Annotated in this window: 34 protein-coding genes (1 of these 34 cut by a window edge); 13 read left to right on the top strand and 21 right to left on the bottom strand. The window is 75.7% G+C overall.

The window, feature by feature from the left end; all coding sequences use genetic code 11:
• From ACFVXH_RS23510 to ACFVXH_RS23455, 12 genes are all read right to left on the bottom strand, one after another.
• A protein-coding gene (locus ACFVXH_RS23510) for a hypothetical protein (RefSeq protein ID WP_387826876.1) crosses the window boundary here: on the bottom strand, positions 1-58 show its 5' portion. Its footprint begins 482 nt before the window's first position; only the first 58 of its 540 coding nucleotides appear in the window; the start codon lies at positions 56-58; the stop codon falls past the left edge of the window.
• A gap of 446 nt (positions 59-504) precedes the next feature.
• A complete protein-coding gene (locus ACFVXH_RS23505) occupies positions 505-2,400 on the bottom strand; it encodes a hypothetical protein (RefSeq protein ID WP_387826873.1) in 1,896 nt (631 codons plus the stop codon).
• Positions 2,397-4,469 carry a hypothetical protein gene (locus tag ACFVXH_RS23500; protein WP_387826871.1) on the bottom strand — a complete coding sequence of 691 codons (2,073 nt, stop codon included), beginning with the start codon at positions 4,467-4,469 and terminating at the stop codon, positions 2,397-2,399. Before ACFVXH_RS23500 ends, ACFVXH_RS23505 begins: the two co-directional genes overlap by 4 nt.
• The gene (locus ACFVXH_RS23495; protein ID WP_387826868.1) at positions 4,466-7,024 is read right to left on the bottom strand and encodes a hypothetical protein; all 2,559 of its coding nucleotides are present in this window, start codon (positions 7,022-7,024) and stop codon (positions 4,466-4,468) included. Before ACFVXH_RS23495 ends, ACFVXH_RS23500 begins: the two co-directional genes overlap by 4 nt.
• Entirely contained in the window at positions 7,021-10,581 is a 3,561-nt protein-coding gene (locus ACFVXH_RS23490; RefSeq protein ID WP_387826865.1) for a tubulin-like doman-containing protein, read from the bottom strand. The genes ACFVXH_RS23495 and ACFVXH_RS23490 overlap by 4 nt, the downstream gene beginning before the upstream one ends.
• A 97-nt stretch (positions 10,582-10,678) precedes the next feature.
• Positions 10,679-13,048: a choice-of-anchor X domain-containing protein gene (locus tag ACFVXH_RS23485; RefSeq protein WP_387826862.1), complete on the bottom strand. Its 2,370-nt coding sequence runs from the start codon at positions 13,046-13,048 to the stop codon at positions 10,679-10,681.
• Between the two features lie 115 nt (positions 13,049-13,163).
• Complete coding sequence (locus ACFVXH_RS23480) at positions 13,164-13,721, bottom strand: Pycsar system effector family protein (RefSeq protein WP_387826859.1); 558 nt, start codon at positions 13,719-13,721, stop codon at positions 13,164-13,166.
• A gap of 6 nt (positions 13,722-13,727) precedes the next feature.
• Positions 13,728-14,975 carry a hypothetical protein gene (locus tag ACFVXH_RS23475; RefSeq protein WP_074004768.1) on the bottom strand — a complete coding sequence of 416 codons (1,248 nt, stop codon included), beginning with the start codon at positions 14,973-14,975 and terminating at the stop codon, positions 13,728-13,730.
• Positions 14,972-17,650, bottom strand: coding sequence for a hypothetical protein (locus ACFVXH_RS23470; protein ID WP_387826856.1), 2,679 nt, complete (start codon positions 17,648-17,650; stop codon positions 14,972-14,974). Before ACFVXH_RS23470 ends, ACFVXH_RS23475 begins: the two co-directional genes overlap by 4 nt.
• A complete protein-coding gene (locus ACFVXH_RS23465; RefSeq protein WP_387826853.1) occupies positions 17,643-18,494 on the bottom strand; it encodes a hypothetical protein in 852 nt (283 codons plus the stop codon). Before ACFVXH_RS23465 ends, ACFVXH_RS23470 begins: the two co-directional genes overlap by 8 nt.
• Before the next feature lie 91 nt (positions 18,495-18,585).
• On the bottom strand, positions 18,586-19,323 hold the full coding sequence (locus tag ACFVXH_RS23460; RefSeq protein ID WP_117490432.1) for a Crp/Fnr family transcriptional regulator: 738 nt from the start codon (positions 19,321-19,323) through the stop codon (positions 18,586-18,588).
• Between the two features lie 251 nt (positions 19,324-19,574).
• The gene (locus ACFVXH_RS23455) at positions 19,575-20,333 is read right to left on the bottom strand and encodes a thioesterase II family protein (RefSeq protein WP_387826850.1); all 759 of its coding nucleotides are present in this window, start codon (positions 20,331-20,333) and stop codon (positions 19,575-19,577) included.
• A 286-nt stretch (positions 20,334-20,619) separates the two neighbouring features.
• On the opposite strand from ACFVXH_RS23455, the gene ACFVXH_RS23450 reads away from it, so the two are divergent.
• From ACFVXH_RS23450 to ACFVXH_RS23405, 10 genes are all read left to right on the top strand, one after another.
• Positions 20,620-37,602, top strand: a complete 16,983-nt coding sequence (locus tag ACFVXH_RS23450) for an SDR family NAD(P)-dependent oxidoreductase (protein ID WP_387826847.1) — start codon at positions 20,620-20,622, stop codon at positions 37,600-37,602.
• Between the two features lie 86 nt (positions 37,603-37,688).
• On the top strand, positions 37,689-47,159 hold the full coding sequence (locus tag ACFVXH_RS23445) for a type I polyketide synthase (protein WP_387826844.1): 9,471 nt from the start codon (positions 37,689-37,691) through the stop codon (positions 47,157-47,159).
• 29 nt (positions 47,160-47,188) lie between these two features.
• Positions 47,189-58,711, top strand: coding sequence for an SDR family NAD(P)-dependent oxidoreductase (locus ACFVXH_RS23440; RefSeq protein WP_387826841.1), 11,523 nt, complete (start codon positions 47,189-47,191; stop codon positions 58,709-58,711).
• Between the two features lie 142 nt (positions 58,712-58,853).
• Positions 58,854-64,247 carry a type I polyketide synthase gene (locus ACFVXH_RS23435; RefSeq protein ID WP_387826838.1) on the top strand — a complete coding sequence of 1,798 codons (5,394 nt, stop codon included), beginning with the start codon at positions 58,854-58,856 and terminating at the stop codon, positions 64,245-64,247.
• Between the two features lie 13 nt (positions 64,248-64,260).
• Positions 64,261-69,555 (top strand): SDR family NAD(P)-dependent oxidoreductase, encoded by a 5,295-nt coding sequence (locus ACFVXH_RS23430; protein WP_387826835.1) that lies wholly within the window; start codon positions 64,261-64,263, stop codon positions 69,553-69,555.
• 46 nt (positions 69,556-69,601) lie between these two features.
• Positions 69,602-70,807: an NAD(P)/FAD-dependent oxidoreductase gene (locus ACFVXH_RS23425; protein ID WP_049652989.1), complete on the top strand. Its 1,206-nt coding sequence runs from the start codon at positions 69,602-69,604 to the stop codon at positions 70,805-70,807.
• A 50-nt stretch (positions 70,808-70,857) separates the two neighbouring features.
• Positions 70,858-71,853 carry a quinone oxidoreductase family protein gene (locus tag ACFVXH_RS23420; protein ID WP_380778495.1) on the top strand — a complete coding sequence of 332 codons (996 nt, stop codon included), beginning with the start codon at positions 70,858-70,860 and terminating at the stop codon, positions 71,851-71,853.
• 93 nt (positions 71,854-71,946) lie between these two features.
• The gene (locus ACFVXH_RS23415) at positions 71,947-73,452 is read left to right on the top strand and encodes a class I SAM-dependent methyltransferase (RefSeq protein WP_380778497.1); all 1,506 of its coding nucleotides are present in this window, start codon (positions 71,947-71,949) and stop codon (positions 73,450-73,452) included.
• A 19-nt stretch (positions 73,453-73,471) separates the two neighbouring features.
• Positions 73,472-74,128 (top strand): CatB-related O-acetyltransferase, encoded by a 657-nt coding sequence (locus ACFVXH_RS23410; RefSeq protein ID WP_074004757.1) that lies wholly within the window; start codon positions 73,472-73,474, stop codon positions 74,126-74,128.
• A 79-nt stretch (positions 74,129-74,207) separates the two neighbouring features.
• Positions 74,208-75,167 (top strand): zinc-binding alcohol dehydrogenase family protein, encoded by a 960-nt coding sequence (locus ACFVXH_RS23405; RefSeq protein WP_117490417.1) that lies wholly within the window; start codon positions 74,208-74,210, stop codon positions 75,165-75,167.
• Positions 75,168-75,254: 87 nt separating this feature from the next.
• Here ACFVXH_RS23405 and dpgD read toward each other — a convergent pair whose 3' ends face one another.
• The 8 genes from dpgD to ACFVXH_RS23365 all read right to left on the bottom strand — a co-directional run bounded on the left by dpgD (position 75,255) and on the right by ACFVXH_RS23365 (position 87,366).
• A complete protein-coding gene (gene dpgD / locus ACFVXH_RS23400) occupies positions 75,255-76,055 on the bottom strand; it encodes an enoyl-CoA-hydratase DpgD (protein WP_049652977.1) in 801 nt (266 codons plus the stop codon).
• The gene (locus tag ACFVXH_RS23395; protein WP_049652975.1) at positions 76,055-77,494 is read right to left on the bottom strand and encodes a benzaldehyde dehydrogenase; all 1,440 of its coding nucleotides are present in this window, start codon (positions 77,492-77,494) and stop codon (positions 76,055-76,057) included. The genes dpgD and ACFVXH_RS23395 overlap by 1 nt, the downstream gene beginning before the upstream one ends.
• A 77-nt stretch (positions 77,495-77,571) precedes the next feature.
• Complete coding sequence (locus ACFVXH_RS23390) at positions 77,572-79,236, bottom strand: thiamine pyrophosphate-binding protein (protein ID WP_387826828.1); 1,665 nt, start codon at positions 79,234-79,236, stop codon at positions 77,572-77,574.
• The gene (gene dpgC / locus ACFVXH_RS23385) at positions 79,236-80,456 is read right to left on the bottom strand and encodes a (3,5-dihydroxyphenyl)acetyl-CoA 1,2-dioxygenase DpgC (RefSeq protein ID WP_387826825.1); all 1,221 of its coding nucleotides are present in this window, start codon (positions 80,454-80,456) and stop codon (positions 79,236-79,238) included. The genes ACFVXH_RS23390 and dpgC overlap by 1 nt, the downstream gene beginning before the upstream one ends.
• Positions 80,457-80,541: 85 nt before the next feature.
• A complete protein-coding gene (gene dpgB / locus ACFVXH_RS23380; RefSeq protein WP_049658312.1) occupies positions 80,542-81,252 on the bottom strand; it encodes an enoyl-CoA-hydratase DpgB in 711 nt (236 codons plus the stop codon).
• A gap of 47 nt (positions 81,253-81,299) precedes the next feature.
• The gene (gene dpgA, locus ACFVXH_RS23375; RefSeq protein WP_380739811.1) at positions 81,300-82,430 is read right to left on the bottom strand and encodes a 3,5-dihydroxyphenylacetyl-CoA synthase DpgA; all 1,131 of its coding nucleotides are present in this window, start codon (positions 82,428-82,430) and stop codon (positions 81,300-81,302) included.
• A 184-nt stretch (positions 82,431-82,614) separates the two neighbouring features.
• Complete coding sequence (locus ACFVXH_RS23370) at positions 82,615-85,362, bottom strand: AAA family ATPase (RefSeq protein ID WP_387826821.1); 2,748 nt, start codon at positions 85,360-85,362, stop codon at positions 82,615-82,617.
• Between the two features lie 183 nt (positions 85,363-85,545).
• Positions 85,546-87,366 carry a 2-isopropylmalate synthase gene (locus ACFVXH_RS23365; protein WP_387826818.1) on the bottom strand — a complete coding sequence of 607 codons (1,821 nt, stop codon included), beginning with the start codon at positions 87,364-87,366 and terminating at the stop codon, positions 85,546-85,548.
• A gap of 502 nt (positions 87,367-87,868) precedes the next feature.
• Here ACFVXH_RS23365 and ACFVXH_RS23360 point away from each other — a divergent pair.
• Both ACFVXH_RS23360 and ACFVXH_RS23355 read left to right on the top strand, forming a co-directional pair.
• Positions 87,869-88,963 (top strand): sensor histidine kinase, encoded by a 1,095-nt coding sequence (locus ACFVXH_RS23360; protein WP_158077755.1) that lies wholly within the window; start codon positions 87,869-87,871, stop codon positions 88,961-88,963.
• Entirely contained in the window at positions 88,935-89,636 is a 702-nt protein-coding gene (locus ACFVXH_RS23355) for a response regulator transcription factor (RefSeq protein WP_049659142.1), read from the top strand. The genes ACFVXH_RS23360 and ACFVXH_RS23355 overlap by 29 nt, the downstream gene beginning before the upstream one ends.
• Before the next feature lie 535 nt (positions 89,637-90,171).
• Here the strand turns inward: ACFVXH_RS23355 and ACFVXH_RS23350 are convergent.
• Positions 90,172-115,077, bottom strand: a complete 24,906-nt coding sequence (locus ACFVXH_RS23350) for an EndoU domain-containing protein (RefSeq protein WP_387826814.1) — start codon at positions 115,075-115,077, stop codon at positions 90,172-90,174.
• A 73-nt stretch (positions 115,078-115,150) separates the two neighbouring features.
• On the opposite strand from ACFVXH_RS23350, the gene ACFVXH_RS23345 reads away from it, so the two are divergent.
• Positions 115,151-115,343, top strand: a 193-nt coding sequence (locus tag ACFVXH_RS23345) for a hypothetical protein (RefSeq protein ID WP_387826811.1), incomplete at its 3' end; no start/stop codon positions are given.

The following is a 115,343-nucleotide window of genomic DNA, read 5'->3' as shown; positions in this document are numbered from 1 at the left end:
GACCCCGGCCGCCATCCGCACCGACCGGAGTCGGAGCGGTGCGCAGGCGCTCCCCCATGCTGAACTCCCCCTTCAGAACACGCCGACCCAAGTCCCCATCGCGCCGGTACGACACCACCCGCGGAATCACCGGCAAATTGATTGCTTCATTCGCGGAACCCGGCAGCGGGATTCAGAGCCCAATCCTTCCGCCCCTATCCCCGCCCACCCCTCCGCGGCCGACCGGTGTTCAACTGCGACGCGACATCAGTTGAACACCCGACTGGCCCCCGCTGTCCAAACACCCCCCCGGGGTTCGATCAATATCGAAGCTTTCCGTTGATCATAGGCGCGGCTGTCACGGAAACGCAACACTTTCCTGACCCACCAGTTCACGCCATTCCCTGCACTCACATCCATCACAAGAGTCACGCAAGTCACAGAAGTAACAGAAGCGGAATCCGACATGTCGGATTCCGCTTCGTGGCAGACCCGGCCACCCGGTGCCGGCGGGCGGCCGGCGCGTCAGCTCCGGACGATCCAGATCGTGCCGATGGCCACGAGCGCGGCCAGCAGGAAGAAGAGGACGATGGCGATCAGGTCCCTGTCGTCGCCCTGGTCGGGCTTTCCGGGGTGCCGCCGGCCGCGCGCGGGGAGGAGCGGTGGGCCCGCCGGTGCCGGGGCCGGCGGGGGTTGCGGTGGGGGCGGGTCCTCCGGTCGGGTCGGCACCGGGAGGGCCGGGGCCTCGGCCGGTCCTTCCACGGCCGCCTCCTCCGGCGGGGCCGGCCGGGGCGGCGGGCTCGGCGGGGGCGGGGCCGGAGGCGTGTGCGCCCGCACCGGCGCGACCGGTGGGAGTCCGTGGAGCAGCCGCTGCCAGAGCACGGGCGGCAGGTCGGGCGGGAGGCCCTCCGGGGACGGCCCGCCCGGCGGGGGCACCAGGCCGCGGAGCAGTTCGGTCTCCAGGGCGGAGCTGGAGACGAGGAGTCCCGTGAGCCAGCGGTCGAGCGCCGCGGCGTGGCGCTCCTCCCGGACGTACGGCGAGACGGCCCAGGCGAACACCCAGACGGAGCGCCGGGAGAGTTCGCCGTCGTCGGCGCGGGAGCCACCGCCCTGGTCGGGCCCCTCGCGGAAGAGGTAAAGCCGCTGGCGCAGGACCTCCGTGCAGAGTGCGGCCGCCGCCTCGGCGTTCCGGTGCCCCCGGCCCCGGTGCAGGTGACAGAGCAGCTCGGTGGTCGCCCGGTAGGAGAGGTCCTCCTCCCGGAGCAGCAGGAGTGCCTCACGGCCGGTCAACCGGCGGATCCAGCCGTCCAGTTCCTCGGCTTCGGCCGGGTCGGGGCGGGGGTTGCGCAGGACCGCGTGCAACCGTTCGGACGCGGGCGAAGGGGCGGGTGGCTCAGGTGCGGACGGTGCGGACGGTGCGGCGGACGGCGGCCGGGGCTCCGTGTACACCGACCCCCCGTCGTCCCCCGGCCCCTCGCCGGGATCGCGGGACTCCGGGCGGCGGTTCGTGTCGAGGACGCGCGCGAGCCTCCGCAGCCGCTCCTCCGCCGGCAGGCTAGCACCGTCCCGCAGTCCGTCCTTCAGTTCCGGCAGGCCGGCGCCGCCGGGCCCGCGCTCGACCGCGGCCAGGCAGCGGCCGACCAGGCGGGCCGCGAGCTCGTGCGCGCGGTCGTCCTCGGGCCGCCTCGGGTCGACGCGGTAGCGCGCCCGCTGCCGACCACCGTCGGTCGACCAGTCGGAGACCCAGGTGGCCAGCAGATCGTGGCGATCCGTCATGTCGTGGGTGGCGAAGGTCCAGGGGCGGCCCAGCCACAGCCCGAAGATCTGGAGAAGGCCCGCGACGACCACGCCGGACCGGTTCTGCTCCGGCCACCCCGGCAGGGCGTCACTGCGCAGCGAGAGGCGGCACTGCGGGTGGCGCAGCAGGGCGGCGGTGGCGGCGGTGAGCGTGTCACGGACGTCCGGCAGGAGGGCCAGGGTGTCGGCCCAGGCCGGCACCACGGTCGCCTCCAGGTCCGCCATCGCGAGCCGGGGCTGCCCACCGTGGGCCTGTTCGGCGAACTCCTGCCCGCTCCACGTCCAGTCGCGCAGGGCCAGGCAGGTGCGGGGGCCGAGCAGGCCGGTCGGCCCGACCAGGACGTGGGCGGCCGTGTTGGGCCGCCCGCCCGGGTCGGCCGTGGGCCAGCGCTGGACGAGGGCGGCGCGATCGTCCCGCAGCCGGGTGCGGACCACGCTGGGGCACGGCGCGCCGTCGACCCGCAGGAACGGGGCGAGCTCCTGGCCGAGCTCCTCGGCGTCCTCCTCGGGGCAGGACCAGGCGGCGGCGGTCAGGCCGGCGCTGCGCCGGCCCTGGTTGCCCTGCCAGCGGAAGACGATCTGGTCGACGGCGTCCCGGTCGGAGCCGGGGCCCTGAGCACTCATCGGTCCACCTCGTCGACGGGTCGGCCCTCGGGGAGTTCGACGATGCCGTGCATCGCGAACAGCGAGAGCAGGGGTTCCAGGACCCGCTGGGCACGGACGCCGCGCGGGTAGCGGCTGTCCTCCTGCCGGCCTCCGGTCGCCGAGGCCACGTGCAGGGTGCAGTGCAGAGCGGTGTCGAAGGGGCGCAGCCAGGCCTTTCCGGCATCGCGGTCGAGCAGTGCGTACACGTCGCGGCTCTCCTCGTGGAGCCGTCGGCGGCTCAGCGCGGTGTGGCCCGGTTCGCCGAGCCAGCGGTCGACGGGGGGTTCGGACCGCAGCAGGTCGGCCTTGGCGACGACCACGGCGGACGGGACGGTCAGGTAGGGGCCGGTGCGGGGGACGCGGTCCAGGACGGTGGCGAAGGCCGGGTCGCCGTCCCGGTTGACGTGCTGGTCGAGCGTCGTGCGGACCTCGTCGAGCTGGGCGAGCGGCATGGCGATCGTGGGGTCGACGACGAAGATCAGGGCGTCGATGCCCAGCAGGAACCGCAGCAGGGCGTCCGTGCGCAGCAGGTCCTCGCCGGCGAGGTCGAAGAACGCGAGCGGCCTGGTCCGTCCGGACGCGTCGGTGATCAGCAGGGACTCGACGAACCGGGCGGTCTCGTCCTGGCCGAGGCCGGCGGTGTGGGCGAGCACCCGGCCGTCGCGCAGCGGCACCACCCGGCTGTTCAGGAATCCGGCGTGCTGGCGCGGGTTGACGGACTGCCAGCTGATGCCGTACGGCTTCAGCCGGTCGTCGGCGATCTCGGCCACCATCTGGGTGAGCAGGTGGCTCTTGCCGGTGTTGGACTGCCCGATCATGGCCACCGTCAGCGGGCGGCCGTTGGTCAGGTAGGGGACGGGGATGTGGTGCTCCCGGACGGTGCCGTTGCCCGGGCAGAGCTGGAAGGCGCCGCGCAGTTCGTCGGCGAGCAGTCGCGGGTTGGGCTGGGCGTGCGGGTTGTAGGGGCGGAGCTCCTGGACGGCGTCGGGGGTGTGGAGGGCGGTCGGGTCGTAGCGGATCGGCTCCAGGCAGTACGGGCAGAGCACCTCGCCGGTCGGAGCACCGGCCGGGTGGCCGACGGCCTCGCCGACCGCTTCGCCGGGCGCCACCGCGCCGGCCGGGCGCTTCGACGCCAGCACCCGGTCGTACCCGGCGCGGTGCGCGGCGAGCCCGTCGGCGGGCAGCCGATCGGCGGCGGGGGCCCGGTCGGGGGCGAGCAGGGCGAGCAGGGCGGCCGGGGTGGGGCGGCCGGCGGCGCGCGGGGCGAAGGAGGAGCCCATGGTGTGCGCGAGCGAGCGGTGGTCGGCCAGGTCGGGCGGCGGCCGGTCCGGGGCGCCGGGCCGGCCGGTGACCAGGCTGTACATCACCTGGGCGGCGCTCCACAGGCCGTCGCGGGGGTCGCTGCGGCCGGCGCCTTCGCGCACCTCCGGCGGTGCGTACGGCGCGGCGCCGCGCGGTGTGCGGGGGCGGCCGGTGTGGGTCACCGCGTCGAGGCCCCAGAGCTGGATCCGCCGGCCGTCCCAGCGGACCGTCTCCGGGGCGATCCCGTGGTGGACCAGGCCGAGCTCGGCCAGTACGGCGAGGGCGTCCACCAGCTCCTGTTCGATGACGCGCAGTTGGGCGCCGGGCAGCCCGTGCATCCGCTCGACGGTCCGGCCGCGCGGTGGCCGGTAGAGCGCGAACGGCTCGGCCGCGTCGAGCTCGTAGCCGATCAGGACCGGGAACGGCCCGCTCGCGCCGGGGGCTCCGAGCGCGCGGTGCAGCCGCAGCGCGACCGCGGTCTCGGCGTCGATGGCCGCGCAGGAGGCGAAGGCCGCCTGGGCGCCGCCGGGCGCGTCCGTCCCGGCGGCCCGGACCTGGACGCACTTGACGGTGTTGTTCAGCAGCGTGTTGCGGGTCCGGACCGGGCCGCGGGAGAGCGGGCCGGTGTCGGGGCCGAACCGGGCCCAGGTCCGGTTCCGCCGCCCGTCGGGGGTCAGGAAGGACAGCTCGACGTGTTTCGCGCGGGCGGGCTCGCCGGACCGCGGACCGGGCCCGGGGGTGGTCACCACTCGTACTCCTCGCTCTCCGGTGCTTCGTCGTGCCACTGCCGGACGGTCCTGACGACACCGGGTTTCAGGCCGGTCAGCCGCAGCAGGCCCGCGTACCGGCCGGCCGCGGTCAGCACCTCCCGCTCCCCCCGCGGGCCCGGCGCGCCGCCGAAGTACCCGTCACCGTAGGGCGTGTCGGGTCCGACGGTGTCGCGGGCCGCCTCCGGGCCGAAGCGGATCAGCGCGACGGCCGACGGATCGCGGCTGAGCAGGTCGAGCTGCTCCGACGCGTTCAGCTGGACCACGGTGTGCCCGTCGGGGTCGAGGGCGGTGGAGTCGGCGGCCCGTCGGGCGTCGATGCCCAGCAGGCCGACCGGCCCGCCGCGGTCGCGGTGCGGCGAGGCGAAGGGCGGGGCGGAGAGCACGTCGTTGTGCCGCAGGTGGTCGCGGGCCACGCCGAGGAGCTCCCGGACCCGCTGGGCGATCCGCTCCTGGGCGGCGTCGCCGACGTGGCCGCGCTCGACCGCGCCCCAGTACGGTTCCAGCGCGGTCAGGGCGGCATCGGTCAGATCGCCGGTCAGCACCGTGACGAGGTCGGGGCCGCCCTTGGCTTCGCCGCGCTCCAGCCAGGGCGGCACGACCGCGGTGGGCCCGGGGTCCGCCCCGGCGCCGGACCCGTCGGCCTCGAAGTCGGCCCCGAAGTTGGAGCCGCCGTCGCCCGCGGCGCCGAACTCCCCTGCGGACCGCGGCGGTTCGAGGTTCCAGTCGTAGTCCTCCGTCCACGACGGCTCGTCGAACTCGGGCCCTTCCTCACCGGACTCGTACAGCCAGAGCTCGGCCCCCTCCTCGGAACTCTCGGCTCCCTCGGCCGCCTCGGGCCGGTCGGCGGCGAGGCCGCGCGCCGCCTCCTCCTCCGCGGTGTCGGCCGTCGTCCGCAGCACCCCGACCACGGCCAGCGCGGCGTCCGCGCAGTAGCGCCGCTCCTCGACGGCCCAGAACTCGCGCAGCGCGCGGGTCAACAGGGCGTCCAGGCCGTCGAGTTCGCCCCGCAGCGGGACGACGCCGCGCTCCCGGCCCCAGCGCTGGGCGTAGCCGTGCCACAGCCCCAGCAGCAGCCGGCCCCAGCAGCCGAGGGCGAGCAGCAGGGCGAGCGCGGCCGCCCAGACCGGCAGACCGGTCAGCCAGGCGCCCGCAACGCCCCCGGCGGCGCCGACGAGCGCGGCCGCGCCGAACCACGACGCGTACACCGCCCGCGCCGAACCGCCCGGCAACCGGCGGGCGACCAGCAGCACGCCCACCAGGACCAGCACGGGGACGGTCAGCGCGGCCGGCAGGGCCGCCCCGCTCCACAGCCCGCCGAGGACGCCGGTCAGCGCCGTGAGGGCGAGGACGCCGGCCCCCGGCGGGTCGGGCTCCGGGCGCCGGCCGTCCGGTCCGCCCGCGCGCAGCCCGTCGAGGGCGGCGAGCAGCGGCGTGTTGGACAACGGCTGCACCTGTTCGGCGAGCTGGGCGAAGCGCTGCGCCACCGCGCGCAGCGGCAGCCCGTCGCGCAACAGCCCCAGAGCGAGGCTGCGCAGGCTGTCGCCGATCCGCTCGCCGCTGGTGGCGGCGGGCGCCACGGCCACCCCGAGCCGGGCGAGCCGGGCCGCGGACTCGGCGGCGGGCTGCGCACCGGCCGTCCCCCCGTCGCTGCGCAGGACCTGTCCGACCACATCGTGGTAGCGGTCCAGTGCCTGCCGGGCGCGGCCGAGCGCCGACTCCAGCTCGGCGCGGCCCGCGCCGGTGAGCAGGCCGGCGGGCCTGCCGAAGGCCAGCAGTCCGGCGTCCGCGTCGGCAAGGGCCTCGGCCGCCGCGTCGTGGGCCCGGGCGGCGTCTCCGCCCTCCTCCCGCCGGCCGGGGCTGCCGGAGGCGGCGCCGACGGCCAGCGTGGAGAGGGCGGGCGGCAGGTCGGCGCCGGTGTGGGCCGCCGCCCCGGCCGGGGCGGCGGTGCGGGAACCGGCGAACCGCAGCAGCGCCTCGCTCCACGCCTGGCTCCGGACCTCCGGGGCCAGGCCGTGCTCCAGCACCCGCAGACCGGGCGCGGCCACCCCTTCGGGCAGCGCGCCCAGCACGTCCAGGGTCTCGTCGAACACCTCGGGGAGTCCGAGCAGGTCGACCAGGACGGCCAGCGCGTGCGGGTCGTCGGGCGCGGCGGCCCCGGGCCGGCCGTCGCCGGCGTGGAGGTCGCCGGCCCAGATCAGCCCGGCCTCGGGGCCGCGCAGGGTGTCGGGACGGACCAGTCGGCGCTCGGCCGGGTGGCCCTCGGGGGGATGGGCGGTCAGGTCGCCGACCAGCAGGCAGAGCACCCGCACCCGGCCGGGCGCGGGGTACCCCATCAGCTGCTCGTACCTGGTGCGGTGTCCGACCAGGCCGGCGGGGGTGTCGACGACCAGGAAGCGGTGGTCGTGCGGCCGCGGCCGGGGGAGCCGGGCGGTGACGGCGTTCCGCAGGTCGGCCGGGTCGGTGCCGGCGAGTTCGGCCGTGCGGAGGTCGAGGTGGACGACCGGGGTGTGAGGACGGATCGACTCACTCATGCCGATTCGCCTCCCCCACGGCCGCCGACCTGTCCGTCGAGGTCGTCGTAGTACCAGGACGGCGGCTCGGCGGGCCCGTGGTGCGGCTCGGCCGGCTTGCCGTACGGCTCGGCGGGCTTGCGGTACGGCCCGCCGTTCTCGTGCCGGTGGTCGGGGGCACCCCGGCGCTCATCGTCGCGGTCGCGGTCCTGCTCCGAGGCCCGACCCCGTTCGGGCTCACGCTCCCACCTGCCGTCCCGCTCCCGCGCCCGGTGCCGGTCCTGTTCGGGCCCGCTCTCCCGCTCCCGGTCCGGACCGGTCTCGCGCCGGCCACCGCCGTCGGCGGGCCGGACGGTGCCCCAGTCGTTCTCCTCGCCGCGCGAAGGCCATGCGGGCCCGTCGTCCTCGACCTCCTCGATCTCCTCGACCGGACGCGACGACAGCTCGCCGCGCTGGACCGCCTCCAGGAGCCGGCCCAGGTTCGGCTCGACGGCGCGGTGGTCGGGGAACTCCGCCTTCAGCGCCTCCGGCAGGGTCTCCGCCCAGAACTCCCACAGCGGGCGGAACCAGCCCTCGACGCGCTCCCCGCCCGACTCCCGGCGGGACGCGAGCAGGCGCAGCTGCTGCGGCGCGATCTGCTCGACCAGCCGGACGAACAGCGGGTCGGGACGGCCGACCGACCGGGTCAGCCCGACCGGACGGGCCTCCATCAGCTGCTCGCAGTAGTCCCAGACCGTCCGCTCGTCGTCCAGCACGGTCCAGCGCTCGTAGGCGCGCAGCAGCTCGGCCCAGCTGGAGACGCCGTCGTGCTGCGCGCCGAGGCGCAGCCGCACACCCGGCGCGTCGGTGCCGCGCTCGCGGTGCAGCCGCAGCCGGATCACCCGGGGCGAGTCCTCGGAGCCCTCCAGCACATCCACCTGGCCGTTCCACAGCAGGCAGAGCAGCCGGTGCAGCACGTGCCGGCGGTCCGCCTCGGTGGACACCAGCCAGTCGTCCCGGTGGCCCAGGCGCTGGCGCCAGCGCAGGACGTCCTCGGCCTGCTCCCCCTCCCTCGCCTTGGCCCACTGGCGCAGCACCTTGCGGACCTCGGGCACCTCGGTGAGGCTCATCTCGCTGCGGAACAGCACGACCGTGATCGACTCCGTCTCGACGCCGCGGAACTCCGCCCGCGCGTCCCCGGGCAGCCGCAGCGCCCGGCGCAGGTAGTCCACTGCCTCGTCGACGTTCCCGACCTTCGGGTAGGTCACCAGCGCCTTGAGCGGCCCGGTGCCCTCCGGCACGAAGCCGGCCGGCAGCAGGCCGGCCACCTTGCGGCCGAACTGTTCCAGGGCCTCCCTGCTGACCTGGTCGCCGGCCTCGGCGCTGCCCGCCGCCGCGGCCAGCAGGACCCCCATGGACGGCAGCAGCGGACGCTCCTCCAACTGCTCGCCGCCATCCGCGAAGAGCCGCTTGACGCCGGCCTCCACGATCGCCTTGACCCCGCCGACCGCGCCGTCGGGGTCGCGCCGGCTCGCGGCGTGCGCCGTGCGCCACTCGTCACCCCCGACCAGCCGCAGCAGCAGGGCGGCCTGGTCCCCGCTGTCGGCCAGGCCCTGGCTGGTGGCGAGCCTGGCGACCAGGTCGTCGTAGAAGTGCCGCAGGTCGCGCTGCGGCGGCAGCAGGTAGGAGACGCCGGTCCGGTCCTCGTACAGCACCCGGGACTGCTCGGCGAAGGCCTTCGGCTCCTGCGCGGAGTGCCGGTGCAGGGCCTCGACCAGGCGGGTGACCTCCCGCTCCAGGGCCCGGGCGGCCGGCTCCCAGCGCTGCTGCTGGTCCCGCCAGCCGTCGTGCCAGATCTGTCGGCCGCGCCAGCGGTACCAGGCGTCCTGCTCGCGCAGCACGGTCTGGACGTCCTCGTCCCCCCAGCGCGGCTGGGCGAGCCCGTAGGCCCGGCGCCTGATCCGGGGCACCGGCGGCGGCTGGTCCGGGGTGCCCGGGGGCAGGGCCGGGCGCCGGGTGCGGTTGTCGAGCAGGCCGAGGAAGCCGAGGCGGGCGAGGTCGTTGGCCTCCTCCGGCACCCCTTTGACGATCCGCTCGACGGTGAACGGGTCGACGGTGGCGAGCAGTTTGTCCACCGCCCGCCGGGGCGCGAAGTTCTGCGCCATGTCCGCGGTGCGCTGCGCCACCCGGCGGGCCAGGTCGGCGAGGGCCTGCTGCATGTCGCCCTGTCGGGCCATCAGCGCGGCCTCGATCGCCGAACCACCGCGCGGCTCCGAGGCGAACGGCTGGAGCTCCAGCGCCCGGCGCTCCAGGAGTTCCTCCAGACCGGAGTCCGCGAACATCTGCTTCACCAGCTCCTCGGCGGGCCGGTGGGTGCGGCGGGAGCCGCTGCTCAACTGCTCGACCGAGGCGCGCAGGAAGCGGCCCGAGACCAGGGACGCCAACTCGTCCACGGGCGCGGTCATCGAGGCGACCAGGCTGGTCGAGACGCCCTTGCGGCCGATCCCGGCGTCGGACACGATCGACCGGGACACCCCGCGGTTGATGAAGCTCTGGGCGAAGGTCTGGTAGTCGTCGTCGGCCCGGGACCGCCCGTTCTCCCGGCCGTCGCCGAGCTCGGTGCCGATCAGCGACATCACCAGCGAGACCATCGAGCGGCGCAGGTCGTCCTGGCGGATGCCGGCGGTGCGGCTGAACAGGAAGGCGGTCGGCAGGATGCCGCTGCGCAGCCGGATCGGCGCGGTGTGCGGGTAGCGGATCCGCAGCGTCAGGTCCTTGTCGAGGTCGCCGAGTTCGGCCCCCTCGATCGGCGCGTTCTGCTCGTCCACCAGCCGGAACAGGTCGACCAGGGCACGGGCGGAGTTCAGCTCCGCCTCCCGGCCGCCCCCGCGCGCCGCCGGGAACGCGGAGGGCATCACCACCAGCGGGTGGATCTTGACACCGTCGAGGCGCTTCTCCTGGAAGGCGTGGTTGATCAGGTGCAGGTAGTCCAGGAAGATCCCGGCGCCGGTGCCACCGGCGACCGAGAACGCCACGAAGACGTCGCAGCCGGTCACCTGGCCGCCGCCGAGCTGGCTCAGGACACCGCCGGCGCGCGCGAGCACGTCGATGGCGTCGGTCAGCGGGGCCAGCACCGGGTCCAGCCCGTCGCGCAGGGTGCCGAACAGCCCGGCGCGGCCGACCGTCGGCAGCTGCCCGGCGCCGTTCTTGAGCGGGACGACCCTGGGCTCGTTGGCGCGCGGCGGCAGCCAGGAGGCCGTCTCGTCGGAGAGGCTGGCCCGCAGCATCTTGGTGATGTCGGGCGAACTGTCGTAGTTCGGCAGCAGGTTGGGGGTGGCGCGCGAGGTGCGGCTGTACGCGGCACGCAGCGCCGGATCGGCGGTGGCGAGCGGCAGGTGGGCCAGGTCCGCCTCGCTGAAGTCGGCGTAGACGAACTGCAGGCAGTCCGGCAGCTGGTGGGGCGCCATGCCGCCGATGTGGGTGAGTGCGGTGCCGTCGGGGCCGCACAGTTCGGCGCGCAGGCGCCGCTCCAGTTCGGCGCCGACGAGGCCGCCGGTACCGCCCAGGCCGACGAACAGCATCGGCTGGAAGATCTTCATGGGTTCCGCCTTCATCCGGCCGCGCGGGCGCGGCCGGCTCGGGTATCGACCGGCACGGGTCAGGGGTGGTGGAACGGGTCCTCGGGGACGGGGGAGCTCAGATGTAGTCGTCGACGACGGTCTGCGCGCCGGCGTCGGGTGGTGTGGGACGCCCCGCGGGACGGGTCCTGCCGCGCCGTTCGTCCCGGATCCCCACGGCGAGCCCGCCCGCGAGCGGCACCGGCCGGTCCGGCTGGATCCGGGCCCTCGCCTGCCCACGCCGCTCCAGCACCACTCCGCCGTCCAGGCTGCGCTGCACCCGGTACGGTCCGCCGGTCCGCCGGACGAGCCGGGGGTCGGGGCCGCCGAGGCCGTCCACGTCGAACGCGTACCAGCGCTTGGTGCCGGAGTCCGCGGCGATGTCGGCGACTTGGCGGCCCTCCGGGTCCAACAGGAGCAGCCTGAGCCCCGCCGGGTCCTTGCCCAGCCGCGCCCGCAGGCGCAGGGCCAGCCCGGCCAGGACGGCCAGCACCGCCACCAGGCCGCCCAGCAGCAGCGCCCACCACCAGGTCTCCCAGAAGGTCGGCGGCCGGGTGATCGTCAGCGACAGGGGGCTGTCGACCAGGACCCGGTCCCGGTCGGTGGTGTCGACCACGGTGACCTTGCCGCCGAGCCGCAGGTCGCCGCCGTCGAGCAGTCCGTGGAACGCGCCAGGCCGGGCCGCCGTCACCGCGACGTCCACCCGGCGGGACTCGCCGGGCGCCAGGGTGATCTCCTCCGGGGTCACGGCCAGCAGGCCCGGGGCGGTGTCCCGGAGGGCCGGCCGCAGCGTGTGCGGGGCGCCGTCCGCGTTGTGCAGGGCGAGGCTGCCGGCCAGCTCGTCCCCGGGGTGGAGCCGCCGCCCGGCGCCGTCGTCGAGGGTGAGGGCTGCGGTCACCAGCGGCACCGCCGGGGCCACCAGGGTGCCCTGCGAGCGGTCCTCGTCGGCCGTCAGCCCGGACGCGGCGAGGGTGCCGGAGACCTTGATCCGGCCGGTCGCCGCGGCGGGTACGGTCACCGTCCCGCTGAACGCGCCGTCGCCGGCCCTGCCGTCCGGGGCGGAGCCGTCGTCGGCCAGCTTGACCGGCACGGGCGCGAACCCCTCGCCGCTCAGGACGGCGCTGACCCGCAGGTCCTTCAGGTCCTGGGGATCCGTCACCTCCACCCCCTGGCGGGTCTGGAGCCTGAGTGTCACCACGGCCCGCTCGCCGGCCCGCGGCGAGGGCGGCGCCATGGTGATGGAGCCGCGCAGCGCGCCGCGCCACAGCACGTTGACGGTGGCCAGCTGCGCCCGGTGGTCCGCCGGGGCGTCCAGGTGGACCCGCCACTGGCCCGGCTTGGGGTCGGTGATGCGCAGCGACTCGACCGTCTGGTCGCGGGGCGAGAGTTCGAACTTCGAGACCGGGTCGGTGGTGGTGCCGGTGATCTCGCGGCCGTCGGGGTCGACGTAGGTGGCGGTGACGAGGGGGTCGCCCTTGTCGACGACGATGCTGCCCACGGTGGTGAGCGGGGAGATCCGCACCTCGATGTCGATCGGCGGGTGGCCGGTGCCGCCTGCGGTGGCGCGCAGGCAGTGGGCGGCGGCGAAGGCGGTCCGCATCGCGTCGGCGACGGCGGTGGCGTCCGGTACCACGGTCGCCCGGGGCTGGGCGTCGGGCAGGTCGACGCAGCCGCCCTGGAAGCCCGCGGCCGCCATCCGGTCCAGGGCGGCCCGGTCGATGTCCGAGCCGAAGCCGAGCGGCCAGACCTGGATCCGGGCGGCCTGAGCGGCGGCGAGGGCACGGGTCAGCGCCTCCTCGCCGGCGGCGGCGCGGTGGGCCGGGTCACCGTAGGCCGGGCTGTCGCCGACGTCGAGCCTGCCGTCGGTGAGGAGGAACAGGACCCGGGGCGTGGCCGGGTCGGCCCCGGCGGCGAGCCGGCTGACCCCTTGGAGGACGGCGTTCGGGAAGTCGGTGCCCTGTCCCTCGTCGGGCCTGCGGCTGCGCAGGTCGCTGATGCACCTGCCGATCCGGTCGCGGCCGGCGCCGTCCAGGACGGTGGGCGGGCAGACCTCGTCCACCGGGTGCTGGGACTCGTTGTCCGCGCTGGCGAAGCCGAGCACGGTGACGGTCGACTTCGGGTGGACCTCGCCGAGGGCGATCCCCGCGGCGGCGGCCCGCTCGCGGTCGACCTCGGCGGGCTTGAGGCTGCCCGACTCGTCCACGGCGATCGCGTAGTCGACCGGGCCGACGGCGGCCGGCGGTGCACTCGTCGGCGCGGGGGCCGTCGTGGGGGCCGCCGTGGGGCTCGGCTCGGCGGAGGCCGGGCCGGGCAGGAGGCCGACGGTCAGCAGGGACGCCGCGGTGAGGGCGGCGGCCCGCCCGAGTCCGCCGGTGGCACGCCGGCGCCCACGGGCCCGTGCGCCGGTCGGGCCGCGCCCGGGAGGGCGTGCGAAGAGCAGGTGTGGCACCGTCGTCTCCTCTGGATCGGGGGTGCGTTCCACCGGTCGGCGGACGGACAGGCGTCGGCCGGTGGCAGGCGGTCGGGGTCTGGCGGTCGAGGTGGGGCGGTCGGGGCCGGGCGGCTCAGGTGAGCAGGATTCCGGCGGTGGCGAGGACCGAGCCGGGGGCCAGGCAGGCGACGCCCCAGCGGATTCGGCGGTACTTGGCGGCCAGGATGGTGCTGACGTCGACGGCTTGGACGAGCAGCCAGTCGAGCGGGTCCCGGCCGGCCGCGACGATCTGTTCGGTGAGCGCGGGCCGGCCCTCGGAGGTGAGCAGGTCACCGAAGAAGGTCACGCCGTCGTGGTCGCGCAGGGTTCCGGTGCGGGGCAGGATCGCCCGGACCAGCGCGACCGCCCCGGCGGCCCAGAACACGCCGCCGAGCGCGAGCAGGACGGCGGCGAGCGTCCCGGGCCGGCCGTCGGCCCAGTTGCGGTCCAGGAGCAGGGCGGGCAGGCCGAGGGCGGCGGTGAGCAGGATCGAGGACTTGGTGTCGGCCCGTCCGATGTCCTCGCGGACGACGCACAGGAGGCGGTCCGCGACGAAGCGGGCCTCGTCCGAGCAGGGGACGGGTTCGGGGACGGGTTCGGGGGCGGGTTCGGGGGCGGGCGCGGGTGCTGGGGCGGGTCCGGTAGCGGTCATGAGCGGTCAGCTCCTGTCACCGGGGGACCACGGGCGGCGGTCCCGGTCGTCGTCGTGGTCGTCGTGGCGGTCCCTGCGGCGGTCGTCCTCGGAAGCGGCGTGGTCCTGCGGTGCGGTGTCGGAACCGGTGCGGCCCCAGTCGTCGAAGGCCTCGCTGGGCCGGCGCGCGGGCGGAGCCTGCGCGGGGATCCGGTCCCGGGGGGCGGGTTCGGCCTGCACCCACATAGGGGTGAACGCCGGACCGCCGTCCCGGCGGTCGTCCCGGCCGCCGTGGCCGCTCCCCGGGAGCTCGGGCCTCGCCGCCGGCTCCCGGATCGGCGGCCGGCCGAAGGAGCCCTCGATGCGATACGCGGGCGTGCCCAGCAACTCCCGCACCTGCGCCTCCAGTTCGGCCGACTGGATGACGCCCTTCTCGACCAGCCGCAGGGTGTGCTCCAGCAGCTCGTGCTTGTCCGCGCGGGACTCCTGGCGCAGCAGCTCCATGAAGGCGCGCGCCTGGTCCGGGTTGTCCGAGAGCATGAAGCAGATCTGGTTCCACTCACCGCCGTCCAGCATCGCCCGGAAGGTGCGCATGCGGATCTGGAGCAAACCGGTGCGGTGGTGCTCCGCCGCCACCTCGCGGTCGTAGTCCCGGGCCGTCGTGCGGTCCTCGTAGGCGGAGTTCCGGTCCGCGTCGGCGTGCCGGATGGTCGTGCTGTCCACCGCGACCCGCACGTAGACGTCCGCGTGCAGCCCGAGGTCGTAGCCCAGGTCGTTCCACTGCCCGGTGCGGCAGGCGGAGTTGGCCGCGCGGTCGACCTCGGCGGCGGCGGTCACGGGGTAGCCGGAGCAGATCGCGCGCAGGCGCTCCAGCAGCGGCCCCTTCAGGCGCTCCGCGACGTTCCTGACCTGGCCGTCCACCACCTTGCGGTAGTCGACGACCGACCAGTGCACGTCCACCTCCACCTCGAAGAAGGTGGCGCTGCCGACCGCCGGGATCTGGAGGGACAGCTGGCAGAGGTGGGTGCCCCGGGCCACCTCGCAGATCGTCACCGGCCGGGCGAAGCGCGGGCGGTCGACGTGCTCGGTGCCCATCGCGGTGACCACGCTGTGGCCGCCGTTGCGGTAGAAGTGCACCAGGGCGACCTCGGCGCTCGGCTTGCGGGTGCACTCGGCCGGGCTCCCGTACTCCTTCAGCAGCGGTCCGGCCGGCCGTTCGGGCCGGCCCGCCTTGGCGAGGGCCGGTGGGCCGGCGGCCTGTGGATCGTCCGTCATCGTCGTTCCTCCGTTTCCCTGGTGCCCTCGCCCGGCCGCCCGTCCTCACGGCGGTCCGAGGGCCGCTCCGGTCCGCCGCGCCGGTCGCCGTCAGGGCGGCCGCCGGTGGCGAGGTCCCACAGCTCGCGGGCCCGCGCCGTCGGCAGCGGCTCGTCCGGGTCGCTCATCATGCGTCGCAACAGCCAGTCCAGGAGCCGCCGTTCGCGGTCGGTGCCGACCAGGGCCGGGAGCAGTGCGGCCAGGCCGGCCCTGGTGTCCGGGCCGTCCTCGTCGACGGCGGTCCGCAGCCAGAACTCCAGGCAGTCGGTGGCGGCCTCGTAGGAGCGCGGTGTGCGCAGCGCCGTCCACAGCAGGTCGGCCAGCGGGACGGCGCGGTCGGGGCGGGTGGCCGCGAGGGCCAGCGGCAGCGGCCACTCCAGGTACCGGCCCAGGTCCGGCCAGGCCTCGCCGTCCCACACCTCGCCGACCGTGGTCACCGCGAGCCGGACGACCGCCAGCAGGCCCAGGTCCTGGTAGGGCACCCGCTTGTCGGCGGTCCATTCGGCGAGGCGGCGCAGCACGGCCCGGTCGTCGGGGCCGGCGAGCAGCCGGACGATGCCGTGCGAGGCGATCGGCGCCTTGTCACCGTCCTCGTGGGTGCCGATCCGGGCCAGGCCGTCGAGCGCGGCCTCCACGGGCGAGGCGTGGCCGAAGCCGAGCACCAGCGCGGCGGTCCAGCGCAGGTGCGCGGAGGGCGACCTGCTCCAGTCGCCGACGAGGGCGTGGACGGCCGGCCGGTGGCTCTCGTGCCGGGCCGCCTGGTCCAGCACGGTGGCGGCGAAGGCCCGGCGCCGGGCGGCGCGGGCGGTCGCCATCGGCCGGACCAGCTTCTCGTAGCCGGTGGCGAAGTCGCGCGCGCAGAGCTCGCCGGAGGCGAGCGCGGCGCGCACCCAGATCTCGGGCCGGGGGTCGTCGGCGAGCAGCCGCATCCAACGGACCACCGGCTCGCGGGCCGGGTGGTGCCGGTCCCAGACCTCCGCGAGCACTGCCCCGGACAGGGCCGAGCCCCGGTAGCGGACGATCCGGGCCGGCGCCCGGATGCCCGCCGTCTCCACCTCGCCGTCGGTCAGCTCGGCGCGCAGGGAGGCGAGATCGGAGACCGGGTCGTCGCAGAACAGCGGGCGGGCGGGCGTGTTGCCGGGGTCGCGGGCCACCGCGAGCTCCCAGGTCAGCAGGCGGGCGGCCTCGGCCACCGCACTGTGGGCGGCACCGTTGAGGACCGCCAGGGCGATCCGGGAGGCGGTCGGGTGCAGGACGGCGGCGGCCGACTGCCCGGAGGCCCGGCGGGTGGACGGGCCGGGGGAATCGGCCGGGTCGGCGATCTCGCGGTCCGCGCCCGCGAACCACTCCTGGGCCTGCTGCGGGGCCAGGCTGGCGCAGCCCGCGAGGAGTTCCGCGAGGGTCAGCCGGCCGAGCACATGGGCGGCGGTCAGGTCGGCGAGCAGCTCGGCCTCGGCGGGTCGGAGGTCCTCCAGGCCGACCGCGGAGCGCAGTTCGGCGTCGTCGACGAGCTCGTCGGCCCGCGCGACCAAGTCCTCGGGGGACTCTGCGGCGGCCGCGGCCCCGTCGGCCAGGTGGACGGCGATCCGGGCCCGCAGCAGTTCCTCCGTGGGGGCCGGCGGGCAGATGAGGCCGTACCGGCCGGACAGCAGCGGGGTCGCCGTCGGACCGGCGGCCACCACAAGCACGGCGAAGGAGTCGGAGGCGGAGAGCGCCGTGGCGAGGGCGTCCAGTTCGAACTCGCCCGGGGGCTCGGCGACGCCGCCGCGGACGAAGGGGAGTTCGAGCAGGTAGCCGTGCCCGCGCCGGGCGTCGTCGGACACGGTGGCGGCCAGCTGCCGTACGGCGGTCTCCGGGGAGACCCGGGAGACCCGGGACGACGGCTCCGCGACGGCGCCGGCCGCGGGGCCGTCCGACGGAGCGTCCTGCGCGGCGCCCTCGGCGGACGGCCGGTGCTGCGTCAGCTCGTCGAGCAGGGCGAGCGCGGTGCAGGTCCGCCCGGTGCCGGGGGCGCCGGCGAGCACCAGGACCCGCTGCCGACGCAGCGTCCGCTGGAGCTCGACGTAGCCCGCCGGCTCCCGGTAGATCCGGCGGACCCGCCGCAGCTCCGCCTCGGGGACCGGTCCGCCGACCCCGCCGACCGCCTGCCGGCTGTCCAGCCGCAGGTGGATGTCGCCGATGTGGGCCTGGTGGAAGACGGTGCGGTCGAACAGGTTGTGGTCGCCGGCCACCCGGTAGGAGCCGCGGGCCTCGCGGTGGGCCCGGGAGGTCGCCCCCAGTCCGGCGGCGGGCCCGCCCTCGTCGTCCTCCTCGTCGAGCAGACTGTCGCGGCTGCGCTCGCGGAACCGGCCGGCGGCCTGCTCGCGTTCGGCGCGCTCCTGCTCCTCGGGGTCCGGACGGCGGCCGTCCCCGACGTGGCCTTCCGGCTGCGGAACGCCGGCTCCGGCGCCCGGCCCGGCGTTCGCCCCCGCGCCCGCTCCCCCGCCGACGGGGGCGGGGCCCTGGTCGGCGGGAGTCCGCGGACGGCCGGCGTCGGAGCCGTTCGGGTCGGAGCCGGCCTCGGGGCGGTCGTCGCCCAGCGGCGGCTTCCACAGGCTCACTTCGGGGGCCTTGACGACGTTCAGCGGCTTAGGCACGGTACGTCCCCCTGACGGTGCGGCCGATGTGCACCGGCCCGTGGTAGACGTTGCCTTCGTTGTTCGACGCATCACCCCCCACGTACACCCCGCCCGGCGCGTGCGGGGCCGCGAGGGTGTCGTCCGCCCCGCCCGGCGCCGCACCCGGTGCGGGGCCCGGCGGGCCGGCGGGCCGGTTGTCGGGCGGGCCGTCGGAGCCGGGCTCCTCCGGCCCCCCGTCGTCCGGCAGCGGTGCCGGCCGGGGCCGGCCGGGCAGCCGGACCCAGGCCGGTGTGGCGCCGTCCTTGAGGCGCAGCCGGGCCGGGGCGTAGTCCTCTGGGTCGACGAAACGGCCGCCGTGGCAGACCACCTCGCGGTAGAGCGAGTCGGAGACGACCACGACCAGGTCGGCCCGGTCCCGGTCGAGCAGCCGGCGGGCCGCCTCCGCGTCGGCGAGCCGGCAGGCGAGGTCGACGGCGTGGCCGCTGATGCCCTGGGCGTCGTGCGTCACCGGGCCGACGTGCAGGGCGATGCGCAGCCCCAGCCGCGTCGCCAACTCCGCGTTCAGCTGACGTAGTTGCTCATGCACCTCGGTGACCCAGACACCGAGGATCCGGGCCGGCGCGATGCCGGGGCCGAGGGCCGCCAGGATGCCGTCGCCCCGGTCCTCCCGGTGGACGGCGCCGGCCGGCACTGCGGCCTCGGTGAACGCCTGGTCGATCACGGCGTACAGCCGCCGGCGCATCCGGGTCTTGCTGGCGTCGTCGTAGGCGCCGGACCTCCGGACGTCCACGCTGACCACCAGCTTGTACACGGCGTCGACTGCGTGGTCGAGCACGGTCACCCCCGCGGTTGTCTTCGACATGCCGCCAGAATCCGGCGCCGCATGCCGGGTTGTCTGTGATGCTTTACATGCGGGCCGGAGTCCCTCCACACCGGTCCCAGGCGTTCGGGTCTCAGGTGTTCGGACGGCTCCCCGGTCCCGGCCCGTACGGCCCCTGGGCGAGCAGCAGGAGCGGGGCGGGGTCGAGGATCTCGACCATCCGGGTGCCGGTGCGCACCAGTCTCTGGTCGCGGAGCAGTTTCAGGGCCTTGGCCACCGCTTCGCGGGTGGCGCCGACGGTGGCCGCGAGGTCGTCCTGCGCCAGGTGCACGACGGCGGTCGAACCGCCGCAGGGGCCACGGGAGTCGGCCGTCCGGGCGGTGGCGCCGGTGGCGGAGAGCTCGACGAGGCGCCTGGCCAGGCGCTGGACCACGGTGAGCGAGGCGAAGGCCGAACGCTCGCGGTCGGACTCCCTGAGTCGCGAGGCGAGTTGGGACATCACCTGACTGCCGACCCGGGGGGTCTCGGCCAGGAACCGCCGGAACCGGTCGCCGGGGATCACGAGCGCCTGGACCGTGCCGAGCGCCTGTGCGGTCGCGCTGCGCGGCCGCTCGTCCAACGCGGCCAGCTCGCCCACCAGTTCGCCCGGGCCGCGCAGGCCGAGGACCAGCCGGGTGGCCCCGCGGTCGGTGGCCACGTAGACCATGGACCAGCCGGCCAGCACCAGGAGGACGTGGGTGGTGCGGTCCCCCTCGGAGACCAGGTGCCGCCCGGGAGCGTAGGTCTTCGGGGCTCCGAGTGCGAGAAACGCCTCATGGTCGTGCGCGCTCAGGGTACGGGCGAACGGCAGGTCATCGCCGAGCAGGCCCATGTCACCCCCCAAAGATCGTCAACGGCCTTGGTTCGGTCCGACGTTGGGAGATCGTAGACCTGCCGGAGGCGAACTTCGGCCAAAGCCGCCACAACGCACCCAAGATGGTGCGCAGGGGGTGAATGAGTCTCCTGGGACGCGCGGGGGAAGGGCCCCGGACCGCTCGCGGAGGCGCCGGCTCCGCAACCCCGGCGCCCTCACGGCGACGTACCGGCGCGGCGGCGTACCGGCCGCGGCGCGGCCCGCCGGGTTCAGGAGACCGGCGGCAGCAGGCGGTCGGTGACGATGCGGACGATCTCGCCCTGGTGGTGGGCCAGGTAGAAGTGGCCTCCGGGGAAGACGTGCAGGGCGGAGCCGCCGGTGGTGTGGTCGCGCCAGGCCCCGGCCTCGTCGACGGTCGCCTTCTCGTCGCTGTCGCCGACCAGGACGTCGACCGGGCAGGAGAGCGGCGGCCCCGGCCGGTAGCGGTAGGTCTCGACGGCCTTGTAGTCGGCGCGGACCGCGGGGAGGATCATCCGCAGCAGCTCCGGGTCCTGCAGGGCCCGCGGGTCGGTGCCGTCCAGCTTGCGGAGTTCCGCGACGATGCCGTCGACGCCCCGGAGGTGGACGTCCTCGTCCCGGTGCCGGGAGGGTGCGCGGCGGCCGGAGGCGAACAGGGCGACCGGCGGGGTGCCGAGGTCCTCCAGGCGCCGGGCGACCTCGAAGCCGACGACCGCGCCCATGCTGTGGCCGAACAGGGCGAGCGGCAGGTCGCGGTGGGGCAGCAGCGCCTCGGTGACCTGCTCGGCCAGCGCCTCGACGGTCTCGACGCAGGGTTCGTGGCGCCGGTCCTGCCGCCCCGGGTACTGGACCGCGAGGACCTCGATCCCGGCCGCCGTGGCGGCGGACATCGGGTACCAGTAGCTCGCCGACCCTCCCGCGTGGGGCAGGCAGACCAGGCGGACGCGGGCGTCCGGGGCCGGGTGGAAGCGGCGGATCCAGCTGTCGGCCGCGCCGTCGGTGAGCGTCATGGTGTTCCGGTGGTCCCTTCTGGACGGGGTCCTCGCCCCGCCGGCGGGTCCTCCCCACTCCGAGCCTGGTGCAGGCCGGACGGCCGGACAACCCCTCACCACCACCCCCCTTCTCCCGCGGCGGAGCCGGCCGGGACAAGGGCCCGTAGGGGAACCGTAGGGGTGCGGCCCCCGCGGACGGCTGGACGAGACTGCCACGGGATACCGAATGATGCGTCACCCCTCTCTGTTCTCCGGGAGCCCCCAGCCTCCCGTGCTGTTTCCGCGTGCCCAAGGAGCCGTTGACATGCCGCGTACCGAGCTGATCAGGCCGCTGCCCGAACTGCTGCGCTCCCAGGCCGCGTCGCTGCGCGACAAGCCGGCCTTCCGGGACGGCCGCCGGTCCGTGGGCTACGCCGAGCTGGAGCTCCGGACCGGACGGCTGGCCGGCCACCTGGCGGCCCTGGGCCTGGGCCGCGGCGGGCGGGTGGCGATCCACCTGGACGCCGGTGTCGAGGTGGTGGAGGCCTACCTGGCCGCCGTCCGGGCCGCCGGTGTCGCCGTCCCGGTCAACCCGCACTCCAGCGACGAGGAGCTGGCCCACATCCTGGACGACAGCGGCGCCGCCGTGGTCGTCACCGACGCCCGCCACCTGGACCAGGTGCTGCGGCTGCGGGCCGACCGGCCCGGGCTGCTGGTGGTCGTCTCCGGTCCGACGGCGCAGGGGCCGCAGGCGGCGCGGGACCTGCCGTCGTTCGAGGCGCTGGCCACCGTCGAGCCCCCGGTGCCGCCGCGCGACGACCTCGGCCTGGACGAGACCGCCTTCATGCTTTACACCTCGGGCTCCACCGGCGCCCCCAAGGGCGTGCTGTCGACCCAGCGCAGCTGCCTGTGGTCGGTGGCGTCCTGCTACGCGCCGCTGCTCGGGCTCTCCCGCGACGACCTGGTGCTCTGGCCGCTGCCGCTGTTCCACAGCCTGGCGCACATCGTCTGCGTGGTCGGTGTCACCGCGACCGGCGCGACCGCGCACATCATGCCGGGCTTCTCCGCGGACGAGGTGCTGGCCGAGCTGCGCGGCGACGCGTACACCTTCCTCGCCGGGGTGCCCGCCCTCTACCACCACCTGCTGCGGGAGGCCGACGCCGGGCGGCTGGACATGCCGCGGCTGCGGGTCTGCCTGTCGACCGGCGCGGTCACCTCGGCCTCGCTGGCCCGGGACTTCGAGGACGCGTTCGGCATCCCGCTGCTCAACAGCTACGGCTCCACCGAGACCTGCGGCGCGATCGCGACCGAGGCGCCGGGCGCCGAGCGGGTCTCCGGCTCGTGCGGCCTGCCGGTCCCCGGCCTGGAGGTGCGGGTGGTCGACCCGGAGACCGGGATCGACACCGCCCCCGGGACGGAGGGCGAGGTGTGGGTGCGCGGGCCGAGCCTGATGCAGGGCTACCACAACCGGCCGGAGGCCACCGCCGAGGCGCTGCGGGACGGTTGGTACCGGACCGGCGACCTGGCGGTCCGGGCGGCCGGCGGCCAGCTGACGATCAGCGGGCGGCGCAAGGAGCTGATCATCCGGGGCGGGGAGAACATCCACCCGGGCGAGATCGAGGACGTCGTCCGCACGGTGCCCGGCGTGCTGGACGTCGCCGTGGCGGGCCGGCCGGACGAGGTGCTCGGCGAGGTGCCGGTCGCGTTCGTGGTCACCGCGCCGGAGGGCGTCGACGCCGAGCTGGTCTTCGCCGCCTGCGCCGAGCAGCTGTCCTGGTTCAAGGTGCCGCAGGAGGTCCGGGCGATCGCCGCCGTGCCGCGCACCGCCTCGGGCAAGGTCACCCGGCACCGGCTGTTCGACCAGCCCGGCACCCTGCTCGGCGCCCGGGGCGTCCGGCAGGAGTCGCTGTACCGGATGGACTGGGTGCCGCTGCCCGCCGGGCCCGTGGAGCCGGTGCGCGCCGCGCTGCTGGGGAGCCCGTCGGACGGAGCCGCCCGGCTGAACGGACCGGACGGCCTGAACGGACCGGACGGACTGGACGGACTGGACGGACTTGACGGACTTGACGGACTTGACGGCCTGAACGGACCGGACGGCCTGGCGGTCGACCGCTACGCCGACCTGGCGGAGCTCACCGCGGCCGGTGCGCCCGAGGTCGTCTACCTGCCCTGGCCCGCCGCCGGCGCGGAGCCGGTCGCGGACGCGGCCCGGCGGACCGCCCGCGAGGCCGCCGAGCTGCTGACCCGCTGGCTCGCCGACGACCGGCTGCGGGAGACCCGCCTGGTGGTGCTGACCCGGGGCGCGCTGGCCGTGCACCCGGGCGAGGAGGTCCCGGGGCTGGCGCAGGCTCCGCTCTGGGGGCTGCTGCGCGCCGCGCAGACCGCGCACCCCGGCCGCTTCACCGTGGCCGACCTGGACGGCGAGGCCGCCTCCGTGGCCGCCCTGCCGGCCGCCCTGGCCACCGGCGAGCCGCAGTTCGCCGTCCGCGGCGGGGTGCTGCGGGCGCCCCGCCTGGTGCCGGTCACCGCCGCCGCGTCCGGCCGCCGCCTCGACGGCACCGTGCTGGTCACCGGCGCCGGCGGGACGGCCGCGGCCGCGATCGCCCGGCGGCTGGTCGCCGAGCACGGCGTCCGGCACCTGGTGCTGGCCTCCACCACCCCCGACTCGGCCGCGCTGGCCGTGGAGTTGAGCGAGTCCGGCGCGGAGGTCACCCTGGCCGCCTGCGACGCCGCCGACCGCGCGTCCGTCGCCGAGCTGCTCGCGCGCGTCCCGGCCGAGCACCCGCTCACCGCGGTGGTGCACGCGGCCGGCTCCCCCGGGCTGGTCGCCGGCGGGCAGGCCGACCGCTGGGTGCGCACCGGCGTCGACGGCGCGGTGGCCCTGCACGAGCTCACCGCCGGGCTCGACCTGACGGCCTTCCTGCTGGTCTCCTCCACCGGCGCCCTGCGGGGCGCGGACGACGGCGACCACGGCGGCTGTGCCGCGTTCCTGGACGCGCTGGCCCAGCACCGCCGCGCCACCGGCCGGCACGCCGTGTCGCTGGCCTGGGACACCACCGACCCGGGCGCCGTGTCCGACGCCGAGCTGGGCGCGCTGCTGGACTCCGCGCTGGGCGGCGCCGACACCCCCGTGGTCGCCACCCGGGACACCACCGGCGTCCTCTTCCGCGACCCGGCCGCCGCCGACGGCGCGGCGGACACCGTGTTCGCCGCCCGGCTGCGCGCGCTGCCCCGGGCGGAGGCCCGGCAGACGCTGCTCGGCCTGGTGCGGGCCGAGGCGGCCGGGGTGCTCGGCCGGGGCCTGCCGCGGACGATCGCGCCCGAGCGGGCCTTCAAGGACCTCGGGGTGGACTCCGCCTCGGCCGTCCGGCTGCGCAACCGGCTGCGGACCGCGCTCGGCCTGCGCCTCCCGGCGACCGTGGTCTTCGACCACCCCACCCCGGCCCGGCTGGCCGGCTTCCTGCTCGCCGAACTCCTCGACGAGGCACCGGCCCCGGCCGCCCCCGCCCGTCCGGCGGTGGCGGCGGACGAGGACCCGATCGCGATCGTCGCGATGAGCTGCCGCTACCCGGGCGGGGCGATCACCCCCGAGGCCCTGTGGCAGCTGGTCGCCGAGGGCCGGGACGCCGTCTCGGAGTTCCCGACGGACCGCGGCTGGGACACCGACGCCCTGTTCGGCGGCGCCCCCGGCTCGGCCGGCAGCTCCTCGGTCCGGGAGGGCGGATTCCTCTACGACAGCGCCGACTTCGACCCCGACTTCTTCGGCATCAGCCCGCGCGAGGCCCTCGCCATGGACCCGCAGCAGCGGCTGCTGCTGGAGACCTCCTGGGAGGCCATGGAGCGGGCCGGGATCGACCCGGAGGCCCTGCGCGGCAGCCGGACCGGCGTGTTCACCGGCGTGATGTTCCACGACTACGCCAGCCGGCTGCCCCGGGTGCCCGAGGAGGTCGAGGGGTACCTCGGCACCGGCACCGCGGGCAGCGTCGCCTCCGGCCGGGTGTCGTACACCTTCGGCTTCGAGGGCCCGGCGATCACCGTGGACACCGCCTGCTCCTCCTCCCTGGTGGCCCTGCACCTGGCGGTCGCGGCCCTGCGGCGCGGGGAGTGCGACCTCGCCCTGGCGGGCGGCGTGGCGCTGATGGCGACGCCCGAGGTGTTCGTCGAGTTCAGCCGCCAGCGCGGCCTCGCCGAGGACGGGCGCTGCAAGTCCTTCGCCGCCTCCGCCGACGGCACCGGCTGGGCCGAGGGTGCGGGTGTGCTGCTGGTCGAGCGGCTGTCGGACGCCCGCCGCAACGAGCACCCGGTGCTGGCCCTGGTCCGCGGCACGGCCGTGAACCAGGACGGCGCGTCCAACGGGCTGACCGCCCCGAGCGGCCCGGCGCAGGAGCGGGTGATCCGCGAGGCGCTGGCCGCCGCGGGCCTGGCCCCGGCCGAGGTCGACGCGGTGGAGGCGCACGGCACCGGCACCCGGCTGGGCGACCCGATCGAGGCCAACGCGCTCCTCGCCACCTATGGCCAGGGCCGTGAACTTCCGCTGCTGCTCGGCTCGTTGAAGTCGAACATCGGGCACGCCCAGGCGGCCGCCGGGGTCGGCGGCATCATCAAGATGGTGCTGGCGATGCGGCACGGGGTGCTGCCGCGGACCCTGCACGTGGACGCGCCGACGCCGCACGTGGACTGGTCGGCGGGCGCGGTGGAGCTGCTGACCGACGACCGGGAGTGGCCGGAGACCGGTCGCCCGCGCCGGGCCGGCGTCTCCTCCTTCGGCGTCAGCGGCACCAACGCCCACGTCATCATCGAACAGCCGGACGCGGAAGAATTCCCGGCGGGCGAGCCCGCCGCGCACGGCGTGCTGCCGCTGCTGCTGTCCGCGAAGTCGGCGGACGCCCTGCGCGCCCAGGCCGCGCTGCTCCAGGACTCCGAGGCCGCCCCGATCGACCTCGCCCACTCGCTGGCGACGACCCGCTCGCTGTTCAACCACCGTGCGGTGGTGCTCGGTTCGGACCGTACCGAGCTGACCGAAGGCCTCCGGGCGCTCGCCGAGGGCGCCGAGAGCGCCACCGTGCTGACCGGTACGGCGGACGCCACCGGCGGGACCGTCTTCGTGTTCCCCGGGCAGGGCTCCCAGTGGGTCGGGATGGCCGTCGAACTCCTCGACAGCGAGCCGGTGTTCGCCGCACGGATCGCCGAATGCGCCGACGCCCTCGCCGAGTTCACCGACTGGAACCTCGTCGACGTCCTGCGCGGCGCCGACGGCGCACCCGGCTACGACCGGGTGGACGTCGTCCAGCCCGCCCTCTGGGCCGTCATGGTCTCCCTCGCCACCCTCTGGCAGGCGTACGGCGTCGAGCCCGACGCCGTCATCGGCCACTCCCAGGGCGAGATCGCCGCCGCCACCGTCGCCGGCGCCCTCACCCTCCAGGACGGCGCACGCGTCGTCGCCCTGCGCTCCCAGGCCATCACCGCCATCGCCGGAAACGGCGGCATGGTGTCGCTCTCCCAGTCCGCCGAGGACGCGCTCGCCACCATCGCGCCGTGGGCCGACCGCGTCTCCGTCGCGGCCGTCAACGGCCCCTCCTCCGCCGTCGTCGCCGGGGACGCCGACGCCCTGGACGAGCTGCTGCGGCGGTGCGCCGCCGACGGCACCCAGGCCCGCCGGATCAACGTCGACTACGCCTCCCACTCGGCCCATGTCGAGGCCCTGCAGGCCGAGTTGCTCGACCTGCTCGCCCCCGTCACCCCGCGCCCGGCCGACATCCCGTTCTGGTCCACCGTCGACAGCCGCTGGCTGGACACCACGACGATGGACGCCGCCTACTGGTACCGCAACCTCCGCCAGACCGTCCGACTCGCCGACGCCACCCGCCAGTTGGCCGAGCAGGGCCACGACCTCTTCATCGAGGTCAGCCCCCATCCCGTCCTCACCGGCGCCATCCAGGACACCCTCCACCACACCACCGCCCACACCCTCGGCACCCTGCGCCGCGACCACGGCGGCACCCGCCGCTTCCTCACCTCCCTCGCCGAAGCCCACGTCCACGGCGCCCCCGCCGACTTCACCCCGCTCCTCACCACCGGCCACCGCACCGACCTCCCCACCTACCCCTTCCAGCGCAACCGCTACTGGCTGGAGGCGGCCCCCGGCGCCTCGGACGTGACCGCCGTCGGCCTGGCCGCGGCCGACCACCCGATGCTCGGCGCGGCCGTCCCGCTCGCCGACGGGCACGGCCACCTGCTGACCGGCCTGATCTCGCGCACCACCCACCCGTGGCTGGCCGACCACACCGTCATGGGCACCACCCTGCTGCCCGGGACCGCCATGGTGGACCTGGCCGTCCGGGCCGGTGACGAGGTCGGCTGCGGCCGCCTCGACGAACTCACCCTGGAAGCCCCACTGGTGCTGCCCGAGCAGGGCGCCGTCCAGGTCCAGATGGTGGTCGGCGAGGCCGACGCCACCGGCGCCCGGCCGGTCGGCCTGCACTCGCGGTCGCAGGACGCCGCGGCCTCCCGGCCGTGGACCCGGCACGCCGCGGGCACCCTCTCCCCCGCCGTGCCCGCCGCCCCCGCGGACCTCACCCAGTGGCCGCCGGCCGGCGCCGAACCGCTGCCGGTCGAGGACCTGTACGAGCGGCTGCCCGCCGGGTACGGACCGGCGTTCCAGGGTGTCCGCGCGGCCTGGCGGCGCGGCGAGGAGGTGTTCAGCGAGGTCGTGCTGAGCGAGGAGGTCGCCGACCGGTCGGCCCGCTACGGGCTGCACCCCGCGCTGCTGGACGCCGCCCTGCACGCCATGGACCTCGGCGCCGTCCGGCACCGCGAGGAGTCCGCCGAGGGCCACCTGGCGTTCGCCTGGAGCGGGGTCTCGCTGCACGCCGCCGGCGCGACCGCCTTGCGGGTCCGGCTCTCCCCGGCCGGTCTGGACTCGGTCGCCCTGGAGGCCTCCGACGAGCACGGCGTGCCGGTGGTCTCGGTGGAGGGCCTGGCCGTCCGGCCGGTCTCCTCCGACCAGCTGCGCGCGGTCCACACCGGGCCCGACGGCGACTCGCTGTTCCGCGTCGACTGGACGGACCTGCCCGGGGCCGCCCCGGTCACCGGCCGCTACGCCCTGGTCGGCGAGGACGCCCTCGGCCTGGCCGCCGGGCTCACCGCGGCGGGCAGCACGGTGGACGCGTACCCCGACCTGGCCGCCCTCGCCGCCGCCGACGGCGCCGCCCCCGACACCGTCCTGCTGCCCCTCGCACCGGGCGCCGCACCGGAGTTGGTCCCCGCCGTGCGGGCGGCCACCCACGCGCTGCTGGGCCTGCTCCAGCAGTGGCTCGCCGAGGAGCGCTTCGCCGAGAGCCGCCTGGTCGTGCTGACCCGGGGCGCGGTGGCCGGGGACGGCCCGGGCGACGGCCTGCCGGACCTGGTGACCGCCCCGCTCTGGGGCCTGGTCCGCTCGGCGCAGTCCGAGCACCCGGACCGGATCGTCCTGGTCGACCTGGACGGGCAGGACGCCTCCTACCGCGCCCTGCCCGCCGCCCTGGCCGGCGACGAGCCGCAACTGCTGCTGCACGACGGCTCGGTACGGGCCGCGCGGCTCACCCGGGTCCGGCCCGCCGAGCAGGGCGCCCCGGCGCTCGACCCGAACGGGACGGCCCTGGTCACCGGGGCCACCGGCGGCCTCGGCGTGCTCGCCGCCCGCCACCTGGTCGCCGCCCACGGCGTCCGGCACCTGCTGCTGACCAGCCGGCGCGGCGAGGCCGCCGAGGGCGCCGCCGAACTCCTCGCCGAGCTGCGCGCGGCGGGCGCCGAGGTCACCCTGGCCGCCTGCGACGTCGCCGACCGCTCCGCCCTCGCCGAGCTGCTGGCCGGCATCCCCGCCGAGCACCCGCTCACCGCCGTGGTGCACACCGCCGGCATCGTCGACGACGGCGTGATCGAGACGCTCACCGACGGGCAGTTCGACCGGGTGCTCGCGCCCAAGCTCTCCGGCGCGCTCAACCTGGCCGAACTCACCCGCGACGCGGACCTGGCCGCCTTCGTGCTGTACTCCTCCGCCGCCGCCGTATTCGGCGCCGGCGGGCAGGCCAACTACGCCGCCGCCAACGCCTTCCTCGACGCCTACGCCCGGCACCTGCGAGCCGAGGGCCGGCCGGCCGTCTCGCTGGCCTGGGGCCTGTGGGCGGAGCGCAACGGCATGGGCGGCCGGCTCACCGGCACCGACCTGCGCCGGATGGCCGGCGTCGGCACCGCGGCGCTCTCCGCCGAGGAGGGGCTCGCCCTGCTGGACGCCGCCCGCGCGGCCGGTGAACCGGCGCTGATGCCGATCCGGCTCGACCTGGCCGCCGTGCGCGCCCAGTCCGACGCCGTCCACCCGCTGCTGCGCGGCCTGGTCCGCACCCGCTCGGGCCGTCGGCGGCCGACCGACCGGGCCGGCGGCTCGGCCCTCGCCCAGCGGCTGGCCGGGCTGACCGGGCCCGAGTGCGACCGGGAGCTGCTGGACCTCGTCCGCGCCACCGCCGGCACGGTGCTCGGGTACCCGGCCGGCACGGCGGTGGACCCCGAACGGACCTTCAAGGAGCTGGGCTTCGACTCCCTCACCGCGGTCGAGCTCCGCAACCGCCTGCACGGCTCGACCGGCCTGCGCCTGCCCGCCACGCTGATCTTCAACTACCCGACCCCGAAGGCCCTGGCCGGCCACCTGCGCGAGCAGGTGCTCGGCGACCGGCTCCCCGCCGCCGCACCGGCCGCGGCCACCACCGCGACGGCCCGGGACGACGACCCGATCGCGATCGTCGGCATGAGCTGCCGCTTCCCGGGCGGGGTGCGCACCCCGGAGGACCTGTGGGAGCTGGTCCTCGCCGGGCGCGACGCGGTCGGCGCCCTGCCGACCGACCGCGGCTGGGACCTCGACGGGCTCTACGACCCCGACCCCGACCGGGTCGGAACCTCGTACACCCGCGAGGGCGGATTCCTGTACGACGTGGCCGAGTTCGACGCGGCGTTCTTCGGGATCAGTCCGCGCGAGGCGCACGCCATGGACCCGCAGCAGCGGCTGCTGCTGGAGACCTCCTGGGAGGCCTTCGAGCGGGCCGGCGTCGACCCGGTGTCCGTCCGGGGCGGGCAGGTCGGCGTGTTCGTCGGCACCCACGGCCAGGACTACGGCACCCTGCTGGCCGCCGCCCCGCCCGGCAACGAGGGCTACCTGGTCACCGGCAACGCGGCCAGCGTGGTCTCCGGCCGGATCTCCTACGCGCTCGGCCTGGAAGGGCCGGCCGTGACCATCGACACCGCCTGCTCCTCCTCCCTGGTGGCGCTCCACCTCGCCGTCCAGGCGCTGCGCGCCGGCGAGTGCTCGATGGCGCTCGCGGCCGGTGCCGCCGTGATGGCCACCCCCGAGGGCCTGGTGGCGTTCAGCCGCCAGCGCGGCCTCGCCGAGGACGGGCGCTGCAAGGCCTTCGCGGCGGCCGCCGACGGCTTCGGCATGGCCGAGGGCGTGGGCGTGCTGCTGGTCGAGCGGCTGTCGGACGCCCGCCGCAACGGGCACCCGGTGCTGGCGGTCGTCCGGGCCACCGCGATCAACCAGGACGGCGCCTCCAACGGGCTCACCGCCCCCAACGGCCCGGCCCAGGAGCGGGTGATCCGCCAGGCCCTGGCCACCGCCGGCCTCACCGCCGCCGACGTGGACGCCGTCGAGGCGCACGGCACCGGCACCCGGCTCGGCGACCCGATCGAGGCCAACGCCCTCCTCGCCACCTACGGCCAGGACCGCGAACTGCCGCTCCAGCTCGGCTCGGTGAAGTCCAACCTCGGCCACACCCAGAGCGCGGCGGGCGCGGCGGGCATCATCAAGATGGTGCTGGCGATGCGGCACGGGGTGCTGCCCCGGACCCTGCACGTGGACGAGCCCACCCCGCACGTCGACTGGTCGGCGGGCGCGGTGGAGCTGCTCACCGAGGAGCGGGAGTGGCCGGAGACCGGCCGTCCGCGCCGGGCCGGCGTCTCCTCCTTCGGCGTCAGCGGAACCAACGCCCACGTCATCCTCGAACAGCCCTCCCCGGAGGCCCCGGCGGGCGAACCGACGGCGCACGGCGTCCTGCCGCTGCTGCTGTCCGCGAAGTCGGCGGACGCCCTGCGCGCCCAGGCCGCGCTGCTCCAGGAGTCCGAGGCCGCCCCGATCGACCTCGCCCACTCGCTGGCGACGACCCGCTCGCTGTTCAACCACCGTGCGGTGGTGCTCGGTTCGGACCGCACCGAGCTGACCGAAGGCCTCCGGGCACTCGCCGAGGGCACCGAGAGCGCCGCCGTGGTCGAGGGCACCGTCTCCACCGCCGGACGCACGGTGTTCGTGTTCCCCGGGCAGGGCTCGCAGTGGGTCGGGATGGCCGTCGAACTCCTCGACAGCGAGCCGGTGTTCGCCGCGCGGATCACCGAATGCGCCGACGCCCTCGCCGAGTTCACCGACTGGAAGCTGATCGACGTCCTGCGCGGCGCCGACGGCGCACCCGGATACGACCGGGTGGACGTCGTCCAGCCCGCCCTGTGGGCCGTCATGGTCTCCCTCGCCGCCCTCTGGCAGGCCCACGGCATCCACCCCGACGCCGTCATCGGCCACTCCCAGGGCGAGATCGCCGCCGCCACCGTCGCCGGCGCCCTCACCCTCCAGGACGGCGCCCGCACCGTCGCCCTCCGCTCCCAGGCCATCACCGCCATCGCCGGAAACGGCGGCATGGTCTCCATCGCCCTCCCGGCCGAGGAGATCGACCTCACCCCCTGGCACGACCGCATCTCCGTCGCCGCCGTCAACGGCCCCGCCTCGGCGGTCGTCGCCGGGGACGCCGCCGCCCTCGACGAACTCGTCGAGCGCTTCACGGCGGACGGCATCCGTGCCCGCCGGGTCACCGTGGACTACGCCTCGCACTCGGCCCATGTCGAGGCCCTGCAGACCGAGTTGCTCGACCTGCTCGCCCCCGTCACCCCCCGCCCGGCCGACATCCCGTTCTGGTCCACCGTCGACAGCCGCTGGCTGGACACCACGACGATGGACGCCGCCTACTGGTACCGCAACCTCCGCCAGACCGTCCGACTCGCCGACGCCACCCGGCAGTTGGCCGAGCAGGGCCACGACCTCTTCATCGAGGTCAGCCCCCACCCCGTCCTCACCGGCGCCATCCAGGACACCCTGCACCACACCACCGCCCACACCCTCGGCACCCTGCGCCGCGACCACGGCGGCACCCACCGCTTCCTCACCTCCCTCGCCGAAGCCCACGTCCACGGCGCCCCCGCCGACTTCACCCCGCTCCTCACCGCCGGCCACCGCACCGACCTCCCCACCTACCCCTTCCAGCGCAACCGCTACTGGCTGGACACCGTGGCCGGTGCGGCCGCCGTCACCACGGCGGGCCTCACCGCCCCCGAGCACCCCCTGCTCGGCGCGGCCGTGCCGCTCGCGGACAGCCACGGCCACCTGCTGACCGGGCTGCTCTCCCGGCACAGCACGCCGTGGCTGGCCGACCACACCGTGATGGGCGCGACCCTGCTGCCCGGGACGGCGTTCCTGGAGCTGGCCGTCCGGGCCGGCGACGAGGTCGGCTACGGCCGCCTCGACGAACTCACCCTGGAAGCCCCGCTGGTCCTGCCCGAGCGCGGTGGCGTCCGGCTCCAGGTCCTGGTCGGCGCGGAGCAGGACGGCCTCCGTCCGCTGCGGATCGACTCCCGCCCGGCCGACGCCGCCGAGGACGAGCCGTGGACCCGGCACGCCTCGGGCACGCTCTCCGCGGCCACCGACGCGGCCCTCGACGCGGCAGCCGACGAGTCCGCCGCGGACCTCACCGCCTGGCCGCCGGCCGGCGCGACCCCGCTGGACGTCACCGACGCCTACCAGCGGCTCGCCGACGCCGGGGTGGACTACGGCCCGGCCTTCCAGGGCCTGCGGGCCGCCTGGCAGCACGGCGACCAGGTCTACGCCGAGGTCGCCCTGCCCTCCACCGAGCAGGCCGCGGCCGCCCGCTACGGGCTGCACCCGGCGCTGCTGGACGCCGCCCTGCACGCGATGGGCCTGGTGCCGGACGCCGAGCAGGGCAGGCTCGCCTTCTCCTGGGGCGGGATCCGGCTGCACGCGAGCGGCGCGACCGCGCTGCGCGTCCGGCTGGCCCGGACGGCTCCGGAGACCCTGTCGCTGACCGTCGCGGACCTCGGCGGCGCGCCCGTCGCCTCGGTGGACTCGCTGCTGCTGCGGCCCGTCTCCGCCGAGCGGCTGCGCACCACCGAGCGGGCCGTGCGCGAGTCGCTGCTGCGGATCGAGTGGCTGCCGGTGCCGGCCGGCGACCCGGCCGCCCGCTCCTGGACGCTCCTCGGCACCGACAGCGCCGACCGCGCCGACCGCACGGACGGCACCGACCGCACGGACGGCGCCGGCAGCACGGACTGCCTGGCCGCCCTGGCCGAGCTGGGCTCGGCGGTGGACGCCGGCGCGGCCGTGCCCGACGTGGTCGCGGTGGAACTCGCCCCGTACCAGGGATCCGAGGCGACGGACGAGCTGGCCGCCGCGGTCGGCGCGACGACCGTACGGGTGCTGCGACTCGTCCAGGAGTGGCTGGTGGACCCGCGGTTCGCCGAGGCCCGGCTGGCCGTGCTGACCCGCGGCGCGGTCGCCACCGGGGAGGGTGCGCCCGATCCGGTCCTGGCCGCCGTGTGGGGCCTGGTCCGCTCCGCGCAGTCGGAGAACCCGGACCGGCTGGTCCTGGTCGACCACGACGGAGGTGAACTGCCGCTGGCCGCACTGCCGGTGGACACCGAGCCGCAGCTGGCCGTCCGGCGGGGCGCCCTGCTCGCCCCGCGCCTGGCCAAGGCACCGACCGCCGCCGGGAAGGCGGGTGCTGGTGCGCAGGTCCCGCTGGACGTCTCCGGGACCGTTCTGGTCACCGGCGCGATCGGCGGCCTGGGCGAGCTGACCGCCCGCCACCTGGTCGCCGCCCACGGCGCCCGGCACCTGCTGCTGACCAGCCGGCGCGGCCCGGCGGCCGAGGGCGCCGCCGAACTCCTCGCCGAGCTGCGCGCGGCGGGCGCCGAGGTCACCCTGGCCGCCTGCGACGTCGCCGACCGCCGGCAGCTCGCCGAGCTGCTCGCCGCCGTCCCCGCCGAGCGCCCGCTCACCGCCGTGGTGCACACCGCGGGCGTGGTGGACGACGGAACCGTCCTCTCCCTCTCCCCCGAGCAGTTCGACCGGGTGCTCGCACCCAAGGTCACCGGCGCGCTCAACCTGCACGAACTGGCGGGCGACGTCGGCGGGTTCGTCCTCTTCTCGGCCGCGGCCGGTGTGCTCGGCAACCCCGGGCAGGCCAACTACGCCGCCGCCAACTGCTTCCTGGACGCGCTGGCGCAGCGCCGCCGCGCCCAGGGCCGGCCGGCCGTCTCGATGGCCTGGGGCCTGTGGCAGGAGCGGTCCGGCATGGCCGGGCGCCTCGTCGACGCCGACCTGGAGCGGATCGTGCGGGGCGGCGCGGTGCCGATGAGCGCCGAGACCGGACTGGCCCTGTTCGACGCGGCCGTGGCCTCGGGCGAGGCGGTGCTGGTGCCGATCCAGCTGGACCGGGCCCACCTGCGCGGCCGGGCGGCCACCGTCCCCGCGCTGCTGCGCGGCCTGGCCTCCGGTGGCCCGGGCCGCCGCACGGCCGGTGCCCCGGACGCCGCTCCGGCGGGCGGTCTGGCCGGGCGCCTGGCCGGGCTCTCCGGCGAGGACCGCCGGCGGACCGTGCTGGACCTGGTCCGCGGCCACGTCGCCGCGGTGCTCGGGCACGACTCGGGCGACGCCGTGGAGGAGGAGAAGGCGCTCAAGGAACTGGGCTTCGACTCGCTGACCGCGGTGGAGCTGCGCAACCGGCTCAACTCCGCGACCGGGCTGCGCCTTCCGGCGACCCTGGTGTTCAACCACCCGACGCCGCGCGCGCTCGCCGCGCACCTGGTCGAGGAGCTGCTCGGCGCGGACGCGGACGACTCCGCCCCGGCCCCGGCGGCGGTGGCGGTCACGGCCGACCCCGACGAGCCGATCGCGATCGTCGCGATGAGCTGCCGCTTCCCCGGGGGGATCGCCACCCCGGAGGCGCTGTGGGAGGTGCTCGCCGAGGGCGGTTCGGTGCTCTCGGAGTTCCCGGCCGACCGCGGCTGGGACCTGGAGGGCATCTACCACCCCGAGCCGGGCACCCCGGGCCGCACCTACACCCGGACCGGCGGCTTCCTGACCGACGTGGCCGGGTTCGACCCGGCGTTCTTCGGGATCAACCGCCGTGAGGCGCTGGCGATGGACCCGCAGCAGCGCCTGCTGCTGGAGACCTCCTGGGAGGCCTTCGAGCGGGCCGGGATCGACCCGCTCGGCCTGCGCGGCAGCCGGACCGGCGTGTACGCGGGCATGGTCTACCACGACTACGCGACCTGGGTTCAGGACGTGCCCGAGGAGGTCGACGGCTACCTCGGCAACGGCAGCGCGGCCAGCGTGGCCACCGGCCGGGTGGCGTACGCGCTGGGCCTGGAGGGCCCGGCCGTCACCGTGGACACCGCCTGCTCCTCCTCGCTGGTCGCCCTGCACTTCGCGGCGGCCGCCCTGCGGCGCGGCGAGTGCGACCTGGCGCTGGCCGGCGGCGTGACCGTGATGTCCACGCCGAAGCTGCTGATCGAGTTCGCCCGCCAGCGCGGCCTCGCCGAGGACGGCCGCTGCAAGGCCTTCGCCGCCGGCGCCGACGGCACCGGGTTCTCCGAAGGCATCGGCATGCTGCTGGTCGAGCGGCTGTCGGACGCCCGCCGCAACGGGCACCCGGTACTGGCGGTGCTGCGCGGCAGCGCCGTCAACCAGGACGGCGCCTCCAACGGGCTCACCGCCCCGAACGGCACCGCGCAGGAGCGGGTGATCCGCCAGGCGCTGGCCGCCGCCGGTCTCGCCGCGGGCGAGGTCGACGTGGTGGAGGCGCACGGCACGGGCACCAAGCTGGGCGACCCGATCGAGGCCCAGGCACTGCTGGCCACCTACGGCCAGGACCGCGAACTGCCGCTGCTGCTCGGCTCGGTGAAGTCCAACCTCGGCCACACCCAGGCCGCGGCGGGCGTCGCCGGGGTGATCAAGACGGTGCTCGCGATGCGCAACGGCGTCCTGCCGGGCACCCTGCACGTCGACGAGCCCTCGCCGCACGTGGACTGGACGGCCGGAGCGGTCGAGCTGGCCACCGCGACGCGGGACTGGCCGGAGACCGGCCGCCCGCGCCGGGCCGGCGTCTCCTCCTTCGGCATCAGCGGCACCAACGCCCACCTCGTCCTGGAGCAGGGCGACCCGGCGCCGACGGCCCCCGAGCGGAGCCACGAGGGCCCGGCCGTACGGCCGTTGGTGCTCTCCGGCCGGTCCGAGGAGGCGCTGCGCGGCCAGGCCGGGCGACTGCTGGAGCTGGTCGAGGGGCGGCCGGATCTGCACCCGGCCGACCTCGGGCTCTCCCTGGCCACCACGCGCTCGCAGTTCCCGCACCGGGGTGCCGTGGTCGCCGCGGACCGGGACGGCCTGCTGGCCGGGCTGCGGGCCCTGGCCGCCGGGACGCCGCAGGCGCCCGGGGTGCTGAGGGCGGTGGCGGCCTCCGGCCGGACGGCCTTCCTGCTCACCGGCCAGGGCGCCCAACGCACCGGCATGGGGCGCGAGTTGTACGCGGCGTACCCGGTGTTCGCGGCGGCGTTCGACGAGGTCTGCGCCGAGCTGGACCGCCACCTGGAGCGCCCGCTGCGCGAGGTGATCGCCGAGGGCGGCGAACCGCTGGACCGTACGGGCTGGACCCAGCCCGCCCTGTTCGCCGTCGAGGTGGCGCTCTACCGCCTGGTCGAATCCTGGGGCGTCCGGCCGCACTTCCTGGCCGGCCACTCGATCGGCGAGGTCGCGGCCTTCCACGTGGCCGGCGTGCTGTCCCTGCCGGACGCCGCCCGCCTCATCACCGCCCGTGCCCGTCTGATGGACCACCTCCCCACCGGCGGCGCCATGGTGGCGCTCCGGGCCACCGAGGAGGAGGTCCTGCCCCTGCTCACCGAGCGGGTCTCGATCGCCGCCGTCAACGGCCCCCGCTCCGTCGTGATCGCCGGTGACACCGCCGAAGTCCGGGCCGTCGCCGCACAGTTCGACAAGGCCCGCGAACTGCGCGTGAGCCACGCCTTCCACTCCCCGCTCATGGAACCGATGCTCGACGCGTTCCGCGACGTCCTCACCGAGCTCACCTACCACGCACCCGCCATCCCGATCGTCTCCACCCTCACCGGCCGACCCGCCACCACCGAGCAACTCACCGACCCCGACTACTGGATCCGCCACGCCCGCCACACCGTCCGCTTCCACGACGCCGTGGAGACGCTGCTGGCGGAGGGCGTCACCACCTTCCTGGAGCTCGGCCCCGACGGTGTGCTCACCGCCATGGGCCAGGAGTTCCTGGACGGCACGGCGGCCGGCGGCCGGGCGGCCCTGGTCGCCGCGCAACGCCGGGACCGCTCCGAGGAGTTCGCCCTGGCGTCCGCGCTGGCCGCGCTGCACCTGCGCGGCGTGCCGGTGGACTGGACGGCGTTCCACGCGGACGGCCACAGGGTCGACCTGCCGACCTACGCCTTCCAGCGCGGGCGGTACTGGCTGGACGTCGTCCAGCCGAAGGCCGGGGCCGGGACGGCCGACCCGCTGGACGCCTCCTTCTGGGCGGCCGTCGAGCAGCAGGACGAGGCCTCGCTGGCCGCCGTCCTGCGCCTGGAGGGCGACACCGGGGACCTCCCGTCCGAACTGCGGGCCGCGCTGCCGCTGCTCGCCGCCTGGCGGCGCGCCGCCAGGGCGGACGCCCCCGCGCCGCGGCCGGCCGACGCGCAGGACGCCGACGCGCCGGGCACCGGTGAGCGGCCGGACCGGTCCGCCGGGCTGCGGGAGCGGCTCGCCGGACTCACCGAGCCGGAGCGCGACGAGCTGCTGCTGGAGCTGGTCGAGGAGTGCGTCGCCGGCGTGCTCGGCGAGGCCCCGCACAGCGGCCTCGACCCCGAGTGCGGCTTCCTGGAGCAGGGCTTCGACTCCCTGACCGCGGTCGAGCTGCGCAAGCTGCTCACCGACGCCACCGGTCTGCGCCTGAGCAGCACGCTGATCTTCGACTACCCGACCCCCGCCGCCCTCGCCAAGCAGCTGCGCACGGCGCTGGACCCGGAGCTGCCGGGCGTCGGCCCGGCCGCGGGCGACGGCGCCGGGGCGACCGGCACCGCCGAGGCGGTCGGCGACGAGCTGATCGACGACATGGATCTGGCCGAGCTGCTCCGCCTGGCCCGCGACAACTCCTAGGCGGCCCCGGTGATCCGCGCCGCCGTGAGAAGGCGGCGCGGATCACCGCCCCCTGGACCCGACCTGAGCTTGATGTACGGAGATTTGTGATGAACGCAGCACCCCAGGAAGTCGTCGCGGCACTCCGGGATTCCCTCAAGGAGATCCAGCGGCTGCGCCGGGAGAACCGGCAGCTGGTGGACGCCGGCCGCGAGCCGATCGCGATCGTCGGCATGGCCTGCCGCTACCCCGGCGAGGTGACCTCGCCCGAGGAGCTCTGGCAGCTGGTCGACGGGGGTGTGGACGCGATCTCCGGCTTCCCGGTCAACCGGGGCTGGGACGTCGAGGCGCTGTACGACCCCGACCCGCGGACGCCGGGCACCAGCTACGTCCGCGAGGGCGGCTTCCTGCACCGGGCCGACGAGTTCGACCCGGCGTTCTTCGGGATCAGCCCGCGCGAGGCGCTGGCCATGGACCCGCAGCAGCGGCTGCTGCTGGAGACCTCCTGGGAGGCCTTCGAGCGGGCCGGGATCGCGCCGACCTCGGTGCGCGGCAGCCGGGTCGGGGTGTTCGCCGGTATCGCCACCGCCGACTACGCGGCCCGCTTCCAGTCCGTTCCCGAGGAGGTGGAGGGCTACCTGGGCAACGGCAGCGCCGGCAGCGTGGCCTCCGGCCGGGTGGCGTACGCGCTGGGCCTGGAGGGCCCGGCCGTCACCGTGGACACCGCCTGCTCCTCCTCGCTGGTCGCCCTGCACCTGGCGAGCCAGGCCCTGCGCTCGGGCGAGTGCTCGCTGGCCCTGGCCGGCGGCGTCACGGTGCTCTCGACCCCGGCCGGGTTCGTGGAGTTCAGCCGCCAGCGCGGGCTGGCGCCGGACGGCCGCTGCAAGTCCTTCGCCGCCGCCGCGGACGGCACGGCCTGGGGCGAGGGCGTCGGCATGCTGCTGCTGGAGCGGCTCTCCGACGCCCGGCGCAACGGGCACCCGGTGCTGGCGCTGGTCCGCGGCTCGGGCATCAACCAGGACGGTGCGAGCAGCGGGCTGACCGCGCCGAACGGTCCCGCCCAGCAGCGGGTGATCCGGCAGGCGCTGGAGAGCGCCGGGCTGGCGGCCGGCGAGGTGGACGTGGTGGAGGCGCACGGCACCGGCACCACCCTCGGCGACCCGATCGAGGCCCAGGCGCTGCTGGCCGCCTACGGCCAGGACCGCGAACGGCCACTGCTGCTGGGCTCGTTGAAGTCCAACATCGGCCACACCCAGGCCGCCGCCGGGGTCGGCGGCATCATCAAGATGGTCGAGGCGATGCGCCGGGGCACCGTCCCGCGCACCCTGCACGTGGACGAGCCGACGCCCGAGGTGGACTGGACGGCCGGGTCGGTCGAGCTGGTCACCGAGGCCCGGGACTGGCCGGAGACCGGCCGCCCGCGCCGGGCCGGGGTCTCCTCCTTCGGCGTCAGCGGCACCAACGCCCACGTCATCGTCGAGCAGGCGCCGGAGGCCCCGGCCGACCCGGAGGCCGAGGCGCGGGCCGGTACGGCGCCCGCGCTCGCCCCGCACCTGCTGTCGGCGAAGACCGTCCCCGCGCTGCGGGAGCAGGCCGCCCGGCTGCGCGCCCGGCTGGACGCGGACCCCGGGCTGGACCTCACCGACCTGGCCTACTCGCTGGCCACCGGCCGCGCGCGGTTCGCCCACCGGGCCGCCGTGGTCGCCACGGACCGCGCCGAACTCGCCGCCGGACTGGCCGCGGTGGCCGAGGGCGACGGGATCACCGCGACGACGACCGGCAAGACCGCGTTCCTGTTCACCGGCCAGGGCGCCCAACGCACCGGCATGGGACGCGAGTTGTACGCGGCGCTCCCGGCGTTCGCGGCGGCGTTCGACGAGGTCTGCGCCGAGCTGGACCGCCACCTGGAGCGCCCGCTGCGCGAGGTGATCGCCGAGGGCGGCGAACCCCTGGACCGTACGGGCTGGACCCAGCCCGCCCTGTTCGCCGTCGAGGTGGCGCTCTACCGCCTGGTCGAATCCTGGGGCGTCCGGCCGCACTTCCTGGCCGGCCACTCGATCGGCGAGGCCGCGGCCTTCCACGTGGCCGGCGTGCTGTCCCTCCCGGACGCCGCCCGGCTCATCACCGCCCGTGCCCGTCTGATGGAGCACCTCCCCGCCGGCGGCGCCATGGTGGCGCTCCGGGCCACGGAGGAGGAGGTCCTGCCCCTGCTCACCGAGCGGGTCTCGATCGCCGCCGTCAACGGCCCCCGCTCCGTCGTGATCGCCGGTGACGCCACCGAAGTCCGGGCCGTCGCCGCACAGTTCGACAAGGCCCGCGAGCTGCGGGTGAGCCACGCCTTCCACTCCCCGCTCATGGAACCGATGCTGGCGGAGTTCCGCGACGTCCTCGCCAAGCTGACCTACCACGCCCCGGCCATCCCAATCGTCTCCACCCTCACCGGCCGACCCGCCACCACCGAGCAACTCACCGACCCCGACTACTGGATCCGCCACGCCCGCCACACCGTCCGCTTCCACGACGCCGTGGAGACGCTCCGGGCGAAGGGCGTCACCACCTTCCTGGAGCTCGGCCCCGACGCCGTGCTCACCGCCATGGGCCGGGACCACGGCGACGACGGCGACGAGGCCTTCGTGCCGGTGCTGCGGCGCGACCGGGCCGAGGTGCGGACCGCCGTGTCCGCCGTGGCGGCGCTGCACGGGCGCGGGGTGCGGGCCGACTGGGCGGCGTTCTTCGCCGGTTCCGGCGCGCGCCGGGTCGACCTGCCCACCTACGCCTTCCAGCGCCGCCGCTTCTGGCTGGACGCCGCGCCCGTCGCGGGCGCCGCCGACCCGGCGGACGCCTCCTTCTGGGCCGCCGTCGAGCAGCAGGACCTGGCCGCCCTCGGTTCGAGCCTCCGGCTGGCCGAGGAGGAGCAGCGCTCGCTGGGCGACCTGCTGCCCGCGCTCTCCTCCTGGCGGCGCGAGCGCCAGGACCGTTCGCTGCTGGACTCCTGGCGCTACCGGGTCGAGTGGCAGCGGCTCGCCGACCCGGCCGCCCCGCCCGGGCTCTCCGGCGACTGGCTGGCCGTCCTGCCGGCCGGCTGGACGGAGGAGGGCACCGGCGGCGCGCTGTCCGCGCTGCGGGCCCGCGGCGCGCGGGTGCTGACCGTCGCGGCGGCCGAGGGCGAGGACCGTGCCGGGCTGGCCGCCCGGTTGCTGGCCGCCGCCGGGGAGCGGCAGCCGGACGGCGTGCTCTCCCTGCTGGCCCTGGACGAGCGGGAGGCGCGGCCCGGGGTGCCGGCCGCGCTGCCCGACACCGTGCTGCTGCTGAACGCCCTGGACGAGGCCGGGCTGGACGCGCCGCTGTGGTGCGCGACCCGGGGCGCGGTGGCGGTCGGGACGGGCGACCGGGTCAGCCCCGCGCAGGCGCAGCTGTGGGGCCTGGGCCGGGTGGCCGCGCTGGAGTGCCCGGTGCGCTGGGGCGGCCTGGTCGATCTGCCGGAGGCGGTGGACGGGAAGGCGGCCGACCGGCTGGCCGCGGTGCTGGCGGGCGGGTCCGGCGAGGACCAGGCCGCCGTCCGGGCGGACGGGCTGTACGCGCGCCGCCTGGTCCGGGCGGCCGGTGGCGCGGCGGGCCGCGAGTGGCGGCCGCGCGGCACCGTGCTGGTGACCGGCGGTACCGGCGCGCTGGGGGCCCGGATCGGGCGCTGGCTGGCCGCGAACGGCGCGGAGCACGTGGTGCTGACCGGCCGTCGGGGCGGTGCGGCCGCCGGGGCCGCCGCGCTGGAGGCCGAGCTGTCCGCGCTGGGCGCCCGGGTCACGGTGGCGGCCTGCGACGTCGCGGACCGCGCGGCGCTGGCCGGGCTGCTGGACGGGCTCGGCCCGCTGAGCGCCGTGGTGCACGCGGCCGGCTCGGGGGCGATGGGGCCGCTGCGCGAGCTCGACGCGGACGCGCTGGCCGCGTCCGGCGCCGCCAAGGTGACCGGAGCGGCGCACCTGGACGAGCTGCTGGACGGGCAGGAGCTGGACGCCTTCGTGCTGATGTCCTCCGTCGCCGGGGTCTGGGGCGGCGGCGGCCAGGCCGCGTACGGCGCGGCGAACGCGTTCCTGGACGCGCTGGCCGAGCAACGCCGGGCGCGCGGCCTGACGGCCACCTCGGTGGCCTGGGGCCCGTGGGCCGGGGAGGGCATGTCGGCCGGTCAGGAGGGGCCGCTGCGACGGATGGGCCTCGGCGCGCTGGCGCCGGACCTCGCGGTCGCGGCCCTGCGGCAGGCGCTGGACCTGGACGACACGGCCGTGACCGTCACCGAGGTCGACTGGTCGCGCTTCCACCCCGGTTTCACCGCCGTCCGGCCGAGCCCGCTGCTGGGCGCGCTGGCCGAGGTGCGGGAGCTGGAGCGCGCCGAGGAGCGGCCCGCGCCCGCCGACGACGCCGCCTCGGCGCTGCGCTCCGCCCTCGCGGGCCTGCCGGTCGCCGAGCGCTCCCGGTCCCTGGTGGAGCTGGTGAGCGGCCTGGCGGCGGAGGTCCTGGCCCACCCCACGGCCGACGGGATCGAGGTGGTCCGCCCGTTCCAGGAGCAGGGCTTCGACTCGCTGACGGCGGTGGAGCTGCGCGACCGGCTCGCCCGGTCGACCGGGGTGCGGCTGCCGAGCACCCTGCTGTTCGACCACCCGACCCCGGAGGCGGTGGCCGCCCGGCTGCTCGGCGAGCTGCTCGGCGAGGACGGCTCGGCGGCCGCCCCCACCGCCGGCCCGGTGGACGCCGGGGAGCCGATCGCGATCATCGGGATGAGCTGCCGCTACCCCGGCGGGGTCGGCTCGCCCGAGGAGCTGTGGCAGCTGGTCGCCCAGGGCCGGGACGCCGTCGGCGGCTTCCCGCAGGACCGCGGCTGGGACACCGCCGCGCTGTTCAGCGACGACCCCGAGCAGCCCGGCACCTGCTACGCCTCCGAGGGCGGCTTCCTGTACGACGCGGCCGGGTTCGACGCGGCGTTCTTCGGGATCAACCCGCGCGAGGCGCTGGCGACGGACCCGCAGCAGCGGCTGCTGCTGGAGACCTCCTGGGAGGCCTTCGAGCACGCGGGCGTGGACCCGCTGTCGGCGCGGGGCAGCCGGACGGGCGTCTTCACCGGCATCTCGTACCACGACTACGCGGCCCGCTTCAGCACCGTCCCGGAGGAGGTGGAGGGCTATCTGGGCAACGGCAGTTCGGCCAGCGTCGCCTCCGGCCGGATCGCGTACACCCTCGGCCTGGAGGGCCCGGCGGTGTCCGTGGACACGGCCTGCTCCTCCTCGCTGGTCGCCCTGCACCTGGCGGGCCAGGCGCTGCGCTCCGGCGAGTGCTCGCTGGCCCTGGCCGGCGGCGTCGCGGTGATGTCGACGCCGGGTTCGTTCATCGAGTTCAGCCGCCAGCGCGGGCTGGCGCCGGACGGGCGCTGCAAGGCGTTCGCCGAGGCGGCGGACGGCACCGGCTGGGGTGAGGGCGTCGGCATGCTGCTGCTGGAGCGGCTCTCCGACGCCCGGCGCAACGGCCACCCGGTGCTGGCGGTGCTGCGCGGCAGCGCCGTCAACCAGGACGGCGCCTCCAACGGGCTGACGGCCCCCAACGGCCCCTCCCAGGAGCGGGTGATCCGCCAGGCCCTCGACCGGGCCGGGCTGGCCGCCACCGAGGTCGACGTGGTGGAGGCGCACGGCACGGGCACGAGGCTGGGCGACCCGATCGAGGCGCAGGCACTGCTGGCCACCTACGGCCAGGACCGTGAACGGCCGCTGCTGCTGGGCTCGTTGAAGTCCAACATCGGCCACACCCAGGCCGCCGCCGGGGTCGGCGGCGTGATCAAGATGGTCGAGGCGATGCGCCGGGGCACCGTCCCGCGCACCCTGCACGTGGACGCGCCGTCCTCGCAGGTGGACTGGTCGGCGGGCGCGGTGGAGCTGCTCACCGAGGCCCGGGAGTGGCCGGAGACCGGCCGCCCGCGCCGGGCCGGCGTCTCCTCCTTCGGCGTCAGCGGCACCAACGCCCACGTCATCCTCGAACACGCCCCCGAGGAGCAGCCCGCCGACGAGGTGCCCGCCGAGGAGGCTCCTGCCCCGGGCGCGCTCCCCTTCCTCCTCTCCGCCAAGACCGACCAGGCCCTGCGCGACCAGGCCCGCCGCCTGCGCGACCACCTGGACACCGAGGCAGCCTCGGCCGACCTCGGCCTCTCCCTCGCCGTCTCCCGCACGCAGTTCGCCCACCGCGCGGCCCTGGTGGCCGCCGACCCGGACGGCCTGCGGGCCGGACTGGAGGCGCTCGCGGCCGGCGAAGCGGCCCCCGAGCTGGTGCGCGGCACGGTCTCCCCCGGCCGCACGGCCTTCCTCTTCACCGGCCAGGGCGCCCAACGCGTGGGCATGGGAAGCGAGTTGTACGCGGCGTACCCCGTGTTCGCGGCGGCGTTCGACGAGGTCTGCGCCGAGCTGGACCGCCACCTGGAGCGCCCGCTGCGCGAGGTGATCGCCGAGGGCGGCGAACTCCTGGACCGTACGGGCTGGACCCAGCCGGCGCTGTTCGCCGTCGAGGTCGCCCTCTACCGCCTGGTCGAGTCCTGGGGCGTGCGGCCCGACTTCCTGGCCGGGCACTCCGTCGGCGAGCTGGCCGCCGCGCACGCGGCCGGGGTGCTGTCGCTGGCCGACGCCGCCACGCTGGTCGCCGCCCGCGGCCGGCTGATGGAGCGACTGCCCGCCGGCGGCGCGATGGTGGCCGTGGCGGCCGCCGAGGCCGAGGTGCTGCCGCTGCTCGGCGGCGAGGTGGCCGTGGCCGTGGCCGCCGTCAACGGCCCGCGCGCCACCGTGCTGGCGGGCCCGGAGGAGGCCGTCCTGCGGATCGCCGGGCAGCTCGCCGACGCCGGGCACCGCACCCGGCGGCTGCGGGTCAGCCACGCCTTCCACTCCCCGCTGATGGACCCGATGCTGGCGGAGTTCCGCGAGGTCGCGGCGGCGCTGACATACCACGAGCCGCGGATCCCGGTGGTCTCCGGCACCGGCCGCCCGGTGGCCGCCGAGGAGCTGTGCACGGCGGAGTACTGGGTCGGCCAGATCCGTGCCGCCGTCCGCTTCGACGACGTGTTCCGGCGGCTGGCCGCCGACGGGGTGAGCCGGTACCTGGAGCTGGGCCCGGACGGCGTGCTGACCGCGATGGGCCAGGACTGCCTGGCCGTGGCGGCGCCCGAGGGCGGCTTCGCCCTGCTGCCCGCGCTGCGCCGGGACCGGCCGGAGGCCGCGGCCCTGGTCCGGGCGGTCGGCGCGCTGCACACGCTCGGCGCGGAGGTGGACTGGCCGGCCTTCTTCGCCGCGGCCGGAGCCGCCGCGTCCCGTCGTGTGGAGCTGCCCACCTACGCCTTCCAGCGCGAGCGGTTCTGGCTGGACGGCCCCGCGCCGGCGGCCGACCCGGTGGACACCGCCTTCTGGGCGGCCGTCGAGCAGCAGGACCTGGCCGCGCTCGGCGCGAGCCTCCGGCTGGCCGAGGAGGAGCAGCGCTCGCTGGGCGAGGTCCTGCCCGCGCTGTCCTCCTGGCGCCACCGCAAGCGGGACGGCTCCCGGCTCGACTCCTGGCGCTACCGGGCGGGCTGGCAGCGGCTCCCGGAGCCGGCGGCCGTCCTGCCGCGGGCCGACCGCCCGATGGGCACCTGGCTGGCCGTGCTGCCCGCCGGGGGCGCCCCGGCGGCCGTCGAGGGCGCCCTGGCGGCGCTGGAACGGCACGGCGCGGACCTGCTGCGGGTGACGGTCGGCCCGGACGGCCTCGACCGGAGCACCCTGGCGGGCCCGCTCCGGCAGGCCCTGGACGGCACGGCCCCGACCGGGGTGCTCTCGCTGCTGGCCCTCGCGGACGGCGCCGACGAGCACACCGTCACCTCCGGCGCCGTGGCGCTGCTCCAGGCCCTCGGCGACCTCGCCCCGGACGCCCCGCTCTGGTGCGCGACCCGGGCCGGCGTGACGGTCGGCGGGCAGGTCGCGAGCCCGGCGCAGGCCGCGCTGTGGGGCCTGGGACGGGCCGCCGCGCTGGAGCACCCCGACCGCTGGGGCGGCCTGGTGGACCTGCCGGAGGAGTTCGACGGCCCGGCCGGGGACCGGCTGGCCGCGCTGCTGACGGGCGGGTCCGGCGAGGACCAGGTCGCGGTGCGGCCCGACGGCCTGTACGGGCGGCGGCTGCTGCCCGCGCCGTCGGCCCGGCGCGGCGACGCGCCCGGCTGGGACCCGGAGGGCACGGTGCTGATCACCGGCGGCACCGGCGCGCTCGGCGCCCGGCTGGCCCGCCACCTGGTCGCCGAGCACGGCGTCCGCCACCTGCTGCTCACCAGCCGCAGCGGGCCCGGGGCCCCGGGCGCGGCCGACCTGACCGCCGAACTCCGCGCCCTCGGCGCCACCGTGACCGTCACCGCCTGCGACGCCGCCGACCGCGACCGGCTCGCCGCGCTCCTCGCGGACATCCCGGCCGAGCACCCGCTCACCGCGGTGGTGCACGCCGCCGGGGTGCTCGACGACGGCGTGATCGACGCGCTGACCCCGGAGCGGCTGGCGACCGTCCTGCGGGCCAAGGCCGCCTCGGCCCGCCACCTGCACGAGCTGACCCTGGACCTGGAGCCGGCGGCCTTCGTGCTGTTCTCCTCCTTCAGCGGCACGCTCGGCGCCCCCGGGCAGGCCAACTACGCCGCCGCCAACGCCTACCTGGACGCCCTGGCCGAGCGGCGCGCGGCCCTCGGCCTGCCCGCCACCTCGGTGGCCTGGGGGCCGTGGGACGAGGGCGGCATGGCCGCCGGGGGCGAGGTGCTGGAGCGCGCCCGGCGCACCGGGGTGACCCCGCTGGCGCCGGAGTCGGGGCTGGCCGCCCTGGACGCCGCGCTGGCCCAGGGCGACACCGCGGTCGCCGTGGTGGACGTGGACTGGTCCCGGTTCGCGCCGGGGTTCGTCGCGGCCAGGCCCAGCCGGCTGCTCGCCGAGCTCCCGGCCGTCCGGGCGCTGGCCCCGGACCGGGACGGCCCGGCCGCCGCGGCCGAGGACGGGAACGCGTTGGCGGCCAGGCTGGCCGGCGTCTCCGCGGCGGAGCGCGAACGCGTCCTGCTGGAGCTGGTCCGCCGGCTCACCGCGGAGGTGCTCGGGCACCGCGGGCCGGAGGCGGTGGAGCCCCGGAAGGGGTTCCTGGAGCTGGGGTTCGACTCGCTGACGGCGGTCGAGCTGCGCAACCGCCTGGGCGGCGCCACCGGCCTCCCGCTGCCCGCCACGCTGCTCTTCGACCACCCGGACCCGGTGGCGCTGGCCGCCCTGCTGGCGGGCCGGCTGGCCCCGGTGGAGGACACCGCCGGGGAACCGGACGTGTTCGCCGGGCTGGACGCGCTGGAGGCGGCGCTCACGGACGCCGGGCTGGACGACGAGGACGGCCGCCGGGTCACCGTCAGGCTGGAGACCCTGCTGGCCAAGTGGCGCGAGTTCAGGGGTGCAGGGGTGGCGGTCAGGGGTGTCCCGGCCCCGGGTGCGGCTGCCACTGTCGAGGCGGACCTCGAACTGCAAGCCGCATCGGTGGATGAGGTGCTCTCCCTGATAGATGCGGAATTCGGCCTCTGAGCGGACAACCGCTGCCTGGAAGGTGTGCAATGCCGACGGATGACAAGGTCGTCGATTACCTCAAGAAGGTGACCGCAGACCTGCGGCGGACGCGTCAGCGGGTCCGCGAGCTGGAGGCCGCGGAGCACGAGCCGATCGCGATCGTCGCGATGAGCTGCCGCTTCCCCGGCGACGTCGGGACACCCGAGGAGCTGTGGCGGCTGCTCGCCGACGGCCGTGACGCGGTCGGCGGGTTCCCCGCCGACCGCGGCTGGGACACCGACCGGCTGCTCGGCGGCAACGCCGACGGCACCGGCGCCTCGTACGTCCGCGAGGGCGCGTTCCTGTACGGGGCCTCGCGGTTCGACGCGGGGTTCTTCGGGATCAGCCCGCGCGAGGCGCTGGTCATGGACCCGCAGCAGCGGCTGCTGCTGGAGACCTCCTGGGAGGCCTTCGAGCGGGCCGGCATCGACCCGCGGTCGCTGCGCGGCAGCCGGACCGGCGTCTTCGCCGGCACCAACGGGCAGGACTACGCGGCGCTGGTGACCAGGGCGCCGGAGGCGGCCGAGGGGTACCTGGCGACCGGCATCGGCGCCAGCGTGGTCTCCGGCCGCATCTCCTACACCTTCGGCCTCGAGGGCCCGGCGGTCACCGTGGACACCGCCTGCTCCGCCTCGCTGGTCTCCCTCCACCTCGCCGTCCAGGCGCTCCGCCAGGGCGAGTGCTCGCTCGCCCTGGCGGGCGGGGTCACGGTGATGTCGACCCCGCTGTCCTTCGTGGAGTTCTCCAAGCAGCGCGGGCTCGCCTCGGACGGGCGCTGCAAGGCGTTCGCCGAGGCCGCGGACGGCACCGGCTGGGGCGAGGGCGCCGGCATGCTGCTGCTGGAGCGGCTCTCCGACGCCCGCCGCAACGGGCACCCGGTGCTCGCGGTGGTCCGCGGCAGCGCCGTCAACCAGGACGGCGCGTCCAGCGGTCTGACCGCCCCCAACGGCCCCTCCCAGCAGCGGGTCGTCCGCCAGGCCCTGGAGAACGCCCGGCTCTCCACCACCGACGTGGACGCCGTCGAGGCGCACGGCACCGGCACCCGGCTCGGCGACCCGATCGAGGCCCAGGCCCTGCTGGCCACCTACGGGCAGGACCGCGAACGGCCGCTGCTGCTGGGCTCGGTGAAGTCCAACATCGGCCACACCCAGGCCGCCGCCGGCGTGGCCGGCGTGATGAAGATGGTGCTGGCCATGCGGCACGGTCTGCTGCCGCGGACCCTGCACGTGGACGCGCCGTCCTCGCAGGTGGACTGGTCGGCGGGCGCGGTGGAGCTGCTCACCGAGGCCCGGGAGTGGCCGGAGACCGGCCGCCCGCGCCGGGCCGGTGTCTCCTCCTTCGGCGTCAGCGGCACCAACGCCCACGTCATCCTCGAACAGGCCCCCGAGGAGCAGCCCGCCGACGAGGTGCCCGCCGAGGAGGCTCCCGCACCGGGCGCGCTCCCCTTCCTCCTCTCCGCCAAGACCGACCAGGCCCTGCGCGACCAGGCCCGCCGCCTGCGCGACCACCTGGACACCGAGGCCGCCTCGGCCGACCTCGGCCTCTCCCTCGCCGTCTCCCGCACGCAGTTCGCCCACCGCGCGGCCGTGGTCGCCGCGGACGGCGCCGAACTGGCCGCCGCCCTGGAGGCGTTCGCGGCCGGCGAGGAGCCCGCCCGACTGGTCTCCGGCACGGCCGACGTGACCGGCAAGACCGTCTTCGTCTTCCCCGGCCAGGGCTCGCAGTGGGTCGGGATGGCCGTCGAACTCCTCGACAGCGAGCCGGTGTTCGCCGCGCGGATCACCGAATGCGCCGACGCCCTGGCCGAGTTCACCGACTGGAAGCTGATCGACGTCCTGCGCGGCACCGAGGGCGCACCCGGCTACGACCGGGTGGACGTCGTCCAGCCCGCGCTGTGGGCCGTCATGGTCTCCCTCGCCGCGCTCTGGCAGGCGTACGGCATCGAGCCCGACGCCGTCATCGGCCACTCCCAGGGCGAGATCGCCGCCGCCACCGTCGCCGGCGCGCTCACCCTCCAGGACGGCGCCCGGGTCGTGGCCCTGCGCTCCCAGGCCATCACCGCCATCGCCGGAGCCGGTGGCATGGTCTCCGTCGCCCAGCCCGCCGGGGAGATCGACCTCACCCCCTGGCAGGACCGGATCTCCGTCGCCGCCGTCAACGGCCCCTCCTCCACGGTCGTGGCCGGGGACGCCGACGCCCTGGACGAGCTCCAGGCCGCCCTCGACGCCCGGGGCGTCCACGCCCGCCGCGTCCCCGTCGACTACGCCTCGCACTCCGCCCACGTCGAGCGGATCCAGGACGAGCTGCTCACCCTGCTCGCGCCCGTCGCCCCCCGGACCTCCGAGGTGCCGTTCTACTCGACCGTGGACGACGCCTGGCTGGACACCGTCCGGCTGGACGCCGCGTACTGGTACCGCAACCTGCGCCGGACCGTCCGGCTGGAGGAGGCCGTCCGCGCCCTCGCCGCCGACGGCCACGCCTTCTTCGTCGAGGTCAGCCCGCACCCGGTGCTCGCCTCCGCCGTGCAGGACACCCTGGACGCCACCGAGGCCACCGCCGTCGCGGCCGGCACCCTGCGCCGCGACCACGGCGGCCCCGCCCGGTTCCGTTCGGCGCTCGCCGCCCTGCACGTCCGGGGGCGCACGGTCGACTGGCCGGCCGTCTTCCCCGGCGCGCGGCGGACCGACCTGCCCACCTACCCCTTCCAGCACGAGCGGTACTGGCTGGAGGCCACCGCCTCCAACGGGGACGCCGTCGACCTCGGCCTCGGCTCCGCCGACCACCCGCTGCTCGGCGCCTCGCTCACCCTCGCCGACGACGACGGCCTGCTGCTCACCGGCCGGCTCTCGCTGCGCACCCACCCCTGGCTGGCCGACCACGCCGTGCTCGGCTCGGTCCTGCTGCCGGGCACCGCCTTCCTCGACCTGCTCGTCCACGCGGGCGACCAGGCCGGCTGCGACCGGGTCGACGAACTCACCCTGGAGAGCCCGCTGGTGCTCCCGGAGACCGGCGGGATCGCCCTCCAGGTGCGGGTCGGCCCGGCCGACGAGAGCGGCCGGCGCGAGGTCACCGTCCACTCCCTCCGGGAGGACGCGCCGCTGGACGCGCCCTGGGTCCGGCACGCCAGCGGCTGGCTCGCCCAGGCCGCCGCGCCGGCCGTCGCCGAGGACCTGACGGCGTGGCCGCCGGCCGGCGCCACCGCCGTCGACCTGGACGGCTACTACGAGCGGCTGGCCGCGGGCGGTCTCGGCTACGGCCCGGCATTCCGCGGTCTGCGGGCCGCCTGGCTGGACGGCGACGACATCTACGCCGAGGTCCGGCTGCCCGAGGAGCAGCGCTCCCGGGCCGAGCGCTTCGGGCTGCACCCGGCGCTGCTGGACGCCGCCCTGCACGCGCTGGGCTGCGCCGTGGACGGCGGCGAGGGCCTGAACCTGCTGCCGTTCGCCTGGAGCGGGGTGACCCTGCACGCCTCCGGCGCGGCCGAGCTGCGCGTGCGGCTCAGCCGCACCGGCCGGGACAGCGTCTCGCTGCTGGTCGCCGACCGGTCCGGCGCCCCGGTGGCCACCGCCGACTCCTTCGTGCTGCGCCCGATCGGCGCCGCCGGCACGGCCGCCCGGCCCGCCACCCCCGACTCGCTGTTCCGGATCGACTGGACCGCCGTCCCGCTGCCCGAGGACACCGTCGAGCCGTACCGGACCGACGGCCTGGACGCGCTGCCCGCCGAGGTGCCGGCCACCGTCCTGGTGCCGGTCGACGCGCCGGCCGACGGCGGCACCGCCGAGCAGGCCCGCGCCGTCACCCACCGGGTGCTGAAGCTGCTGCAGGCCTGGCTGGCCGAGGACCGCTTCGCGGGGTCCCGCCTGGTCCTGGCCACCAGCGGCGCCGTCGCCGCCCACCCCGGCGAGGCCGTCACCGCCCTGGCCTGCGCCCCGCTCTGGGGCCTGGTCCGCTCCGCGCAGTCCGAGAACCCGGACCGGATCGTCCTGGTCGACCTGGACGGCACCGCCGCCTCGGCCGCCGCGCTGCCCGCCGCCCTCGCCACCGGAGAGCCCCAACTCGCCCTGCGCGAGGGCACGGTGCTGGCCGCCCGGCTGGCCCGCGCGGCCACCTCCGGCGCGCTCACCCCGCCCGCCGGCGAGCCCTGGCGGCTGGACACCACCGGGCGCGGCACCCTGGACAACCTCGTCCTGGCCGCCTGTCCGGACACCCTGGAGCCGCTCGCCCCCGGCCACGTCCGGGTCGCCCTGCGGGCCGGCGGCCTCAACTTCCGCGACGTGCTCAACGCGCTCGGCATGTACCCCGGCCAGGCCGGCCTGCTCGGCAACGAGGGCGCCGGCGTCGTCCTGGAGGTCGCCGGGGACGTCACCGCGCTCGCCCCCGGCGACCGGGTGATGGGCATGTTCGCCGGCTCCTTCGGCACCACCGCCGTCACCGACCACCGGCTGCTGGTCCGGATCCCCCGCGGCTGGGACTTCACCGAGGCCGCGTCCACCCCGATCGTCTTCCTCACCGCCTACTACGCGCTGAAGGACCTGGCCGGGCTGCGCCCCGGCGAGTCCGTCCTGGTGCACGCCGCCGCCGGCGGCGTGGGCATGGCCGCCGTCCAGCTCGCCCGCCACCTGGGCGCCGAGGTGTACGGCACCGCCAGCCAGGGCAAGTGGGACGCGCTGCGGCCGCTCGGCCTGGACGACGCCCACCTGGCCGGCTCCCGCACGCTGGACTTCGGCCGCGAGTTCCTGGCGGCCACCGGCGGGCGCGGCGTGGACGTCGTGCTCAACGCCCTCGCCGGGGAGTTCGTCGACACCTCGCTCGGCCTGCTGCCCCGCGGCGGCCGGTTCGTCGAGATGGGCAAGACCGACATCCGGGACGCCGAGGAGGTCGCCGACCGGCACCCCGGCGTCGCCTACCGCGCCTTCGAGCTGTTCGAGGCCGGCCCGGAGCGGATCGCCGCGATGCTCGCCGAGCTGGTCGACCTGTTCGAGGCCGGCGTGCTGCGGCCGCTGCCGATCACCACCTGGGACGTCCGCCGCTCGGTCGACGCCTTCCGGTACGTCAGCCAGGCCCGGCACACCGGCAAGGTCGTGCTGACCGTGCCGCCCGCCCCCGACCCGGACGGCACCCTGCTGATCACCGGCGGCACCGGCACCCTCGGCGCCCTGCTCGCCCGCCACCTGGTCACCGAGCACGGCGTCCGCCACCTGCTGCTCACCAGCCGGACCGGCCCCGACGCCCCCGGCGCGGCCGGACTCACCGCCGAACTCCGCGCCCTCGGCGCCACCGTGACCGTCGCCGCCTGCGACGCCGCCGACCGCGACCGGCTGGCCGCCGTCCTCGCGGACATCCCCGCCGCGCACCCGCTCACCGGCGTGGTGCACACCGCCGGGGTGCTCGACGACGGCGTGATCGGCTCGCTCACCCCGGAGCGGATCGACGCGGTGCTGCGGCCCAAGGTCGACGGCGCGCTCAACCTGCACGAGCTGACGCTCGACCGGGACCTGGCCTGCTTCGTCCTGTTCTCCTCCGCCGCCGGTGTGCTCGGCGGCGCGGGCCAGGGCGGCTACGCCGCCGCCAACACCTTCCTGGACGCCCTCGCCCAGCACCGCCGGGCCCGCGGCCTGGCCGGCTCCGCACTCGCCTGGGGCCTGTGGGAGCAGCGCAGCAGCATGACCGGGCACCTGGACGCCCGGGACGTCGAGCGGATGAGCGAGGGCGGCATGACCCCGCTCGGCTCGGAGCTCGGCATGGCCCTGTACGACGCGGCCGCCCTGCTGGACGAGCCGCTGCTGCTGCCCGCCGACCTCGACCTGTCCGCCCGGCGCGGCCGGGGCCCCGTCCCGGCGCTGCTGCGCGGCCTGCTCCGGGCCCCGGCCCGGCGCAAGGCCGAGGCGGTGTCCGGGCCGAGCGGCTCGGCGCTGACCCGCAGGCTGGCCGCCCTCCCCGAGGCGGACCGTACGGAGCTGCTGCTGGACCTGGTCCGCGGCCACGCGGCCTCGGTGCTCGGGCACGGCTCGGCGGAGGCGATCGACGCGGACCGCGCGTTCAAGGACCTCGGCTTCGACTCGCTGACGGCGGTGGAGCTGCGCAACCGGCTCGGCACCGCGACCGGGCTGCGCCTGCCCGCCACCCTGGTCTTCGACCATCCGAGCCCGACCGCGCTCGGCCGCCACCTGCGCGCCCGGCTGCTCGACGAGCAGGCCCCGGCGACCGCGGGACCGGCCGCGGCCACCGGCGCGACGGCCCGGGACGGCGACCAGGACACCATCGCGATCGTCGCGATGGGCTGCCGCTACCCCGGCGGGGTCGGCTCGCCCGAGGACCTGTGGCGGCTGCTGCGGGCCGGCGGCGACGCGCTGACCGGCTTCCCGGCCGACCGCGGCTGGGAGCCCGGCGGCCAGGGCGGGTTCCTGCACGACGCGGCCGAGTTCGACGCGGCCTTCTTCGGGATCAGCCCGCGCGAGGCGCTCGCCATGGACCCGCAGCAGCGGCTGCTGCTGGAGACCTCCTGGGAGGCCTTCGAGCGGGCCGGCATCGACCCGGCCTCGGTGCACGGCACCCGGGTCGGCGTGTTCACCGGCACCAGCGGCCAGGACTACGCCTCGCGGCTGCGCCGCGTCCCCGGCGAGGTCGAGGGCTACCTGGGCAACGGCAGCGCGGCCAGCGTGATCTCCGGCCGGGTGGCGTACACCTTCGGGCTCGAAGGCCCGGCGATCACCGTGGACACCGCCTGCTCCTCCTCGCTGGTGGCGCTGCACCTGGCGGCGGCCGCGCTGCGCCGCGGCGAGTGCGACCTGGCGCTGGCCGGCGGTGTGGCCGTGATGTCGACGCCCGGCCTGTTCGCCGAGTTCGACCGCCAGGGCGGCATGTCGGCGGACGGCCGCTGCAAGGCCTTCGCCGCCTCCGCCGACGGTACGGGCTTCGCCGAGGGCGTGGGCGTGCTGCTGGTCGAGCGACTGTCGGACGCCCGCCGCAACGGGCACCCGGTGCTGGCGGTCGTCCGGGCCACCGCGATCAACCAGGACGGCGCCTCCAACGGCCTCACCGCGCCCAACGGACCCGCCCAGGAGCGGGTGATCCGCGAGGCGCTGGCCGCCGCCGGCCTGGCTCCGGCCGAGGTCGACGCCGTCGAGGCGCACGGCACCGGCACCCGGCTCGGCGACCCGATCGAGGCCAACGCCCTGCTCGCCACCTACGGCCAGGGCCGCGAACTGCCGCTCCATCTGGGCTCGTTGAAGTCCAACATCGGGCACTCCCAGGCCGCGGCCGGGGTCGGCGGCATCATCAAGATGGTGCTGGCCATGCACCACGGGGTGCTCCCCCGCACCCTGCACGTGGACGATCCCACCCCGCACGTCGACTGGACGGCCGGATCGGTCGAGCTGCTCACCGAGGAGCGGGAGTGGCCGCAGACCGGCCGCCCGCGCCGGGCCGGCGTCTCCTCCTTCGGGATCAGCGGCACCAACGCCCACGTCATCGTCGAGCAGGCCCCCGAGGAGCAGCCCCCGCCGGCCGCCCCGACCGGGCACGGCGCCCTGCCGTTCCTCCTCTCGGCCCGCTCCGAGCAGGCGCTTTCCGCCCAGGCCGAGCGGCTGGCCGCCTTCCTGGCCGAGCGCCCGGAGGCCGTCCTGCCGGACCTCGCCCACTCGCTGACCGCCGCCCGGGCGGCGCTGCCGCACCGCGGCGCGGTGGTCGCCCGGGACCGCGAGGGCCTGCTGGACGGCCTGGCGGCCCTGGCCGCCGGCCGCGGCCCGCGCGGCACCGCCGCGACCGGGAAGACCGCCTTCCTCTTCACCGGCCAGGGCGCCCAACGCCCCGGCATGGGCCGGGAGTTGTACGACACCTACCCGGAGTTCGCGAACGCCTTCGACGCCGTCTGCGCCGAGCTGGACCGGCACCTGGAGCGGCCGCTGCGCGAGGTGGTGTTCCAGCAGGGCGAGCTGCTCGACCGGACCGGCTGGACCCAGCCCGCCCTGTTCGCCGTCGAGGTCGCCCTCTACCGCCTGGTCGAATCCTTCGGCGCGCGGCCGGACTTCGTCACCGGCCACTCGGTCGGCGAACTGGCCGCGGCCCACGTCGCCGGGGTGCTGTCGCTGGCCGACGCGGCCGCGCTGGTCGCCGCCCGCGGCCGACTGATGGAGCAACTGCCCGCCGGCGGTGCGATGGTGGCGGTCCGCGCCACCGAGGAGGAGGTCCGGCCGCTGCTCACCGGGCAGGTCTCGCTGGCCGCGGTGAACGGCCCCGAGGCCGTGGTGATCGCCGGGCCGGAGGAGCCGGTGCTGGCCGTCGCCGCCGCGCTCGCCGAGCGCGGGCGCAGCACCCGGCGGCTGCGGGTCAGCCACGCCTTCCACTCCCCGCTGATGGACCCGATGCTGGCGGAGTTCCGCGCCGTCGCCGAGTCGCTGACCTACCACCAGCCGCGGATCCCGCTGCCGGCCGAGGCCACCGACCCCGAGTACTGGGTGCGGCACGTCCGCGAGGCCGTCCGCTTCCACGACACGCTGCTCGCGCTCGCCGAGCGGGGCGTCACCACCTTCCTGGAGCTGGGCCCGGACGCGGTGCTCACCGCGGCCGGCCGGGAGAGCCTGCCCGGCTCCGGGTTCGCGCTGATCGCCGCCCAGCGCCGGGACCGGCCCGAGGAGCAGTCCCTGGTCGAGGCGCTGGCCGCGCTGCGGCTGCGCGGCGCCGCGGTCGACTGGTCGCGGCTGCTGCCCGGCGCCCGCCGGACCGAGCTGCCCACCTACGCCTTCCAGCGCGAGCGGTACTGGCTGGAGGACGACGGGGGCCCGGTCGGCCTGGCCGGGGCCGGACTCGGCTCGCCGGAGCACCCGATGCTCGGCGCGATGGCCGAACTGGCCGACGGCACGGGCTTCCTGTTCACCGGTTCGCTCTCCGAGCGGACCCACCCGTGGATCGCCGAGCACGGGGTGATGGGCCGCACCGTCGTCCCCGGCGTCGCCTACGCCGAGCTGGCCCTGCACGCCGCCGAGCAGGTGGGCTGCGACCGGGTCGAGGAGATCACCCACCTCGCGCCGCTGGTCCTGCCGCGCACCGGCAGCGTGCTGCTCCAGCTGCGGGTCGGCCCGGCCGACGCCGCGGGCCGGCGCCCGCTGGCCGTGCACTCGCGGCCGGAGGACGCCCCCGAGGGCGAGTGGACCCACCACGCCGACGCCGTGCTCGGCACCGGCGCCGGCGCCCCGGACTTCGACCTCCGGGCCTGGCCGCCGGCCGGCGCGGAGCAGGTCGACCTGACCGGCTTCTACCGGCGGGCCACCGAGACCGGCTTCGCCTACGGGCCGCTGTTCGCCGGCCTGACGGCGCTCTGGCGGCGCGGGGACGAGGTCTTCGCCGAGGTCGCACTGCCCGAGGAGGGCCGTACGGCGGCCGCCCGGTTCGGCATCCACCCCGGCATGTTCGACGCGGTGCTCCAGGCGATGGCCGCCTCCACCCTGCTGGAGCGGATCTCCACCGACGAGGCCCCGCACGGCCGGCTGCCCTTCGCCTGGACGGGCGTCGAGCTGTACGCCTCCGGCGCCGCCGCCGTCCGGGCCCGGCTCACCCCGGCCCGCACCGGCGGGGTGGCCTTCGCCATCGCCGACGCCACCGGTGCGCCGGTCGCCTCGGTGGAGTCCCTGGTGATGCGCCCGGTCTCGCCGGAGGCGATCACCGGGGCCGGTACGGGCGGCCGGGACGCGCTCTACCGGGTCGAGCCGGCCGAGCTGCGGCTCCCGGCGGCCCCGGCCACGGCCGACTGGGCCGTGCTCGGCGAGCCGGCCTTCGGCCTGCCGGGCCGGCCGGACCTGGCCGCCTTCGGCGCGGCCGCCCCGCACACCGTCCTGGTGCCCTGGACGGCCGGGGGCGAGGGCCCGCTCGCCGAGCGGGTGCACGCCGCCACCGGCCGGGCGCTGACCCTCCTCCAGGAGTGGCTCGCCGACCAGCGGTTCGCCGACTCCCGGCTGGTGTTCGTCACCCGGCACGCGGCCGGGGCCGACCTCCGGGACCTCGCGCACGCCCCGCTCTGGGGCCTGGTCCGCTCGGCCCAGGCCGAGCACCCCGGCCGGTTCGTCCTGGTCGACCTGGACGGGGACGAGGCCTCCGCCGCCGTCCTGCCCGCCGCGCTGGCCACCGACGAGCCCCAGCTGGTCGTCCGCCGGGGCACGGTCTCCGCGCCCCGGCTGGCCCGGGCCGGCGCCGGCGCCGACGCGACCGACGACGCCACCGCCCCGGCCCTGCGCCCGGACGGCACGGTCCTGGTCACCGGAGCCACCGGTGCGCTCGGCCGGCTGGTCGCCCGCCACCTGGTCACCGCGCACGGCGTCCGCCGCCTGCTGCTCACCAGCCGCGGCGGCCCCCGGGCCGAGGGCGCGGACGAGCTCACCGCCGCACTCACCGCGCTCGGCGCCGAGGTCACCCTCGCCGCCTGCGACGCGGCCGACCGGACGGCCCTGGCGGCGCTGCTCTCCGCGCACGACGTCACCGCCGTGGTGCACACCGCCGGGGTGCTCGACGACGGCGTGCTCGACGCGCTCACCCCCGAGCGGGTCGCCACCGTCCTGCGCCCCAAGGTCGACGGCGCGGTCAACCTGCACGAGCTGACGGCCGACCGGGACCTGGACGCCTTCGTCCTGTTCTCCTCCGTCGCCGGGGTGCTCGGCGCCGCCGGACAGGCCGGCTACGCCGCCGCCAACACCTTCCTGGACGCGCTCGCCCGCAGCCGCCGCGCCGACGGCCTGCCGGGCACCGCGATCGCCTGGGGCCCGTGGCAGCTCGACGACCTGGCGCACGCCGGCATGGCGGGCGGGCTCGGCAGGGCCGACCTCGGCCGGCTGGCCCGCGGCGGGATGGCGCCGCTCCAGGCGGAGCAGGGCCTGGAGCTGTTCGACGCCGCCCGGTCCGGCGCCGACCCGCTGGCCGTCGCGGTCCGGCTGAACCCGGCCGCCTTCCGGGGCGGCGAGGTGCCGCCGATGCTGCGCGGCCTGGTCCGCGCCACCGGCCGGCGGGCCGCCGAGACCGGCGCCGGCCAGGACCCGGCCCGCCGGATCGCCGGCCTCACCGGGGAGCACCGGACCCGGGCCCTGCTCGACCTGGTGCGCACCCAGGTGGCCGACGTACTCGGACACGCCTCGGCGGAGTCCGTTCAGGCCACCCGGGCGTTCAAGGAGATCGGCTTCGACTCGCTGACCGCCGTGGAGCTGCGCAGCCGGCTGCACGAGGCGACCGGGCTGCGGCTGCCGGCCACCCTGGTGTTCGACTACCCGACCCCGGCCGCGCTGGCCGGCTTCCTCGACGGGCGGCTGCCCCGGGAGGGAGCACCGCGGGAGGAGCCCGTCCTCGCCGAGCTGGACCGGCTGGAGGCCGCCCTGGAGCGGCGGCTGGCGGACGGCCACGCGCTCGACGGCCTGTCGCCGCGCCTGCGGGCCCTGCTCGACCGCCTGGACGGCCCGGCCGCCTCCGCGGCCGGCCTGGCCGGGGACGACAGCGACCTCGACGCCGCCTCCGACGACGAGCTCTTCGCCCTCGTCGACTCCCTGGACTGATCCAGGAACCCCCCGCGCCGCCGGGCCGGCCCCCTCCGGGGCACGGCCCGGCGGCCCCGGACACGCCCGGACGCGGCCGCGCCCCGCCCCGGAGCCGGACGACCCCGGCAGCCACCACTCCGCCGCAGGAAAGTGATCTGAGATGGCCAACGAAGACCAGCTTCGCGAGTACCTCAAGCGGGCGGTGGCCGATACCCGTAAGGCCCACCGGCGGCTCAAGGAGCTCGAGGACGAGCGCCACGAGCCGATCGCGATCATCGGCATGGCCTGCCGCTTCCCCGGCGGCGTGCGCAGCCCCGAGGGGCTGTGGCGGCTCCTGGTCGACGAGGCCGACGCGATCTCCGAGTTCCCGACCGACCGCGGCTGGGACCTCGACTCGGTGTACGACCCCGACCCGGGCGCCGCCGGCACCAGCTACACCCGCCACGGCGGCTTCCTGGACGGCGCGGCCGGCTTCGACGCGGGCTTCTTCGGCATCAGCCCCAACGAGGCGCTGGCGATGGACCCGCAGCAGCGGCTGCTGCTGGAGACCTCCTGGGAGGCCGTGGAACGCGCGGGCATCGACCCGCAGTCGCTGGCCGGCGGCCGGACCGGCGTCTTCGTCGGCACCACCTCGCAGCTGTACGGCACCGGTTCGGACATCCCGGAGGGCGTGGACCTGTACCTGGGCACCGGCACCACCTCCAGCGTCACCTCCGGCCGGATCGCCTACCACTTCGGCCTGGAGGGCCCGGCGGTCTCGGTCGACACCGCCTGCTCCTCCTCGCTGGTCGCACTGCACTGGGCCGCCCGCTCGCTGCGCCAGGGCGAGTGCACCACCGCACTGGCCGGCGGCGTGACGGTGATGTCCAACCCCGGCATGTTCGTGCTGTTCAGCCAGCAGAAGGGGCTGGCCCCGGACGGCCGCTGCAAGGCCTTCGCGGGCGCCGCCGACGGCACCGCGTGGAGCGAGGGCGTCGGCATGCTGATGCTGGAGCGGCTCTCCGACGCGCGCCGCAACGGGCACCGGGTGCTCGGCGTGATCCGCGGCAGCGCCGTCAACCAGGACGGTGCCTCCAACGGCCTGACCGCCCCCAACGGCCCCTCCCAGCAGCGGGTGATCCGGCACGCGCTGGCCGACGCCCGGCTGGCGGCGGCCGAGGTCGACGTGGTGGAGGCGCACGGCACCGGCACCACCCTCGGCGACCCGATCGAGGCCCAGGCGCTGCTCGCCACCTACGGCCAGGAGCGCGAACTCCCGCTGCTGCTGGGCTCGGTGAAGTCCAACATCGGCCACACCCAGTGCGCCGCGGGCGTGGCCGGGGTGATCAAGACGGTGCTGGCCATGCAGCACGGCGTGCTGCCCCGCACCCTGCACGTGGACCAGCCGACCCCGCACGTGGACTGGACGGCCGGGTCGGTCGACCTGCTCACCGAGGCGCGCGCCTGGCCGGAGACCGGCCGCCCGCGCCGGGCCGGCGTCTCCTCCTTCGGCGTCAGCGGCACCAACGCCCACGTCGTACTGGAGCAGGCCCCGCCGGTCGAGGCCCCGTCGGACGAGGCTCCTGAGCCGTCGAGCGCGCCGACCGGCCCGGTTCCGCTGGCCTTCTCCGCCAAGAGCCCGGCCGCGCTCCGGGACCAGGGCGCGCGGCTGCGCGAGCTGCTCGCCGCCGACCCGGCGCTCGTCCCCGCCGACCTCGCCGCCTCGCTGGCCTCGTCCCGCTCCGACTTCGCCCACCGCGCGGCGGTGGTCGGCGCCACCACCGCCGAACTCCACGACGCCCTCGGGGACTTCGACTCCGGCACGGCGGACGTCACCGGCCGGACGGTGTTCGTGTTCCCCGGGCAGGGCTCGCAGTGGGTCGGGATGGCCGTCGAACTCCTCGACAGCGAGCCGGTGTTCGCCGCCCTGATCACCGAATGCGCCGACGCCCTCGCCGAGTTCACCGACTGGAACCTGATCGACGTCCTGCGCGGCGCCGAGGGCGCACCCGGCTACGACCGGGTCGACGTCGTCCAACCCGCCCTCTGGGCCGTCATGGTCTCCCTCGCCGCCCTCTGGCAGGCGTACGGAATCCACCCCGACGCCGTCATCGGCCACTCCCAGGGCGAGATCGCCGCCGCCACCGTCGCCGGCGCCCTCACCCTCCAGGACGGCGCCCGCGTCGTCGCCCTGCGCTCCCAGGCCATCACCGCCATCGCCGGAAACGGCGGCATGGTCTCCATCGCCCAACCCGCCCAGGACATCGACCTCACCCCCTGGCACGACCGCATCTCCATCGCCGCCGTCAACGGCCCCAGCTCCACCGTCGTCGCCGGGGACGCCGACGCCCTCGACGAACTCGTCGAACGCTTCACCACCGACGGCATCCGCGTCCGCCGCGTCCCCGTCGACTACGCCTCCCACTCCGCCCACGTCGAGCGGATCCAGGACGACCTGCTCACCGCCCTGGCCGACCTGCGCCCCCGGCCCCCGAAGGTCCCGTTCTGGTCCACCCTGGACAGCCGCTGGACCGACACCGCCGCCTTCGACGCCGCGTACTGGTACCGCAACCTGCGCCACCCGGTGCAGCTGGAGGCCGCCGTCCGCGCCCTGCTCGCCGAGGGCTTCACCACCTTCGTCGAGATCAGCCCCCACCCCGTCCTCACCCCCGGACTCCAGGAGACCCTGGACGAGGCGACCGCCCCCACCGTCGCCTGCGGCACGCTCCGCCGCGACCAGGGCGGGCTCGCCCGCTTCCTGGCCTCCGCCGCCGAACTCTGGGTGCGCGGCGTGGCGGTGGACCTCTCCGGCCGCTCGGCCGGCGCCCGCCCGGTCGACCTGCCCACCTACCCCTTCCAGCACGAGCGGTACTGGCTGGAGCCCTCCTCCGGCACCGGGGACGTCACCGCCGCCGGTCTCGGCGCCACCGACCACCCGCTGCTCGGCGCGGCCCTGCCGCTGGCCGAGGGCGACGGGGTGGTGCTCACCGGCCTGCTGTCCCTGCGCAGTCACCCGTGGCTGGCCGACCACGCCGTCTCCGGCACCGTCCTGCTGCCCGGTACGGCCTTCGTGGAGCTGGCCGTCCGCGCCGGTGACGAAGTCGGCTGCGGCCTGGTCGAGGACCTGGCCATCGAGGTCCCGCTGATCCTCCCCGAGCGCGGCGCCGTCGTCCTGCAGGCCGTGGTCGGCGCGGCCGACGAGTCCGGCCTGCGGCCGGTGGCCGTCTACGGCCGCCCCCAGGACGCCCCGCACGGCGAGCCGTGGACCCGGCACGCCGGCGGTCTGCTCGCCGCCGACAACGCCCAGCCTCCCGCCGAGAGCGGGCCCTGGCCGCCGGCCGGCGCCGCCCCCGTCGACCTGGACGGCTTCTACGACCGGCTGGAGCAGGCCGGTTACGGCTACGGCCCGGTGTTCCGGGGCCTGACCCGGGCCTGGCGGCTCGGCGAGCAGGTGCACACCGAGGTCCGGCTGCCGCGGCAGGCGCACGCCGACGCGGACCGCTTCGGCCTGCACCCCGCGCTGATGGACGCCGCCCTGCACGGCATGGGGCTGGCCCGCCGGGAGGGCGCGGCCGAGGGCAACGGCCTGCCGTTCGCCTGGAGCGGCGTCCGTCTGCACGGCACCGGCGCCACGGCGCTGCGCGTGACGGTCTCCCCCACCGGGCCGGACTCGGTGTCGCTGGCCCTGTTCGACGAGACCGGCGCCCCGGTCGCCTCGGTGGCCTCGCTGGCCGTCCGGACGATCTCCGCCGGTCAGCTGCGGGCCGCCCGGCGCGGGCAGCGGGACGCGCTCTTCCGGGTCGAGTGGGCCCGGGTCGCGCCGGGCGACGGCGGGCGGGCCGAGCGCTGGGCGGTGCTCGGCGACGACCGGGCCGTCCCCGGGCTCCGGCTGGACGGCCTGGCCGGACTCGACCACCTGGACTCCCTGGCCGGGGCCGCCGGCGGGCCGGAGGTCCTGCTCCTGCCCGCGCCGCCGGCCGACGGCGGGTCCCCGGCGGACGCCCACCGGGTGACCGGTGAAGTCCTCGGCCTGCTCCAGGAGTTCCTCGCCGACGAGCGGTTCGCCGGGACGCGGCTGGCCGTGCTGACCGGGGGCGCGGTCGCCGCCGCCCCCGGCGACCCGGTGCCCGGCCTGGTCCACGCCCCGCTCTGGGGCCTGCTCCGCTCCGCGCAGGCGGAGCACCCCGACCGGTTCGTCCTGGTCGACCTCGACGGCACCGCCGACGCGGCCGCCACCCTGCCCGCCGCGCTGGCCAGCGGCGAGCCGCAACTGGCCGTCCGAGAGGGCGAGTTGTTCGCCCCCCGGCTGGTCCGGGCCACCCCGACCGCCGACCTCCGTCCGCTCGACCCGGCCGGAACGGTGCTGGTCACCGGCGGCACCGGCACCCTCGGCGCCCTGCTCGCCCGCCACCTCGTCACCGACCACGGCGCCCGCCACCTGCTGCTCACCAGCCGCAGCGGCCCCGACGCCCCCGGCGCCGCCGAGCTCACCACCGAACTCACCGCCCTCGGCGCCACCGTCACCGTCACCGCCTGCGACACCGCCGACCGCGACCGACTCGCCGCACTGCTCGCCGACATCCCCACCGACCACCCCCTCACCGCCGTCGTCCACACCGCCGGCGTCCTCGACGACGCCGTGGTCGAGACCCTGACGCCCGAGGCCCTCGCCCGGGTGCTGCGGCCCAAGCTCGACGCCGCCGCGCACCTGGACGAGCTGACCGCGGAGCTGGACCTGGCCGCCTTCGTCCTGTTCTCCTCCGCCGCCGCCACCTTCAGCAGCCCCGGCCAGGGCAACTACGCCGCCGCCAACGCCTACCTGGACTCGCTCGCGGCCCGCCGCCGGGCGGCCGGGCGGCCCGCGCAGTCGCTGGCCTGGGGCCTGTGGGCGCAGCCCAGCGGCATGACCGGCCACCTGGGCGAGGCCGAGCTGGAGCGGATGAGCCGGGGCGGCACGGTGCCGCTGTCCGAGCGGGACGGGCTCGCCCTGTTCGACGAGGCGCTGGCCGTCCCCGCCCCACTGGTGGTGCCGGCCGCGCTCGACCTCGCGGTGCTGCGCGGGCGGACCCCGGTGCCGCACCTGCTGCGCGCGCTGGTCCGGCCAGCCGCGCGGCGCGCCGCCCGGTCCCGTACCGGGGAGGACGGCGGCCGGCTGGCCGAACGGCTGGCCGCGCTCTCCGGGGCCGACCGCCGCCGTGCCGCGCTCGACCTGGTCCGGGCGCAGATCGCCGGGGTGCTCGGGCACTCCTCGGCCGAGCAGGTCGATCCCGAACTCCCGTTCAGCAAGCTCGGGTTCGACTCGGTGACGGCCGTGGAGCTGCGCAACCGGCTCTACCAGGCCTCCGGTCTGCGGCTGCCCGCGACGGCGGTCTTCGACTACCCGACGGCCGGCGCGCTGGCCGAGCGGATGCGGGCGCTGCTGCTGCCCGAGGCGGAGGCCGACGGCGGCACCGACGGCGGCACCGCCGAGGAGCAGGCCGCCGAGGAGGCCCGGGCGGCCGAGATCGACGGCATGGACATCACGGACCTGGTCGAACTGGCGCTGGGCACCTCGGTGGACCCCGCAGGCGTCTGAGGAAGAGGACAGCATGACTACCCCGCCGGAGCGGATCGTCGAGGCGCTGCGCGCCTCGATCAAGGACAACGAGCGGCTCAGGAAGCAGAACGAGCGGCTGTCGGCGATCGCCGACGAGCCGATCGCCGTCACCGGCATGGCCTGCCGGCTGCCCGGCGGGGTGCGCACGCCCGAGGACTTCTGGCGGCTGCTCACCGAGGGCGGCGACGGCATCGGGCCGTTCCCCGCCGACCGCGGCTGGGACCTCGGCGAGCAGAGCGCCACCGCCCAGGGCGGGTTCCTCTACGACGCCGCCGAGTTCGACCCCGGCTTCTTCGGCATCGGCCCGCGCGAGGCCCTCGCCATGGACCCGCAGCAGCGGCTGCTGCTGGAGACCTCCTGGGAGGCCGTCGAGCGGTCCGGCATCGACCCGCTCACCCTGCGCGGCAGCCGGACCGGCGTGTTCGCCGGCGTGATGTACCACGACTACGCCGCCCGGCTGGACGAGGTGCCCGACGAGGTCGCCGCCTACCTGGGCAACGGCAGCGCGGGCAGCGTCGCCACCGGCCGGGTCTCGTACGCGCTGGGCCTGGAGGGCCCGGCCGTCACCGTGGACACCGCCTGCTCCTCCTCGCTGGTGACGATCCACCTGGCGGTCCAGGAGCTGCGCCGCCGGGGCTGCGACCTGGCCCTGGCGGGCGGCGTCGCGGTGATGTCCACGCCCGGACTGTTCGTGGAGTTCACCCGGCAGAAGGGCCTGGCGGCGGACGGCCGGTGCAAGGCCTTCGCGGACGCGGCGGACGGCACCGGGTTCTCCGAGGGCGTCGGCATGCTGATGCTGGAGCGGCTCTCCGACGCCCGCCGCAACGGGCACCCGGTGCTCGCGGTGCTGCGCGGCAGCGCCGTCAACCAGGACGGCGCCTCCAACGGCCTGACCGCGCCCAACGGCCCGGCGCAGGAGCGGGTGATCCGCCAGGCCCTGCTCTCCGCCGGTCTCACCGCCGCCGACGTGGACGCCGTCGAGGCGCACGGCACCGGCACCACCCTGGGCGACCCGATCGAGGCCCAGGCACTGCTCGCCGCCTACGGCCAGGAGCGTGAACTCCCGCTGCTGCTGGGGTCGGTGAAGTCCAACATCGGCCACACCCAGAGCGCGGCCGGGGTGGCCGGGGTGATCAAGACGGTGCTCGCGCTGCGGCACGGCGTGCTGCCCCGGACCCTGCACGTGGACCGGCCGTCCTCGCACGTGGACTGGTCGGCGGGCGCGGTGGAGCTGCTGACCGAGCAGCGGGAGTGGCCCGAGACCGGCCGCCCGCGCCGGGCCGGCGTCTCCTCCTTCGGGATCAGCGGCACCAACGCCCACGTCATCGTCGAGCAGGCCCCGGAGGAGCAGCCCACCGAGCAGCCCGGCGAGGAGCCCGCCGAGGGGCAGGCACCGTCGGCCGGCACCGGCGCCCCGTGGCTGCTGGCCGGCCGCACCGAGGCCGCCGTACGGGCCCAGGCCGGGCGCCTCGCCGAGCACCTGGACGCCCACCCCGCGCTCGCGGCCGTCGACGTCGCCCACTCGCTGGCCACCGGCCGCTCCGCCTTCCCCCACCGCGCGGTGGTGGTCGGCGCCGACCGGGCCGCGCTCGCCGCCTACGCCGCCGGGCAGGACCCGGCCGCCGTGGTGGCCGGCACGGCGGACGTGACCGGGCGCACGGTGTTCGTGTTCCCCGGCCAGGGCTCCCAGTGGGCCGGGATGGCCGTCGAACTCCTCGACAGCGAACCGGTGTTCGCCGCCCGCATCACCGAATGCGCCGACGCCCTCGCCGAGTTCACCGACTGGAACCTGATCGACGTCCTGCGCGGCGCCGACAGCGCACCCGGCTACGACCGGGTCGACGTCGTCCAGCCCGCCCTCTGGGCCGTCATGGTCTCCCTCGCCGCCCTCTGGCAGGCCCACGGCATCCAGCCCGACGCCGTCATCGGCCACTCCCAGGGCGAGATCGCCGCCGCCACCGTCGCCGGCGCCCTCACCCTCCAGGACGGCGCCCGCGTCGTCGCCCTGCGCTCCCAGGCCATCACCGCCATCGCCGGAAACGGCGGCATGGTCTCCATCGCCCTCCCGGCCGAGGACATCGACCTCACCCCCTGGCACGACCGGATCTCCGTCGCCGCCGTCAACGGCCCCACCTCCACCGTCGTCGCCGGAGACGCCGACGCCCTCGACGAACTCGTCGAACGCCTCACCACCGACGGCATCCGCGCCCGCCGCATCCCCGTCGACTACGCCTCCCACTCCGCCCACGTCGAGCGGATCCAGGACGACCTGCTCACCCTGCTCGCCCCCGTCACCCCGCGCGGCGCCGACATCCCCTTCCACTCCACCGTCGACAGCCGGTGGCTGGACACCACGACGATGGACGCCGCCTACTGGTACCGCAACCTGCGCCGGACCGTCCGGCTGGAGGAGGCCGTCCGCGCCCTGCTCGCCGAGGGCTTCACCACCTTCGTCGAGATCAGCCCCCACCCCGTCCTCACCCCCGGACTCCAGGAGACCCTGGACGAGACGGCCGCGCCCACCGTCACCTGCGGCACGCTCCGCCGCGACCACGGCGGCCCGACCGCCTTCCTGGCCTCCGCCGCCCGGCTGCACGTCCGGGGCGTCCCGGTCGACTTCTCCCCCGCCCTCGCCGGGGCCCGCCGGGTCGACCTGCCCACCTACCCCTTCCAGCGCGGCCGCTACTGGCTGGAGGGGCCCCGCGAGGACGCCTCGGCCGGCGCCCTGTTCCGGACGGTCTGGCGGCCCGTCGGGGGCGCCCGCACCGGCCGCCCGGACGGCCCGATCGCCGTCCTCAACGCCGGCCCCGGCTCCGCCGACGGGCTGGTCCCGTACGCCGACCTGGCCGCCCTCGCCGCCGCCGAGGCCGTCCCCGCCACCGTCCTCTACCACCTGCCCGCCGCGGCGGGCCCGGACGCCGGGCTGCCGACGGCCGTCCGCGCCGCCGTCAACGGGACCCTCGACCTGCTCCGCGCCTGGCTCGCCGAACCCCGGCTGGCCGCCTCCCGCCTCGTCCTGGCCACCCGCCGCGCCGCCGGCCCCGGCCTGGACGACCTCGCCCTGGCCCCGGTGTGGGGGCTGGTCCGCTCCGCCCAGGCGGAGTACCCGGGCCAGTTCGCCCTGCTCGACCTGGACGACTCCGCCGCCTCCGCCGCGGCGGTCCCCGCCGCCCTGGCCACGGACGAGCCCCAGCTGGTGATCCGCGACGGCGTTCCGCACGCGGCCCGCCTGCTGCCCGTCCCCCACGAGCCGGCCCGCCCGATCGACCCGGCCGGGACGGTGCTGGTCACCGGCGGCACCGGCACCCTCGGCGCCCTGCTCGCCCGCCACCTCGTCACCGACCACGGCGCCCGCCACCTGCTGCTCACCAGCCGCAGCGGCCCCGACGCCCCCGGCGCCGCCGAGCTCACCACCGAACTCACCGAACTCGGCGCCACCGTCACCGTCACCGCCTGCGACACCGCCGACCGCGACCGACTCGCCGCACTGCTCGCCGACATCCCCACCGACCACCCCCTCACCGCCGTCATCCACACCGCCGGCGTCCTCGACGACGGCATCCTGGACTCGCTCACCCCCGACCGGGTGGACACCGTGCTCCGCCCGAAGGTCGACGCCGCCGTCCACCTGCACGACCTGACGGCCGGCCACGACCTGGCCGCCTTCGTGCTGTTCTCCTCCGCCGCCGCCACCCTCGGCAGCGCGGGCCAGACCAGCTACGGCGCGGCCAACGCCTTCCTCGACGCGCTCGCCGAGCGCCGCTGCTCCCGGGGCCTGCCCGCGCAGTCGCTCGCCTGGGGCCTGTGGGCGCAGCCCAGCGGCATGACCGGCGGGCTGGCCGAGGCGGAGCTGTCCCGAATGGTCCGCGGCGGGGTGGCCCCGCTCTCCTCCGCCGAGGGCCTGGCCCTGTTCGACGCCGCGCTGGCGGCCGGGGACGCCACCCTGGTGACCGCCCGCCTGGACCTGCCCGCCATCCGCCGCCGGGCCGCTCCCGGGCCGCTGCCCGCACTGCTGCGCGATCTGGCGGCCGGTGCGCCGTCCCGGCGCCAGGAGCCGGCCGGGGAGTTCCCCGAGGACACCGCGGGCCCGTCCGCCGCCGAGCGGCTGGCCGGGCGGCTGGCGGACGCCGGGGAGGTGGAGCGGGAGCGGATCCTGCTCGACCTGGTGCGCGGCGCGGTGGCCGGGGTGCTCGGCCACGCGGGGCCCGAACAGGTCGACCCGGGGCGGCGGTTCCTCGAGCTCGGCTTCGACTCGCTGACGGCGCTGGCGCTGCGCAACCAGCTGGGCGCGGCCACCGGGCTCCGGCTGGCCACCAGCCTGATCTACGACCAGCCCTCCCCGGCCCTGCTCGCCGCCCACCTGCGCGAGCGCCTCGCCGAGCGGGCCGACGCCCACGCCGACGGGCGGGCCGCTGAGGCGGACGCCGCCGTGGCCGGTACCGAGCCGGACGGCCCGCTGGCGACGCTCTACTGGCAGGCCTGCGAGCAGGGTTCCTCGATGGCCGCGCTGGACCTGCTCAAGGCCGCCGCCGGCTGCCGGCCCTCGTTCCGGACCGCCGAGGAGGCCCCGGCCGCCGAGCCGGTCCGGCTGGCGCAGAGCCCGGACGGCCCGGTGCTGGTCTGCCTGCCGTCCTTCGGCCCGGTCTCCGGCCCGCACGAGTACGCCCGGTTCGCCGCCGCCTGCCGCGGCCGCCGCGAGGTCCTGGTGCTGCCCCAGCCGGGCTTCCTGGCCGGCGAGCTGCCGCCCGCCGACCTGGACGCGCTGGCCGGCCTGCACGCCGGGTCGGTGCTCCGGCACACCGGCGGCCGGCCGTTCGTCCTGGTCGGCCGCTCGGCCGGCGGCTGGATCGCGCACGCGGTGGCCGCCCGGCTGGAGCGGCTCGGGACGGGCCCGGCCGGGCTGGCCCTGGTCGACAGCTACGACCCGGACTACGACCAACTGCCGCTGCTGGAGCCGTCGATGTCCGCCGCGATGAAGGACCGCGAGTCGGCCTTCGCGCTCGCCGACGACATCCGGCTGGCCGCGATGGGCGCCTACCACCGGCTCTTCGCGGGCTGGCGCCCGGAGCGGATCGCCGTACCGACCCTGCTGGTGCGGGCGGCCGACCCGTGGACCGAGGAGATCCGGGAGTCGGCCGGCTGGCAGGCCGTCTGGTCGCTCCCGCACACCGCCCTGGACACCCCCGGCGACCACTTCTCGGTCCTGGAGGACCACTCCGACACCACCGCGCGCACCGTGCTGGCGTGGCTGGCCGACGCCGTCGAGCCCGCCCTCAGACCCCTCTGACGGCCGGCCGCTGATCCACCGTTCGAACCTCCTCAGGAGACAGCTCATGAAGATCGTCATCATCGGTGCAGGGCTCGGCGGCGTCGCCTCCGCCCTGGCGCTCACCCGCTCCGGCCACCAGGTCGAGCTCTACGAGCAGGCGGACGAGCTCCGCAAGGGCGGCTACGGGGTGATCCTGTGGCCGAACGCCACGGGCATCCTGACCCAGCTGGGCATCGACCACACCGACCTCGGCCACCGCCTCGACCGGGTGGACATCACCTCGGAGACCGGCCAGCCGCTGGTCAAGGTCGACCTCGACCGGATCGCGCGCGACTTCGGCTCGCCGAACAAGGTGATCCGCCGCAGCGAGCTGGTCGAGGTGCTGGCCGCCGCGCTGCCGCCGGGCGTGCTGCGGTTCGGCGCCCGCGCCACCGTCATCGACGAGCCCGCGCCGGGGACGGACGGGCCGGTCGCGATCACCTTCGAGGACGGCCGGCGGATCGAGGCCGACGTGCTGATCGGCGCGGACGGCCACCGCTCCTTCGTCCGCAAGCACCTCTTCGGCTTCTCGCCGGCCGAGCACACCGGCTGGGCGACCTGGCACGGCACCACCCCGCTGCCGGTGGAGCTGACCAACAGCAACCGGGTGCAGACCATGGCCGGCGAGCACGGCCTGTGCGTGATGCACCCGCTCGGCGAGTCCATGCTCTACTGGGCCTTCGAGACGCCGTGGGCGGACGGCGACGCGGTCCCGCCCGGCGCGCCCGGCTCCCCCGACGGCACCGGCCCGATCGGCGCCGACGGCCGGCCGCAGTCCGCGGTGGCCAACCTGCGGGCCCGGTTCGCCGGCTTCTCCTCCCCGCTGCCCGAGCTGCTGGAGTCGATCAGCGACGAGGACGTCCAGGTCTTCCCGCACATCCTGCACCAGGTCCCCAAGGTGTGGGGGCGCGGCCCGGTGACGCTGCTCGGCGACTCGGTGCACGCCGTCCCGCCGCGCACCGGCATGGGCGCCAACCAGGCGCTGGAGGACGCCTGGGTGATCGGGCGGGCGCTGTCCGGCCAGGGCTCCCCCGCCGAACTGCTGCGCCGCTACGAGAAGATCCGCCGCCGCCGGGTCAAGATGCTCTACCACTACGCCGCGGCGACCGGGAAGCAGGGCCAGTCGGTGCCCGGCCTCTTCAAGCGCTCCAAGGACGGCATCTCCTTCACCGGGTTCCAGCGCTTCCAGATCAAGGCCTTCAGCAACTACCTGAACGCCAAGCCTCGCTGACGGTCCGTCAGTTCACACGCCACCCGTTCCCAGAGAGAGTGACACCCGCCATGAAGATCATCCGTCAGCACGCCTACGGCGGCCCCGAGGTGCTGGAGCTGGAGGACCTCGAACTGCCCGAGCCCGGCCCGGGACAGGTGCTGCTGCGCACCCACGCCGCGGCCGTCACCTTCTTCGACATCCTCAACCGGCGCGGCGACCTCGCCAAGCGCGACTACTACCGGGCCGACGCCGCGCTCCCGCTGGAGCCCGGCTACCAGGGCTCCGGCTACGTCGAGGCGCTCGGCCCGGACGTGACCGGCGTGCGGGTCGGCGACCGGGTCGCCTGGGCCCTGGCGGCCGGCTCGTACGCGAGCCATGTCATCGCCCCCGCCGCTCAGTTGATCCCGGTGCCGGAGGACATCGACCTCGGCGAGGCGGCCGGCCTGCCGGTGCAGGGCCTGCTCGCGTACAAGCTGACCCACGAGGCGTACCCGCTGGCCGAGGGCGACTGGGCCCTGGTGCAGTCGGCGGCCGGCGGCGTGGGCACGCTGATCACCCAGTTCGCCCGGATGCGCGGCGCGCGGGTCATCGGCGTGGTCTCCGCCGAGGAGAAGGCCGTCGTCGCCAAGGAGGCCGGCGCCGAGGCGGTGATCGTCTCCGGCGACACCGAGGACGTGGCCGCCGAGGTCAAGCGGATCACCGGCGGCGAGGGCGTCCGGGTGGTCTACGACGCGGTCGGCAAGGACACCTTCGAGGCGAACCTCGACAGCCTGGCCCCGCGCGGCTACCTGATCAACTTCGGCCAGGCGAGCGGCTTCGTCCCGCCGCTGGACCTGATGACGCTGAACGACAAGGGCTCGCTGTTCGTCACCCGCTTCTGCCTGCCGCACTTCTTCGACGAGTCGTGGCCGCCGCTGAACTTCCTGGAGCGCTGCTTCCAGTGGATGCGCGAGGGGAAGCTGACCGTCCGGATCGACTCCCGCTTCCCGCTCGGCCGGGCCGCCGAGGCGCACGCCGCCGTCGAGGAGCGCCGCACCAGCGGCCGCGTCCTGCTCATCCCCTAACACCCCCCTACACCCCCTGAATTCCCCTCAGAACACGCTTCTCGCACCATATTCGGATCTGCCTCGCAGACCGGGACGGGTAGGCTCCGCACCATGAGTGACACGAGCGCGATTTCGGTCGCGCGCGCCACGATCGACGAATTCACCGGCTCGACCCCCGCCGAACTCGACGGCGTATTCCGCCGGCTCGCCGCGGAATTCCAGGCGGACGGTTCCCTCCGCCCGGACGCGCTCGCCGGAATTCCGGCCCTGCTGGACGCGCTGGACACCGTCCCGCCCGCACACCAGGCCAGGCTCGCCCTGCTGCTCGGGCTGCTGGCCGAGGCCGCCGGCCCGGACGGCGGCTTCCCCGCCCACGAGGCCGTCCGGGCCGGCCTGGACCGCTACCTCCGGCTGCTGTCGGACAGCGGGACGGACGCCGGTCGCGGCGCCGCCCTGTTCTTCCTGCTGGGCCACTTCCCCGAGGACGGCGAGCGGATCCTCGCCGCCCTCCCCGGCACCGGGGTGGACCGGGACGACCTGTCCCGGCTGGCCCGCTGCCTCCAGCCGTGGGAGACCGCGGACGCCGCGACCCGGTGGAACCTCGGCCGGGTCTTCCCCTCCCCCGCCGTCTGGGGCCTGACCGAGCAGGAGCGGGCCACCGCCCCCGCGCTCGACCAGTGGCTCGGCCTGCCCGCCGAGCGCACCGCCGAGCTGTGGGCGACCGAGACCCGGGCGCTGCTGGCCTACTCCGGCGCCAAGGCGGTCTGGGCCTGCGAGCACGGCGCCACGGTGTCCCCGTTCGTGGTGCCCGCCCCCGAGGAGGAGCGGACCGCCGAGCCGTCCCCGGCCGCGGACGTCCTGCGGGGCCACGCCCGGGCCGTCCGCTGCCCGCGCTGCCGACAGCCGCTGGCCGGCGGCACCGAGGCCGCCGTCTGCACCGGCTGCGAGGCCGTATTCCCGTCGGTGGACGGGCTGTTGGACTTCCACGACCAGCCGTCCGGCCCGAGCGACCCGCTGCTGGCCGGCCGGTACGAGCGCGGCCTGCGGGCCGGGTTCGTCCGGATCATGGGCGCCAACTGGGGCGGCTGGGTGTCGCTCGACGACGAGGACGCCTACCTCAGCGAGCACGTCCGGCCGGTCGACGGCCCGGTGCTCGACCTGGCGGCCGGCGCCGGCCGCTGGACCAGGGTGCTGGCCCGTTCGCTCGGCGAGGAGCGGGTGATCGCGCTGGACCTCTCCGCCGAGATGCTGGCCCAGCTGCGGGCCAAGCTGGACCGGGTCCTCACCGTCCGCGGCAGCGCCCTGGAACTGCCGTTCGAGGACGCCTCGCTGGGCGGGGTGAACTGCTGGAACGCGCTGCAGGCCATCCCCGACCCGGAGCGGGCGATCCGCGAGGTCGGCCGCTGCCTGCGCCCGGGCGGCACCTTCACGGTCATGACCTTCCGTCAGGCCGCAGACCCGCTCTACCGACAGTTCCAGAGCCGGCTGGAGCGCCAGGCGCACCGCGGCTCCTTCGACCCGGAGCAGCTCACCGGCTGGCTGGCCGACGCCGGGATGACCGTGCACGACCTGTCCGGCCCCGGAAACTTCCTGTTCGTCACCGCCGTCAAGGCATAGTCCCGCACGAGGAGAGGCCATGCCCGTCAGCCCCGACCCTTCCCAGACGTACCTTCCGGGAATGGACAACAAGGTGGTGTTCCTGAAGAACCTGATCAGCTCCCCGCTGATCGAGGTGGGGGAATTCACCTACTACGCCGACATCGACGACCCGGCGGCGTTCGAGACCCGGAACGTGCTCTACAACTTCGGGCCCGAGAAGCTGGTGATCGGCAAGTACTGCGCCATCGGCACCGGCACCCAGTTCATCATGCCGGCCGCCAACCACCCGATGATCGGCTCCACCACCTACCCGTTCTTCATGTTCGGCGGGGACTGGACCGCGCGGACGGTGGACGCGCTGGCTACCGTCGCCAGCCGCGGCGACACCGTCATCGGCAACGACGTGTGGATCGGCCGGGAGGCCGTGATCATGCCGGGCGTGACGATCGGCGACGGCGCGATCATCGGCACCCGGGCCGTGGTCACCTCCGACGTGCCGGCCTACGGCGTGGTCGGCGGCAACCCCGGCAAGCTGATCAAGAAGCGCTTCGAGGACGCGGACATCGACCGGCTCGCCCGGATCGCCTGGTGGGACTGGCCGGTCGAGGCCGTCACCGAGCACGTCCGCACCATCTTCACCGGCTCCCCCGCCGAGCTCGAACTGGCGGCCAAGGAAGCCGGTCTGATCAACTGATGTTTTCCCCGGTCCCCGGCCGCCCTCGGCCGGGGACCGGCGTACGTTCGGCCCGATCACCTGTGAATGGAGTAGCACCATGGACGCCGCAGTCCTCCACACGCTCGGCAAGCCGCCCCGCTTCGAGCGGTTCCCCGAGCCGACCGCGGGCGAGGGCGAGGTGCTCGTCCAGGTCCTGGCGGCCGCGCTCAACCCCTCCACCAAGGCGGTCGCCGGCGGCGGCCACTTCGCCAGCTCCGACAACCTGCCCGCGGTGGTCGGCCTGGACGGCGTCGGCCGACTGGAGGACGGCAGCCGGGTGTTCTTCGGCGGGGCCCGCAAGCCGTACGGCTCGATGGCGCAACTGACCGTCGCCCGCGCCCCGTTCACCTGGCCGGTGCCGGACGGCGTGGACGACCTCACCGCCGCCGCGCTGCCCAACCCGGCGCTCTCCTCGTGGATACCGCTGGAGCACGCCGCCAAGCTGCAGCCCGGCGAGACCGTCCTGGTGCTGGGCGCCACCGGCGCCGCCGGCAAGCTCGCCATCCAGATCGCCAAGCACCTGGGCGCCGGACGGGTCGTCGCCGCCGGCCGCAACCAGGAGGTCCTGGACACCCTGGGCGAGTACGGCGCGGACGCCACCGTCCCGCTGAACGGCACCCAGGAGGAGATGGCCGAGGCCTTCGCCGCCGCGGCCGGCGACACCGGGTACGACGTGATCCTGGACTACCTGTGGGGCAAGCCGACCGAGGCGCTGCTGACCGCGATGACCCGCAAGGACTTCCACCTGAAGAGCTCCGGCCCCCGGCTGGTGCAGATCGGCGAGTCGGCGGGCGCCACCATCGAGCTGTCGGCCGGCACGATCCGCAGCGCGGGCCTGACCATCGTGGGCGGCGGCTTCCCGCCGCCGCAGGCGTTCCTGGACATGTTCAACCGCCTGATGGCGGGCGCCGCCGCCGGTGAGATCCGGATCGACACCCGGGCCGTGCCGCTGGCGGAGATCGAGCAGGCCTGGCAGGCCGAGGACACCGGGCACAAGCGCCTGGTCATCGTCCCGTAGTCGCCGCGGTCGACGCGGTCACCGCACGACGACCGAGGCCGCCGCCGGATTCCCGGCGGCGGCCTCGTCGTTGCCGTCACTGTCGCGTCAGGTGCCGGTCCACTCCGGTTCGCGCTTCTCCAGGAAGGCCAGCGGGCCCTCCTCGGCGTCCCGGCTGTGCATCCGGCGCTCCTCCCAGACGTAGCGGGTGGCGAAGGACTGCTCCAGCGGCGTGGTGAGGGCCTTGGCCGCCGCCTCCTTGACCGCGCGGACGGACAGCGGGGCGCAGCGCAGGATGTCGCGCACCCAGCCGTCCACGCAGTCGTCCAGCTCCCCGGCCGGCACCACGTCGTTGACCAGCCCGTACTCCAGCGCGCGCCGGGCGCTCAGCCGGCGGCCCGTCATCAGGTGGCCCAGCGCGGCCCGGTAGGGCAGCTGCTGGGCCAGCCGGAACACCCCGCCGGCGCCGGCGATCAGGCCGAGCTTCGCCTCGGGCAGCGCGAAGACGGCGTCCTCGGCGGCGACGATGATGTCGCAGGCCAGCGCCAGCTCGAAGCCGCCGCCCATGGCGAAGCCCTGGACCCGGGCGACGACCGGCTTGGAGAGCGCGAACCGCTCGGTGAGCCGGGGGTAGCCCGGCTTGCCCCGGCTGCCGAAGGTGGAGGTGGCGGTGCCGGCCCTGACCCGTTCGGCCAGCTCCTTGAGGTCCTGGCCGACCGAGAAGGCCCGGTCCCCGGCGCCGGCCAGCACCACCACCCAGACCTCGGGATCGGCCTCGACCTCGTCCCAGATCCCGCACAGCTCCTCGTGCATGCGCAGGTCCATCGCGTTCAGCACCTCGGGCCGGTCGAGGGTGACGTACCCGACCCGGCCCTTCCTCTCGTACCGCACCCGTGTCGGCTCGGCCATCAGAACGGGTACCTCGCCGGGGTCTCGCGGACGGTCAGCCACTGCCACTGGGTGTACTCGTCCCAGCTGTGCTCGGAGCCGTGCCGGGTGCCGTTGCCGGAGGCGCCGCGGCCGCCGTGCGGCACGTGGGCCTCGTCGTTGATGGTCTGGTCGTTGACGTGGACCATGCCGGTGCGCAGCCGGTCGGCGATCGCCCGGCCGCGCCGTACCGAGCCGGTCTGGACGGCGGCGGTGAGCCCGTACGCGGTCCGGTTGGCCAGTTCGACGGCCTCGTCGTCGTCGGCGACCACGGTGACCGGGGCGACCGGCCCGAACACCTCCTCGGTGAAGGCGGGCATGTCGGGGGTGACGCCGGCCAGCACGGTCGGCTCGAAGAACGGGCCGCGCCGGGCGCCGCCGGCCAGCACCACGGCGCCGGCCGCCACCGACTCGCGGACGATCCGCTCGACCCGGTCGAGCTGCCGCTCGCCGATGACCGGGCCGAGGTCGACCTCCTCGCGGAACGGGTCGCCGAGGCGCAGCTTGCGGGCGCGGTCGGCGAGCAGCTCCAGGTACCGGTCGGCGACGGCGCGGTGCACCAGGTGGCGCCCGGCCGCCATGCAGATCTGGCCCTGGTGGAAGAAGGAGCCCCAGGCCCCGGACGAGGCCGCGGCGTCGAGGTCGGCGTCGTCGAGGACGATCAGGGCGTTGTTGCCGCCGAGTTCGAGCGAGACGCGCTTGAGCATGCCGCCGGCGACCGCGCCGATCCTGGCCCCGACCTCGCTGGAGCCGGTGAAGGCGATCATCGGCACGTCGGGGTGGCGGACCAGGGCCTCGCCGACCTCGGCGTCGCCGGGCAGCACCTGGAGCAGCCCGGCGGGCAGGCCCGCCTCCTCGAAGAGCCGGGTGATCACCCGGCCGCCGGAGACCGGGGTGTGCACGTCGGGCTTGACCACCACGGCGTTGCCGAGGGCCAGCGCGGGGGCGACCGCGCGCATCGCCAGCACCAGCGGGACGTTCCAGGGGCTGATCACGCCGACCACCCCGAGCGGCACCCGGCGGGCGAAGCTCTCCCGGCCCGGCTCGGAGGCCAGCAGGTGGCCGTTGGGGCGGGTGGGCAGCGCGGCGGCGGACCACAGCTCGTCCAGGACGGCGCCGACCTCGAAGTCGGCCTTGCCGCGCACCGATCCGCCCTCGCGGACCAGCAGGTCGACGATCTCCTGGCGGTGGCGCTCCAGCACGGCGGCGGCGCGGCGCATGACGGCGGCGCGCCCGGTCGGCGGGGTCGCCGCCCAGCCGGGCTGGGCCTGCGCGGCGGCGGCCACGGCGGGGTCCACGTCCGCGGCCGCGGCCAGCGAGACCACGGCGATCGGGCGCCCGGTGGCGGGCTCCCGTACCTGGAGCTCGCCACCGGAGAGTGCCGGGTCGAGCCCGGCGTCCAGCTGAATGAGACCGCTCATCGCGGCCACCTCCCTTGTCAGTGGTTCGGCCCCGACGAACGGCGTACCGGGGCGTGTCCGTCGGGCACGCCCCCGGTTCAACGAGGCGGGGTGTGCCCGGTGATGGGCACGTCGACCAGGAGCGGCGCGGTCGCGGACGCCGACTTGGCGACGATCTCGGTGAGTTCGGCGGGGTGGGAGACCCGGACGGCCTCGATGCCGAAGAACTCGGCGGCGGCCCGGAAGTCCAGCCGGTGGCGCCCGCTGTCCGGGCCGAAGGCCAGGTCCAGGCCGAGGTAGCGCCCGCCCCGGGTGGAGCGGCTGTCCCAGGTGTCCAGGGTCTCCTTGAGGGTGCGGTACTCGCCGTTGTTCATCACCACGAAGGTCACCGGGACGCGGTAGTGGCCGGCCGCCCACAGGCCCTGGAGGCCGAACATCGCGCAGCCGTCGCCGAGCACGGCGACCACCGGGCGGCTGTCGTCGCCCATCCGGCGGCCGACGGCGGCGCCGATGCCGTGGCCGAGGCCGCCGCCGACGGTGTGCAGGTACGAGCCCGGGCGGTCCTGGCGGAGCACCTGGCGCAGCCGCAGGCCGGTGGTGATGGCCTCCTCGACCACCACGGCGTCCTCGGGCAGTCCGGCGGCCACGGCGTGGGCGGCGGCCAGCGGGTCGAGCGGGCCCGGTCCGTACGCGGCGAGCGCGGCGCGGTCGGTGGCGGCCCACCCGGCCGCCGCCCGCCGGCCGGCGGCGGCGGTCCGCTCGGCGGCCCGCGGGACGCGTCCGGCGAGCTGCTCCGCGAGGGTGGCCAGGGAGGGCCGCAGCGCGCCGTGCAGGCCCAGTCGGACGCCGAAGTTGCGGCCCAGTTCGGCGGCGTCGGCGTCCAGTTGGAGGACGGTGGTGGTCTCCGGGATCGGCGAGCCGGGGGTGTAGTGGTGGGCCATGAAGGCGTGGGTGCCGACGATCAGGACGGTGTCGTGGGCCGCCAGGGTCTCCCGGATCGCGGCGTGGGTGGCGCCCAGCATGCCGCCGTACAGCGGGTGCGAGGTGGGGAAGTCCAGGTTGTCGTTCATCGGCTGGTGGTACGTCACCGCGCCGAGCGCCTCGGCGAGCGCGGTCAGTTCGGCCACCGCGCCGTCGCGGCCGACGGCGTCCCCGGCCACCAGGGCGGGGCGCTCGGCGGCGGCCAGCAGCCCGGCGGCGGCGGCGAGTTCGGTGGCCGGGCCCTGCGGGGCGAGGGTGGAACGGCCGGGCACCTCGACGTCGACGTCCTCGGTGAGCAGGTCCATCGGGATGGACAGGAACACCGGCCCGGCGGGGGCGCGCCGGGCGGCGGCGAAGGCCCGGGTGAGCATCAGCGGCAGGTCGTGGGCGTGCTGGACGTCGAAGGTCTGCTTGACCGCCGCCGAGGCCAGGCCGATCAGGTCGCCCGAGAGCATCGGGTCGCAGGCCAGGTGGCGGCGGTCCTGCTGGCCCGCGGTGACGACCATCGGGGTGCGCGAGCGGCTGGCGTTGAGCAGCCCGACCAGGCCGTTGGCGAGGCCGGCCGCGATGTGCAGGCTGACGAAGGCGGTGCGGCCGGTGGCCCGGGCGTAGCCGTCCGCCATGGCGACCACCGAGCCCTCGTGGGCGCCGAGCACGTAGTCGATGTCCCCGGCCGCGCTGAGCGCGTCGGTGAAGGGCAGTTCGCTGGTGCCGGGGTTGCCGAAGACGGTGGTGACGCCCTCGGCCCGGAGGATCTCCAGCATCGCCTCGACCGGGCGCATCAGGCGTCCTTCGCCGGGCGGCGGGTCCACGACGCGCCGACCTTGGCGATCACGTCCAGCCCGTACAGCCGCAGGGCCTGCTGGAGGGCGAACTCGGCGAGGTAGTGGCGGAAGGTCTCGACGGGCTCCTCGGCACGGTGGAGCATGTGCCGGTTGGCGACCACCGCGGGGCTGGCCAGCCGGGCGGCGGCGGCCTCCACGGCCGCGTCCATGGCCCTGGGCTCGACCACCTCGTCGAACAGCGCGGCGGCGTCGGGCTCGCGGGCCCAGATCTTGCGCCCGCCGAGGATGACCTGGCGGGAGACCCGGCCGCCGGCGAGCCGGGTGAGGCGCAGGTTGCCGAGGCCGGGGACGATGCCCTCCTGGGCGGCCGGCAGGCTGAAGTAGCTGTCGGCGGCGGCGATCACGTGGTCGAAGACCATCAGCAGCTGCGCCCCGCCGCCGATCGCGAAGGTGTCCACGGCGGCCACCCAGGGCTTCTCCAGCGTGCGCTGCGGCCAGGCGCGGTCGTCGTCGACCAGCAGGCCGCGGTAGATCTTGCTGATGTAGCCGATCTCGCGGCGCATCAGGAAGTCCGCGTACGAGATGGTGCCCTCGTGCAGCTCGGTGAGGTTGATCCCGGCGCTGAACACCCGGCGGCCGAGGTAGCGCCGGTGGGTCATCTCGCCGCCGCGCAGGACGCCGACCTCGGTGGCCGGGTCGAGCAGGACGAGGTCCACCGCGGTCTCCATGTCCTCGACATGGGCGTTGGTCTCGGCGTTCAGGCAGTGGTCGTTGTGGACGGTCACGTGGGCGGTGCCGTCGCGGCGCTCGATCCGGACCACGCCGAGGTCGGCGCTGCCGGTGCGGCTGAACTCCGGGAGCAGGGCCAGCGCCCGCTCGGTGGGGCGCAGCATCGCGTCGATCAGGTGCCGGCCGCACTCGGGGTGGGCGAGGACGGCCTGGAGGAAGATGCCCTGGTCGATCTCCAGGCCCTCCTTGTCGGCCTGCCGCAGCCCGTGCTCGGCGGCCAGCTGCGCCTCGCCGGGCACCAGGCCGGGGTGGCGTTCCCCGGCCCGGCGCAGCAGCTCGTCCAGTCGAAGGTGGACGGTGCGCTCCTCGGTGAGCGCACCGTAGACCTCTGCGACGTGCTCCCGCAGGAAGCGCTGCCGGGACAGCCTGGCCTCCGGGGCGGTGTCCACGCTGCGCGCGGTGTCCAGGGTGAAGACTGGGACGGTCATGACAGCTGTTTCCCTCGGTGGGTCGGGTACGGGTCGGGTCGGGCGCCGGCCGGCCCGGGCGCGGGACGGTCGGGCGCCGGACGGGTCAGGCCCGGTCGGCGGACTGGTTGCGGAGCGTCCGGTCGCAGGCCGCCAGGTGGGCGCCGAGCGACTCCTCGAAGCTGGTGGTGGTGGCGTCCAGCAGCAGCCGGCGACGGATCGCCAGCTCGCCGCCGACCAGCCCGCCGAGCAGCGCGCCGGCGCTCTCGACGGCGGCGGCGACGCCCGCGCGGTCCTCGACGACCCGGTCGAACAGGCCCAGCTCGGCCCCCTCCGCCGCGGTGACCTCGGTGCCGAACAGCACCAGGCGGCGGGCGCGGGCGACGCCCAGCTGCTGGACCAGGCGGTGGACGGCCATGCCGGGCCACAGCCGGCCGGCGGTGACCGCCGGGCTCAGCCGGGTGTCCGCCGTGGCGATCCGGTGGTCGGCGGCCAGCAGCAGGTCCAGCGCCGGGCCCGCGCACTCGCCGGCCGCGACGGCGAGGACGCCGGCCGGGACGCGCTCCAGGCGGCGCAGCGCGCGCTCCCACTTGTTGACCAGGTGGATGCCGACCTCGCCGGGCCAGGCCTGCTCGCGGACGCCGGCCGTCCCCTCGACGTGCAGCACGGCGAAGGTCGCCCGGTCGGCGTCCTCCAGCTCGTCGCAGACCTCGACGACCTGGCCGATCAGCTGCTCGGTCAGCGGCGCGGAGCAGTCGATCAGGACGTGGCGCCCGGCCGACCCGGTGCGTTCGGGAAGCAGTTCGCTGACGGACATGGGAATTCCTCTTTCGGAAGGTGCGGGCTGTGTCTGGTGCATTCCGGTCAGTACCGGACGAGAGCCGTCTCGATGGTCGATCCGGGGCCCATCGTCATGAAGACCCCGAGGTCGCCGGGCCGGACCTGACCCTCGGCCATCAGCCGCTCGTAGGAGAACAGGAACGAGCCGCTGGAGAGGTTCCCGTAGTCCCGCAGCACCCCGGTGGTGTGCCGGACGTCGTGCCGGGTCAGTCCGAGGTTGATCTGGACCGAGTCGATGACCTTCTTGCCGCCGGAGTGGACGATCCAGTGGGCGATGTCGCTGCGCCGCAGGCCGGTGTCCTCCAGCAGCCTGTCGACGACGAGTTCGGCGTGCGCGCCGACCACGTACGGCACGTCGCGGTCCAGGAAGAAGCTGAACTTGCCCTGGTCGTCGTCCCAGTCGTAGCGCATCGCGTCGACGGCCTCGGGGATGATGCGGCTGGAGAACTTGAGGACGGTCGGGCCCTCGGCCCGCACGCCGCTCTCCGGGCGGTCCAGCTGGCCGTCCGGGTCGGCCATCAGGATCACCGCCGCGGCGCCGTCGCCGAACAGGCTGTTGACCACCGCGGTGCGCATGGTGCCGTCGAAGACGTAGGCCGCCGAGCAGGTCTCGACGCAGACCATCAGGGCCGGCCGCCCGGGGTTGGCGGCGGCCCAACCGGCCACCGCGGTCAGGCCGTTGAGCCCGGCGTTGCAGCCCATGCCGACCACGTCGAGCCGGCTGGTCCGGACGTCGAGGCCCAGTTCCTTGATCAGGTGGGCGGAGAGCCCGGGGGTGAGCAGACCGGTGGTGGTGACGCAGCAGATGTAGCCGATCTCGGAGAGGTCGAGGCCGGTGCGGGCCACGCACTCGCGCACCGCCCGCGCGCCCGTCTCCACGCCCGACGCCCGGTGCTTGCGGAGCAGTTCGCCCTGGGTCTCCATCCGGCGCCCGCCGTCCGGCCCCTCCGGCGGGAGAATGAGGAAACGGCGGTCGATCGCGCTGTTCATGAAAAGCGACCGAATGCGCTGGTCGGTTATCCCGAATATGTCGAGGATATCGCTCTGCGCATAGGAGTCCGGCGGGTTCGCGGTGGCGATGCCGATGATCCGGGGCAATGCCCCGTCCTGTTCCGCGAGCGGTGGCACGTCCTTCTCTGACAAGGTCAGCGCCATGTCGCCCCCCTTTCTGGAAAATTCCGGCCATGGACGACTGACAGACGCATTCCAGCAGGGGCGGACCCGCTCGAACACCCCGGTCCGCCCCTTAGGGCCCCCTGTCTCGGCGGGGCCCCCTGCCCGGCCCCGCCGGGGCTCGACCAGGGGCCCGCCGGGGGCCCGCCGGGGGCCCGGCCGGGGCTCAGCCGGCCCGGGTCAGCGCGCCCATCGCCGTGGGCAGGTCGACCCGGGAGCTGACCCGCAGCTTCCGGTAGGCCCGGGTCAGGTGCTGCTCCACGGTGCTGACCGTCACGTACAGCCGCTTGGCGATCTCCCGGTTGGTGTAGCCGTGCGCGGCCAGCTCGGCGACCCGGCACTCGGCGTCGCTGAGCACCGCGTCGGACACCGCCGGGGCGCTCTCCCGGGCCGACTGGTCGCCGCCGCTGCTCCAGCCGAACTCCACGCCCAGCAGCCGGGTGAGCGGCTGGGCCTGGCACTCCTCGGCCAGCATCCAGGCGCGGCGGGCGGTGAGCCTGGCCCGGCGCAGCTCGCCCAGGTCGTGGTAGGTCCTGGCCAGGTCGGCGAGCGCCCGGGCCAGCTCGTACCGGTCGCCGGCCTCCTGGAGCACGTCCGCGGCCTTGCGCAGCAGGGCCGGGCGCTGGCGCAGGTCGCCGGTGGCGGCGAGCTGGCGCATCGCCACGCCCCGCGCCCGCGGCGCGCACTGGTCGACCATCGCGAGCTGCTCCTCCAGCAGGCGCCGGGCCCCGTCGCGGTCGCCCAGCTGGAGCATCGCCTCGGCGGCCTCGCCGCGCCAGGCGACCAGGCCGGGCACGTCCAGCCCCCACTGGCGCATCAGCTCGCCGCAGGCGAGGAAGTCGCCGAGCGCGGCGTTCAGGTGGCCGGTGGCCAGCTGGTACCGGCCGCGGGCCTGGAGGTAGTGGAGGCCGTAGCGGCTCTGCAGCATCGCCTCCGGGACGGGCAGGTTGAGCTGGTCGGCGGCCTCGTCGTGGCGGCCCATCGCGGTCAGCGCGGTCAGCAGGCTGGCCAGCGCGCCGCCGACCGCCACCCCCCAGCTGCCGGCCGGGATGATCTCCAGCGCCTGCCGGGCGTACCGCTCGGCGCCGGGCAGGTCGCCCTGCCGGACGGCGATCTCGGCCCGGATGGTCGCCAACCGGGCCTGGCGCCCCGGGGACTGGCGGGCGGCCGCCTCCGCGATCAGGCCGTCGCACCAGGGCGCGGCCCGGTCGGCCCGGTCGCCGTAGGTCAGCGCGAGCAGCGCCGACTCGACGGTGTCCATGCCCGTCTCGTCCAGCCGGGAGGTGCGCAGGATCCGCTCGGCCTCGGCGACCGCCTGCTCGGACGGGCCGCGGCTGAGCACCGAGTCCAGCGCGGTGGCCGCCTCCAGCCGCCAGCTGACCGCGGTGGACGGCGCCGGGCGCGGGTCCGGCTCCTCCTCGGCGGACGGCACGTGCGCCAGCAGCGGCGCGTACCAGCAGCGCAGCCACGGCCGGGTGGTCCGCAGCTCGGCCGCGGTCTCCGGGTCGTGCGGGCCGCTCTCCAGGCCGAGCCGGGACAGCACGTCCCTGGCCTCCTCGAAACGGCCGTGCCACAGCAGGGCCTTGGCGAGCACCAGGCCGTCGCTGGGGCGCAGGTGGCCGCGGTGCAGGGCGGTGGTGAGCTCGGTGAGGTGCGGGGTCGGGGCGCCCGGGTTGATCCGCCACTCGGCGCGGACCAGGGCCGTCCTGATCCGGGCCAGCCGGGGCCCGTCCGCGCAGACCCGGCAGGCCAGCCGCAGGTACTCGACGGCCTGGCCGACCCGGCCCTCGGCCAGCGCCAGCGTGGCGGCCTCCTCCAGTACGGGGACGGTCCAGGCCTCCTCGACCCGCCCGGAGGCGAGCAGGTGCTCGGCCGTCGCGGCCGCGGCGCCCCCGCCCGCGTGCAGCAGTCCGGCGGCCCTGCCGTGCAGTTCGGCCCTGCGTTCGGAGCCGGTGTCGAGCAGCACGGCGGCCCGGGCGGCCGGGTGGCGGAAGCCGTCGGGGGCCAGCAGGCCGCAGTCCGCCAGCTCGCGCAGGCCGCGCGCCGCCTCCGCGCCGTCCACGCCGAGCAGCCGGCCGACCCCGTCCGGGGCGCCGAGCACGGCGAGCGCCTGGACGAGCGGGAGCAGCCCGGGGGCGCTCCGGTGCAGCAGGTCGCGCACCGCCTGCCCGTAGCCGTCGGCGACGGCCAGCCCGCCGTCGTCGGTGCCGGCCCGCACCGCCGCGAGCTGGCCGTCGAGCAGGGCGGTGAGCAGCAGCGGGTTGCCGCCGCTGATCCGGTGGCAGTCGGCGGCGAGCCGGTCGGCGGCCTCCCGGCCCAGGCGCTCGGCGACCAGCCGCTCCACACCGTCGGGGGTGAGCAGGGGCAGGACCAGGCTGTGGCAGCCGGGGCGGCGCAGCAGCTCCTGGTGGAACTCGGCGGTGCGGTGGGCGGCCCGGCCGGTCCGGCCGAGGACGGCCATGATCCGGGAGCGGCCGAGCCGGCGGGTCAGGTGGGAGAGGCAGGCCAGCGAGTCCGGGTCGGCGTGCTGGACGTCGTCCACCACCAGGGCGAGCGGCTGCCGTTCGGCCAGGTCGAGCAGCAGCGCGCTCAGTTCCCGGGCGGCCGGCTCCCGCCGGTCCGGGCCGGCCGCGAGCAGTTCGCGGACGGCGGCCCGCTGCTCGGCCGGCACCGGGGCGCCGCGCAGCAGCTGGCCCAGCACGCCGAGCGGCAGGCCGGTCTCGGCGGCCGACCCCACCGCCGTCAGCGGCAGGACGCCCGCCCCGGCCGCCTGCTCGACGAACTCGTCCAGCAGGGCGCTCGTTCCGGTGGCCGCCGGGCCGCTCACCACGGCGATCCGTCCCCTGCCCCCGACCGCCTCGGTCAGCAGACCGGCCAGGAAGGCCAGGTGCTCATCGCGTTCGACCAGCATCATTGCTCAGACTTTCTCTCGTGCGTACGTGCGGGTGTGGGTGGGGGAACCGGCTGCGTGGGACTCAGCGGTGCTCGGGTGGTGCTGGGTGGTGCTCGGTGCTGCTCCGGGGCTCCCGGTGGTGCCCCGTCGGTGGGTCTGTGGTGGGCCCAGCTGGTGTTCGGGCTCAGCGGTGCTCAGCGGTGCTCAGCGGCGCTCGGCGGGGAGCGGGGCGGCGCCCTGGGCCCGGGCCCGCTCCGGTGCGGGCGGGTCCGGTTCGGCCGGGCCCTGGCCGGCCCGGGCGGCGGCGGCCCGGATCGCGGAGAAGGCGGCGGCGTGCAGGCCCGGGCCCCGGCCGAAGCCCCAGGCCGGCCCGTCCGGGAAGGCGCAGCGGGCGTAGACGGCGGCCTCCCGCCCCGGGTCCGCGGACTTGCCCTCGGGGCCGGTGTGCCGGACGTCCCGGACCTCGACGCCCCAGGGCGCCAGGGTCGCGCCGAGGCTGCGCACCTCCTCCGCGCGGACCGTGCCGTCCGCGCTGGCGGGGCCGGCCCCGTCGACGAACAGCTCGGTGGGGACCGGCGCGTGGCGTACGGCCAGCGGCTTGGTCTCGTCCGCGGTGGACCGGTACTCCCGCTCGAAGAGCCGGCCGATCCGGTCCGGCGCGACCTCGGCGCCGGTGGCCTCGGCGACCGCCTGCACGGTGCGGGCGAACTCGATCTGCAGCCCGCGCGGCAGGTCCAGGCCGTGCCGGGCGCTCATGACGTGGGCGACGCCGCCCTTGCCGGACTGGCTGTTCACCCGGACCACCGCCTCGTAGCCGAGGCCGAGGTCCTGCGGGTCGATCGGCAGGTACGGCATCCGCCAGGCGCGGTCGCGCGGGCTCTCGCCGGCGGCGGCGGCCTCGGCCTCCAGGGCGGCGAAGCCCTTCCTGATGGCGTCCTGGTGCGTGCCGGAGAAGGCGGTGTGGACCAGTTCGCCGCCGTAGGGGTGGCGGGGGGAGACCGGCAGTCCGGAGCAGTGCTCGACGGTGCGGCGCACCCGGTCGATGTCGGAGAAGTCGATGCCCGGGTCGACGCCCTGGGTCAGCAGGTTGAGGCCGAGGGTGACCAGGCAGACGTTGCCGGCCCGCTCCCCGCCGCCGAACAGGCAGCCCTCGACCCGCTTCGCCCCGGCCAGCAGGGCCAGTTCGGTGGCGGCCACCCCGGTGCCCCGGTCGTTGTGCGGGTGGATCGACAGGCAGCGGTGCTCGGGGCGGGAGAGGGTGCGGTCCAGCCACTCGATCTGGTCGGCGAACACGTGCGGCATCGAACGCTCGACCGTGGCCGGGAAGTTCAGCACGATCTCGCGGCCCGGGCCGGGCTCCCAGAGGTCCATCACCGCCTCGCAGACCTCGACGGCGAACTCCGGCTCGGTCTCGTTGAACAGCTCCGGGGAGTACTGGTAGCCGACCTCGCAGTCGCCCAGCAGCCGCTCGGTGTGCCGCATCATCGACCGGGTGCCGCGCAGGGCGAGGTCGACGCACTCCGGCCGGCCGATCCCGAGGACGAGGTCGCGGAAGAGCGGCGCGGTCGCGTTGTACACGTGGACGGTGGCGGCGCGGGCGCCGCGCAGGCTCTCCACGGTCCGTTCGATCAGCTCGTCGCGGGCCGGCACCAGCACCGAGACGCGGACGTCCTCGGGTATCCGGTCCTGCTCGATCAGCATCCTGACGAAGTCGTACTCGTCCTGGCTGGCGACCGGGAAGCCGACCTCGATCTCCCGGTAGCCCATCGCCACCAGGAGGTCGAACATGGCGAGCTTGCGGGCCGGCGTCATCGGGCGGGCCAGCGCCTGGTTCCCGTCCCGCAGGTCCGTGGAGAGCCAGCGCGGCGCCGCCGTGGGGGTCCGGTCCGGCCAGGTGCGGTCGGGCAGGGTCATCGGGACGAACGCCTGGTAGCGCCGGGGCAGCCGGTCAGCCTTCACGGTCTGGTTCCTCACAACTGTTTCTTGTTGCGAACATGCGGGAAGTACTGGTCTTGTTGCGGACATGCACGGAGTGATGCTCTTGTTGCGGACATGCAGGAAGTACCGGTCGATTGCGGACGTCCTGTGAACGTCACGCTAGAGAGCCGCCGTAGTCCCGGACAACGGTCTCGCCGGCGCTGTCGGCCCATCCGCGCCGGAGGGATGAGCGGGGGGTATCGAAGGGAGTAGTGGACACTCCACCCCCGGGCCACTCCGCTCCGGCCCCGGTACCACCGGCGGTCCCTCCGCCCGCGCCCGGCCGGGTGGCGGCCGGCACGACGGGACGACTTCCGGCCACCTCCGCCGTCCACTTCTTCACGGCGCGGCCGACCCCCCCTTTGTCACCGGTCCCGGCATTCCGGCCGCGCCTTTGAACTAGTTGAAGATTCGAACACGCTCGACCGGCGAGGGGGCCTCCCGGAGGCCATCTTCACGCCCTCGAATTCGCACGGCGTTCTGGTATCTTGACCCCGCTTGGCCAAGGCGACACGGGGGCCGGCACGTGACCGGTTTGGAGAAGGCAGCCTTGACGACTCGCCAACAGGTGGCGGACCTGATCGAACAACGCACGCCCGAGATAGTCGAGGCCTACGAGGCCTCGCTCCGGGCGGCCGGCAACGCCATCGCGCAGAGCCCGGCCTCGCTGGACCAGGCCCTGGCCACCGCCCGTCAGATCGTCGCCGACGTGGTCACCAGCCTGCGCGTGGGGCAGGTCGAGGTCGACCAGACGTGCAAGCTGCTGGCCTGGGACGTCGGCGCGACACGCGCGGCGGACGGGGTCCACCCCCGGGAATCCGTCCAGGCCTCCTCGGCCTTCTTCCACGCGGCGCTGTCGACGATATTCAGCCACCTTCCGCCCGGATCGAGACAAGTCGACACCCTCACCCTGATCACCCTCGCGCTGGAGCGCGGTGTCGCCCTGCGGATCCGCGAGTCGGTGGCCGCGTACACCGGGTTACTCGTCGACAAGATCCACGAGGCGCAGCTCGACGAGCGGCGCCGGATCGCCCGCGAGCTCCACGACCGGATCGGGCACGGCATGAGCGTGACCCACCGCCAGCTGGAGCTCTACACCCTCTACCTGGACAAGCAGCCGGACCGGGCGAGCGTCAAGCTGGCCACCGCCCAGCAGGCCATCCAGGAGTCGATGCACCACCTGCGCGCGGTCACCTCCGACCTGCACACCCGCCAGCCGTTGAAGAGCCTGGAGAAGGCCCTGCTCAACGACCTGGAGTCGCTGGGCCCCGACGGCGTGGCCGCCCGGCTCCGGGTGAACGGGGACGAGGCCTGGGCTCCGCCGGAGGTGCTCGACGAGGTGTTCCTGATCCTCCGCGAGGGCGTCCGCAACTCCCTGCGCCACGCCCGGGCCACGGTGCTGCTGGTGAACGTCGAGATCACCCCCAACGAGCTCCGCGCCACCGTCGAGGACGACGGCTGCGGGCTGCCGCAGGAGCGGCCGGCCGACGCCGGCGTCGGCCTGTCCTCGATGCGCGAGCGGGCCGAGCTGCTCGGCGGCCGACTACTGGTCAACGGCCGTCCGGACAACGGCACCAGGGTGGATCTCTCGGTACCTCTCAAAGGACGGCTCCTCGATGAACCCGCGCGACGCCGTAGCTGCTGACCCCGCGTCCGCCACCACCCGCGTCGCCCTGGTCGACGACCACGCGCTGGTCCGCGAGGGGGTGCGCGAGATCCTGGAGTCGCAGGACGACATGGTGGTGGTGAGCGAGGCCGCCAACAGCGGCGACGCCATCGCCCAGGTCGCCCGGCACCGGCCGGACGTCGTCCTGCTGGACGTCGAACTCCCCGACGGCGAGCCCACCGACACCGTCACCAGGATGCGGGCGCTCTCGCCGTCCTCGCAGATCATCATGCTGTCCATGTACGACGGCCCCCAGTTGCTCCGACGGCTCATCAACGCCGGCATCCGGGGCTACCTGCTGAAGAGCGTGTGCGGCGACGAGCTGCTCGCGGCGGTCCGCAGCGTCCACCGCGGCTCGGACCGGATGGTCCTGGCCGTCTCCCGGGACAGCCTGGCCCGGATGCAGGGCATCACCGAGAACGTGCTGTCCGCCCGGGAGCTGGAGATCCTGGAGCTGGTCGCGCAGGCGCTGAGCAACGGCCAGATCTCCACCCGGCTGACGATCACCGAAGCCACCGTCAAACGCCATCTGCGCAACGTCTTCGCCAAGCTGGGCGCGGTCTCCCGGATCGACGCCGTGAACAAGGCGATCGCCGCCTCCCTGATCGCGCCCCCGCACGACCAGTCCTGCCACCGCCACCGGGCGGGCTGAGACCTCCTCCGCACGCTCCTTCCCGACTCCCCCGCGCGGCCGGCCGGCACCCCGCCCGGCGCGCCGCCCCGTGCACCGGTCGGCCCGGTCGGCCCGGTCGGCCCGGTTCCAAGCCTCGCCGCGGCCGGCCGGGGCCTCAACCCCTGCCGACCACCTACCGCCCCTGCACCCCGACGGCCGGACCCGCGCCCCACCCCACCGGTGCTCCCGCCCTTCGCCGCCGAAGCGCCGGTCCGTACCGGCATGCGGAGGCCGGGGAACCGGGGGGGGGAATTCAGGGCCGGAGCGGATTCGACGGCCATGAGGGACTTCTCCCCACATCCGCCGCCGGCGGTGGTCACCACCCGCTCGTGCGACGGCAGGTGACGACACCTCAAGGTCAAGGACAGCCCTTCGGGGGCCAAAGCCGGCACCAAGGTACGGAACTTCGGCCCGCCCGGCAATGTCGACGGCCACCACACCGCCGGGCGGGCGGATGGTGCCGGCCCCCGGGGGCGGGACGGCCGGGGCCGTCCCGCCGTTCCCGCGGCCCCCGCTACAGGCCGCGCAGGGCATGGCGCACCGTCCTCACGTCGAAGCAGTCGTCGCGGACGACGTGGGCCTCGTGGAAGATCCGGCCGGCGAGGAACTCGAGGTCCCCGTCGCCCGTCGGCACGCCCAGCAGGCGGCGCACGTCCTGGCCGATCAGCCGGTCGGCCAGCTCGTTCACCAGGGAGTTGGCCTCGTGCAGCGGGGTGGTCGCGGTGATCCGCGTCCGCGTCCGCGCGATCCTGGCCAGGACGTCCCGCACGGCGGCCCCGGTCGGGTCCGGCAGGGCGGAGACGGCGTCCCGCAGGCCGTCCAGGGACCGCTCGACCGCGGCCGGGTCCGGTGCGGGGTCGCGCAGCGGCTCCAGCAGGTCCAGCAGGGCGGCGGCCAGCTCGGCCCGGGCCTGCTCCGCCGCGGCGGCCTCCTCCCCCGGGTCCGCCGAGGAGCCGTGGAGGACGTACCCGGCCCGGAGCAGCAGTCGGGCGTCCTCCTCGTGCGGGAGTTCGGCGAACAGCTCCGACGGCAGGGCCGCCACCAGCGCGTCCGCCTCGGCCAGCAGGTCCGCCGCCACGTGCTCGGGGGCGAGCCACTCCCGCAGCATCGGCAGCAGCCGGCCGCGCTCCTGGCGGTAGGCGCGGTTGAGCAGTGCGCGGACGGTGTCCCAGGGGATCCGGGACTCCCGCGGGTCCGACGGCGAACCGGCCCGGACGGCCGAACTCGCGTACGGGGGGCGGCCGGTGAGGCCGGTCCCGTCGAACCGCAGGCCCCCCAGCGCGGGCAGCGGCGGCGGCCCGGCGGGGACCACCGGCGGCGGGGTCGCGGACACCGGGGCGGAGCCGGTGCTGGCCGGGGCGGCCAGGACGGCCGGGGCCGCACCGAAGGCCGCCGGCGGCCGCACCGGCGGCACGGCGGCCGGGGTGACCGGGGCAACCGGGGCCGCCTCCACGACGGCCGGCTGCTCCTGCTCGACGGCCTCGTGCGGCCCGTCGTCCCCAGCTTCCTGGAGCTGCCGCCCGGTGGCCGGGCGCAGCGCCATGAGTGCCGGCGGCCGCTGCCCGGCGGGGCGCGGTCGGCGCTGGTTCTCGAAGGTCTGGCCCGGCGTGCCCTCGAAGCGGACGATCCGGCCGTCCTCCAGCGTCACCCGGAGTTCCACCCCCGCGAACCGCCCGGTGACCGTGCCCGTCCGCCCGTCCCCCAGCTCGGCCAGGTGCTCCCGCGCGACCATGCGCGCCGCGTGCCCGCCCTCGGCGGCCGTCCACGCGGCGGGCAGTCCCCCGGGCCTCTCAGCTCCCTCGGCCCGCTCGTCCGCGAGGGCGAGCGCGCGAGCGAGGGCCGGGTCGAGGGCCGGCGCGTCGATGCCCGCCGCCTCCAGGTCCTGGAGGCGGGTACGGGCAGCCGGGCGCTCGCCCGTGCCCGGGGTCACCGGGGTGAGCAGCGGCGGCTCCGGCGCGGGTGCGCCGTGCAGTCCGGCGACCAGCTCCTCGGCCTCCTCCAGCCGCGACCGCAGCTGCCGCACGAAGGCGCTCGGGAAGGACGAGACCGGCGGCATCGCCTCCGGGCCGTCCGCCTCGGGGACGAACCGGAGCCGGATGCGGACCGGCCGGCCGCCGGGCTGAGCCGTGGCCGGGAACAGCTCCGCGGCCTGCTCGTCGGCGAGCCGCTGGAGCCCGGCCCGCTCCTCGGCGGTCAGGTCGCCGTGGTCCCGCACCTGGACGACCAGTTCGGTGTCCGGCAGGCCGGCCCCGCCCGGCCGTACGCGGCGGTAGCCGATGGAGTAGTCGACGTCGTCCCGCACCAGGGGGCGCTCCCAGACCGGGACCGCCCCGGCCCCGGTCTCCCGACGGGACCGCTGCCAGTCGGTGGGCCGGTGGACGAGGTGCCGCCCGTCCCGGGTGACGCCCTCGATCCACACGTCGTGGGCCACCCCGACCCAGCGCACGGCGCCGTCCGGCAGCACCTCCTCGAACAGCCTTTCCTGGTAGGCCCGGTCGACCCGCTCCAGGACGTCCTCGGACGCCCAGGAGACGGGGTAGAAGGTCCGGGCCTCCAGGTTCTCGGGGCGGCGCCACCGGGACGGGAACTCGCTCAGCGGCGAGCCGGGCGCGATCCCCGGGTCCAGGAAGTACACCGGCGCCCGGTAGGTCTCGTTGGCCCGCGGCGGCCGGACCGGCCCGAGGCTCAGGCCGTGGTCCGCCGGGTCCACCGCGAAGGCCCCGCCGACCCGGACGCGGTGGTGGAAGCCGGTGAGGGTGTGCCGGTCGCCGTAGCGGTTGAGGTCCTCGACCCGGTGGCCGAAGGACAGTGTGGCGGGGGCGGGGGCGGGGGCCGTCGCGGTGAGCCCGGACTGGTCCTCGGCGGGGCGGAAGGAGATGAACTCCCCCGACCGGATCCGGCCTTCGATGCGCACGCCGTCGTACTCGCCGACCCAGCGCTGCGCGAGGTCTCCGCGCCCGCTGATCCCGCCGGTGCGGCGGGCGTGCAGGTAGGCCTGCCGCGCCGCGTACACCGCGTCCTCGGCCGTCCAGTGCGCGGGGAACATCGTCCGGTACCGGTCCAGCGCCGCTTCGCCCGCGTCGGCGCGGTACGTGCCGTTGGGGTTCGCCGCGCCGACCCGGGGCAGCCTGCGCCGCCCCGACTCCGCCGGCGGGGTCAGGTACCCGCCCGTCCGGTCCGGCCCGTCGAAGAGCGCGGTCCGCAGCGCGTCCTCGCCGAAGGCGGCCCGCACCGGGAACTCCCCGGCCGGCACCGGCCGGAGGTCCGTCCGGAAGACCCGGTCGAGGACCGCGCCCAGCTCGTTCAGGTTGTGCGGCCGGAGCGAGACCGCCGGGTTCGTGACGCCCAGCTCCACCGGGTGCCCGGCGTCGTACCAGACCCGGCCGTAGGTGTCGCTCCCGGGCGCGGTCATCAGACCGAACTCCGGGTGGACGGGCCGCGGGCCGGCCCCTTGGCGCCGGTACTCGTCGGCCAGGCCGAGCAGGTGGCCGACCTCGTGGCCGATCACCCTCGGCGGGGAGTCCACGCCCCAGTGCTGGGCGTGCTCCTGGGAGGTGTAGGAGCGCACCTCGACGACGTGGTGGGCGCTCTCCCGGTCGACGAACCGGATCGCGACCTCCAGCAGGCTGCCGTCGGGCAGCCGCAGCCCCTGGCCGAAGACGTCCCGGACGCCCGCCTCGGCGTTGAGCCGCACCCGGTCGAGGTCCCGCTCGGCCTCGGCGCGGCTGCCCGTCAGGCCGTCGGCCTCCAGGTGGACCCGCACCGTCAGGACGGTGCGGGTGTCCCCGTCGGCGTCCATCACCCGCCGGACCTCGTACGACTGGATGAACTGGGCCTGGAGCGAGCGCAGGAAGCGGCGGACCGGCGGACGCACCTCCGCCGTGGCCAGCACCCGTACCGGCTCGGCCGGTTCGGTCGCGTCGAAGCGCTGCCCCGGCTCGGCCCAGTAGTCGATGATCTGCCGGTTGCGGACCAGCAGCCTGATCCGGACGTCACCGTACGCGCCGGTGACGATCTCGTCCCCGTTGCGTCCCCTCGCCTCGCCGTTCTGCTGCTCGTACACCCACAGGGCCGCGTGGCGGGTCTGCTCCCGGGTCCATTCCGGGGGCAGCCCGGTGCCGCCCTCCCGCCTGGCCTGCTCGCCGAACACGCGCAGCTGGTCCGGGGTGAGCACCGGGGCCCCGTCGAGCGACGGGACGTCGACCGCGCCGGCGCCCGGCGCGTGGGCGGGCGCCACCAAGCCGCGCTGGTCGGCGGCCGGGCGGAAGGCGGTGACCGTCCCGTCCTCGTCCGACCTGCCCTCGATCCGGACGCCCTCGTACACGCCCTGCCAGAAGATCCCGTCCTCGGTCACCTGGAAGGTCTCGTTGCGGACCGCGTCGACGGCCGCCTGCTCGACGGCGTACCGGGCCTCGGCGGCGGTCCAGTGCTCGGGGAACAGGGTGCGCCGACCCGCGCCGGTCTCCACCAGCAGGGTGCCGTTGGCGTGACGGCGCACCAGCTCCAGCTGTTCGGCCCCCTCCTCGCCGATGGCCGACGGCAGGTGGCCGCCCCGCGTCCCGACGGCCGGGCCGAGTTCGGCCTCCAGGACGCCGTCGGCGAACTCCGTCCGGGGCGACTCGCCGTCCTCGGTGTCGTGCCCGAGGCGGCCCAGCCGGTCGTCCGCGAGCTCGCCGAGTTCGCGCAGGACGCGCACCGACGGCGCCGGGACGACGTGGGTCGTGCCGCCGCCCGCGTACTCCGTGACGGAGATGCCGAAGGCCCGGCCCAGCTGGTGGACCAGCGCGTCCCGGGAGATCTCCAGGTGCCAGTTCCCGGCGTCCTGGGCGACGCTCCGCTCGTGCAGGAGCACCGTCCGGTGCGGATCGCCGGTGGCGTCCGCGAACTCCACCCGCACCAGCAGCGGGGTGCCGTCCGGGAGCCTGGTGCGGTTGTCGAACCGCGCGGCGGCGTCCCGGATCCGCGCGCCCAGCGCGGCGACCCTGGCCCGGGCGTCCTCCCCGATCAGGCCGGAGCCGTCCAGGTGGACGCGCAGGACGAGGACGGTGACGTCCTCGCCGCCCGGTACGAGCGGGCCGCGCCGGAGCTCGAACGGCTGCGCCGCCGGGTCGTCCGGTACGGCCTCGGCCGAGGCGTGGCCCGGCAGCAGCGCCGTCGCCGGGTCCTGCGCCGGCTGCGGGATCGCGCCGGCGGGCGCGGAGGACGAGGACGACGAGGAGGAGGACTCGGGGGCGTGGCGCGGGCCGGTCGGGAAGACCGGGCCCTGGCCGGACGGCTCGGGGACGGCCTTGGTGAACTGGGCCGGGACACTCCGGTCCGGCAGGCCGCGGAAGTCCACGATCCGCCCGTTCTCGGTCCGGACCTCGATCGGGACGCCGTTGAAGCGGCCCTTCACGAGCTCGCGCCGCCGGCCGCGCCAGCCGGCGAGCACCTGGAGCGCCGCGTACCTGCCCTCGCCCGGCGTCCAGCCGGTCGGCAGTCCCCGCCCGGCGTTCCCCGCGAGCGTCGGGGCGAAGGCCCCGTCGATCATCCACTGCTGCCCCGCCATCTCGGTGACGGTGGCCGGGCGGGTGCCCGTTCCGGGCTCCGCGGGCTCGGTCAGCTCCGGTTCGACGAGCACCCGCTGTCCGTACCCGGCCTGCGCCCTGGCGGTGGCCGTGGCCGGGCCCGCGCTGCCCGCGACCGTCGCGGAGAACCCGGGCGTCAACGCCCCGGCCACACCGGGCAGGAGCACGTCCAGTCCGGCGCCGTCGGGGAGGGAGTCCGCCCCGGCCACCGCGCCCGGAAGGGCGTCCGCCTCCGTGTCGACGAAGTCGAGGGTCAGCAGGACCGGCGGGTCGCCGGCGGCACGGTGCTGCCGGACGAAGTCGTCGGCGGCCCGCTGGAGCCGCTTGCAGGCGTCCGCGACCGCCGCGGGCGTGGCGCCCGCCGCGACCCTCAGGTGCACCGGTGCCGCGACCTCGATGCCCAGCTGTCCGTCCACGGTCCGGACGCGGCGGCCGCGCAGGCCGGGCCCGGTGGACCCGTCCGCCGCCGGGGTCGCGTACCAGTCGGTGAGCGGCTGCCGGGCGGTCGGACGGTGCGTCAGGTGCCGGCCGTCCCGGGTGATCCCCTCGATCCGCACGCCGTCGGCCTCGCCCACCCAGCGCACGGCGCCGGAGTCCAGCGGCTCGGAGGTGTGCCGGGCCGCGTACGCCCGCTCCACGGCGGACAGGACGCGCGACGGCGTCCACGCCTTCGGGTAGAGGGTGTGGGTCTCCCCGTCCGCGTGCTGGTGCCACCGCGACGGGAACTTCGCCATCGGGGCGCCTGGGGTCACGGCCGCGTCGAGGAACCAGACGTCGGCCCGGTAGGTGCCGTTGTCGTTCTCCGCGAGCACCGAGCCCACCTTGACGCCGTGCGCCGTGGCGGCCGCCCTCTCCGGCTCGGCGTGGACGCCGGTGAGGGTCTGCCGGTCGCCGTACCGGACGAGGTCCTCGACCCGGGCGCCGAAGGCCCCACCGGTCGGGCGCCACGGCATGTACGCCGGGGTGTCCAGCCCGCTCTGGTCGTCGGAGGGACGGAAGGAGACGAACTCCCCCGCCCGGATCAGGCCCTCGATCCGCACCCCGCCGTACTCGCCGACCCAGTGGTGGGAGTGCAGGCCGGTCGCGGTGACCCGGCTGGTGCGCAGGGCGTGCTGGTACGCCTGCTCGGCGGCGTACACCGCGTCGTCCGCCGTCCAGTGCTCGGGGAACACCGTCCGGTTCCGGCGCGGGCCGGGCAGGTCGCCGGCCAGGGCGCCGACCTGCGTGGCCGCCGCGTCGGCGGGCCCGCCGACCACCTTGAACGTCCCGTTGCGCTCCTGCGACCCCGGCACCCGCTCCGGCCGGGGGCGCGTCGACCCCCGCGGCGGCACCAGGTGGCCGTCCCGCCCGCCCGGACCGCCGTACAGGGCGCGCCGCAGCACCTCCTCGCGGAACCGGGCCCGGGTCGGCGCGTCGCCGACCGGCGTCGGGCCGCGGTCCTCGCCGAAGGCCTCGTCCACCACCCCGCCGAGCTGCCGCAGGTTGCGGGCGGCCGGCGGCGCGAAGGGGGCGAGGACCTCCAGCGGGCCCTCGTGGAAGTGGTTCATGTCCAGCCAGGGGCGTCCGAACCGGTCGGTCTGCCGGCCGCCCATGATCCCGCTGTCGTCCGGATGGATCGGCCGGGGCGTGGAACCCGCCTCCCGGTACTCGTCGTCCAGGCCGAGCAGGTGGCCGATCTCGTGGGCGATCGTCCGCGCCCCGGTGTTCAGGCCCCAGGTCCGGTGGTTGGCCCGGTCCTGGCGCTCCCGGACGGCGACCGTGTGGTGCGCCGTGGAGCGGTCGGGGACGAACTCGACCTCGACCCGCAGCAGATCGCCGCTGGGCAGCCGCTGCCCGGTGTTGTAGACCTTCTCGACCCCCTCCCGGCCCGCCTCCCGGAGAGCCTCCACGGCCGCGGCCGTCGGCCCGTCCGCGAGGTCCAGCCTCGCTTCGAGGTCCAGGTACAGCCGGACGGTCAGCACCGTCTCGGTGTCCCCGTCCGGCAGCCGGACCCGGCGGGCGTCGAAGGACTCCAGCTCCCGGGCGGTGATGGCCCGGATGAAGGCGTCCTGCGGCGGCCTGACCTCCTGCGCGGGGACCAGCACCGCCTCGGTGCCGGCCACCGGGGCGGTCAGCTGCGGCCGCAGCTTCTGGTGCGGCTCGCCCCAGACGTCGGTGATGACGCCGTCCTCGACCCGGACGTTCAGCCGCACCCCGGCGAACCGGCCGCGGCGGACCTCGGGGGCCGGACGGCCCGCGGCCGCCTCGCCGACGACCTCGGCCGTCCCCGTCCGCAGCACGTGGTGGGCGGCGTACCGGGCCTCGGCGGCGCCCCACTCCGGGGGCAGCCCCCGGCCGGGGCGGTCCCAGGCCGGAGCCGTGAACGACGGGCGCAGCCCGGCCGTCCAGTCCCCGCCGACGTGGACCTCCCGCACCGGCGGGGACTTGCGCAGCTGCGTCCCCGTCACGAACTCCAGGTCGACCGTTCCGGCCGCCTCCCTGAACTGCCGCGGCAGCACCTGCGCCAGGCTCGGCACCGCGCCCGGCGCGACCGGGAGCGTGGTGACGCCGTCGCCCGCCTCCTCGGTGAACTCCACGCCCACGTTCAGCAGCCGGTCGAAGGCCCCGACCTGCTGCCCGGCCGTGAAGTCGGCCATGAGCGTCCGCACCTGCTGCCGCACCGCGTCCAGCTCGGCGGGCGTCATGCCCGCGGACGGCTCCAGGTGCAGCCGGACGGTGAACTCGAAGCCGTCCTGCCCGCTGTCGAACCGCACCCGCTGGAGCAGTACGCCCGGGTACCCGAACAGGTCGACCCGGTCGCCCCGGCCGACCACCGCCTCCTCCTGCCACGCCGCGTACGGCGCGGGGGAGTTGGCGAGCGGGTGGTGGTACAGGATGTAGCCCTGCTGGTCCAGGACCGCCTCGACCCACAGGCTCCCGGACCAGCCGACCGCCCGGTCCAGGCCGTCCGGCCCCGGCGCGACGCTCGGATTGTTCCGCATCGCCGCCTGGACGTGCCGCAGGACCGTGTCGGCGCTCCAGTCCTCCGGGTAGTACGTCCACTCCGGCGCCGCCACCGGCCGCTGCCAGGCACCCGGGAACCGCGTGATCGGCGCCCCCGGGACCGCCGTCGGCTTCAGCTGCCAGCCGCCGTGGTCCCGCACCACCCCGTTGGGGTCGGTCTGCGGGCCCGGGCCGGGGCGCGGCGTACGGTCGGGGCGGAGCGGCTCGGCCGCCGTCCCCTGGGCGGTCGTGAACGGCTGCCAGCCGGGGAAGTTCGCCGGGTCCGTCGCCGCGGGCGGCTGCGGCGCGGCCTGCTGCTGGGGCGTGCCGCGGGTCGGCGCGGTGGTGCCGGCCGTCGTGCCGTCGGTGCCGTCGGTGCCGCCGGTCGGCGCGTGGAACTGCCGGCCGGGTGCCTGACCGGCCTGGCCGTCGGCCGTCTCCTCCTGTCCGGTCGCCTCCTCCTCTTCGGTCACCTGCTGCTGCCCCGCCGGTGCCGCGGTGGACACCGGCGCGGCGGGCGGCGGCACGTCCTCGGGCCGCAGCATGCGCACCCGTTCCACGCCCGGCCTGGGCTTGGCCTCCTCCACCCTGACCAGCAGGCTGTCGGACCACGGCGGGAGGGCGACCGGAGTGCCGACCGGCTTCGTCGCGCCGTCGTACTTCTGGACGGTGCGCCACTGCACCCGCTCCCGCAGCTCGGGATGCCGGGCCAGGAAGCCGATCACCGTGTCCCAGAGCAGGTCGGGCCGCGGGTGCCGGGCGACCCGCGCGGCCACCTCGCTCAGCGCCAGCTTCCCGCTCTGGTAGGAGAGTTCGCGGATCAGCGTGTTGATGATGCGACGGGCCGCCAGCAGCGTCGCCTCACGGTCGGGCACCTCGGGCAACTGGACGGCCGCCGCCGGCCGCTCCCGCGGCACCCAGGTGTTCCCGGTGCCGATCTCGAAGATCTCCGAGGGGACCAGCGGGAGCGCTTCAGGGCCGTCGAGCCCTAGGCCGTGCGCCAGGTCCGCCCAGATGTTGACACCGGTCCCGCTCAGGTACAGGACCGCGTTCTTCTCCCCGTCGTCCGTGTGGCGCTGCGCCTCGGCGGGGACCTTCCCCACCCACTCCTCCGCCTCCTCGAACTCCTCGGCGGTGATGTGCGCCCGGTCGCGGGACTGGAAGTACATCCCGCGGACGGTGTTCTCGTGCGAGCTGCGCAGGTAGTTACGGCGCAGCACCTCCAGGTGCTGCTCCACACCCGGGTGCCTGGCCGGGGCGATCAGCACCGCGTTCGCCATGCCCGCGTTGCCGACCTTCGCGACGGCGAAGCTCCGCCGGGCGTTGACGATCCGCTCGACCACCGGGGCGGGGTCGGCCTGGAGCCGGTTGTCGCCGTCGGTGTAGACCCCGCCGAACCGGCGGAGGACCTCCAGTCGCAGGATGTCGCTGGCCGAGGCGTACCCCTGCCCCAGACCCTTGGCGGTCTCCATCTTGTAGGCCGCTTCGAGGCTCATCGGCGCCTCGGCCGAGAAGACCTCGTCGACGTTGACCAGCACCACATTCCCGTGCGGTCGGGTCCCCGCCCACGCCACCATGGCACGTACCGTGGCGAGTTCGGGCGTGTCCCGGTCCGTCCCCGCGGCCGCCCTGGCCTCGGCGACCCGCGCACGGGTGACGTCCGTCCAGATCACATGGGTGAATCCCTGGCCGAGACCGTCGGCCGAGTCCTGCACATTGGTCATGAACGGGCCGGTGTGCTCGTTGTCCATCGACAACGGGCCGCCCAGCCAGATCGAGTGCACCAGGCGGGGAATCCGCACCCGCTTCCGCCCGAACGCCGGACCGGTACTCCGCGACATCGTCTGGAACCGTCCGGACTCGACGACCGAACCCTGCTCCAGGCCCAGGGCCTCCGGGGCGAGCCCCTCGGCCGTCGGCGCCGTTCCGCTCGCCAGGTCCAGCGCCCGGAAGAACGCCACCCGGGACTCGGACTTCAACTTCCGGTAGTCGTACCCCTGGAGGAACTCCGGGGCGGCCGGGACGACCCGGTCACCGAACACGTCCGGACCCAGCAGACCCACCGGCGCCACCGACGCCTGCGGAACCCCGGGCATCAGGCCGATCAGCTCGTCGATCAAATCCTGGGCCGAGAAACGGAGTTCCGGCTGCACGACGACCTGAACCGGCACCGCCGGCTGGGCAGACCCCGATCCCTCTCCCTGGTTCCCGGGGTACTGGGGCTGACGCGACCGCGCGATCGCCTCCTCCAGATCGAGCTGTTCCAGGTCGTCCAGGTCCTCCTCGGCGGCCTCGTCGACCCTGCCCTTGCCCTTGTCCGTACGGGAGTTCGCGGCCGGGAGCTCGTCCTCCTCCTCGCCCTCGACGCCCGTCATCGCGACGTCCGTCGAACTCTGCGACGGCACCAGGGGAACGCTGGCACGCGGCGCCGGGCCCGCCTCAGAGGCGCCCATCGACTCGTCCGAGGCCTGGGCGGACTCAACGCCGTTCGGGGTGAAGCGGATCCAGGCACCCGGCGTACCGTCGGCCGCCGGGTACATCAGGAAGCCCGCATCAGCGTCCAGGTCGGTCGACAGCGCCGCGATCTTCCCCGTCGGCGCCCACACCACCCGACCGGTAGCGTTCGCCACCTCCTGCGCCAGCGACAACCCGCCGTCCGAAGCGGGCAGCGCCGCGTCGCACGCGGCCAGCACGATCTCGTCGCCCGCCGCCAACTGCTGAATGCTGGGCCTGCGCCGCAACGTCCGGGCCAGACCCGTCGCCGTGACCTTCACCGTGCCGACCGGGCCGGACAGCGGCAGCACCGCGAAGTCCCGGTTCCCGTGCAGCAGCGCGAGGTAGCGCCGTCCGCCGGTGCCCCACGGCACCTTCCGGTACCCGATGACCTCCTGCCCCTGCCCGTCGACCTCCAGCAGCCACCGCCGGCCCAGGTCGAAGTTCCTCAACACCTCGTGCCGCTGCGCGAGTTCGTCATCGGTGTGGAAGGCCCGACCCTGCGGAAGACCCGTCCCCGGCGCCACGACGGTCAGGCTCTGCACATCGCCCAGCCGCACACTGCCGCCACCGACCAGCGGCAGCTCCAGATCCGCGTCCCACAACTCACCCGGTTCCACGGTGCCCGGCACCACCGGACTGTGGACCACCGGCGCCACGGACTGGTCCACCGGACGGGAACGCCCGAAGAGGTTCTTCCAGCGTGACGGGGCCGAAGCCTTGACCTTGGTCCACAAGTCATTCAGGCCCCCCTGCACCTCGTGCAGGGCCCCGAGCGCGGCGGCCAGTTGCTCCTGCTCCTCCGGTAGCAGGCGCTCCAGCCCGTTCGGCGGCTCGGCCACCTGCGCGGTCGCGGCCTTGTCCTGCTCACCCCCGTACGCCCGGTGCAAGCGCTGCCGCAGACTGAGAGCCAGGAGGTAGGCGTCCACCAGCCGCCGGCCGAGGTCCGGCGGCAGCACCTTCCCGTCGGTCAGCTCCTCCAGCCGCTCGCCGGTGCTGAGCCGCCACGGCGTGTCCGGCTTCGCCACCGCCCGGTAGGCGGCATAGAGGTGCCGCGTGGCAACCGTCAGCTGCCGCATGAAGTCGGCCTTGACGTTGACGCTGTCGACCTGCGCCAGCGTCTCCGGACGCGGGAGACGGTCGAACGCCTCGCGCAGGGCGATCCACTCCACCTCGGGGTCGATGCGCCGGCCCCGCTCCTCCGTGAACGTCCGGAACAGCCCCCGCTGGCCCTCCGACGACGTGACGGCCGCGAGGGCGCCGGACAGCGGCGCCAGCTCGATCAACCGGGTGTCGTGCATGACACCGTGCTTCAGGCCCGGCTCCTCCCCCGGAGCGGCGAGCGAGCCCGCCAGCACCGCCCTGGGGTCGAAGACCCTGAGGTTGGGGTTGAACCACATGATGTCGGCCTGGAACGGCGCCGGCACCGACCCGTTCACCGGCAGGAACTGGCGGGCCAGGTCCAGCCAGCCAGCCGTCAGGTTGGTCAGCGACCGCAGCCAGACCTCGTCCTCGTCGGAGCCGAGCAGGCCGAAGTCCAGGTCGGCGGCCGGCGTCAGGTCCGTACGACCGTAGCCCGCCACCGCCACCACCGCGTACGGCGCGGTCGGAGCCCCCCGCATCGACTCACGGGCCCACCCGACCGCGTCCGCCATGATGCCGTCGGCGAACCCGGTCAACCGCCTGGCCAGGTCACGCGGGGACTCCCCCGCGGCCGCCACCGGCACCTCGTCCCGGATCTGCTGCGCCGCGGCCAGGACCGTCACCAGCAGCGCCACCATCGGCTGCGCCCCGTGCCCCAGGCGATCCCGCAGCGCCTGCGCCAGCAGCCGGAGCACCTGCACGCGCTGCGTCTGACCAAGGTCCGCGAACGCCTGCCGGAAGGACCCCATCTGCAGGGCCACACCGACACCCTGCCGGTCCTCCGCGTCCGCACCGCTCTCGTCCAACGCCGCCAGCAGCTCGTCCAGCCGCGCGCCGATCTCGGCCCGCTCCCCCTCATCCGCACCCGCCGCGACCAACTGCTCGCGGGCCCGGTCCAGCTCGGACTGCTCCTGAACAACGGTCTCCACCGCCGTGGCGACGCCGTCGACGGACTGAGTCGGTACCTGGAGCAACCCCGCCACGGCCCCCGTCGCGGCGGGCGGCGGCACCTCCCCGGGCGCCACCATGCGCACCCGCTCGACATCCGACCCGGCGGTGAACCCCGCCACCGGCTCGGACGCGGGCACCAGGAGACCGGCGGACCACGGCGGGAGCGCCACCGGCTGGTCGGCCGGCCCGGTTCCCGCGCCGACCTTCCGGACGGTGCGCCACCGCACCAGGTCCCGCAGCTCGGGGTGCCGGGCCAGGAACCCGATCACCGTGTCCCACAGCAGCTCGGGTCGCGGGTGCCGGGCGACCCGCGCCGCCACCTCGCTCAGCGCCAGCTTGCCGTTCTGGTACACCAGTTCACGGATCAGCGTGTTGATGATGCGACGGGCCGCCAGCAGCGTCGCCGCGCGGTCGGGCACCTCGGGCAGCTGGGCGCCCGGCACCGCCGACGGCCTCGGCGGCACCCAGGTGTTCCCGACCCCGATCTCGAACACGCCCCGCTCGACCACGGGAAGCGCACCGGGGCCGCTGAGCCCCAGGCCGTACGCCAGGTCCGCCCAGATGTTGACACCGGTCCCGCTCAGGTGGAGGACCGCGTTCTTCTCGTTCTCCTCCGTGTGGTTCTGGACCCAGACCGGGGGCCCCGCCACCACGTCCGCCTGCTGGAAGTTGGCCTCGGTGTTGTCCTCCTGCCCCCGGGGCCGGAAGTACTCCCCGCGGAAGGTGTTCTGGTGCGAGCTGCGCTGGTAGTTGCTTCGCAGCACCCTGAGGTGCTCCTGCACGGCCGTGTTCCCGGCCGGGGCGATCAGCACCGCGTTCGCCAGACCGCCCCTGGCGGTCGTGCCGGCCCTGGCGCCCGGCGCATCCGCCAGGCTGGCCGTGGCGACGGCGAAGTGCCGCTTGGAGTCGGCGATCCTCCTGACCTCGGGAACGGGGTTCTTCAACAGCCGGTTGTCGCCGTCGGTGTAGACCCCGCCGAACCGGTCCAGGACCTCCAGCCGCAGGATGTCGCTCGCCGAGGCGTACCCCTGCCCCAACCCCTTGGCGGTCTCCATCTTGTAGGCCGCTTCGAGGCTCATCGGCGCCTCGGCCGAGAAGACCTCGTCGACGTTGACCAGCACCACGTTCCGGTGCGTCCGGCTCCTCGCCCACGCCACCATCGCCCGTACGGTGGCGAGTTCGGGCGTGTCGTCGCCCGTCCCAGCGGCCGCCGCGGCCTCGGCGACCCGCGCACGGGTGACGTCCGTCCAGATCACATGGGTGAACTCCCGGCCGAGACCGTCGGCCGATTCCTGCACGTTCGCCATGAAGGGGCCGGTGTGCGCGTTGTCCGCCGACAACGGGCCGCCCAGCCAGATCGAGTGCACCAGCTGCGGAATGCGCACCCGCTTCGGCAGGTGCATCGACCCCGACCTGCGCCGCACCGTCTGGAGCGCCCCGGACTCGATGACGGACTCCGGGTCCTGGCCCAGGGCCTTCGGGGCGAGCCCCTCGGCCGTCGGCGTCGCCGCCTCGCTCGCCAGGTCCAGCGCCCGGAAGAACGCCGTCCGGGACTCCGACTTCAACTGGCCGTAGCCGTACCCCTGGAGGAACTCCGGGGCGGGCGGGACCACCCGGTCGCCGAACAGGTCCGGCCCCAGCATGGCCTCCAGCGGATCCGCGGGCGCCGCCGGCGCCTGCGGGCCGCCGGGCATCAGGCTTACCAGCTCGTCGATCAACTCCTGGGCCGTGAAGGGCGGTTCCGGTTCCTGCGCCTGCGCCTGCGCCTGGGTCGACCCTTCTCCCTGATTCTCGGGGAGCTGGGGCTGCTCCTCCACGACGTCCGTCGTCGCGACGCCCGTCGAGCTCTGGGACGGCACCTGGGGAGCCGTGCCACGCGACACCGGGCCCGCCTCGGAAGCGCCCACCGACTCGTCCGAGGCCTGGGCGGTCTCAACACCGTTCGGGGTGAAGCGGATCCAGACACCCGGCGTACCGTCGGCCGCCGGGTACATCAGGAAGCCGGCGTCCGCGTCCAGGTCGGTCGACAGCGCCGCGATCTTCCCCGTCGGCGCCCACACCACCCGACCGGTAGCGTCCGCCACCTCCTGCGCCAGCGACGGCCCGCCATCCGAGGCCGGCAGCGCCGCATCGCACGCGGCCAGCACGATCTCGTCACCCGCCGCCAACTGCTGGACACTCGGCCGGCGCCGCAGCGTCCGGGCCAGCCCGGTAGCAGTGACCTTCACCGTACCGACCGGGCCGGACAGCGGCAGGACCGCGAAGTCCCGGTTCCCGTGCACCAACGCGAGGTAACGCCGCCCACCCGTTCCCCACGGCACCTTCCGGTACCCGGTGACCTCCTGGCCCTGCCCGTCGACCTCCAGCAGCCAACGCCGCCCCAGGTCGAAACTCCTCAACACCTCACGCCGCTGCGTGAGTTCGTCCTCCGTGTGGAACGCCCGACCCTGCGGAAGGCCCGTCCCCGGTGCCACGATGGTCAAGCTCTGGACGTCACCGAGGCGCACACTGCCGCCACCGACCAGCGGCAGCTCCAGCTCCGCGTCCCACAACTCGGCCGGCTCGACCGTGTCCGGCACCAGGCCGACGGACTGGTCCGCCACCGGACGGCGCCCGAACAGGTTCTTCCAGCGCGACGGAGCCTGGGCCGGGGGCCTGGCCTTGACCCACAGGGCGTCGAGGCTCCCCTCCAGATCACGCAGGGCCCCGAGCGCGACGGCCAACTGCTCCTGCTCCTGCGGCAGCAGGCGCTCCAGCCCGTTCAGCGGCCCGGCCGCCGTCACCGTCGCGACCTTGTCCTGCTCACCCCCGTACGCCCGGTGCAGCCGCTGCCGCAGACTCAGGGCCAACCTGTAGGCGTCCACCAGCCTCTGGCCGAGCGCCGCCGGCAGCACCCGCGCCGTGATCAGCTCCTCCAGCCGCTCGCCGGTGCTGAGCCGCCACTCCGTCTCCGGCTTCGCCACCGCCCGGTACGCGGCATAGAGGTGCCGCGTGGCGACCGTCAACTGCCGCATGAAGTCGGCCTTGACGTCGACGGTGTTCGCCTGCGCCAGCGTCTCCGGACGCCGGAGACGGTCGAACGCCTCCCGCAGGGCGATCCACTCCACCTCGGGGTCGAGGCGCTGGCCCCGCTCCTCCGTGAACGTCCGGAAGAGCTCCCGCTGGCCCTCCCGCGACGTGACGGCCGCGAGGGCACCGGGCAGCTGCGCCAGCTCGATCAGCCGCGTGTCGTGCATGACACCGTGTGTGGGCCCCGGCTCACCTCCCGGACCGGCGAGCGCGAACTCCAGCACGGCCTCCGGGTCGAAGACCACCAGGTTGGGGTTGAACCACAGGATGTCGGCCTGGAACGGCGCCGACACCGTCCCGTTCACCGGCAGGAACTGGCGGGCCAGGTCCAGCCAGCCCGCCGCCAGCTTGGTCAGCGACTCCAACCACACCGCGTCCTGCTGGGAACCGAGCAGACCGAAGTCCAGGTCGGCGGCCGGCGTCAGATCGGTACGGCCGTAACCGGCCACCGCCACCACCGCGTACGGCGCGGTGGCCTCACCCCGCATCGACTCACGGGCCCAGGCGACCGCGTCCGCCATGATGCCGTCGGCGAACCCGGTCAACCGCCTGGCGAGGTCACGCGGGGACTCCCCCGCGGCCGCCACCGGCACCTCGTCCCGGATCTGCTGAGCCGCGAGGAGCACCGTCACCAGCAGCGCCACCATCGGCTGCGCCCCGGGCCGCAGACCGTCCAGCAGGGCCTGGGCCAGCAGCTGGAGCACGCCCAGACGCTGCGTCTGCCCCAGGTCGGCGAAGGCCTGCTGGAAGGGCCCCATCTGCAAGGCCGTGCCGACGCCCTGCCGGTCCTCCGCGCTCGCGCCGCTCCCGTCCAAGGCCGCGACCAGCCGGTCCAGGCCCGCACCGATCGCGGCCCGCTCCCCCGCATCCGCACCCACGGCGACCAGCAGTTCACGGGCACGGTCCAGCTCGGACTGCTCCTGAACGACGGTCTCCACCACTGTGGCGACGCCGTCGACGGACTGGGTGGGAACCTGGAGCAGCCCCGCCGCGGGTACCGTCGAGGCGGGCGGCGCCACAGTCTCGGGCGCCACCATGCGCACCCGCTCGACGCCCGCCCTGGGCTTGGCCTCCTCCACCCTGACCAGCAGGCTGTCGGACCACGGCGGGAGGACGACCGGACTGCCGGTCGGCTTCGTCGCCCCGTCAAGCTTCTGGACGGTGCGCCACTGCACCCGTTCCCGCAGCTCGGGGTGGTGCGCCAGGAAGCCGATCACCGTGTCCCAGAGCAGGTCGGGCCGCGGGTGCCGGGCGACCCGCGCGGCCACCTCGCTCAGCGCCAGCTTCCCGCTCTGGTAGGAGAGTTCGCGGATCAGCGTGTTGATGATGCGACGGGCCGCCAGCAGCGTCGCCTCGCGGTCGGGCACCTCGGGCAGCTGGACGGCCGCCGCCGGCTCCGTCTCCGCGGCCGGCCGTTCCCTCGGCACCCAGGTGTTCCCGGTGCCGATCTCGAAGGTCTCCGAGGTGACCATCGGGAGCGCGTCGGGGCCCTTGAGCCCCAGGCCGTGCGCCAGGTCCGCCCAGATGTTGACACCGGTCCCGCTCAGGTACAGGACCGCGTTCTTCTCGTTCTCCTCCGTGTGGCGCGTCGGCTCGCCAGGGTCCGTCTTCACCCACGTCTTCGCCTCCCGGAAGTCCGCGCCGGAGATGTGCGACGGCTCCCGGGACTGGAAGTACACCCCGCGGACGGTGTTCTCGTGCGAGCCGCGCAGGTAGTTGCGGCGCAGCACCTCCAGGTGCTGCCGCACGGCCCGGTGTCCGGCCGGGGAGATCAGCACCGCGTTCGCCAGGCCGCCCTTGGAGGTCCGGGTGCTCTTTGCGAACCCGGTGGTCGTACCGATCGTGGCGCTCGGCACCGTGGTCGCGGCACTGGCCCTGGCGACGGCGAAGCCCTGCTCGGACTCGACGATCCGCCGGACCTCGGGGTCCAGGTCCTTCAACAGCCGGTTGTCGCCGTCGGTGTAGACCCCGCCGAACCGGTCCAGGACCTCCAGCCGCAGGATGTCGCTCGCCGAGGCGTACCCCTGCCCCAGACCCTTGGCGGTCTCCATCTTGAAGGCCGCCTCCAGGCCCATCGGAGCCTCGGCCGAGAACACCTCGTCGACGTTGACCAGCACCACGTTCCGGTTCGGCCGGCTCCTCGCCCACTCCACCATGGCCCACACGGTGGCGAGTTCAGCCGGGACGTCGTCCGTCCCCGCGGCCGCCGCGGCCTTGGCCTCGGCGACCCGCGCACGGGTGACGTCCGTCCAGATCACATGGGTGAACCCCTCGCCGAGACCGTCCGCCGAGTGCTGCACATTGGTCATGAACGGACCGGTGTGCTCGTTGTCCATCGACAGCGGGCCGCCCAGCCAGATCGAGTGCACCAGCCGCGGAATGCGCACCGGCTTCGGCAGGTGAATCGGGCCCGACCTGCGCGGCATCGTCTGGGACTGGTCGGACTCGACGACCGACCCCGAGTGCAGGCCCAGGGTATCCGGGGTGAGCTCCTGGGCGGTCGGCGCGGTCTCGCGCGCCAGGTCCAGCGCCCGGAGGAACCCCACCCGGGACCGCGACTTCAACTTCCGGTAGTCGTAACCCCGGAGGAACTCCGGCGCGGCCGGGACGATCCGGTCGCCGAACACGTCCGGACCCAGCAGACCCACCGGCGCCACCGACGCCTGCGGAGCCCCGGGCATCAGGTCGATCAGCTCGTCGATCAACTCCTGTGCCGTGAAGGGCGCCTCCGGTTGCATGACGGTCGACACCTGGGCCTGGACAGACCGCGACCCCTCGCCCTGGTTCCCGGGGTGCTGGGGCTGCTGCGACCACGCGAACCCCTCCGCCGGATCCAGCTCTTCCAGGTCGTCCAGTTCCTCCAGGTCGTCCGCGTCCTCCTCGGACTCGGACTGTTCCTCCTCGGAGTCCTCGACGCCCGTCATCACGACGCCCGTCGAACTCTGCGACGGTGCCAGCGGAGCCGTGCCACGCGGCACCGGGCCCACCTCGGACACGCCCGCCGGGTGCGACTCCTCCGAGTCCTGGGAGGGATTGACACCGTTGGGCGTGAAGCGGATCCAGGCACCCGGGGTGCCGTCGGCGGCCGGGTACATCAGGAAGCCGGCGTCCGCGTCCAGGTCGGTCGACAGCGCCGCGATCCTCCCGGTCGGCGCCCACACCACCCGACCGGTAGCGTCCGCCACCTCCTGCGCCAGCGACGGCCCGCCATCCGAAGCGGGCAGCGCCGCGTCACATGCGGCCAGCACGATCTCGTCACCCGCCGCCAACTGCTGGATACTCGGCCGGCGCCGCAGCGTCCGGGCCAGCCCCGTCGCGGTGACCTTCACCGTACCGACCGGACCCGACAGCGGCAGCACCGCGAAGTCCCGGTTCCCGTGCAGCAGCGCGAGGTAACGCCGACCGCCCGTCCCCCACGGCACCTTCCGGTACCCCGTTACCACACGCCCCTGCCCGTCGACCTCCAGCATCCACCGCCGCCCCAGGTCGAAGTTCCTCAACACCTCACGCCGCTGCGCGAGTTCGTCCTCCGTGTGGAACGCCCGACCCTGCGGCAGACCCGTCTCCGGCGCCACGATGGTCAAGCTCTGCACATCACCCAGCCGCACACTGCCGCCACCGACCAGCGGCAGCTCCAGATCCGCGTCCCACAACTCACCCGGCTCGACCGTGTCCGGCACCAGGCCGACGGACTGGTCCGCCACCGGACGGCGCCCGAACAGGGTCTTCCAGCGCGACGGCGCCGAGGACTGAACCTTGGACCACAGGGCGCCGAGGCTCCCCTGCACCTCGTGCAGCACCCCGATCGCGGCCGCCAACTGCTCCTGCTCCTCGGGCAGCAGGCGCTCCAGCCCGTTCGGCGGCTCGGCCACCTGTGCCGTCGCGACCTCGTCCCGCTCACCCCCGTACGCCTGGTGCAACCGCTGCCGCAGGCTCAGGCCCAGCACATAGGCGTCCACCAGCTGTCGGCCGAGCGGCCCCGACAGCACCTTCCCCGCGATCAGCTCCTCCAGCCGCTCGCCGGTGCTGAGCCGCCACGGGGTGTCCGGCTTCGCCACGGCCCGGTACGCGGCATACAGGTGCCGCGTGGCGACGGTCAGTTGGCGCATCAAGCCGGTCTTGACGTTGACGCTGTTCACCTGCGCCAGAGTCTCCGGACGCGGGAGGCCGGCGAGCGACTCCCGCAGGGCGGCCCACTCCACCTCGGCGTCGCCGCGCCCGCTCCGCTCCTGGGCGAACCTCCGGAAGAGCTCCCGCTGGCCCTCGTGCGACGTGACGGCGGCGAGGGCGCCGGTGAGCGGCGCCAGCTCGATCAGCCGGGTGTCGTGCATGACACCGTGCTTGGGCGTCAGCTCGTCCGCCGAAGCGGCGAGCGCGTGCTCCAGCACGGCCTCCGGGTCGAAGACCGCCAGATTGGGGTTGAACCACATGATGTCGGCCTGGAACGGCGCCGCCGCCGACCCGTTCACCGGCAGGAACTGGCGGGCCAGGTCCAGCCAGCCGGCCGCCAGGTTGGTCAGCGACCGCAGCCAGGCCGCGTCCGCCTGAGCGCCGAGCAGACCGAAGTCCAGGTCGGCGGCCGGCGTCAGGTCGGTGCGGCCGTAGCCCGCCACCGCCACCACCGCGTACGGCGCGGTCGGAACACCCCTCATCGACTCACGGGCCCAGGCGACCGCGCCCGCGAGGATCCCGTCGGCGAACGTGGTCAACCGCCTGGCGAGGTCGCACGGGGACTCCCCCGCGGCCGCCACCGGCACCTCGTCCCGGATCTGCTGCGCCGCGAGGAGCACCGTCACCAGCAGCGCCAGCATCGGCTGCGCGCCGGGCTCCAGCCCGTCCCGCAGCGCCTGCGCCAGCAGCCGGAGCACCTCCAGACGCTGCGCCTGCCCCAGGTCGGCGAACGCCTGCTGGAAGGAACCCATCTGCAAGGCCGTGCCGACACCCTGCCGGGCCTCCGCACCCGCACCGATCTCATCCAGCGCCGCGACCAGGTCGTCCAGGCGCGCGACGATCGCGGCCTGCTCCTCCGCCCCCGCGCCCACGGCGACCAGCTGTTCGCGGGCCCGGTCCAGGTCGGTCACCGCCGGGACCACGCCGTCGACGGCCTGGGTGGGGACCTGGAGCACCCCCGTCGCGGCGGGCGGCGGCACCTCCTCGGGCGCCAGCATGCGCACCCGCTCGACACCCCGCCCGGTCTTGATCCCCTCGACCTCCCCGGGCTCGGGCACCAGGAGGCCGGCGGACCACGGCGGGAGCGGAACCGGGGCGCCGATCGGCCTCGTCCCCGCGTCGTACTTCTGGACGGTGCGCCACTGCACCCGCGTCCGCAGCTCGGGGTGGCCGGCCAGGAAGCCGATCACCGTGTCCCACAGCAACGCGGGCTGCGGGTGCCGGGCGACCCGCGCGGCCACCTCGCTCAGAGCCAACTTGCCGTTCTGGTAGGAGAGTTCGCGGATCAGCGTGTTGATGATGTTCCGGGCCGCCAGCAGTGTCGCCGCGCGGTCGGGCGCCTCGGGCTGCTGGTCGCCCTCCGCCGGCTCCGCCTCCGCGGCCGGCTGCTCGCGCGGCACCCAGGTGTTCCCGACCCCGATCTCGAACACACCCGGCTCGACCACCGGGAGCCTGCCGGGGCCCTTGAGCCCCAGGCCGTGCGCCAGGTCCGCCCAGATGTTGATGCCGGTCCCGCTCAGGTAGAGGACCGCGTTCTTGTCCCGCTCCTCCGTGTGGCCCTGCACCCAGACGGGGTCCTCCCCCGCCATCTTGTCCGCCTCGCGGAAGTCGGTCTTGGACACGGACATCCGGTCCAGGTACTGGAAGTAGCCTCCGCGGACGGTGTTCTCGTGCGAGCTGCGCAGGTAGTTGCGGCGCAGCACCTCCAGGTGCTGCCGCACGGCGCGGTGCCCGGCCGGGGCGATCAGCACCGCGTTCGCCATGCCGGAGTTGCCGACCTTGGCGACGGCGAAGCCCTGGTCGGATTCGACGATCCGCCGGACCGCCGGGGTGGGGTCGGTCCGGAGGCGGTTGTCGCCGTCGGTGTAGATCCCGCCGAACCGGCCGAGGACCTCCAGTCGCAGGATGTCGCTCGCCGAGGCGTACCCCTGCCCGAGGCGCTTCGCCGTCTCCATCTTGTAGGCCGCTTCGAGGCCCATCGGCGCCTCGGCCGAGAAGACCTCGTCGACGTTGACCAGCACCACGTTCCCGCGCGGCCGGGTCCCCGCCCACGTCACCATCGCCCGTACGGTGGCGAGTTCGGGCGTGTCGTCGCCCGTCCCCTCGGCCGCCCTGGCCTCGGCGACCCGGGCGCGGGTGACATCCGTCCAGATCACATGGGTGAACTCCTGGCCCGGACCGTCCGCCGAGTCCTGCACATTGGTCATGAACGGGCCGGTGTGCTCGTTGTCCGCCGACAGCGGGCCGCCCAGCCAGATCGAGTGCACCAGCCGCGGAATGCGCACCCACTTCCGCAGAAACCCCGAACCGGTACTCCGCGACATCGTCCGGATCCCACTGGACTCGACGACCGACTCCGGGTGCTGGCCCAGCGTCTCCGGGGCGAGCCCCTCGGCCGTCGGCGCGGTCGCGCGCGCCAGGTCCAGCGCCCGGAAGAACGCCACCCGGGACTCCGACTTCAACTGCCGGTAGTCGTAGCCCTGGAGGAACTCCGGAGCGGGCGGAACGACCCGGTCACCGAACACGTCCGGACCCAGCAGACCCGCCGGCGCCTGGGGAACCCCGGGCATCAGGCCGACCAGCTCGTCGATCAACTCCTGCGCCGTGAAAGGCGCCTCCGGCTGCGCGACGACGGGCACCTCCGGCTGAGTCGACGCCGACCCCTCCGCCGGGGAGACCTCGTCGAGGGCCTGCGTGGGGACCTGGAGGAGCTTCGCCTTGGCCTCGGGCGTCAGCGCCGACCCGGTCCGGCTCCCGGACGCGGCCGACGCCGAGGTGATCGGACCCCCGCCCCCGCTCGGCTGCTGCCGGAGCCGCGTCGACAGCTCGATCGCCGCCGCCAGCTCGCGGGCCTCCCGGGCCTCCATCTGCGCCCAGGTCTCGTCCGGGTTCGGAGCCCGCAGAACCGTGATCTCCTCCTCGGGCTCCTTCACGACGGTCTCGACGGCCTCGACGGGCTTGCCGGGCTTGACGGCCTCGACAGTCTCAACCGGCTCGACGGCCAGGCCCTTGCCCTTGCCCCCGACCGGTCCGGTCTTCGAGACCGGGGACGCCTCGGCCTCGAAGGCGACCCTCCCGCCGGGCCGCTCCGGAAGGTTCCGGGGGAACGTCGGCATGAGGCCCTGCCGAGCCAACGAGCCCACGTTGATGCCGAGTTCGCGCGCCAGCTCGTGCCAGGCCTCGGCCTCGGCGGCCACCTGGTGGGGAGCCAGGTAGCGGTCCATCGCCTCGAAGTCCGCCGGCCCCGTGTACTCGCGCATGGGCTTGCGCAGCGCGGCATCGGCCCGCTGGGTGATCCGGGCCCTGGCCTCGGCGAAGGAGATCTCCCCGATCGTCCCGGAGTTCCCACCCGACTTGTCCCGCAGGTCCTGCAACAGCTCCCGCCACCGGGCGTCCTCGGCGGCCGCCGCCTCCGCTCGCCGGCGGTCGGCCCGGGCCTCGGCCTCCGCGACCTGCGCCTTCGTCCGCTCGGACGCCTCCCGCTCGGCAGCGGCCCGCTCCCGCCGCTCCGCGGCCACCTCCGCCCGCCGCTCCGCCTGCTTCTCCGCCGCCTGGCGCGCCTCCTCGGCACGCTGCTCCGTCAGCTTCCGGGTCTCCGGATCCTGCCGCTTGTGCTCCAGCCAGCGGTCCATGACCTCCGCGTGCTTCTGCGCCGCGAGCCGGGCCTCCTCGCCCCGCGCCCCCGGCGAAGGCTTCTCCGGCACCCGGGACCGGGCAGCCGATCCGGCGCCGGGCTTCTCCACCGCCGCCGCATCGGCCTCGGCCTTGGGCGTCACCCAAGCCTTCCCCGCGGCCTCCCGCTTCGCCGCGGCCTCCCGCTTGTCCGTCAACTCCGACGGCGACTTGACCCGCTCCGACGAACCCGAACCCCCCACCGCCGCACCGGACTTCTCGGACGCCCCAGCAGGCTCCTCACCCTTGGGCGTCACCCAATCCTTCCCCGCAGCCTCCCGCTTCGCCGCGGCCTCCCGCATCTCCGAAGACGCCGCCGACTCCGACGGCGACTTGACCCGCTCCGACGAAGCCGAACCCCCCACCGCCGCACCGGACTTCTCGGACGCCCCAGCAGGCTCCTCACCCTTGGGCGTCACCCAAGCCTTCCCCGCAGCCTCCCGCTTCGCCGCGGCCTCCCGCTTGTCCGTCAACTCCGCCGACGACTTGACCCGCTCCGACGAACCCGAACCCTCCACCCCCGCACCGGACTTCACCTTCGCCCCAGCAGGCGCCTCACCCTTGGGCTCCGTCGCCCAGGCATTCCCCGCGGCCTCCCGCCTCGCCGCGGCCTCCCGCTTGTCCGTCAACTCCGACGGCGACTTGACCCGCTCCGACGAACCCGAACCCTCCACCCCCGCACCGGACTTCACCTTCGCCCCCGCGTTGCCGGCCTCGGCCCCCGCACCCGCCTTCGCCGCTGCCGCCGCATCGGCCTCGGCCTTGGCCTTGGCGATCCGGGCGTTCGCCGCGGTCTCCTGCTTCGCCGCCAGCTCCGACTGCGGACCCCGGCTGTTCGTCGATGTCTCCGCGTTCGGGAACTCCTGCTGGGATCCGCTCCGCGGGCCGGTTCGGTTCGACGCTCCGGCGTCCTCGGAGACCCGCGCCCCCCCGCCGAGACGATCGCCCCGGCCGGAGAAGGGCTCCGTCTTGCTCACGGGCTTCTCGGTGGACGATCCGACCTTGGTCGAGCCGCCCGCCCCCGATTCGGTCGGCTTGGCCTCGGTGACGGTCTTCACATTGGAGCCGCCGGATCGCATCCCCGACTCCGAGGTGCTGCTCCTCGGCCCCGCCCCGTCCTGGGGGCCATCGGCGAGGGTCCTCACCTTCTCGGGACCGAACGGCCGCACGGTGGGCTTCTTCGGCGCCGAGCCCTCGGACTTCGTCGTCGTCCCCTCCTGCCGGCCGTTCTGCCGCGTCTGGTCCGGGGTGGGCCGGTCCCCCTTGCCCGGGGCCTCGCCCGCGGAGGGCTTCTGCTTCGACCCGTCGGTGCCGCCCTCGTGCTCCCTCGGCGAGGGGGTGTCCGCGTCCCCCGACTTCTTGAGGTCGTCCATGGTCGTCGACCTGCGGTCGCCCGAGTCCCGGGACACCCACCTCTCACCGGGCTTGCCGTCCAACGTGGACCCGGTGCCCCGATCGACCAGCGGCTTCTCCTTCGGCGACCCGCCCTTCACCGGACCATCCGCCGGCAGGTCGTTCACGGTCATCGACCTGCGATCGCCCGAATCCCGGGACACCCACTTCTCACCGGGCTTCCCGTCCAACGTGGACCCGGAACCCCGATCGACCAGCGGCTTCTCCTTCGGCGACCCGCCCTTCG

Source organism: Kitasatospora sp. NPDC058184 (assembly GCF_042883725.1).
Taxonomy (GTDB): domain Bacteria; phylum Actinomycetota; class Actinomycetes; order Streptomycetales; family Streptomycetaceae; genus Kitasatospora.
The sequence above is the reverse complement of the archived record's forward strand: the minus strand, read 5'-3'. Positions and strand labels throughout refer to the sequence as shown.

Bases quoted from the DNA above. Each gene is read 5' to 3' on its own strand.
- ACFVXH_RS23405 (WP_117490417.1), top strand. From the start codon at position 74,208: ATGGACGCCGCAGTCCTCCACACGCTCGGCAAGCCGCCCCGCTTCGAG.
- dpgD (WP_049652977.1), bottom strand. From the start codon at position 76,055: ATGGCCGAGCCGACACGGGTGCGGTACGAGAGGAAGGGCCGGGTCGGG.
- ACFVXH_RS23415 (WP_380778497.1), top strand. From the start codon at position 71,947: ATGAGTGACACGAGCGCGATTTCGGTCGCGCGCGCCACGATCGACGAA.
- ACFVXH_RS23410 (WP_074004757.1), top strand. From the start codon at position 73,472: ATGCCCGTCAGCCCCGACCCTTCCCAGACGTACCTTCCGGGAATGGAC.
- dpgC (WP_387826825.1), bottom strand. From the start codon at position 80,456: ATGACCGTCCCAGTCTTCACCCTGGACACCGCGCGCAGCGTGGACACC.
- ACFVXH_RS23370 (WP_387826821.1), bottom strand. From the start codon at position 85,362: ATGATGCTGGTCGAACGCGATGAGCACCTGGCCTTCCTGGCCGGTCTG.
- ACFVXH_RS23440 (WP_387826841.1), top strand. From the start codon at position 47,189: ATGCCGACGGATGACAAGGTCGTCGATTACCTCAAGAAGGTGACCGCA.
- ACFVXH_RS23460 (WP_117490432.1), bottom strand. From the start codon at position 19,323: ATGGGCCTGCTCGGCGATGACCTGCCGTTCGCCCGTACCCTGAGCGCG.
- ACFVXH_RS23505 (WP_387826873.1), bottom strand. From the start codon at position 2,400: ATGAGTGCTCAGGGCCCCGGCTCCGACCGGGACGCCGTCGACCAGATC.
- ACFVXH_RS23420 (WP_380778495.1), top strand. From the start codon at position 70,858: ATGAAGATCATCCGTCAGCACGCCTACGGCGGCCCCGAGGTGCTGGAG.
- dpgB (WP_049658312.1), bottom strand. From the start codon at position 81,252: ATGTCCGTCAGCGAACTGCTTCCCGAACGCACCGGGTCGGCCGGGCGC.
- ACFVXH_RS23390 (WP_387826828.1), bottom strand. From the start codon at position 79,236: ATGCGCCCGGTCGAGGCGATGCTGGAGATCCTCCGGGCCGAGGGCGTC.
- ACFVXH_RS23475 (WP_074004768.1), bottom strand. From the start codon at position 14,975: ATGACGGACGATCCACAGGCCGCCGGCCCACCGGCCCTCGCCAAGGCG.
- ACFVXH_RS23365 (WP_387826818.1), bottom strand. From the start codon at position 87,366: ATGTCCGCAACAAGACCAGTACTTCCCGCATGTTCGCAACAAGAAACA.
- ACFVXH_RS23450 (WP_387826847.1), top strand. From the start codon at position 20,620: ATGCCGCGTACCGAGCTGATCAGGCCGCTGCCCGAACTGCTGCGCTCC.
- ACFVXH_RS23490 (WP_387826865.1), bottom strand. From the start codon at position 10,581: ATGAAGATCTTCCAGCCGATGCTGTTCGTCGGCCTGGGCGGTACCGGC.
- ACFVXH_RS23430 (WP_387826835.1), top strand. From the start codon at position 64,261: ATGACTACCCCGCCGGAGCGGATCGTCGAGGCGCTGCGCGCCTCGATC.
- ACFVXH_RS23395 (WP_049652975.1), bottom strand. From the start codon at position 77,494: ATGAGCGGTCTCATTCAGCTGGACGCCGGGCTCGACCCGGCACTCTCC.
- ACFVXH_RS23455 (WP_387826850.1), bottom strand. From the start codon at position 20,333: ATGACGCTCACCGACGGCGCGGCCGACAGCTGGATCCGCCGCTTCCAC.
- ACFVXH_RS23495 (WP_387826868.1), bottom strand. From the start codon at position 7,024: ATGAGTGAGTCGATCCGTCCTCACACCCCGGTCGTCCACCTCGACCTC.
- ACFVXH_RS23350 (WP_387826814.1), bottom strand. From the start codon at position 115,077: ATGGACGACCTCAAGAAGTCGGGGGACGCGGACACCCCCTCGCCGAGG.
- ACFVXH_RS23425 (WP_049652989.1), top strand. From the start codon at position 69,602: ATGAAGATCGTCATCATCGGTGCAGGGCTCGGCGGCGTCGCCTCCGCC.
- ACFVXH_RS23355 (WP_049659142.1), top strand. From the start codon at position 88,935: ATGAACCCGCGCGACGCCGTAGCTGCTGACCCCGCGTCCGCCACCACC.
- ACFVXH_RS23480 (WP_387826859.1), bottom strand. From the start codon at position 13,721: ATGACCGCTACCGGACCCGCCCCAGCACCCGCGCCCGCCCCCGAACCC.
- dpgA (WP_380739811.1), bottom strand. From the start codon at position 82,430: ATGGCGCTGACCTTGTCAGAGAAGGACGTGCCACCGCTCGCGGAACAG.
- ACFVXH_RS23465 (WP_387826853.1), bottom strand. From the start codon at position 18,494: ATGTCGAAGACAACCGCGGGGGTGACCGTGCTCGACCACGCAGTCGAC.
- ACFVXH_RS23435 (WP_387826838.1), top strand. From the start codon at position 58,854: ATGGCCAACGAAGACCAGCTTCGCGAGTACCTCAAGCGGGCGGTGGCC.